Consider the following 115,343-nt stretch of genomic DNA (forward strand, 5'->3'; position numbering starts at 1 on the left):
GCATCGACAATAGGCGAAATGGCGCTGCGTTGGAATGACGAAGATCAGCACAGCCACCCCTCTGCTGTTGATGTGGCTGTTGATCTGGCTGTTGATCTGGCTGTTGATCTGGCTGTTGATCTGGCTTTTGATCTTGATCTTGATCTTCGCGACTTCAGGAGGCCGAACGCAGGCCTTGCGGAGGCAGGTGACGGGCATGGATGCCCGTCAAGCGCTGAGGCCCCAGGATGGGGCCTTCGGCGCGGTCCTGCCGGGAGCAAGGCCGGAGTGAGGGAACCCCGGAGCGTAGCGCAGGGGCCGGATGATGGGAGCGCAGCGTTTTTTGGTTACTTTTTGTCGCGTTTGACAAAAAGTGACTCGCCGTAAGGGCGAAAAGGTGAGTCAGCGTCGCCATCGCGAATGGACTGTTCGCTGAGTCAAAACAGACGAATTTGCTTCTTGCTTCTTGCTTCTTGGATGTGGGCATTCACATCGAGTAGGTATTCATTCGCGCAGGTGGCGCACAGTCACCTTTCCGCCCTTACGGCGGGTCACTTTTTGTCAAACGCGACAAAAAGTAACCAAAAAACGCTGGCTCCTATCATCCGGCCCCTGCGCTACGCTCCGGGGTTCCCTCGCTCCGGGCTTGCTCCCGGGAGGACCGCGCTGCAGGCCCCATCCTGGGGCCCAGCGCTTGACGGGCATCCATGCCCGTCACCTCCCTTCGCAAGCCCTACGCTCGGCCTCCTGAAGTCGCAATCCCCGGCGCCTGGGCTATCGCGCGCTTAGAAGCAAAATCAAAAGCCGAAGCGAGAGCGAGAGCGAGAGCATCGGGATCTTGCCTTGATTTTAGCTCAATGCCCCGCCGATGCCGGGCCCGCCTTGGCGGTAAAGGGCGGCTTGGCGAACCACACCAGCAGAATCAACCCGGCAAACACCCAGCTCATCAAGGTGAAGTAATCCACCGTCGACATCATGTAAGCCTGCCCATTGAGTATCTGCTCCAACTGCGCATAACTCTGCGGGCTGGCCCCGCCCAACTGCTCAAGGGTATGCCGCGTCGTCGGGTCGAACTGGCTGATGTGCTCACTCAGGTAGGCATGGTGCTGGTCCGCCCGACGGATCCAGATCCAGGTGGTCAACGAAGCCGCAAAACTCCCGCCCAAGGTTCGCAGGAATGTTGCCAGCCCCGAACCGTCGGCAATCTGGTGCGGCGGCAGGTCAGACAGCAGAATGCTCAAGGTCGGCATGAAGAACAACGCCACGCCAATCCCCATGAACAACTGCACCAAGGCCACGTGCTGGAAGTCCACCTCGCTGGTGAAACCGGCACGCATGTAACAACTGGTGCCGATCGCCAGGAACGCCAACCCAGCCAGCACCCGCAGGTCGAAACGGTGCGCATATTTGCCCACGAACGGCGACATGATCACCGGCAGCAAACCGATCGGCGCCACCGCCAGGCCCGCCCAGGTCGCGGTATAGCCCATCTGCGTCTGCAACCACTGCGGCAGGATCAGGTTGATACCGAAGAACCCGGCATACCCCCCGACCAGCACAATGGTGCCAATGCGGAAGTTGCGGTGCACAAACAGGCGCAAGTTGACCACCGGGTGCCGGTCGGTCAGCTCCCAGATCACGAACACCGCCAGGAACACCACCGAAATCAGGCTGCCGACAATGATGAACGACGATTCGAACCAGTCCAGATCGTTGCCCTTGTCCAGCACTACCTGCAAGGCCCCAACGCCGATAATCAGGGTCAGCAGGCCAATGTAATCCATCGGCTGGCGGCTGGTGACCACCGGGCGCGTGCGCATCTGCTGGCGCACCACGGCAGCAGCGAACAGCCCGATGGGCACATTGATGAAGAAGATCCATGGCCAGCTGTAGCTATCGGTAATCCAGCCCCCAAGAATCGGCCCGGCAATCGGCGCCACCACCGTGACCATCGCCAGCAGCGCCAGTGCCATCCCCCGTTTTGCCGGGGGATAGACAGCAATCAGCAGGGTCTGGGTCATCGGGTAAAGCGGCCCGGCGACCACGCCCTGCAAGACACGAAAGCCGACCAGCTCGGGCATCGATTGGGCGATACCGCACAGGAACGAAGCCAGCACGAACAGCAGCGTGGCCCAGATGAACAGTTTCACTTCACCAAAGCGCCGGCTCAGCCAGCCGGTCAGCGGCAAGGCAATAGCGTTGCTCACCGCGAACGAGGTGATGACCCAGGTGCCTTGCTCGTAGCTCACCCCCAGGTTGCCGGAAATGGTCGGCAGGGCCACGTTGGCGATGGTGGTGTCCAGCACCTGCATGAACGTCGCGAGCGACAGGCCGATGGTGGTCAGCAGCAGACTTGGCGGCGTGAACTGGGCAGCGGCGTTGTTGCTCATCGTTGCGCCGTCTTGCCGGTTGCGCTGTTCTCGTGAATCAGCCGGGCGATCAGGTTGTCGGCTTCGATCAGCTGGTGGTCATACACCTGGGTGGTGTAGCTGGCCTTCTGCGGTGGCTGCTGGGCCAGGGTCGGGCCGCTCTGGTCATGCAGGTCGACTTCAACCACGGTGGACAGGCCGATACGTAGCGGGTGGTCCTTGAGCTGGTCGGGGCTGAGGTGGATGCGCACGGGTACTCGCTGGACAATCTTGATCCAGTTGCCGGTGGCGTTCTGCGCCGGCAGCAAGGCAAAGGCGCTGCCGGTGCCCGCGCCAAGGCTGTCGACCGTGCCGCTGTACTTGACCTCACTGCCGTACACATCAGCGGTGATTTCCACCGGCTGGCCGATGCGCATCTCTCGCAGCTGGGTTTCCTTGAAGTTGGCATCGATCCACACCTGATCCAGCGGGATGACCGCCATGGTCGCGGTGCCCGGCTGCAGGCGCTGGCCCAACTGGACGGTACGCTTGGCGACGTAGCCGGTGACCGGCGCGACCAATGTGGTGCGGGCGTGGTCGAGGTAGGCCTGGCGCAGGTCGGCAGCTGCAGCCATGACATCGGGGTGCGAGGACACCACGGTGTCGTCGACCAGCGCGCTGCTGGTGCTGAGCTGTTGCCGCGCGCTGTTGACGGCGGCCTGGGCAACGCTCAGGTCGTCGCGGGCATGGGACAGTTCTTCGGCGGCAATCGCACCACTGTCAGCCAGCACCTTGCGCCGGTTGAAGTCCTGCTGCGCCTTGCGCAGTTCGGCTTGGCGCGTTTCCAGTTGAGCCTTCAGCGAGTCGACGTTGCTGTACAGCCCGCGCACCTGCCGCACGCTGCGTGCCAGCTTGGCTTCGGCGGACTGCAAGGCCACTTCGCTGTCGGCCGGGTCGAATTGCAGCAATACCTGGCCGGCATGGACCAGGTCGCCGTCATCGGCCCCGATGCTGGTAACGGTGCCAGCGACCAGCGGGGTGATTTCCACCACGTTGCCGTTGACGTAGGCATCGTCGGTGCTTTCGTGCCAACGCCCGACAATGCTGTACCAGGCCCAGGTGCCGACCCCGGCAAGGATCAGCAGCAACAGCAGGCCAAGCAGCCAAGCCTTGCGCTTGCGCGACGGCTCAGGCGCGACGGAGGGAGTCGGGGTGTCTGTGGGAGTGGCCATGACAATACCTTGGATAATTCGTTACAGGGTTCAACGGTCGCCGAAGCGGCGGATCGTCAACGGGTCGCCAGCACTGAGCAGCACCTTGGCCAGCAGGCCTTCCAGGGTCTTGAGCTCCTCAGGTGCCAGCACGCCGCACAACTCGTTCATGGCGGCGGCGCCGATTTCCGGCAGGCGGTTGGCCAGGCGCTGGCCGTCGGCGGTGAGTGCCAGGCGCACCTGGCGACGGTCGTCGGCGCAGCGGTTGCGCACGATCAGCTCCTTCTGCTCGAGGCGGTCGAGCATGCGGGTCATCGAACCGCTGTCCAGGCCCAGGTAACGGCACAGTTCGGCCGGGGTATCCACCTGGTACTGGGTGACGATGATCAGCACTTTGAACTGCGCGGCGGTGACGCCCTCTGACTCCAGGTGCCAGTCAAGAATGCGGTCTTTGAGGATCGCTGCGCGGCCCAGCAACATGCCGATGGCGCAGGTCTGAAAGTTTTCGGGGGAGAAATGGGCCATCGTTGACTGCTCAGTTAAGTGTGTAGAAATATTACTGCTTAGGCAGTTAATGTCAAAGCCTTCATTAGGCAGCTATTAAATATTCGTGTTTTCTGCCGGTCACACCGCCCCCGCAGGCGCGCCCTGCGGCCCATCGCGACACACAAGGCCGCCCCTGCCAGGGCCTGCGTAAGGGCGGTTAACGTGCTCGCAGGCCCAGCGCCTCCACCGCCCCGCAAGCAATCGCCATTCCCACCAGCTCTGCCAGGCTGCCCGCCTGCAACCGCTTCATCACCCGGCCTCGGTACAGGTCCACGGTCTTGACGCTGATGCCCAACTGCTCGGCAATCTCGCGGTTGTTCAACCCTTGGGCCAACGGTACGAAGACGTCTCGCTCACGCGGCGTCAGGCCGTCGATGCGCGCCTGCACCAAGGCCAGTGCCTGATCGCCCTGTCGCGCCAGCCCGGCGTGCTCCAGCGCAGCTTGAACGCTGTCGAGCAGCAACTGATCGTTGTAGGGTTTTTCGATGAAGTCGCAGGCGCCGGCCTTGAACGCCCGCACCACGATCGGCACATCGGCATGACCGCTGACGAAGATCACCGGCACCATCAGGCCACGCTCGCGCATCGCCTGCTGCACAGCCAGCCCGCCCAGCCCCGGCATGCGCACATCCAACAGCACACAGGCGGGCCCATCATCGACGCAGGCGTCGAGAAACGCCTGCCCGCTGGCAAACGGCAAGGCTTGCAGGCCCACCGACTGCAGCAGCCAGACCGTAGAGTCGCGCATACCCTGGTCGTCATCGACCACATACACTTTTGCTTGCAACACTGCCTCCCCTTATTCCCTGCTGACCGCCAGCCGGCAGCACAGTACCAGACCGCCGTTGTCACCCGCCCGCGCCCACAGGCTGCCACCGAAGCCTTCGATCAGGCTGCGGCTCATGCTCAAGCCCAAGCCCAGGCCGTCGGCCTTGCTGGTGGTAAAGGGCGTGAAGATTTCATCCAGCCGCTCGGGTGCCACGCCCGGGCCCTGGTCAGCTACCTCGACCAGCACCCCATCGCCATCGCGCGCCGCGCAGAGCAGGATACGTGACGGCCGCTCCCCCTGCTGCTCGCGATTGGCATCGATGGCATTGCGCAGCAGGTTGAGCAGCACCTGCTCCAGCAGCACCCGGTCGGCATACACCAAGGGCAGTTGAGCGCTCATGCGAAGCTCCACCTGCACCTGGTCCCGCGCGGCTTCCCAGGCGCACAGGCGCATGGCTTCGCCGGCCAGCTCGGCCACGTCCAGTGCCTGCAGGCGGCGCGGCCCCTTGCGCAGGAAGGCACGCAGACGGCGGATCACTTCGGCGGCATGGGTGGCCTGCTCGCTGATACGCTGCAGGCCCTGGCCTACCCGCTCGCGCGCCTGGGGATCACGTTCCAGGCCCTGCAGGTAACGCTGACTGGCGTTGGCATAGTTGACCACCGCGGCCAGTGGCTGATTGATCTCATGGGCGATGCCCGAGGCCAGCTCGCCCAGGGTAGCGAGGCGGGCACTGTGCGCCAGGCTTTCCTGCGCTTCGATGCGCAAGGTGATGTCGCGGGACACGCTGACCACCTCCACCACCGCGCCGGTATAGGTCTCGCGGATCGCCCGGCTGGCGATTTCGAACCAACGGTAGTCACCTGTTGCCTGGCGTACCCGGCAAGTCATCGTGTGGTAGCCGTCCTGGTCCAGTGCGGCTGAGGCCTGACGCAGTACCTGACGCCGCTCGCGCGGATGCAGCAGGGTATGCACAGGCATGCCACGCAGCTGCTCGGGCCACAGGCCGAGCAGGCGGTAGGCTGCCGGTGAGGCATCGAGAAAGCGGCCATCGGGGCTGTGCCGGGAAATCAGGTCGGTGGTGTTTTCGATGATCAGCCGATACAGGCGTCGGGCGCGGTTGGCTTCGCGTGCGCCATGGCGCTCTTCACTGGCATCGCGGCAGCGCCCCAGCACCTGCTGGCCCTGGTTGTCCGGCATGAACGTCCACAACACGATGCGTTCGCCGACCTGCACTTCGACATCGCTGATCGCCCGATGCTGACGCAGACAGGCACGCACCAGGGCGGCGCAATTGGCCGGCAGCCAGCGAGCCAGCTCGGGCCCTTCGGCGACCCAGGCCTGCAATGCCGGGTTGAGTGCCAGCGGGCTTGCATCACTGGCCAGCAACAGACTGGGTTGCGGGTCTTTGCCAAGCAAGGGGTAAGCAGTGTCATCCACGGTAGGCGGCCTGTTTTTATAGTAGTTTTACTATATTGCTATAGTCGATATTCCTAATACCATAGCGACTCGCGTAAAACTGCGACAGAGGGGGCGGCCCACCGTCCGCCCCCTGCACCCTGAACAGAGCTAACAATCAGCCATCGGGGGCCAGGTGCACAGGCTGCGTCTGCCTCCCTTACAGGATTACCGCATGTCGATCTATGCCCAGGGCCTGATGCCCGCTGCCGTCAACCATGTCGCCCTCACCCCGCTGAGCTTCATTGAACGCACCGCCGCCGTGTACGGCAACTACCCCGCCGTCATCCACGGCGCCATCCGCCGCAACTGGCAAGAAACCTACCAACGCTGTCGGCGCCTGGCCAGCGCCCTGGCCGGTCGTGGCATTGGCCGTGGCGACACCGTGGCAGTGATGCTGCCCAACACCCCGACCATGCTCGAGGCGCACTTCGGCGTACCCATGACCGGTGCCGTGCTCAATACCCTGAACGTGCGCCTGGATGCCGAGGCCATCGCCTTCATGCTGCAGCATGGCGAGGCCAAGGTACTGATCACCGACCGCGAGTTCCATGCGGTCATCGAAGGCGCTCTGGCACTGCTTGAACACCCGCCGCTGGTGGTTGATGTGGATGACCCGGAGTACGGCGAGGGCCGCGCGGTCAGCGAGCTGGACTATGAGGCCCTGCTCAACGAAGGCGACCCGGAATTTGCCTGGGAATGGCCCGATGACGAGTGGCAGGCCATTTCGCTGAACTACACCTCCGGCACCACCGGCAACCCCAAGGGCGTTGTCTACCACCACCGCGGCGCCTACCTGAACGCACTGGGCAACCAGATGACCTGGGCCATGGGCCACCGCCCGGTGTACCTGTGGACGTTGCCGATGTTCCACTGCAACGGCTGGTGCTACCCCTGGACCATCACCGCCCTGGCCGGCACCCATGTGTTCCTGCGCCGGGTCGACCCGCAGAAGATCCTGACCCTGATCCGCGAGCACAAAGTCAGCCACCTGTGCGGTGCGCCGATCGTGCTCAACGCACTGGTCAACATGCCCGAGGCGGCCAAGGCAGCCATCGAGCACCCGGTGCAGGCCATGGTCGCCGGCGCCGCACCACCGGCCAAGGTCATCGGCGCCGTGGAGCAAATGGGCATCAAGGTCACCCACACCTATGGCCTGACCGAGGTCTACGGCCCGGTGACCGTGTGTGCCTGGCATGACGAATGGGATGCGCTTTCGCTGGAAGAGCGTGCACGGATCAAATCTCGCCAAGGCGTGCGCTACCCGACCCTCGACGGCCTGATGGTCGCCGACCCGCAAACCCTTCAGCCAGTACCCCGCGACGGCGATACCCTGGGCGAAATCTTCATGCGCGGCAACACGGTGATGAAGGGCTACCTGAAGAACCCTGAAGCCACCGCCGAAGCCTTCCGTGGCGGCTGGTTCCACACCGGCGACCTGGCCGTGTGGCATGCCGACGGCTATATCGAGATCAAGGACCGGCTCAAGGACATCATCATTTCCGGTGGCGAGAACATCTCCACCATCGAGGTCGAAGACGCCCTGTACAAGCACCCGGCAGTGCTGGAAGCCGCCGTGGTGGCACGCCCGGATGAAAAATGGGGCGAGACCCCGTGCGCCTTCGTTGCCTTAAAGCCAGGCCGGGAGGACACCCGTGAAGCCGACATCACCAGTTGGTGCCGCGAGCACCTGGCCGGGTTCAAGGTGCCGAAGACCGTAGTGTTCGGCGAGCTGCCCAAGACCTCGACCGGCAAGATCCAGAAGTACGTGCTGCGCGACCGGGCCAAGGCCCTCTGATGCCGTAGCCACTCCCCTTCAGGCGCAGCACACGGCTGCGCCTGAAGGTTCAGCGCACGCCCAACCCTCCCCCACTATTGCTAGAGCTGCCGATGACCACTTATTCCGCCCCCCTGCGCGACATGCGCTTCGTCCTGCATGACGTGTTCAACGCTTCGGGCCTGTGGGCCCGACTGCCCGCCCTGGCCGAACGCATCGATGCCGACACTGCCGACGCCATTCTCGAGGAAGCATCCAAAGTCACCGGCCAGCTGATCGCCCCGCTCAGCCGCAACGGTGACGAGCAAGGTGTGTGCTTCGACGCAGGCCAAGTCACCACCCCCGAGGGCTTTCGCGAGGCCTGGAACACCTACCGCGAAGGCGGCTGGGTCGGCTTGGGCGGCAACCCGGAATACGGCGGCATGGGCATGCCAAAGATGCTCGGCGTGCTGTTCGAAGAGATGCTCTACGCGGCTGACTGCAGCTTCAGCCTGTATTCGGCATTGAGCGCAGGCAGCTGCCTGGCGATCGATGCCCACGCCAACGAAGCGCTCAAGGCCACTTACCTGCCACCGCTGTACGAAGGCCGCTGGGCCGGCACCATGTGCCTGACCGAACCCCATGCCGGCACTGACCTGGGGCTGATCCGCACCCGCGCCGAGCCTCAGGCCGATGGCAGCGTGCGCATCAGTGGCAGCAAGATCTTCATTACCGGCGGCGAGCAGGACCTGACCGAGAACATCGTCCACCTGGTGCTGGCCAAAATGCCGGATGCGCCCGCCGGTGCCAAAGGCATATCGCTGTTCCTGGTGCCCAAATTCCTGGTCGAGGCCGATGGCCGCCTGGGCGCGCGCAATGCTGTGCATTGTGGCTCGATCGAGCACAAGATGGGCATCAAGGCCTCGGCGACCTGCGTCATGAACTTTGACGGTGCCATCGGTTACCTGGTGGGCGAGCCGAACAAGGGCCTGGCAGCGATGTTCACCATGATGAACTACGAGCGCCTGTCCATCGGCATACAGGGCATCGGATGTGCCGAAGCCTCCTACCAGAGCGCCGCCCGCTATGCCAACGAGCGCCTGCAGAGCCGCGCAGCGACTGGCCCGCAGGCACTCGAAAAGGCGGCCGACCCGATCATCCACCATGGTGATGTCCGGCGCATGCTGCTGACCATGCGCACCCTCACCGAAGCAGGTCGGGCGTTCGCCGTCTACGTTGGCCAGCAACTGGACGTGGCACGCTATGCCGAAGACGCTGGCGAGCGCGAGCATGCCCAGCGCCTGGTGGCACTGCTGACACCGGTGGCCAAGGCATTCTTCACTGATAACGGCCTGGAAAGCTGCGTGCTTGGCCAGCAGGTGTACGGCGGTCATGGCTACATCCGCGAATGGGGCCAGGAGCAACGGGTGCGAGACGTGCGCATTGCACAGATCTATGAAGGCACCAACGGCATCCAGGCCCTTGATCTGCTGGGGCGCAAGGTGCTGGCCGACGGTGGCCAGGCGTTGGCCAGCTTTGCCAGCGAAGTGCGCGCCTTCAGTGTGGATGCGCCCTTGCACCGCGAGGCCCTGCAGGCGAGCCTGGCGCGGCTGGAGGCCACCAGCAGCTGGCTGCGGGCGCAGGCTGGCGAGGATGCCAACCTGGTCAGCGCGGTAGCGGTTGAGTACCTGCAGCTGTTCGGGCTGACGGCCTATGCGTACATGTGGGCGCGGATGGCGGCGGTGGCGCTGGCCAAACGTGATGAGGACGACGCGTTTCATGGCGCGAAGCTTGCCTGTGCGGCGTTCTATTTCCAGCGGGTCTTGCCGCGGGGGTTGGGGCTGGAGGCGAGCATTCGGACCGGTAGTGGCAGCCTTTATGGGCTAGAGGCCACACAGTTCTGACCGGTGGGTCGCCGACGCGCTTGTTGCAAGGGCAGCCGTGTGCTGCGAAGAGGCCGGTACCTGCAAACACTGACATCTTCGCAGCACCAGGCTGCACCGGAGGCCATTGCAGGCATCGTCTTTTGCCCGCGAAGGGTTCTCAAACACTGAAAAACCGTGGCTAATCCGACGAAAAACCGGCACAACTGATAGTCATTCGCCATTACATTGGTTCTCGGGAGCCCTCCCGCAAGGGTAGAATGCGCAAAACCCGGAGCCGCAATGAACCACGACCGCCTCAATCCCAACCCAGACGATGCCATCACCGACGCCGCAGCGCATTGGTGCATGCGCCTTCACGCCGAAGATTGCACGCAGGCCGAGCGTGAAGCATTCGCTGACTGGTTGGCGGCCGACCCGCGGCATGACGAAGAATATCAGGCGATGCTGGAAATCTGGCAAACAGCCGACCTGCTGCCGCGCAGCGCCACCGTCATCGACTTCAACCCACCCGCCAGACACGCCGCCCGCCCTCGCAACTGGCGGCCGCTGGCGTCTGCTGCGGCCATCGCCCTGGCAGTGCTGCCGCTGGCCGGCTGGATGGGGTGGGAACAGGGCTGGTTGCCCAACCACTACCAGCACTTCGAAGCCGGTGACCGCATGCAGACCGTGGAGCTCAGCGACGGCAGCACGGTACAGCTCAACCTCCACACCGAACTCACCTTCCTCAACTACAAGGACCAACGCCAGGTCACGCTCAAGCGCGGCGAGGCGTTCTTCAAGGTGCGACACGACAGCAGCCACCCGTTCATCGTGCGTGCCGGCAGTGGCCAGACCCGGGTCACCGGCACCCAGTTCAACGTGTGGAAGTACCAGGACCAGGTGAAGGTCACCCTGGTGGAAGGTTCAGTGCTGGTGTCCAGTGAGGGCAATGCCGGTGGCTACCGCCTTGGCCCTGGCATGCAGGCCAGCTACCACAAGGGCGACTTCGAGCCGCAGCTGGAGCAAAGCGACGACTATGGCAACAGCCTGGCATGGCGCAGCGGCAAGCTGGTGCTCGATAACCTGAGCCTGGAACAGGCGCTGCCGGTGATCAACCGCTACCTCGACGCCCCGCTGCTACTGGCCGATGCCAGCACCGGCCGCATTCGCATCAGCGGCATCTACAACACCCGTGAAGTGGGGCACCTGGTCAACAACCTGCCCAAAGTCCTGCCGGTCTACCTGACCCGCAGCAAGGACGGCAGCACCGTGCTCAATCGCATCTCGCCGCCGCCCGACAAGGGCTGACGCCCTCCCCGCCTTACAAGGTCATCGCTGCCAACCAGCCGAACGCCATCAACGGCAGGTTGTAATGGATGAAGGTGGGCACCACGGTGTCCCAGATGTGGTGGTGCTGGCCATCCACGTTCAGGCCCGAGGTCGGGCCCAGGGTCGAGTCCGAGGCAGGCGAACCTGCATCGCCCAACGCACCGGCAGTACCGATGATGCACACCGTGGCCAACGGGTCGAAGCCCAGTTGCACGCACAGCGGCACGAAGATCGCAGCCAGGATCGGCACGGTGGAGAACGACGAGCCGATCCCCATGGTCACCAAAAGGCCTACCAACAGCATCAGCAAGGCACCGATGCCCTTGCTGTGGTCGATCCACTGCGCCGAGGTTTCCACCAGGCTCTTAACCTCACCGGTGGCCTTCATCACCTCGGCAAAGCCGGACGCGGTAATCATGATGAAGCCGATCATGGCCATCATCTTCATGCCTTCGGTGAACAGGTCGTCGGTCTCTTTCCACTTGACGATGCCCGACAGCGAGAAGATCAGGAAACCGACCATGGCACCGATGATCATCGAGTCCAGCAACAGCTGGACGATGAAGGCTGCAGCGATCGCCAGCCCGGCCACCAGCAAGGTCAGCGGGTTGTACTGCACGCTCACCTGCTCCACCTGCTGGATGCGCGCCAGGTCGTAGTCACGTTTCTTGCGGTAGCTGATGAACACCGCCACCAGCAGGCCGACGAGCATGCCGGCAGCCGGGATGGCCATGGCGTGGGTGACGTTGACGCCGCTTACATCGACACCCGCGCGGGCAACATTGGCCAGCAGGATCTCGTTGAGGAAGATGTTGCCGAAGCCCACCGGCAGGAACATGTACGGGGTGATCAGGCCAAAGGTGATCACACAGGCGATCAGCCGGCGGTCGATACGCAGGCGCGTCAGCACGTACAACAGAGGGGGTACCAGCAGCGGAATGAAGGCAATGTGGATGGGCAGGATGTTCTGGGACGACACGGCCACCGCCAGCATCAGGCCGATCATCAGCCATTTGAGCTTGCCGCCATTGGCGTCGCCCCGCCGGTCGATCATGCCCAGGGCGCGGTCGGCCAGCGCATGCGCCAGGCCAGACTTGGCAATCGCCACGGCAAAAGCACCCAGCAGTGCATAGGACAAAGCCACCGTGGCACCACCACCGAGGCCACCGTTGAAGGCCTTGAGCGTGCCTTCGATGCCCAGGCCGCCCACCAGCCCACCGGCCAGGGCGCCGATGATCAGGGCGATGACCACGTGCACGCGGGACAGGCTGAGTATCAGCATGATGCCGACCGCGGCGATCACTGCATTCATGGTTGGCTTACCTCATTACGACAGAAAAAAGCGCGAACTCTGAAGCAGTGGGCGGCAGATGTCAAAAGCGCCTTGATGCGGCGCGTTAGTGGCGTTCAAATTTAAATTGAATGTTTGAATAAAGAAAAAACGGCAGGGGCCGATATTGTGGGAGGCAGCGAGGTGCCTGGCGGGAGCGCTTTGACACCTCCCGGCCCCATCGCAGATACAGCCATAACCCTTATTGCCAAAAAGGGATCCGCCCCCATGCCTTTGCGACAACTTTCCATCCAGTGGAAGATCACCCTGCTCGCCGGTCTCTGTCTGGCCGCTATCGTCACCTTGCTCGTCGGCCTGTCGCTGTACCGCATGGATCACAGTTCGGACCTGGTCAAGGCCAGCAGCATGCAGATGCTGACCGAGGCGGCGCAGTCGCGTATCGAGTCACAAGGTGAAGTGCAAGCCTTGAACATTCGCCGCCAGTTCATGGATGCCTACCAGTACGGCGCCGGCTTCGCCCGTCAGGTGCTGTTCCTGCGCGAGCAGGCCGAAAAGCGCTTTCTCGATGCCTTCGACCTGCGCGAGGACATGACCCGCCAGGTGCGCGCCGCACTGCAAGCCAACCCCGACCTGCTCGGCCTGTCACTGGTGTTCGAGCCCAATGCCCTGGACAACAAGGACAGCCTGTTTGCCGGCAAGGCAGAATTGGGCAGCAACGAAACCGGGCGCTTTGCCCTGTACTGGTCGCAGCCACGCGCTGGCCAGCTGACCTCGATGGCCCTGCCCGAACATGACATGGCCAACACCGAGATCGGCCCCAGCGGCCAGCCGGCCAACACCTGGTGGGTATGCCCACGCACCTCCGGCAAGGTGTGTGTGGTGGAGCCCTACTTCTACGACATCGACGGCCAGCAGGTGCTGATGACCAGCATCGTGTTCCCGCTGGCGGTCAACGGCAAGATCATTGCCACCCTGTCCATCGACATCAACCTCAATAGCCTGCAGGCACTGAGCCAGGAGGCCAGCCGCAGCCTCTACGAAGGCCGCACCACGGTCGGCATTCTCACCCCGGTCGGCCTGTTGGCCGGCTACAGCGCCGATGCCAGCAAGCTGGCCCAGCGCTTCGACCAGGTAGACCCGACCAAAGGCGCCGAGCTGGTGCGCAAGCTGGCCGAGGGCAAGCTGACCACCCTCCACGACCGGCAGCGCTTGAAGGTGCTGGCGGCATTCCGGCCAATCCCGGACGCCCAGCCCTGGGGCGTGTTGCTGGATGTGCCGGAAAACGCCCTGACCGGGCCGGCCGAAACCCTGAAGCAGGAACTTGACGCGCTCAATACCAGCGGCACCTTGCTGGAACTGAGCCTGGGCCTGGCCGCCGCCATTGCTGGCTTGCTGCTGGTATGGCTGATGGCCCGCGGCGTTACCCGGCCGATCCTCGGCGTGGCAGCCATGCTGAAGGACATTGCCAGCGGCGAAGGCGACCTGACCCGTCGCCTGACCTACCAGAAACAGGACGAACTGGGCGAACTGGCCGGCTGGTTCAACCGCTTCCTCGACAAGTTGCAGCCAACCATTGCCGAGGTCAAACGCTCGGTGCAGGCCGCTCGAGGCACGGCCGACCAGTCCTCGGCGATTGCCACTGAAACCAGCGCCGGCATGGAACAGCAGTACCGCCAGGTCGACCAGGTGGCCACCGCCTCGCATGAAATGAGCGCCACCGCCCAGGACGTTGCCCGCAGCGCCGCCCAGGCTGCGCAGGCGGCGCGCGATGCCGACCAGGCCACCCGCGAGGGCTTGGCGGTAATCGACCGCACCACCAGCAGCATCGGAGCCCTGGCTGCCAACATGAGCGACACCATGGCCGAAATAGAAGGCCTGGCGCAGAACAGCGAGAAGATCGGCTCGGTACTGGAAGTGATCCGCTCGATCGCCGAACAGACCAACCTGCTGGCGCTCAACGCTGCCATCGAAGCTGCCCGCGCCGGAGAGGCCGGCCGTGGCTTTGCCGTGGTCGCCGATGAGGTGCGCAACCTGGCCCAGCGCACTCAGGAGTCGGTGGAAGAAACCCGTCAGGTCATCGAAGCCCTGCAGAACGGCACCCGCGAAGTGGTCGGCGCCATGGACCACAGCCACCGCCAGGCCCAAGGTGGCGTGGAGCAGGTCGGCCAAGCCGTCACGGCATTGCAGCGCATTGGCCAGGCGGTGACGGTGATCACCGACATGAACCTGCAGATCGCCTCTGCCGCCGAGGAGCAAAGCGCGGTAGCCGAGGAAATCAACAGCAACGTGGCGACCATTCGTGATGTCACTGAATCCCTGTCTGGCCAGGCCAACGAGTCGGCGCGGGTCAGCCAGTCGCTGAACAGCCTGGCCAACCAGCAGCAAGCGCTGATGGACCAGTTCCGCGTCTGAAGCGAACGGGGCCACTCCAGTGGCCCTGAAACTGACAAAACCTCGTCGTCTACACTTGCCCCACTGCCAAGGCGTGGCGAACGACGAGGTTTACATGAAGAGCATTTCAACGCTGCTGGCCGGCCTGCTGTTGACGGTGGGTTTGGCCAGCACCGACAGCGCCGCATCGGCAGAGCAACCTGCGCCTATCCATTTTGGTGCCATCGGCTGGGAAAGCGGCGCCCTCACCACCGAGATCCTGCGCCTGATCGTGGAGCGCGGCTACGGCTACCGCACCGACACCCTGCCTGGCAGCACGGTCAGCATGGAGGTGGCCCTGGCGCGCAATGACCTGCAAGTGATCGCCGAGGAATGGGCCGGGCGCAGCCCTGCCTGGGTCAAGGCCGAACAGGCCGGCCAGGTGTTCGCACTGGGCGATACGGTCAAAAATGCAGAAGAAGGTTGGTGGGTACCGGCCTATGTGATCGAGGGCGATGCCGCACGCAACCTGAAGCCCGTGGCGCCTGAGCTGCACAGTGTCGAGGACCTCAAGCGTTACCCGCAGGTATTTTCCGACCCCGAATCGCCCGGTAAAGGGCGTTTTCTCAACAGCCCAAGCGGCTGGACGTCTGAAACCGTCAACAGCCAAAAGCTCAAGGCCTATGGCCTGGATGGCCTCTACAACAACTTCCGCAGTGGCTCCGGCGCCGCGATGGACGCCGAGATCGGTTCGGCAATCCGGCGCGGCAAACCCGTGCTGTTCTACTACTGGAACCCGACCCCGCTGATGGGGCGCTACAAGCTCATCCGGCTGGAAGAACCCCCGTTCGATGCCCAGGCCTGGGCCACCCTCACCGACCCCGCCAACCCCAACCCGAAAGGCAGCCGCTCGCTGCCGGCAAAGTTGTCGATTGGCGTGTCCAAAGCCTTTCGCGAAACCTACCCAGACCTGGTCAGCGTGTTCGAACAGGTAGACCTGCCCATCGATCGCCTGAACAAGGCCCTGGCCGTCATGAGCGAAAAACGCACGCCCGCGCGCGAAGCCGCCCTGACCTTCCTGCGCGATAACCGCGAGGTGTGGAAAGCCTGGCTGCCGGCGGACATCGCCGCCAAGGTCGAGGCCAGCCTGTGAGCAGCGGTTTCCCGCAGACCCTGCAGTTTTCCTTTGCCGACAGCATCAACCGCCTGGTCGACTGGTTGGTATTGAACTACGGCGACCACCTGCGCAGTTTGTCTGACCAGTTGCTGCAACTGCTGGTCGGCCTGGAGAACCTGTTGCGCCTGTTGCCTTGGTGGCTGTTGTTGTTGCTGGTGGGTCTGCTGGCCTGGCACGCCAGCCGCAGCCTGCTGCGCAGCGCCGTGCTGGTCGCGCTGCTGGCCTTGATCGGTATGCTCGGGCTCTGGGACAAGTTGCTGCAGACCCTGGCCCTGGTGCTGGTCAGTACCGGCCTGTGCGTACTGGTGGGTGTACCGCTGGGCATCCTGCTGGCCGCCCGGCCACTGGCCAGACGGCTGCTGTTGCCGGTCCTCGATGTGATGCAGACGCTACCTGCGTTCGTTTACCTGATCCCGGTGCTGATGCTGTTTGGCCTGGGCAAGGTGCCTGCCGTGTTCGCCACGCTGATCTACGCCCTGCCGCCGCTGGTGCGGTTGACCGAACTGGGCCTGAGCCAGATCGACCCCTCGTTGTTGCAGGCCGCACACGGCCTTGGCGCAAGCCGCTGGCAGCGGTTGCGGCGCATTGCCCTGCCCCTGGCGCTGCCAAGCATCATGGCCGGGCTCAACCAGTCGGTCATGATGGCCTTGTCGATGGTGGTCGTGGCGTCGATGATCGGCGCCCGTGGGTTGGGTGAGGATGTGCTGGCGGGAATCCAGACCTTGAATGTTGGCCAAGGGATGGAGGCCGGGCTGGCAATTGTCGCCCTGGCCATGGTGATCGACCGGATCAGCCAGGCCTATGGGCGTAGCAGTCGCTGAGCCGTATCGGCAAGGCCTGGAAGCAGCCTTGTGCTGCGAGAGGGCCGGGCCTGACAATACGCCTCTGTCAGCTGAGAACCGGACCTCAACCGCATGTCCCTGAAAGCCCTGCGCACCTTGGTGACCATCGCCCGCCACGGCACCTTTGCCCGCGCCGCCGACCTGCTCAGCCTCACCCCCTCGGCGGTCAGCCTGCATATCAAAACCCTCGAAGACGAACTGAAGGTGACCTTGTTCGACCGTAGCCGCAGGCAGGTGGTACTGACCGAAGCCGGCCAGTTGGCGGTGGCCCGCGCCGAAAGCCTTCTGGCTGCCTATGACGAACTGGCCGATGCCCTGGCCAGCGGCCCAAGCCTGCGCGGCCGTTTGCGCCTGGGGGCGATCCACACGGTGCTGGCGCGGCGTTTGCCCAAGGCGCTGGTGTGGATAAAGGCCCATCACCCGCAGCTACACATCAGCGTGGCCTCGGGCATGTCGGCGGAGCTGGCGCGGCGCGTGGAAGATGGTGAGCTCGATGCAGCGATCACCACCGAACCGGTCAGCCCTTACCCGCAGAACCTGGACTTCACACCGCTGTTCGAGGACCGTTTCTGGGCCATTGCCAGCCCTGAGCTGGCCGGGTATAGCGTGCCGCAGTTGCTGGCCAGCCAGCCATTCCTGCGCTTCGACAAGCGTGCCTGGGCCGGCCGGCAGATCGAGCAGGAACTACGCCGCCAGCAGGTGCAGGTGAGCGAACTGATGGAACTGGACAGCCAGGAAGCCCTGGCGCGCATGGCGGTGATGGGCCTGGGCGTGGCGGTCATCCCCATGGCGGATGACGACCTGCAACGCTTGCCACCCGCCACCTGCCTGCCGTTTGGCGAGCCGCAGCTGACCCGGCGGGTGGTGTTGCTGGAGCATGAAAAAAGCCAGCGGCGGCATTTGAGTGCGGTGTTGAAGACCGCCCTGGAAGCCTGAAGCCAGGCTGATCCAAGGCGCGATATGCCCCCACCAACATGCATTTTTCCTCAACGGTCACTGAAGAAAACAACGTTTTTACAGATCGATCCGCCCCCGTAGTCTGTGCACGTACCCGACCACGGAATGCTCACCATGCTGCACTTGCTGCTAACCACCCTGCTCCCCATCATCCTGCTGATTGCCCTGGGTACCTTCCTGCGCCTTCGCGGTTTTCTTGCCGAAAGCTTCTGGCCTGGTGCCGAGCGCCTGAGCTACTACGTCCTGCTGCCGTCGCTGTTCCTTCATGGCCTGGCCACCGCCAACCTCGATGGCATACCGGTGCTGGGCATGGCCGGCGCACTGATGCTCTCGACCCTGGCCGGTGCCGTGTTGCTGGTGCTGTATCAGGGCGCGGCGAACCATGATGGAGCCGATTTCACTTCGGTGTTTCAGGGCGGTATCCGCTTCAACAACTACATCGGTGCCACCCTGGCTGCGGGGATTTACGGCAGCGCCGGGATTGCCCTGGCGGCGGTGGCCAACGCAGCCATCGTGCCCTTGGTCAACCTGCTCTGCGTGCTGGTGTTTGCCCGCTTCAGCGCCCGTCACAGTTCGCCAGCCACAGTGCTTCGGGCGATCTTCGCCAACCCGTTGATCATCGGCTGCGCAGGGGGGCTGATGCTACGGGCCACGGGGCTGGGCTTGCCGGCCGGTATCGACGCCACGGTCAAGGCCTTGGGCCAGGCCGCACTGCCTTTGGGCCTGCTGTGTGTCGGCGCTGCCCTGGGTGGCGCCAGCCTCGGCCAGCAGGTACGGCCGCTGATGGCAGCATCGGCGTTCAAGTTCCTGGTCATGCCACTGACCACCTGGGGCGTTTGCCGGCTGTTCGGCCTGAGTGGCCAGGCAGCGGTGGTGGCGGTGTTGTTCCAGGCGCTGCCAACCGCTTCGTCGTCTTATGTCATGGCCCGGCAAATGGGCGGCAATGCGCCACTGATGGCTACCCTCATCGCCCTGCAGACAGTGGCTGCGGCCGCCACCCTGCCTTTGGTATTAATGCTTACGCTTGGCTAGACTGAAATTCTGCCCACCGCCTGGTAATGTGCCCATGCGCCTTCACTTGATGCTGATCGGCTTGACCTCGGCCCTGCTCGCAGGCCCCCTGTACGCCGCTGACCCGGCCAAAGCCGCCGTTGCCGAGGACAAGGCCGAAGTGCTTGAAGAAAAGGTCGTTGAAGATGCGCCGCCCCCCAGGAAGGCAGAGAAACTGACCCCAGGCGAAACGCAGGCAGTGGACCCGGCTGGCCAGGCGCCGCTGGATGACAGCATCACCTGCCTGGCACGTACCATCTACTGGGAAGCCAAGGGCGCCGACGCCAAAGACATGACCGCGGTGGCCAGTGTGGTGCTCAACCGCCTGGGCCACGATGGCTTTCCCGACACTATCTGCGCGGTAGTCAAACAGGGTGTGGAGACCAAGTCCTGTCAGTTCTCATGGTGGTGTGACGGGCGCCCGGACCAGGTCGAGGAACCGCAACGCTACGACGTTGCCAAAGAGATCGCACGCAAGGCACTGAACCAGCAGTTGAAAGACCCCACCGGCGGCGCATTGTACTTTCACGATCGAACGGTGCGCCCCGACTGGGCGAAGGCTTATCGCAAGACCGCGCAGACCACCCACTTCCTGTTCTACAAGCCGAACCAGGCGTTGGCCCATTGACGCGCAAACGGCTGACAACCCTGGCCCGATGCGAATGATTGGCAACTGACCGCACTTTTCCACCGGCCAGGGGTCTACTCCCTCTTTTGCCGCCAGTAACGATTGCCGGCGTTTTCATTGCCTTGCACGACCTCGGGCCAAAAGCCCCGGGCTTGTGTAGGATGAGCAGCGCATACCACGACGCTGCCAGTCATAGGGAGATCCACATGCGCGTCCTGACATCCGTTGTCGCCTTGTCACTGGGCCTGGTCGTTTCGACCGGGGCGCTGGCAGCCACCGGCGAAGAGGCGCAGTTGATCGATTCGATCAATGTCTACCGCAGCAAGGCCCAGCCCTGCGGTGGCGAGGCGTCGTTGGAACTGCCGCCGCTCAACAGCGACACACGCCTTGCGCTGTCGCCAGAGGGCACCCGCGACCTGCAACAGGCCATGACCCGCGCCGCCTACCCCATGGTCAGCGTCCAGGCCATCAGCCTGTCGGGGCCACGCGACGCACGCGCCGCCATGCATGCCATCGAGGAAAGCTTCTGCCAGGTGGTGCTCGACCCGCAATTCGTCGATATCGGCGTCAGCCAGGAGGGCCGCGACTGGCGCATCGTGCTGGCCCGGCCGCTGCTCAGCGGCCGCCTGGGCGACTGGCAGGCCGAGGGACAGAAGGTGCTGCAGGAGATCAACGCCGCGCGCAAGGTGCCACGGCAATGCGGCGGCCAGCCGTTTGCCGCCGCCCCGCCACTGAGCTGGAGCACAGTGCTGGCTGGGGTCGCCGCCAACCACACACGGGCCATGGCCAACCAGAACTTCTTCGACCACATCGACAAAGATGGCCGCACACCCGGTGACCGGGCGGAACTGGCCGGGTACCTGTACCAGCAGATCGGCGAAAATATCACCGCCGGGCGTGACACCGCGCAAAAGGTCGTCAACGGCTGGCTGGACAGCCCAGGGCACTGCGCCACGCTGATGAATCCGGACTTCCGTGAACTGGGCGCTGCCTATGCGATAGACCCCAAGAGCGATGCAGGGATCTACTGGACAGGGTTGTTCGGGACGCCGCAGTAGATCACGTGAGCGGGTAATGACCTGCACGCAACTGCAGGGCCGTACACCCAAACCGACGCCGCACGCACTTGCCAAGGTAGCTGGCATCACCCAGGCCCACCTCATCGGCAATCTGCGCCAGGCTGTGGCTGGAGTTGAGCAAACGCCAGCGCGCCTGCTGCAAGCGCATCTCCAGCCACCAGGCCTTGGTGCTCATCCCGTGGCTGGCCTGGAACTGCCGGTCCAGTTGACGCCGGCTGATGCCCAGTTCTGCGGCCAGCTGCTCCACGGCCAACGGCGTGCCCAGGTGATGGCGCATCAGGGCTTGCGCCCGCTGCACCTGGCGCCCCTGACCAGCACCCAGCTCCAGCGAGCGCAAGGCGTGACGGCTGTCGCGGGTCTCGTCCACCAGCATGTCAGCCAGCCCTTTGAGCGCCCGGGTTCGCCCGCAAGCGCGTGACAGTAGTGCAACGGCCAGGTCTATGGCGGCGGTGCCACCGGCGCACGTGATGCGGTTGCCATCGATGCAGTACAACTGCTCGCGCAACAGCTGCAACTGCGGAAATGCAGCACGAAACTCGGCTTCGTGACGCCAGTGCACCACCACCTTGTGCCCCTGCAACAGGCCGCAGGCAGCCAGCAGAAAGGCGCCATTGTCGACCCCCACCAGCTTGACTCCCGCCTTGGCGGCCTGCCTGAGCAACGCCTGGTAACGTGGCGCCAGCGCCGCGGTGGCCATGGCACTGCGACCGCCGAACACCACCAGGTAGTCGAATAGGTCAAGGTCGAGCTGATCGGCAATGGCCTCGACCTGCAGCACTGCGCCACTGCTCGACGGTACCGGCTCAAGGCTGAGCCCCGCCACCGTCCAGCTGCAATAGCGTTGTTGGCTGTAGTCCTCGTCGTCGGCGCTGAAGCGCAATTTGTCGAGAAAGGCGCCAAACGGCAGCAAGGCAAAATCCGGTAACGGCATGATCAGCAAGCGAATGTCGGGCGGCATGAAACCACGTCCAGAAAAGACTCTTGTATGACCAGATAATACTCTTTCAGCGTGAGCGTTGCGCCATAGACTGTCGCCCTCTCTCGAACAAGGCAGTTTTCAACATGGCACTGGACACCTGGCTCATCTACCTGCTGGCCAGCATCGGCCTGTCGCTGACCCCAGGGCCCAACAGCCTGTTGGCGTTGACCCATGGCGCGCTCTATGGCGCACGGCGAACGCTGTTCACCATCGTGGGCGGGGTATTGGGTTTCAGCGCCCTCATCGCCTTGACCATGTTCGGCCTCAGCGCACTGCTGCAGACCTCGGCGGCAGTGCTGAGCGTCCTGAAGTGGGTGGGTGGGGCTTATTTGATCTGGCTGGGCATTCAACTGTGGCGCAGTCCAGGCCTGCAGCTGGAATTGACCGCGCACAGCGCGCGGCTGGGCAATGCCGGGCTGTTTCGCCAGGGCCTGCTTTCGGCCATGGCGAACCCCAAGGTGCTGCTGTTCTATGGTGCCTTCCTGCCGCAGTTCATCGACCCACAGCGAGGGCTGGTGCTGCAATTTGCGGTGATGGCCGCGACCTTTGCCAGCGTCGAATTTCTGGTCGAATACCTGCTGGCGCGCCTGGCGTTTCGCATTCGGCCATGGCTGGCCAAGGGTGGCAAAGGTTTCAATCGTTGCTGCGGGAGCCTGTTTGCCTTGATTGGCCTGGCGCTGCCGCTTGGCCGATAGCGGGCCCGCGAACACGAGCGAAGCCCGTGCCCTGCACCGCGTAACGGTTCAACCCCGGCGTGCTTTGAGTAGGAACACAACCAGCGCCACACCCGGCAACCCCGCCCCCACCAGTGCCACGCCCTGCCAGCCAAACTGGCTGAACAACGCACTGGCCACCGCCGACCCCAGCGCCCCGCCGAGGAAGATGCTGGTCATGTACACCGCATTCAGCCGCCCGCGGCTGGCCGGGTCCAGTGCGTACACTTCACGCTGGCCGATGACCATGTTCATCTGCACTGCAAAGTCCAGCAACACGCCGGTAAGGCCCAGGCCAATCACGCTGTATCCCGGCACTGTCAGCCCCAGCAACAAGGCCGCCGGCGCCAGCAACAGCGCCAGCAGCGAGCCTGCCCGGGCATGCCCGGCATCGGCCAGGCGGCCGGCCATGGGCGCAGCAACGGCACCCACCGCGCCGACAAGGGCGAACACAGCGATCTGGCTTTGTGACAGGCCATGCTCCCCGGCAAGCGCCATCGGCACCGCCGTCCAGTAAAGGCTGAACGCTGCAAACATCAATGCCTGGTACAACGAACGCTGGCGCAACAGCGGATAACGACGCAGCAGTGTGAGCAGCGACAGCATCAGCCTGGCATAGCTGGCTTTGTGCTCGGGCCGCCGCTGCGGCAAGGTCAATGACAGCAACAGGATGATCGCCAGCATTACCCCGGCGGCGCCAATGAACACCGCACGCCAGCCGAAGTGGTCGGCCACCAGGCTCGACAGCGGTCGCGCCAGCAGGATGCCCAGCAGCAAGCCGCCCATGATGTTACCGACCACACGTCCACGCTGCTGCTCCGGCGCCAGGTGCGCCGCCAGCGGGATGAGCATCTGCACCGACACCGAACTGAAGCCGATCAGCAGTGCGTAACCCAGGAACAGCTGCCCCTGGCCACTGCTGCTGGTGCCCGCCAGCAGCAGGCTGACGCAGGCCAGGACCGCGGTGGCCACCATCAGGCGGCGGTTTTCCAGCAGGTCGGCCAGCGGTACCAGCAATAACAGGCCCAAGGCATAGCCCAACTGCGTGAGCGAAACGATCAGGCTGGCATGCTCGGTGGACAGCCCCAGGTCGGGGGCGATCAGCCCGACGATGGGCTGGGCGTAGTAGATGTTGGCGACAATCGCGCCGCAGCAGAACGCCAGCAGCACTACCAGAGCCCGACTCAGGCTGGCGGCTGCCGGTTGCGCTGTCGCAAGGGAGGGGTTCATGCGAAGTTCCTCGACAAGGGTTGGGTATATGCTGGCCACCTTACCCATGGACGTCAGCGCCGAGAATCCCGCGGTGGCGCAATGCGGCTTTGCGCACTGCGCAACACTAGTGACCGTGTATGAGCAAATTTTCGCAAAAGTCGATGAATGCGTTTACTCGCCGTGAGCCCCGGTGGTTGGGCATATACAGGGCGTTGATGCTGCTATTGGCTGCGCCAGGACTGGCCTGCCAGTCGGGGAATACCCGTTGCAGGCGCCCTGCCAACACATCCTCGCGTACCAGCCAATCAGCCAGCAGTGCGATACCACTGCCTGCCAGTGCCGTTTCACGCAACATGTCGGCATTGGCGCTGCGCAAGGGCCCGCTTACGTCCAGTTCCAGGCTGTCCTGGCCACAGGTCAGGCGCCAGGGGCGCGCTTTGTGCCCATAGCGAAAGCGCAGGCAGGCATGGTCAAGCAACTCCCGGGGATGCTGCAGTGGCTCACGCCCGGCCAGGTAAGCCGGGCTGGCCACCAGCCAACGCTGAAAACGGCCGAGCCGGCGGCACACCAATTCGTCATTGGGCGAGGGGTCACCCAGGCGAATCGACAGGTCATAGCGCCCGTCAAGCAAGTCGTCCAGGCGGTCGCTGAGATCGATGTCCAGTTCCAGCGCCGGGTGCTGCGCCAGGAATGGCCCCAGGTGCGGGGCGATGACCCGCCGGCCGAACTCCACTGGCAGGCTCAGGCGCAGTACACCCACAGGCTCCTCGCCGCGATCGGCGATGCTGGCATCCGCCTCGTCCAGTGCTTCAAAAATGCCCCGTGCCCGCTGGTAGTAACGGGCGCCGGCCTCGGTCAGGCTGACCTGGCGCGTCGAGCGGTTGAGCAAGGTGGCGCCCAGCGACGCTTCCAGCGCATCGACCAGACGTGTCACCGACGATGTCGCCAGCCCTAGCCTGCGCGCGGCAGCAGAAAAGCCTTGGGCATCGACAGTGGCCACGAACATTTTCATCGCCAGCAGCTTGTCCATGTTCAGCCCGTCTTCCAAAACTCGGAAAGTTCTTACAAACAGCCGGGCGGGTCAAGCCGCGCGCGCCAAGGCGATTGCGTCCATAGTGGAATCCACCCATTTCCAAGGAGGCTTACCATGACCCTGAACAACCTGCTGACCGCCCTGCCGCCCTGCGATCCCGCCAGCGCCGAACGTGTCGACGAATTGCTCAGCCGCCCAGGTATCCGCGTGGAACGTATCGTCTCCAGCGGGCAGGCCAGCCCACCCGGCTTCTGGTACGACCAGGCCGAAGGCGAGTGGATCATGTTGCTCAGTGGTGCTGCCGCCCTGCGTTTCGAGCACGAGCACCACACCCGCCTGCTGGCGCCGGGCGATTGTCTGGACATCCCCCCGCACGACCGCCACCGCGTGGAATGGACCGCGCCCGGCACGGCCACCATCTGGCTCGCGGTGTTCTATAGCAGCAGCACCCCATGGCCGGCCTGAAGGGGCCATGCCGGCCCGTGCACAAGGCGCAATTGTCCCGACGCCGTGCAAGGTTGGGCTTACGACCAACGCATGAATACAAATCGAAGAGGCGTCATAAACGCCTCGTTCAATGCGTTTTTCTGCACCTTATCTATACTTTTGGCCACATCTTCGTAAGTTCAGCCCTGCGACAATCAGCCTCGCTCAATTATGTACCAACTTGTTAATTAGCAAGCTAAGGGCTTAAACTGCGCGCATTCCACCTGCTGAGATCCCTGGCATGAAAGAAACACCGCGCGCCTCTGGCGCCACAAACTTCATCCTGGTCGGCCTGGGCGTGATCATCGCCCTGCTCGGCCTCCTCCTCGCTGCTGGCGGCGTCAAGCTCGCCGGTCTGGGCGGTTCCTGGTACTTCCTGATCGGCGGCTTGGCCATGGCCATCGCCGGTGTCCTCATTGCTCGCCGCAAGAAGGCGGGCGCCTGGCTGTATGCCGTGTTCCTGGTCGGTACTGCCATCTGGGCACTGATCGATGCGGGCCTGGTGTTCTGGCCGCTGTTCTCGCGCCTGTTCATGTTCGGCGCAATCGGCATGGTCGTGGCGCTGGTCTACCCGCTGCTGGCGCGTGCCAACGGCGCCAGCGCCGGGCGCGGTGCGTACGGCGTAGCCGGGGTAATGGCCGTGGTACTGGTGATCGCGGTCGGCAACATGTTCGTTGCCCACCCAAGCGTCGCCCCCACCGGCAAAGGCCCGGGCATGACCCCGGTCGAAACCGGCAAGGAACAGAAAGACTGGGCCCACTATGGCAACACCGAAGGTGGCAGCCGCTTCGCCGCGCTTGACCAGATCAACCGGGACAACGTCAACAAGCTGAAAGTGGCCTGGACCTACCAAACCGGCGACGTTGCAATCAGTGACGGCAACGGTGCCGAAGACCAGCTCACCCCGTTGCAGATCGGCAGCAAGGTGTTCATCTGCACCCCGCACAACAACCTGATCGCACTCGATGCCGACACCGGCAAAGAGCTGTGGAAGAACGAAATCAACGCCCAGTCCAAGGTCTGGCAGCGTTGCCGTGGCATGGCCTACTTCGACGCCACTGCAGCCATCGCCCAGCCAACCCAGCCGAACAGCTCGCCGATCACCGGCGTTAGCGTAGCGGCCGGTGCCAACTGCCAGCGTCGCCTGCTGACCAACACCATCGACGGCCGCCTGATTGCCGTCGACGCCGACACCGGCGAGTTCTGCCAGGGCTTCGGCAACAACGGCCAGGTCGACCTCAAGGCAGGCCTGGGTGATGTCCCGGACTCCTACTACCAGCTGTCCTCGGCACCGCTGATGGCCGGCACCACCGTGGTGGTCGGCGGCCGTGTTGCCGACAACGTCCAGACCGACATGCCAGGCGGCGTGATCCGTGGTTTTGACGTGATCACCGGTGAAATGCGCTGGGCCTTCGACCCGGGCAACCCGGAAGATCGCCAGGCTCCGCAGGGCGACAAGACCTACGTGCGCAGCACCCCGAACAGCTGGGCACCGATGTCCTACGACCCGGCAATGAACACCGTGTTCCTGCCGATGGGCTCGTCCTCCACCGACATCTACGGCGTTGAGCGCAGCAAACTGGACCACACTTACGGCGCTTCGGTGCTGGCCCTGGACGCCACCACCGGCAACCAGAAATGGGTGTTCCAGACCGTGCACAACGACCTCTGGGACTTCGACCTGCCCATGCAGCCAAGCCTGATCGACTTCACCAAGGACGACGGCCAGTCGGTACCTGCGGTGGTGATCGGCACCAAGGCCGGGCAGATCTACGTGCTCGACCGCGCCACTGGCAAGCCGCTGACCCAGGTCGACGAAGTACCGGTCAAGCCAAGCAACATCCCGAACGAGCCGTACTCCCCTACCCAGCCCAAGTCGGTGGGCATGCCGCAGATCGGCGCGCAGACCCTGACCGAATCGGACATGTGGGGCGCCACCCCGTATGACCAGTTGCTGTGCCGCATCGACTTCAAGAAGATGCGCTACGACGGCCTGTACACCGCGCCGGGTACCGACCTGTCGCTGAGCTTCCCGGGTTCGCTGGGTGGCATGAACTGGGGCAGCATTTCTACCGACCCGGTACATGGCTTCATCTTCGTCAACGACATGCGTCTGGGCCTGTGGATCCAGATGATCCCGTCGCAGAACAAAGGTGGCGCGGCTTCCGGTGGCGAAGCACTGAACACTGGCATGGGCGCGGTACCGCTCAAGGGCACCCCGTATGCCGTGAACAAGAACCGCTTCCTGTCGGTCGCCGGCATTCCATGCCAGGCACCGCCGTTCGGCACCCTGACCGCCATCGACATGAAGACCCGCCAGGTGGCCTGGCAGGTGCCGGTCGGCACCGTTGAAGACACCGGTCCGCTCGGTATCCGCATGCACCTGCCGATCAAGATCGGCCTGCCAACCCTTGGCGGCACCCTGTCGACCCAAGGCGGCCTGGTGTTCATCGCAGGTACCCAGGACTTCTACCTGCGCGCCTACGACAGCAGCAACGGTAACGAAATCTGGAAGGCTCGCCTGCCCGTGGGCAGCCAGGGCGGCCCGATGACCTACGTCTCGCCGAAGACCGGCAAGCAGTACGTGGTGATCACCGCTGGCGGCGCCCGCCAGTCGACTGACCGCGGCGACTATGTGATTTCTTACGCTCTGCCGTAAGACCGCGTCGCCTGCTTCGCGGGCAAGCCCGCTCCTACAAGGCCCCTGTAGGAGCGGGCTTGCCCGCGAATGCCCCTCAAAGACAATCCGAGATTCTGTAATGCCATCCGCAATTCGCATCACCCCCACCCTGCTGCTGGCCCTGGCCAGCACCACCGCCCTTGCCAACGACGACCTCATGACCCGCAGCACCCTGACCGGTGACTGGGGCGGCCTGCGCCATCAACTCGAAGAAGACGGCGTCAAGATCACCGGCGACTACAGCGGTGAAACCGCCTACAACGCCCACGGTGGCCTGCACCGTTCGGCGCGCTATTCGCAGAACGTCAAGCTGGGCGTGCAGTTCGACCTGTCGAAACTGTACGGCCTGGACAACGGCGGCAAGGTCCAGCTGACCATCAACGACCGCCGCGGCAACAGCGCTTCGGAAGACTTGGTAGGCAACCGCCTGCCAATCCAGGAAAACTTCGGCGGCCTGTACACCCGCCTGACCGAGCTGAGCTACGAGCGCACGCTGTTCACCCCGGCGCTCAACGTCAAGCTCGGCTACATGGCCATGGGCAACGACCTCGGCGGCCTGGACAGCGGTATCCTGTGCAACTTCATGAACGCCGGCTTCTGCGGCCACCCGCTGAACATGTCGGGCGGCAGTGGCTGGACCAACTACCCCAACGCCCACCTCGGCGTGCGCGTGAAGTACGACCTGTCACCTGCCTGGCAGTTGCGCGTGGCGGCGTTCAACGTCGACCCCGAAAGCAACGGCAACTCCAGCCGCGCCTGGCACCTGGGGCCCAAGCACACCACCGGCACCGTGGTACCGGTAGAACTGGTATACAAGCTGCAGGCTGAACTGCCAGGCGAGTACAAGCTTGGCTACTACTACGACAGCTCTGATGTGAAACGCATCGGCAGCGATGATGAAGTGTCCGGCCGGGGTGGACATTACCTGCTGGTCGACCAGGCGGTGTGGAACGACCAGGCCTCCCCAGGCCGAAGCCTGCACGCCTTCGGCCAGTACTCGGCGTCGAGCAAGGCCGCTTCGCCGTTCACCAAGTGGTATGGCGCCGGCGTGGTGCTGTACAAGCCGTTCGAAGGCCGCCCAAAGGATACCGTGGCACTGGGTTACGGCCGCGCCGTACCCAACCCGCGTAGCCGCGATGTGCTGGAAGATGCCGCGTTCAACGCGGGCCAGCAGTTCCCGGACATCGACAGCGCCGAGCAGTTGATCGAACTGAGCTACGGCTACCAGGCCACGCCATGGCTGAACCTGCGCCCTGATGTGCAATACATCATCGAGCCAGGGGCGTTCTCGGGCAAAGACATCGACAACGCACTCGTGGTCGGCCTGCAGGTCAAGGCGACCTTCTGAACCGCCGGGGCCGCACTGCGGCCCCATCCGCCGGCGCAACCCTCAAGCCTGTTTGAGGTAGTCCACCAGCCTCAGCAGCATGGCATCACAGCCGCGCAACTGCTCGACACTGACAAACTCATCCGGCTTGTGGCCCTGGTCCATGCTGCCAGGCCCGCACACCACGGTGGGGATGCCCGCCTGGTCGAACAAGCCACCTTCGGTACCAAACGCTACCGTACCGAACGTATCCGAACCGCTGAGTAGCGCCACCAACCGCGCAGCCTCGCTGTCTTCCGGTGTCGCCAGCCCCGGATAGGCACTCAGCGGCGCCAGGCGAATGGCGCTGGCGGTATTGACCTTGCGCATACGCGGCAGCAACTCGGCTTCAGCATAGGTTTGCAACTGGTCGGCGACCGCCTGCGCCTCGAACCCTGGGAGCGCACGCACTTCGAAATCGAACTCGCACTCGTCCGGCACGATGTTCAGCGCCCTGCCCCCTTTGATCACGCCGGTCTGCACCGTGGAGAACGGCGGATCGAAGCGCTCGTCGTGATGAGCCGGCAGTGCCAGGGCATCGCCGATTTCACCCAACTTGCCAATCAGTTTCGCCGCATACTCGATGGCGTTCACCCCATACGGCGCGTACGCCGAATGGCACGCTGCGCCCTGTACCTGGCAACGCATTGCCAGCTTGCCCTTGTGCCCCAGCACCGGTTTGAGTTCGGTGGGTTCACCGATCAGGCACAGCCGTGGTTTACACGGGCGCTTTTCGAGGGCAGCCAGCATCGAGCGCACGCCCAGGCAACCGACTTCTTCGTCGTAGGAAAACGCCAGGTGTACCGGCATGCGCAACGGCTGCGCGAGAAACGCGGGCACAGCAGCCAACACCGAGGCGATAAAGCCTTTCATGTCGGCCGTGCCGCGGCCATACAGGCGGCCGTCACGCTCACTCAGGGCAAACGGCTCGACCGTCCAGGCCTGGCCATCCACCGGCACCACATCGGTATGCCCAGACAGCACCACACCACCAACATCCTTGGGGCCGACAGTGGCGAACAGGTTGGCCTTGGTGCCCTCCGGGTTATGGAACAGCTCGCATTCCACCCCCAGCTCGGCCAGGTAATCACGGATAAAACCGATCAGCGCCAGGTTGGAGTCGCGGCTCACCGTGGCAAAGCCGATCAGCCGGGCCAGCAGTGCGCGACTGGCAAATTCACTCATCGCCCGGCACCCCATAGCTTGGCGCGGCGGTCGGGTTGAGGGCGCGGGTGACGTAATCCTGCATCTGCGGGCGATAGGCTTGCCACAGGCCATCGAGCACGCCGATCGGGTCGCTGTCGGCCCAGTCGACGCGCAGGTCCACCAGCGGCCAGGTCAGCTCGCCAGCAATCTTCAGCGCCGCCGAGTGCACGGGCCCCGCTTCGCCACCCGCGGCCATCGCCGCGTGCATGGCTGCCAGCAGGCGGTCGGCCAGGTGGCCGCCGGCCTGCTCGAAGGCCAGCACCATGGCTTCGATCACCTGGGTCGAGGACAGCAGGTTGCCAGCCGCCGCGCATTGTTCGCCGGCCATTGCATGGTGTGTGCCCAGTGCTTCCCGCCCGGTGAACAGGGCCACCTGGCCGTGGCTGTCGATCACCGTGACCTGGCGGTACTCGCTCCAGCCATTGGCACTGAGCACCCTGTCCAGCGCAGCGGCGGGCGGCAACTGGCCATGCTCCAGGGTATCGAGAATCTGCGGGCCCAGCGCCGGCAGGGTGATGTTCTGGGTCGAGACTGCGCCCACACCGGCACGCACCCAGGGGCAACGGGCACCCACGGCGATGCTCGACGAGCTGATGGCAATACCGACCTGGCCGGTTTCCTGGCAACGACCAATGATGGAGAACGTCATGTCATGGTTCCTGTTGTGCTGTGCGATACACGGCATTCTGAGTGGAACCTTCGGGCGGGCGAAACGACCTTTTTCCGAGGGGGTAGGCAGGAAAAAACTATGCTCAGGGGCCCGCCCTTCGCACCCGCTCGAAAAACCACGTCACCCACCCGGCCAACCTGCCCCACAGGCCAGAGAAATCAAGGCCTTCGCCGTTTTATCGGCAAGCACCAGCTAAATACTATTTTCGCCATTTCCACGGCATCCCTAGTCTGGCTCCAGGCAACGGCGGTCCTCCAAACCGACCTGACAATAACCGCCTGAACAAGGGCTCGGACATGACACTGAACAACCTCGAAATCGACACCCTCGTCGTCGGCGCCGGCCAGGCCGGCGTGGCCATGAGCGAACACCTGAGCAAGCTTGGCGTGCCGCACCTGGTACTGGAGCGCAACCGCATCGCACAGGCCTGGCGTACCGGCCGCTGGGACTCGTTGGTCGCCAACGGCCCGGCCTGGCACGACCGCTTCCCGGGGCTGGAATTCAACCTCGACGCCGATGCATTCGCCGGCAAGGACCAGGTGGCCGACTACTTCGAGCAGTACGTACGCAAGTACAACCTGCCCGTGCGCACCGGCATTGAGGTGAAGCGCGTGGTGCGTAACAGCGACCGCCCTGGCTTCACCATCGACACCAGTGAAGGCGTGATTCGCGCCAATCGCGTAGTCGCCGCCACCGGCCCGTTCCAGAAACCAGTGATCCCGGCCATCGCGCCGAAAGACAGCAACCTGCACCAGATTCATTCCGCCGCTTACTTCAACCCAGAGCAGTTGCCTGAAGGCGCGGTACTGGTGGTCGGTGCCGGCTCTTCCGGCGTGCAGATTGCCGAAGAGCTGATGCGCGCCGGACGCCAGGTGTACCTGTCGGTCGGCGCCCACGACCGCCCGCCGCGTGCCTACCGCAACCGCGACTTCTGCTGGTGGCTGGGCGTGCTGGGCGAGTGGGACGCGGAAATTGCCAAGCCCGGTCGCGAGCATGTGACCATCGCAGTCAGCGGCGCCCGTGGAGGCCACACCGTGGACTTCCGTGCCCTCGCCCACCAGGGCATGACCCTGGTCGGCCTGACCCAGTCGTTCGAAAACGGCGTCGCGCACTTCCAGGACAACCTGGTCGAGAACATCAACCGAGGAGACGAAAACTACCTGGCCCTGCTGGATGCGGCCGATGCCTACATCGAACGCAACGGCCTGGACCTGCCGGAAGAGCCCGAAGCCCGCCAGCGCCTGGCCGACCCGGAGTGCATGCGCAACCCGCTGCAGCAGCTGGACCTGGCCAAGGCCGGCGTCAGCAGCATCATCTGGGCCACCGGTTACGGCGTGGATTTCAGCTGGCTGCAGGTAGACACCTTCGATGCCAACGGCAAGCCCCAGCACCAGCGTGGTGTGGCCCGTGAGCCGGGCGTGTACTTCCTCGGCCTGCCGTGGTTGTCGCGCCGTGGTTCATCGTTCATCTGGGGGGTGTGGCACGACGCCAAGCACGTCGCCGGCCACATCGCCACACAACGCACCTACACCGCCTACCGCGACCGCGAGCAACGCGCAGCGGATGAGCAGCAAACCGCCAAGATCAGCAATGTCAGCACCCTCGGAGCCCACTGATGCCTACCCATACTCGCATCCGCATGTTCAACACCAAGGAAACCTACCCCAACCAGACCCTGGACAACGACTTGTGTCAGGCCGTGCGGGCGGGCAATACCATCTACGTGCGCGGCCAGGTCGGTACCGACTTCGAAGGCAAGCTGGTGGGCCTGGGTGACCCGCGCGCACAAACCGAACAGGCGATGAAGAACGTCAAGCAACTGCTTGAAGAAGCCGGCTCGGACCTGTCGCACATCGTCAAGACCACCACCTACATCACCGACCCGCGTTTCCGCGAGCCGGTGTACAAGGAGGTGGGCAAGTGGCTCAAGGGCGTGTTCCCGATTTCCACCGGGTTGGTGGTAGCCGGGTTGGCCCAGGCCGAGTGGCTGATGGAGATCGACGTGATCGCCGTGGTACCCGATCAGCAATGACCGCAGGCCTGAATGGCGGGTGGTGACTGCCACCTGCCGTCCAGCCACGCCTGGGTTGCCTGTGCCGCAGCGTGCAAGCGCTGAGGTGCGGGCACGCCAACGGACGACAGTTCCACGCTGACACGTCGCCCGCAGTTCGCGCGTGGCTGGCTACCCGGCGCAGCTCCAACGCCATTGGGCGTACCACACCCAGTCCATTCAGTAGGTCGCCCTCCCGCCGCTGAGGTCAAACACAAAGCCAGTGGTAAAGCTGCACTCAGGCCCGGCGATCCAGCTGACCATGTTGGCAATCTCCTCGGCCTTGAGGAAGCGCCCCATGGGGATCTTGGCCTTGCTCGCGGCAATATGCTCGGCCGTCATCTCGGCCATCAGCGGCGTCTCGACCATCGCCGGTGCCACGCAGTTGAGCAGCACGCCATCCTGCGCCAGCTCCTTGGCTGCCGCCTTGGTGAAAGCGATGACCCCGGCCTTGGCTGCCGAATAGCCCGAGATGTACTGCACACCCTCCTTGCCGGCCATGGAGGCGATATTGACGATGCGCCCGTAGCCGCGCTCACGCATGTGCGCGATGGCGGTGCGGCAGCAATAGAACACACCGTTCAGGTCGATGGCGATGACCTTGTCCCAGGCCTCTGGCGGGTACTCCCAAGACGCCACCACCGGGCCGTTGATGCCGGCATTGTTGACCAAAATCTGCACCTGCCCCAAACGCGCCAGCGTCTGGGCAAAAGCCGCCTCCACCGAGGCCAGCGACGACACATCCACTGCCTGGCGCAGCACCGGCTCGAAGCCGTTTTCCGTACTGCTCCAGCCATCGACGGCAAGGTCCCAGATCACCACCTGGGCGCCGGCGACATGCAAGCGGCGGGCAATCGCCAGGCCGATGCCACGCATGCCACCGGTGACGATAGCGGTTTGGCCTTGCAGGTACTGGCTCATTGTTCAGCTCCATTTTCGACAGAAGGAATATCCGGCAAGCGACGCAGGTCACATGCCTTTTGGGGCGCTAGCCGAGACGATCCTCCAGGCCATGGAGGATGCCGCCCGGGACGGGTGTTCTGTTCAGTGTTCATCAGGATTGCGCGCTTGTTGTTGGAAGGGCACACAACGGAGGGGCTAGGCAAACCCGAACAATCGCCGAGGGGTGTCCCACATCACTGTGCGGCGCAGCCGGGCATCTGGCATCAGGCGCTCGGCCAGCTTCAGCAGCGGGCCGTAGTCCACCCGCGCGGGCTGGCGAATGAACGGCCAGTCCGAACCCCACACACAGGCTTGGGCGCCAAAGGCTTCGAGCAGGGCCTGCACGTATGCACAGCTCTGTTCGAACAAGGCATCCGCTGCGGCAAACTTCTGCATGCCTGACAGCTTCACGCAGGCGCGGCCACTGTCGGCCAGCCGCAGCAACGCCTGGAAGCCGACCTGCTGCACACCGGCAGCGACATCCGGGCGGCCGCAATGGTCAATCAACAGACGAGCCTGCGAGCCTTGCAGCAGGCCGTGCAGGTCCAGCAACTGGTCGTCACACACCTGCAGCTGGGCGAACAGGCCAAGCTCGGCGAGCTTGCCGAACAGCCCGTCAACGCCCTTGAGGCTGGCTACCCCGTACAGCGCGGGGTTGAAGGCGATACCCACCACGCCTTGCGCCTGCAAGGCCGCCAGCGCATCAAGGTTGATGTCCGCCTTGACCACCGCCACCCCCTTGAACCGCCCCTGCCCGCTGGCCAAGGCATGCAGCAGGCAGCGGTTGTCGGTGTGGTAGCCGCTGTTGGGGCCCACCAGCAAGGCATGTTGCACGCCGTAAGCGTCCATCACCCGGGTGAACTGCGCCTGGGTGGCGACCTCCTGGCCGGAGGGCGCATAGGGTGCGTCGGGGTGATAGGGGAAACGGGGAGGGTCAAACAAATGGTTATGGCAATCGATCTTCGCTTCGTCAAATATGTTCACCCAGCACTCCCGTCAAGCGCCACTGCGCTTGTCTGCAGATCTTGTTATTGTGCGCCGCAAGGGCGATTAGGCTGGGGTTCACGATACTGTGTGGCCGGCTTTGACGCTCATGCCCAGATGGCGAAAACCATAACCGAAGGTAATACACATGCTGCTTGGCAACGAAGGCGCGGACGCAAGCCCCATGGTGTTCAAGCTGCGGCACATGGAAGTGTTCAGGGCGGTGATGCTGACGGGCTCGATCAGCGCGGCGGCCAAATTGCTGTATGTGTCGCAGCCGGCGGTGAGCAAGCTGATCCAGTACATCGAAGCGCGCCTGGCCTACCCGCTGTTCGAGCGCGTCAATAACCGCCTGGTGCCGACGGCCGAAGCGCAGGTGCTGTTTCGCGAGGTCGAGCGGGTGTACCAGGCAGCGTTGCAGGTCAACGAATGCGCCCTCGCGCTGGGCGCTGGCGGCCAGCGCAAGTTGCGTATCTCGTGCAGTGCATCGTTGTCCACGGTGGTGATCCCGATGGCCCTGGCCCAGCTCAAGCGTGAATCACCGTCACTGAATATCGAGTGGCAAACCTCGTTGATGGGCGAAATGCCCAATCAGATCCTGTCGAAGAAGGTCGACCTGTCGATCGCCGCCCTGCCGGTGGTGCACGACCACCTGCATTCGCAAGCGTTCATGCGTGGACGCATGGTGGTGGTGATGCCGCCGGGTCACCCTTTGGCCGGTCAGCCCGCGCTGACCTTGCAGCAGCTGGAGGGCCATGCGTTGCTGCTGTTCCGGCCCGACATGCCGTTTGGCAAGCTGTTGGCCGAACACATCGGGCGCCGCGGGCTACAGCTGAAATCACTGTTGTCGTTCACCAATGCCAACGAGGCTGTGGCGTTGGTCAAGCAAGGCATGGGCATCAGCGTGATCGACGAGTTCGTTGCACAGGACAGCGGGCTCGCGGTGGTGCCGTTGGCCGATGAGATTCACTTCGATATCAGCTTCGTCTATTCGCGCTTCGAGCCGCCCTCGCATGCAGCGGTGCAGTTGATGCGGGTGTTGCAGGGGCAGGCGCAGAAGCTGGGGCGGGCGCTTGCGCCGGGCTGATCATCTACGCAACCGCCCCACCGAGTCGCCTGATTCCCGGTCGCACCCGCTCCCGCTGGGTAGGTATACAAGGGTCCGGTTTAAAAGCCGACCGTGGCCGAGAGCAAATAGGTCCGCGGCGTAGACAGGGTCAACCCCGGCTCACTGTCATCCGACGCCCCCGCCGAGCTCCAGTAGCGATCATCGAGCACATTCTCGACACTGGCCCGCAAGGTAACCTCGGTGGCGTCCACCTTGAAGGCGTAACGTGCGCCCAGGTCATAACGCTCCCAGCCATCGATGCGCTTGCTGTTGTTCTGGTCCAGGTACTGGGAACTTGAGTGAATGCCGCGCGCTGTGAAGGTTAGGCCGTTCACCCCTGGCACGTCCCATTCAGCCCCCAGATTGACGTTGTATTCGGGCGTGGCCGGCGCGCGGTTGCCATCGTAGGCACCGCCGACGGTGTCAGTCAGCTCGCTGTCGATATACATCACCCCACCCAACACCCGCACGCCCTGCACCGGTTCACCGAACACACTCAGCTCGATGCCGCGGTTGTCACGCTTGCCATTGGGGCCGAACACCCGCGAGGTGGGGTTGGTCTCGTAGGCCGGCTGGCGAATGCGGAAGGCGCTGGCGGTAAAGGCCACCTGGCCGAGGTCGTACTTGGCCCCCACCTCGATCTGGCGGCTGGTGAACGGCGGGAAGATCTGGTCTTCGTTGATCGAGGTCGATGGGGCGATCTTGCCTTGGCTCAGGCCCTCCATGTAGTTGGCGTACAACGAGAGCTGGTCGGTGACCTTGAGCAATACGCCCCCAGAAGGCGAGACCTTTTCTTCGTCATAGCCCGTATCGCCTTTGACGCCGTCGCTCCAGTCATCCACCTGCACCCGTTGCCAGCGCGCACCCAGGGTCAACAGCAGGCGGTCGTCAAAAAAGCCAAGGGTGTCGGCCAGGGCCACGCCGGAGAAGCGGTTTTCCGTGTAGACCTCGGGGTCGAGGCGGGTTGGCGTACCGGGTGTCGGTGCGGCCACCGGGTTGTAGAGGTTGCTCGGCGCCGAGGCATAGCGCGCCCCGCCGTTGGTGAAGTCCATGTAGTAATAGGTGGCGGCCAGGTTCAGCTCGTGGCTGACCGGCCCGGTATGGAACCAGTGACGTAAACCGGCCATGGCGGTGCGCACCGACTCGTCCCGGGTAAAGTCACGCGGCTGCACGGTGAAGTCGCCGGCATCGTTGGTGATCGACACGTTATGGCGCAGGAAGTCATGGTTGCTCTTGCGCGCACCGACCGCACCATAGGCCAGCAGCGATTCGCTGATATCGTACTCGGCGTTCAGCGCACCGAAGGTGTCGTTGGTACGCGCCTTGCTCCAGGCCTGGGCGTAGTTGTGACGTACGTCATTGGCATTGGGCACCTTGGCATTGGCACCGACCAGCACACGCTCCTGCGGGGCGTCGGTGTCGCGTTCGGTGTGGCCAAGGTCTGCCGAGAGACGCAGGCGCTCGCCTCGAAAATCCAGGCCCAGCACCGCCATTTCACGGTCGACGCGCTGGTGGTCCCATTCGGTATCACCGGCCTGCTTCACGCCATTGAAGCGCACGCCGAACTGCTGGCCTTCACCAAAGCGACGGCCGATGTCCACTGCGCCGCCAGCCTGGCCGGCCGAGGCGTAGCTGCCGGTGAATTCGGTGATCGGCTTGTCAGCGGCTCGCTTGGGCTGCACGTTGATACCGCCGCCCACGCTGCCACGCGGCGATATGCCGTTGATCAACTGGCTGGGGCCTTTGATGATGTCTACCCAGTCGGCCATTTCCATGTCGATCGAATAGGTCGGCAAGATGCCATAGAGACCGTTGTAGGCCACATCACTGTTGAACAGGCTGAAGCCGCGAATGGTGAACTGCTCGAAACGCCCGCCCGCCGGGTTGGTAGCACGCACCGAAGGGTCGCTGGCAATCAGCTCGCCCAAGGTGCGCGCCTGCTGGTTCTTGACCAGTTCGCTGGTGTAGCTGGTGATGCTGAACGGGGTTTCCATGAAGTCGCGCGAACCGAGCAAGCCTTGCGCGCCCTGGCGTGCCACTTGGCCACCGGCATACGGCTGCGTTTCGTTGCCTGCGGCCAGGCCGCCGACGATGCTGGTGGGGGCGATTTCCAGCGCGCCACTGGCCTGGGGGGCTGGCATCAGGGTGAAGGCCCCCTCACCCACCGGTAGCGCCTGCAAGCCGCTACTGCGCAGCAACTGGCTGAAGCCTTCATCGACACTGTAACGACCGGACAAGCCGTTACTTTGCCGGCCCTCTACCAATGCCGGGTCGAGCGAAAGGCTGACACCGGCCTGGTCGGCGAAATGGGTCAAGGCGGCACCCAGGCTGGCTGGCGCCACCTGGAACGTACGCCGGGCCGGCTCATCGGCCCATGCGGGTGCACACAACAGCAGGCTCATCGCGAACAATGGATGTGCTGCGCGCGCCAGTGGGCGCAGGCGGCAGGATTTTACTGCAGGCATTGAACAAGGCTCCCCTTTTATTTTCTCCTACCGGTAATGACCGGCGAGTGAAAAAAAGGGGACAGCCTCATGCTCGATTTTCTCGTGCGGTCAGGCTCACCCAATAACGCGTGCGGGTCTGCACTTGCAACGGCAGGCTGGCGGCGAGCAGGGCCAACACCCGGTCGGTGTCGTCAAGGCGGAACGTGCCGGTAACACGCAAGCGCTCCAGTTCTGGTGCCCAGCGCAGTACGCCGGGGCGATACCTGCGCAGTTCGTGCAGCAACTCGCCCAGTGGGCGGTCGTCCAGCCGTAGCGCACCTTCGCGCCAGCCCAGTTGCCATGCGTCGAGGGCTTTGACAGGGCCAACGCCAGCCGCCTGCAAACTGGCCTGTTGGCCGGCCTGTAGCATCACGGCAGATCCACGCAACGGCTGCAGGCTGACTAAACCCTTGATCGCCGACACCCGGCAGGCCTCATCAAGCAGGCGCAGGCACGCCTCGCCCTCACTGAGCACCACCCGGCCGTAAGGCACCTGCAAGGTGAGGCTCAGGTTAGCGGGCACGCTGACGGCCACTTCACCGCGCAGCAGTGCCACGCGGCCTGCACCCAGCTCGATATCGACCGCACTGTCGGTGTTCAACTGCAACAAGGTGCCGTCGCTCAGCAGTGCCTGCCTGCGCTCCCCGACTGCGGTGCGCATGTCGGCGGTCCAGGCATCCAGCAACAGCTCACGGCTCACCAGCCAGGCCACCGGCAACAACGCCGACACACCCAGGGCTTGTTTGAGCAGAGCCCGACGACCGGCATCCGGACGATCCAGGGCGGCCATCGCCAATGCGCCGGGCAACCCGGCAAACCGCGCTCGCAGCAGCGATGCCTTTTGCCAGGCGTCTTCGTGCAGGTGACTGCTGGCGCGCCATTGCGCCAGACGCAGCAGGTCAGATTCGCTTGCGTCGCCAGAATCCAGCAATGCCAGCCAACGGGCTGCAGCACGCAGCGCCTCGCGGGTTTCTGGGGGGTGGGGGCTCATTGCAACTCGGCCAACAGGCAATGTTCGTACGCCTGCGCCATGTAGCGTTTCACCGAGCGCTGGCAGACGCCCAGGCGCTGGCCAATTTCGGCGTAGCCCAAGCCTTCCAGCTGGCTCCAGAGAAAGGCCTTGCGTATCGCCGGCTTGAGGCCGTCGAGCAATTCATCCAGTGCTTGCAGGGTTTCGAGCAGTACCCAGCGCTGTTCTGGCGACGGCACGTGTTGCTCGGGCAACTGCGCCAAGGCATCAAGGTAGGCCTGCTCCAGGCTACGTCGCTGGTGGAAGTTGCTGAGCAAACGCTTGCCCACGGTCAGCAGGTAGGCACGCGGTTCGCGTATGTCTGCCAGCGGCTGGGCGCTGGCCAGAATGCGCAGAAAAGTATCCTGGCTGAGGTCGGCGGCATCCCAGGCATTGCCCATACGCCGGCGCAGCCAGGCTTCAAGCCAGCCGCGATGCTCCCGGTACAGGGCAGGCAGGCCAGGCTCCGGTGGCGGCGCGGCGTCGATCATGAGGAGGGTCCTGCGGCGGAGTAAATAAGATTAATTCTAATTTACATCACACCACAGAACCAAGCGGTTTGTTACCGGTCAGGCAATGGCTTCATCGACCAGCACTTGTGCTTCCTGCACCAGACGCTGCAAATGCGCCTCGTCGATAAAGCTTTCGGCGTAGATCTTGTAGATGTCTTCAGTACCCGACGGGCGCGCGGCGAACCAGCCATTGGCAGTCATCACCTTAAGCCCGCCAATCGCCTGGCCATTGCCTGGGGCGTGGCTGAGGATCTGCACGATCGGCTCACCGGCCAGTTCTGTCGACTTCACCTGCTCCGGCGCCAGCTTGCTCAGCAACGCCTTCTGCCGCGCATCGGCCTTGGCCTCGACACGGGTGGCGAACGGCTTGCCCAGCGCCTCGGTCAGGTCGGCATAAGCCTGGCTCGGGTTACGCCCGGTACGGGCGGTCATTTCGGCGGCCAGCAAGGCCGGGATCAACCCGTCCTTGTCGGTGGCCCACACCGAGCCATCGCGGCGCAGGAACGAAGCCCCTGCACTTTCTTCGCCACCAAAACCGAGCGAACCGTCGAACAGGCCCTGGGCGAAGAACTTGAAGCCCACCGGCACCTCATACAGATCGCGGCCCAGCCGTTGGGTAACGCGGTCGATCAGGCCGCTGGAGACCACGGTCTTGCCCACGGCGGCGTCACTGCGCCACTGCGGGCGGTGGCGGAACAGGTAGTCGATGGCCACGGCGAGGTAGTTGTTGGGTTGCAGCAGGCCGTCAGGGGTGACGATGCCGTGGCGGTCGTGGTCCGGGTCGCAGGCGAAGGCCACGTCAAAGCGCTCGCGCAGGCCTATCAGGCCCTGCATGGCATACGGCGAGGAAGGGTCCATGCGGATCTGGCCGTCCCAGTCGACGGTCATGAAGCGGAAGGTCGGGTCGACCTCGGTGTTCACCACTTCCAGGTCCAGCTGGTAGTGCTTGGCAATGGCCGACCAGTAGCGTACCCCTGCCCCGCCCAGCGGGTCGACGCCCAGGCGCAACCCGGCGCCACGGATGACATCGAAATCGATGACGTTTTCCAGGTCGGCCACATAGTTGCTGACGTAATCGTGGCGGTGGGTGGTCGGCGCCTGCAGCGCCTGGGCATGGTCCATGCGCTTGACGCCCGCCAGGTTAGCCGCCAGCAGCTCGTTGGCCTTGCCCTCGATCCACTTGGTCACGTCGCTGTCGGCCGGGCCGCCGTTGGGCGGGTTGTACTTGAAGCCACCGCTTTGCGGCGGGTTGTGCGACGGGGTGATGACAATACCGTCAGCCAGGCCCTGCGTGCGGCCGCGGTTGTGACAGAGGATGGCGTGGGAAACCGCCGGCGTAGGCGTGTATTCGTCATCCTTGGACAGCATCACCTGCACGCCGTTGGCGGCCAGCACTTCCAGTGCGCTGGCGGTCGCCGGCGCTGACAGGGCGTGGGTATCGGCGCCGATGAACAGCGGGCCATCGATGCCTTTTTCCTGGCGGTACAGGCAGATCGCCTGGCTAATGGCCAGGACGTGATACTCGTTGAAACTCAATTCAAGCGAACTGCCCCGGTGCCCCGAGGTGCCGAAGGCCACGCGCTGGGCCGCCACGGCAGCGTCTGGGCGGCCCGTGTAATAGGCGGTAAGCAGCCGGGGAATATCGACCAGCACGCTGGCCGGAGCCGGCTTGCCTGCCAAAGGACTGAGCGTCATGCAAAAACCTCGAGTTCAACGGATGTTGGTGTTGGAACGTGCAGTGTACTGAGAGTTGCAATGCCGTGCGATGGGGGCATCAAAGAAACCCCAGGCCCTGCAGGGTATTGCGCATCCCGCCCAACCCTATGACGGTCTAGAGTACAAGCCATACCCCTTGTGAACGAGGCTCCATGGCTTTCCATCGTCTGACCCGCACACACCCTCGCCTGAGCATCGCCGCTGCAGTCGGCCTCGCCGGCGCCTGGCTGATCCCCGCCGGTGATACCGTGCAGCACATCCTCGCTGGCTGGAACCTGGGGGTGTGGCTGTACCTGCTGCTGGTGCTCTACCTGAGCTGGACAGCCAGCCCGGAAAAGGTCCGCAAGGTCGCCGGCGTCGAAGACGAGAACGCAGGCCTGGTCCTGCTGACCGTGTGCATCGCCGCCATCGCCAGCCTTGCCGCGGTCACCCTGCAACTGGTCTCCAGCCGCGGCCTGCAAGGCACGGCCCTGGCCGTGCACTATCTCTACCCTGGCCTGACCGTCGCCGGTTCCTGGCTGCTGATCGGCTGCATATTCACCCTGCACTACGCCCGCCTGTTCTACACCGGGCAAAACCACGAACCCCCACTGCGCTTCGCTGATGGCGAGCGCAACCCGGATTACTGGGACTTCCACTACTTCTCGTTCACCATCAGCGTGGCGGTGCAAACCTCAGACGTGGGTGTCGCCGGTCGTGGGTTGCGGCGGGTGGTGCTGGCGCATTCGCTGGTGGGCTTCGTGTTCAATACGGCGATTCTGGGGTTCACTATCAACATCGCCGCCGGGTTGTTGGGTTAAGCAAGCCGCTCGTCTGAAAAACCTGCGCGTCGAACGTCCGCGAAAGTCACCAAACCCGATGGTTACCTGGTACCTTGCGGCCGGGAAAACGTTTGCCATGCAGCCAGCCGTCACACTGCGCCCATGACAAGGGTGTGACCAGTGTCAAGCATTCGCACATTTGTCGTACTTGCAACCGAAAATTGCGCCTAGCAGGTGCTATCTTTAGTTTCCCGGCGGCCGCATCGATGTGGCCACCCGCTCATCACGTCCAGGTACGGACAAGGAGGCTGGCATGAACAAGATGACGTTCCCCAACGCCTGCCAGGTGATGCGCTGGCATTTCCATCCGTTAGGTTTCGAGGCCAGCATGGATGCGCCACGCAGCATGGTCGCGCGGCTGTTCGACCGCGCCAGCGGTGAAACCCTGCTGGCGATTGCGGGTATCCCCTGTGCAGCGATCATGGCCGCCGCCGATGTAGAGCGCATCATCGAGGCCGTCGAGGCGGAAATGGATGCCTTCATACCCGCCTTTACCTTGCGCGATGCAGTCTAGCCCGCAGCAGTGAGTTCCGGGCCCATGGCCTGCAACTTGCTCATGAACTGCTCGGCCGGCACGGGCTGGCCCAGCAGGTAGCCCTGCAACGAGTCACATCCCAGACGGGTCAGGAAGTCCTGCTGCTTGTCGGTTTCAACCCCCTCGGCAACGATACGCAGGCCCAACGCCTGGCCCAGTGCGACGATTGCCGAAACAATCGCTGCATCGTCACTGTCCTGCTCCAGATCACGTACGAACCCGCGGTCGATTTTCAGCTCGTTGGCTGGCAGGCGTTTGAGGTACATCAGGCTGGAATAGCCCGTACCAAAGTCATCGATGGACAAGTCCACGCCCATGTCGGACAGGCGCTGCAGCACGGTCAGGCTGGCGTCGGCATCGTGCATGGCGGTGGTTTCGGTAATTTCCAGTGTCAGGCAGTTTGCTGGCAAGCCGTTCTGCTGCAGGGCGCGGGCCACGCTGTCGACCAGACCGGCATGGCAGAACTGGATGGCCGACAGGTTCACCGCCATGCGCCAGCCATGGTGCCCCTGGTCCAGCCACTGACGCATCTGACGGCAGGCCTCAGTGAGTACCCACTCACCGATGGGGATGATCAGGCCGGTCTTTTCCGCCAGGCCGATGAAGCGGTCAGGCAGCAGCAGGCCCTGCTGCGGGTGCTCCCAGCGCAGCAATGCTTCGGCACCGATCGGCTGGCAGGCCTGGGCGTCGAACTTGGGCTGATAATGCAAGCGGAACTGGCGCTGCTCCAGCGCCAGGCGCAAGTCCTGCAACAGCTGCAACTGCTGGCGCGCATTGCTGTTCATCGACACATCGAAGAAGCTGTAACCGTTCTTGCCGGCGCTCTTGGCATGGTACATGGCAGCGTCGGCGTTACGCAGCAGCTCATGCTGGTCCTGGCCGTTGCCCGGATACAGGACGATGCCCAGGCTCGCCGACAGTTGCAGGTCGTGCTCGGCGACGCGGAAAGGCCGGGACACCAGGTTGACCTGCTTGACCGCCACATCCATGGCATCGTTCGGCTCCTGCAGTTCCACCAGCAGCACGAATTCGTCGCCGCCAATCCGAGCCAGCGTGTCCTGGCTGTGCAGGTGGCCGCGCAGGCGGGCCGCCACTGCCTTGAGCAGAAGGTCACCGATATGATGGCCAAAGGCATCGTTGACGGGTTTGAAGCCGTCCAGATCAATGAACATCAGGGCAAAACAGCCGCCCTGCTCCGCCACTTTGGCGATGGCCTGTTCGATACGATCGGCCAGCAAGGTACGGTTGGGCAGATCGGTGAGGGTGTCGTGCAGGGCCAGTTGGGTCAGTTCCTGGTTGGCCAAGGTCAGCGAACGGGCCAACTCGGCAGTACGTGCCTCGAGACGCGCGTCCAGCACCGAAGTCAGCAAAGCCACTGCCAGTACTGCCAGCGTGGTGATCAGCACCAGGTAAACCAGGCTGTCACCCTGCAATCCGCCCCCAGCGCGCCGCAAAAGCTGCCCTCGGGGAAGTTCGCCGCTGCCATGCCGGTGTAATGCATGCCCACGATGGCAAAGCCCATGACCACCGCCGCCAGGCCGCGGATCTGCCGCACATAGGGGGTGTGCTTGCGCAGGCGGAAGGCAATCCACAATGCCGCCGCCGAGGCGCCCACGGCAATCAGCAGCGAAGCGCCGAACAACGTCGGGTCGTAATCGATGCCAGGCAGCATGCGCAGCGCGGCCATGCCTGTGTAGTGCATGCAAGCGATACCGGCGCCCATGATCAGCGCGCCGAACCCCAACTGCAGCGCTGGCAGGCTCGGCTGGCTGACCAGCCACAAGGCAAAGCCCGAGGACAGCACAGCGATCAGCAGCGAGAACGCGGTCAGGGCCAGGTCGTACCCCAAGTCGATGGGCAAGCTGAAGGCAAGCATGCCAATGAAGTGCATCGACCACACGCCGATGCCCATGGCCAACGCACCGCCGCCCATCCACAGGCAGGCAGCGCGGCCCTTGGCCGTGGCGATGCGGCCGGTCAGGTCAAGGGCGGTATAGGATGCCAGGATCGCCACGCACAGCGAAATCAACACCAGCGAAGAGGAGTAGCTACCGGTCAGCATTGAGAGTTCCAGCGCCGGGACAGGGGGCCCGGCAAAGCTGACGATTGTACTCAAGCTTAAGGGAAACGCACGGGGTTTTTGCGAATGGGAATGGATCCAATAACCCCAGCGCCCGCCCCTGCGCGTGGTCAATTCTGCTCGGCAAACGCCTGCTCTGCATCCCAGCCGCCGCCCAACGCAGCCACCAGTTGCACACTGGCCACCAGGCGCCCTTGCAGCAGGTTCAGCACGCTGCGCTCGTTGCTCAGCGCCGTGGTTTGCACGTTGACCACATCCAGATAGCCGATCAGACCGGCACGGTACTGGTTCTCGGTCAGGCGCAACGACTCGCGGGCAGCATCAAGCGCCTCTTGGCGCACCACGGCTTCATCGCCATACACCTTCAGCTGAACCAGCAGGTTTTCCACTTCCCTGAAGCCGTCCAGCACGGTCTGGCGGTACTGCGCCACCGTCTGGTCATACACGGCCACCGTGCGGTCTACCTCGGCGCTGCGTTTGCCGGCGTCGAACAGGGTCAGCGCCAGCTGCGGGCCTACCGACCAGTAGCGGTTGGGCAGCTCGATCCAGTTGCTGAAGCTGCTGCTGGAATAACCACCACTCATGCTCAGGCTGAGGTCCGGGAAGTAGGCTGCCCGCGACACCCCGATGTTGGCGTTGGCCGCCATCACGTTGCGTTCGGCTGCAGCGATGTCCGGGCGCCGCTCCAGCAGCTGCGAAGGCAGCGAAACCGGTATTTGCGGCAACGCGGGAATCGCCTTGCTGTCGGCCAGGGCGAAGTCGGCCGGAGCCTTGCCCAGCAGCACGGCGATGGCATTTTCGAACTGCGCACGCTGCCAGATCAGGTCAATCAGGTCAGCCTGGGTGCTTTTGAGCTGGGTGCGTGCCTGGGCCACGGCATCCGGGCCGGCGACACCGGCGCGGTACTGGTTTTCGTTCATTCGCAGCGAGCGCTCATAAGCCGCCACGGTGGCTTCCAGCAAGCGCTTCTGCTCATCGATAACCCGCAATTGCAGGTAGTTCTGCACCAGCTCCGACTGTTGGCTCAAGCGGATCGACGCAAGGTCGGCGAAACTGGCTTCGGCACTGGCTTCGTTGGCATTCAGGGTTTCGCGCAGCTTGCCCCACAGGTCGATCTCCCAACTCACGCCCAACTGCGCGTTGTAGGTGTTGCGAATGCCGCTGCTGTTATTGGACAGGCTGGAACTGGAGCTGCCGGTGCCCTGCGCCGAGCGGTTCTTGCTGGTGCTCAGGTCCAGGCTGGGGAACAGCGCCGCACGGCTGCTGCGCACCAGCGCCTGGGCCTGGCGATACTGGGCTTCTGATTGCGCCACGGTCTGGTTGCTGCGGTTGAGCTCTTCGACCAGCGCATTGAGCCCGGCATCGCCGTAGATTTCCCACCAGGCGCCGCGGGCGATGGCGTCGGACGGCGAGGCCTGGGTCCAGCCTTCGGCGTGCTTGAACTGCGCCGCCGTGCTGTTCAGCTCGGGGCGTTGGTAGTCGGGGCTCAGGGTACAGGCACTGAGCAAGGCCACGCACAACCCGGCGCCGAGCAGGCGCGAGCCACGGCCACGGGTCAGTGCCTGCAGGGCACGGTGAAGTGGGGTCTGGGCAAAAGTCATAGCGGGGTTTCCAGAGCGGCGTCGGTACGCACGCCGCGCCAACGGTTGAAACGGTGGCGCAGGCGGTCCAGGTACAGATAAACCACCGGCGTCGTATAAAGGGTGAGGATCTGGCTGAACACCAGGCCACCGATGATGGTCAGGCCCAGCGGCTGACGCATTTCTGCGCCTTCAGCCTGGCTCAGCAGCAACGGCAATGCGCCAAGGATCGCCGCCAGGGTGGTCATCAGGATCGGCCGCAGGCGCAGCAGGCAGGCCCGGCGGATCGACTCTTCCGGCGAAAAGCCCTGATGGCGCTCCAGCTGCAACGCCAGGTCGATCATCAGGATGGCATTCTTTTTCACCACCCCGATCAACAGGAACAGCCCCAGCAACGAGATCAGGCTGAACTCGCCACCGGTGACGTACAGCGCCAGCAAGGCACCGACGCCCGCCGAAGGCAGTGTCGAAAGAATGGTCAGCGGGTGAATGTAGCTTTCATACAGAATGCCCAGCACCAGGTACACCAGCAGCAGTGCGCCAAGGATCATGAAGGGCTGGCCCTGCTGGGTCTGGGCAAAGGCATCGGCAGTGCCGCCGAGCTTGGCAATCACCTCCTCGGGCAGGCCCAGTTTGGCCACCGCGCGCTCCAGTGCCGCCATGGCCTGGTCGGGGCTGTAGCCCTCGGCGACGTCGAAGGCGATGTCTTCCGAAGCGAACTGCCCTTCGTGGCTGACCCGGTCGTTGGCCAGGCTGTTCTCGTAGTGGGCGATGGTCGACAGCGGCACCCGGGCGCCGTCGGCGGTGATCACCTGCACTTGCTCCAGCGTGCTCGGATCCCAGGCGTATTTGGGGTTGATCTCCAGCACCACCTGGTACTGGTTGAGGCTGTCGTAGATGGTGGAGATCTGCCGCTGGCTGTAGGCGTTGTTCAGTACTGCGGTGACCATGTCCATGTCGATGCCCAGGCGCTTGGCCTGGTCACGGTCGACCACCAGCGTCACCTGTTGGGTACCGGCACCATCGCGGGCGTCGATGGCGGTCAGCTCAGGCAGTGCACGCAGCGCCGCGACCACCTTGGGAAACCATTCGCGCAACGCCGCCAGATCGCCGCTTTGCAAGGTATACAGGTACTGAGAAGAGGTCTGGTCACGCCCACCGCCCCCCAGTTGCAGGTCCTGGTCAGCCATCAGGAACAGGCGCCCGCCGGGCACCTTGGGCAGTTCCTTGCGCAGGCGCTCGATCACCTTCTGCGCGTCGATCTTGCGCTCGCTGATCGGTTTCAGGCGCACCAGCACAAAGGCGTTGTTGATACCGCTGTTGCCACCGATGAAACCGGCGACGCTCTGTACTGCCGGGTCGGCCAGCAAGGCGCGGCGGTAGATTTCCATCTTCGGCTGCATCACCGTGAACGACAGGCCGTCGTCACCCCGGATGAAGCCCATCAACTGGCCGGTATCCTGCTGGGGCATCAGCGTCTTGGGCACCACCACGTACAGGGCGATGTTGATGCCGATGGTGGCCAGCAGGCTGAGCAGGGTCAGCCGCTTGTGGCGCAGGGCCCAACCCAGGCTGCGGTCATAGGCAGCAACCATGCGCTGATGCAGCTTGTCGCTCCAGCGCTGCAGGCGTGTCTGCTCGGCCTGTTGCGGCTTGAGCCAGCGGGCGCAGAGCATCGGTGTAAGGGTGAGCGACACTACCAGCGAGACAATGATCGCCGCCGCCAGGGTGATGGAAAACTCCTGGAACAGGTTGCGCACGATACCGCCCATGAACAGGATGGAGACGAACACCGCCACCAGCGACACGTTCATCGACAGCAAGGTGAAGCCCACTTCCTTGGCGCCCAGGTAGGCCGCCTTCATCGGCGGCTGGCCGTTCTCGATGTGCCTGGAGATGTTTTCCAGCACCACGATGGCATCGTCCACCACCAGACCGGTGGCAAGGATCAGCGCCATCAGCGACAGGTTGTTGAGCGAGAAACCGCACACGTACATGACCGCGAACGTACCCACCAGCGATACCGGCACCGCCAGGCTGGGGATCAGCGAGGCGCGCAGGCTGCCGAGGAACAGGTAGACCACCAGGATCACCAGCACCACGGCGATCAGCAGGGTGTGCTCGGCCTCTTTGAGGGTGGCCTTGATCACGGGCGAGCGGTCCATGGCCACGTTCAGTTGCACGCTGGCTGGCAGCAACGACTGCAGTGCCGGAAGCTGCGCCTTGATCTGGTCGACCGTTTCGATGATGTTGGCGCCGGTCTGGCGGTTGACCACCAGCAGCACCGCTGCCTGGTCGTTGAAGAAGCCGCTGTTGTAACGGTTTTCAACGCCGTCGGTGACGGTCGCCACGTCAGACAGGCGCAGAATGGTACCGTTCTGTTGGCGAATCACCACCGGCTCGTAATCCTTGGCGCTTTCCAGCTGGTCGTTGGCCCGCACCTGCCAGTTGCGCTCGGCGTCTTCGACAAAGCCCATGGGCCGGCGCTGGTTGGCGTTGGATACTGCGGTGCGCACTTCGTCCAGCGACAGGTTGTACTGGTTGAGCAGTTGCGGCTCGACGGCAATGCGCACGGCCGGCAGCGAACTGCCACCGATCTGCACCTCCCCTACCCCCGACACCTGAGCCAGGCTCTGTGAAAGGATGGTGTCGGCCAGGTCATACAGCTGGCCTTTCTGCAACACATCCGAAGTCAGCGACAGCACCATGATCGGCGCCTGCGACGGGTTGATCTTCTTGTAGGTGGGCATGCTGCGCATGCCACTGGGCAGCAGGTTGCGGGTAGCGTTGATCGCCGCTTGCACCTCGCGGGCTGCGCCATCGATGTCACGGCCCAGCTCGAAGCCGATGACTACCCGTGTCGAACCCTGGTTGGAGCTGCTGGTGAGCGTGGTGACGCCGGCGATGCTGCCCAGCTTGCGCTCCAGCGGTGTGGCCACGGTGGACGCCATGACCTCGGGGCTGGCACCAGACAGGTTCGCCGACACCACGATCACCGGGAAGTCCATTTGCGGCAGAGGTGCCACCGGCAGCAAGCCAAAGCTGACCCCGCCCAGCAGCATGATCGCCAGGCTCAACAGCATGGTCGCCACCGGGCGACGAATGAAAGGCCCGGACAGGTTCATGCCTGGGCCTGCTTCACGTCAGTGGCCGGGCGCAGGCGGCGGGCCAGGCGATCGAAGTACAGGTAGATGACCGGAGTGGTGAACAGCGTCAGCACCTGGCTGACCAGCAACCCGCCGACCATCACCAGGCCCAGTGGCTGGCGCAGCTCGGCACCGGAACCGGTGGCAAGCATCAGCGGCACCGCACCAAATAGCGCGGCCAGGGTGGTCATCAGGATCGGCCGGAAGCGCAGCAACGCCGCCTGGTAGATGGCATCGCGCGGGCTCATGCCCTGATTGCGCTCGGCCTCCAGGGCGAAGTCGATCATCATGATCGCGTTCTTCTTGACGATACCGATCAGCAGGATGATGCCAATGATGGCGATCATGCCCAGGTCGTTACCGCTGATGAGCAAGGCCAGCAAGGCACCGACCGCCGCCGACGGCAGGGTCGAGAGGATGGTGATCGGGTGGATGTAGCTTTCGTACAGCACCCCCAGCACGATGTACATGGTCACCACCGCCGCCAGAATCAGCAGCAGGGTACTCGACAGCGACGCCTGGAAGGCCTCCGCCGCACCCTGGAAGCGGGTCTGCACACCCAGCGGCATGCCGATGTCCTTCTGCACCTGCTCGATCACCTGCACGGCTTCGCCCAGCGACGCGCCGTGGGCCAGGTTGAACGACAAGGTCACCGCCGGGAACTGGCCGATGTGGGAAATAGCCAGCTGCGCTTGACGCTGCTCGATCCGCGCCAGCGCCGAAAGGCGCACCTGGCCGCCATCGGTGGCCTTGACGTGGATCGACTCCAGCGCCTGCGGGCCGATCGTGGCGGCGTCCCTGGACTGCAACACCACGCGGTACTGGCTGGCCTGGGTGTAGATGGTCGAGATCTGCCGCTGGCCGAAGGCGTCGTACAGGGCATTGGTGATCTGCGAGACGCTGATCCCCAGGCGGCTGGACATGTCACGGTCGATTACAAGGTACACCTGCAAGCCCTTGTCCTGCAGGTCGCTGGCCACATCGGCCAGTTCCGGGCGCTGCTGCAGCGCCTGCACCAGCTTGCCGCTCCACTGCGCCAGCAGGTCGGCGTCCGGCGACGACAGGCTGAACTGGTACTGGGTCCGGCTGACCCGGTCCTCGATGCTGAGGTCTTGCACCGGCTGCATGAACAGGCGGATGCCCACCAGCCGGTCGACCTGCGGCTGCAGGCGGCTGATCACTTCGCTGGCGCTGACATCGCGCTCGCCGTGGGGCTTGAGGTTGATCAGCAGGCGACCACTGTTGAGCGTGGCGTTGTCGCCGTCTACGCCAATGTAGGACGACAGGCTCTGCACGGCCGGGTCTTGCAGGATGACCTTGCTCAGGGCCTGCTGACGTTCGCTCATGGCAGCGAACGAGGTGGACTGCGGCGCTTCGGAAATACCCTGGATCACCCCGGTATCCTGCACCGGGAAGAAGCCCTTGGGCACGACCATGTACAGGAACACCGTGAGCACCAGGCTGGCCACCGCCACCAGCAAGGTCAGCGGCTGATGCTTGAGCACCCACTGCAGAGCACTGCCGTAGTGCTGGATCAGCCAGTCGATCCAGGCGCCACTGGCGCGGTAGAAGCGGCCTTGTTCTTCTTCCTTGGGCTCGCGCTTGAGCAGACGCGCGCACATCATCGGCGTCAGGGTCAGGGACACCACCAGGGAAATCAGAATGGCCACTGCCAGCGTGATGGCGAACTCGCGGAACAGGCGACCGACCACGTCCGCCATGAACAGCAACGGGATCAGGACCGCAATCAGCGAGAAGGTCAGCGAAATCAGGGTGAAGCCAATCTGTCGGGCGCCCTTGAGTGCCGCCTGCATGGGCGTCTCGCCCTCTTCGATATGCCGGGAGATGTTCTCCAGCATGACGATGGCATCATCGACCACAAAGCCGGTGGCGATGGTCAGGGCCATGAGTGTCAGGTTGTTGACCGAGAACCCGGCCAGGTACATGACCCCGAACGTCCCGATCAGCGACAGTGGCACGGCAATCGACGGAATGAGGGTGGCGCTGAAACGGCGCAAGAAAACGAAGGTGACCATCACCACCAGAACGATGGCGATCAGCAGTTCGTGCTGCACGTCCTTGACCGCGGCGCGGATGGTCTGGGTGCGGTCGGTCAGCACCGATACATCGAGGCCCGCCGGCAAGTTGTCGGTGATCGACGGCAGCAGGCCCTTGATGCGGTCGACCACTTCGATCACGTTGGCGCCCGGCTGACGCTGGATGTTCAGCAGCACTGCGTGGTTCTGGTTCGCCCAGGCGGCCAGCCGCTCGTTCTCGGCGCCGTCGACGATTTCGGCCACATCTTTCAGGCGCAGCGGCGCACCGTTGTTGTAGGCCAGGATCAGGTTGGCGTATTCCTCGGGAGAGCGCAGCTGGTCGTTGGCATCGAGCATCGACACCCGGGTCGGGCCGTCGAAGTTGCCTTTGGGCTGGTTGACGTTGGAGGCACCGATCAGCGTGCGCACGTCATCCAGATTCAAGCCATTGGCCGCCAGGGCGTCGACGTTGACCTTGATGCGTACCGCCTGGCGCTGGCCACCGGCAATGCTGACCATGCCCACGCCGCTGATTTGCGCAAGCTTTTGCGCCACGCGGGTGTCGACCAGGTCGTTGAGCTTGGGCAGCGGCATGGTCTTGCTGGAGATGGCCAGGGTCAGCACCGGGGTGTCGGCCGGGTTGACCTTGTTGTACACCGGCGGTGCCGGCAGGTCACTGGGCAGCAGGTTGCTGGCGGCGTTGATCGCGGCCTGCACCTGTTGCTCGGCAACGTCCATGTTCATGTCGAGGTTGAAACGCAGGGTCAGCACCGACGCGCCGCCAGAACTGGTCGAGGCCATCTGTTCCAGGCCCGGCATCTGGCCGAACTGGCGCTCCAGTGGCGCGGTGACGGCGCTGGTCATCACCTGCGGGCTGGCGCCGGGGTAGAGGGTCATGACACGAATGGTCGGGTAGTCCACCTGCGGCAAGGCGGAAACCGGCAGCAACTTGTAGGCGATCAGCCCGGCCAGCACGATGGCCAGCATGCTCAGCGTGGTGGCGACCGGGCGCAGGATGAACAGGCGCGAGAGGTTCATGCGCCCGCCTTGCCTGCTGCGTTGCCGGGTTGTGCTTCACCTGTTTGCGCCGCGCCCTTGGCTTCCTGCCCTTGCAGGTGCTGGCCCGGGCTGGTCGGCACTTGCGAGCTGTCTTCGACCACTTCCACCTTGGTGCCTTCGCGCAGGCGGTCGGTGCCTTCCAGCACCAGACGGTCGCCAGCCTTCAAGCCGTCGAGAATGACGCTGTTCTCGCCATCGCTGGCGCCCACCTTCAGCTTGCGGACATTGACGGTGCTCTGCTCGTTGACCACATAGGCGAAGGTGCCATCGTTGCCAAACTGGATGGCCGCGGCCGGGGCCATGACCACCTGCTTGAGGGTGTCGGCCAGCAAGCGCACGTTGACGAACTGGTTGGGGAACAGGGCCAGGTCCTTGTTCTCGAAGCGGCCTTTGAACTTCAGCGTGCCGGTGGTGGTGTCGATCTGGTTGTCGATGCTGCCCAGCACACCGGTGGACTGCAGCTTGCTGTCACCGCGGTCCCAGGCCTCGACCGGCAGGCTGGCGCCACTGCGGTAGCGCTCCAGCACCGTGCTCAGTTCGGTTTCCGGCAGGGTGAAGGCGACGTTGATCGGCTCGGTCTGGGTGATCACCACCAGCGCGGTGGTGTCGTTGGCGGCCACCAGGTTGCCCAGATCGAGCTGGCGCAGGCCCACACGGCCACTGATCGGCGCACGGATCTGGGTGAAATCGAGGTTCAGGCGGGCGTCGTTGACCTGTGCCTGATTGGTCTTGACCAGCCCCTGGAACTGCGCAACCTGGGCTTCGGCGGTGTCCAGTGTTTGCTTGGCGATGCTGTCTTCAGCGTACAGGCCTTTATAGCGGGCCAGGTCGACCTGAGCGTTCTTCAACTGTGCCTGGTTCTGCGCCAAGGTGCCTTCGGCCTGCTGCAGGGCGATGCGATAAGGGCGCGGGTCGATTTCGGCCAGCAGGTCGCCAGCCTTGACGCGCTGGCCTTCCTTGAAGTGGATTTTCACCAGTTCGCCAGCCACGCGGCTGCGCACATTGACCGTATTGGTCGCGGTAACCGTGCCCAAGGCTTTGTAGTAGAGGGGGAAGTCGCCTATCCGCACCGGCACGACGCGTACGGGTACCGGGTCGCTGGAGCCGCCAAAACCTGGGCGGCCGCCGATCATGCCCATGCCCTTGCCACCGCGCCCGCCACCGGCTTCTTTATGCGCAGGCGTCGCTGCGGGCCACAGCCACCAGGCTAGTGCAGCCACCAGCAGCAGGATCAGCAGGCCGACGAGCCAGCGACGAAGGGAACGGGAATTGGACGCTTGCATGGGTTGAACGAACCTTGTTCGGAATGACGACTTGAGGAGGATGAACGATAAGCACTGCCATCGTTTTAGCAAAGGGCCTTTACCAGAGGTTTACCTTTGCCTGACGTTGCCAAGAGGCGGAATTTTAAATGAAAACGGCCCGGAACGTGTTCCGGGCCGTTACAGGGTGTTGCTTGGAGCGGTGGCGGGCCTGAAGGTTCGGTTGCCTGGTCTGGCCCTTTCGCGGGTGAACCCGCTCCTACGGGGATGTCACAGCCTTTGAAACCTGTGCCGCACGTTGTAGGAGCGGGTTTACCCGCGAAGAGGCCATCACAGGCTACAGACGCCCGCCCTGCCCCACGCAATCCTTACTTCAGTACAGCCAGCGCCGCCTCGTAGTTCGGCTCGTCAGCAATTTCGCCAACCAGTTCGCTGTGCAGCACCTTGTCGTTCTCGTCCAGCACCACCACGGCGCGGGCGGCCAGGCCGGCCAGCGGGCCGTCGGCGATGGCTACGCCGTAGTTCTCGAGGAACTCGCGGCCACGCAGGGTCGACAGGTTCTTCACATTGTCCAGCCCTTCAGTGCCGCAGAAGCGTGCCTGGGCGAACGGCAGGTCAGCCGAGATGCACAGCACCACGGTGTTGGCGACGTCGTTGGCCTGGGCGTTGAACTTGCGCACCGAGGTGGCGCAGGTCGGGGTATCGACGCTTGGGAAGATATTCAGCACCTTGCGCTTGCCGGCGTAGTCTTTCAGCGACTTGTCAGCCAGGCCTTCACCTACCAGGGAGAAAGCCGGAGCCTGGGCGCCGGCCTGTGGCAGGTTGCCGTTGACCTGGACCGGGTTGCCTTTGAGAGTCACTTGAGCCATGACGAAATCCTTATGCGGGGTTTGAAAAGGACACTGAGTTAAGCATGAAGGCAGCCGGGTGCCTATGGGGGCAGGTGAAATTGTTCCATTGCCGGACGATTTTTGTGGACAAAAAATGCCGATAGCCGCGGTTATGGCCAGTTGCCTCACCGTTGCCGAACGCCCATCCCAGCCTCTCCATACAATTCCTACACCTCTATCGGAAGTTTCGCTACCAAGCTCACCTTGTACATCTTTAGCGTACTGATCTACTGGAGGACGAAAGCTATTTCTTGCAGTTCCAATCGAGGAGTTAATGGCATGAACCGCCCCGCTGGTTCGCTCCGGCGCCACCTGTGCTCAACGTTGCTGATTTTGTTATGTCTGCTGGGTGTGTTTCCTCTGGACGTGATCCTCCCATCATTCCCTGCGCTCTCAGATGAGTTTCGGGTCGACACAAAACAGATTGCGTACTCAGTGAGCTTTTTTGCTGTTGGTGTGGCCATGGCGCAAATCGTGATCGGCCCACTGTCGGATGGCATCGGGCGCAAGCGTTTGTTGCTCGCTGGGTTGAGCGTATCCATTGTGGGGGCGCTCGGTTGCGTATTTTCAACTCATTATGAAACGTTCATGGCCTTTCGCTTGGTGCAGGCCCTGGGTTGCGGCAGCCTCGTGCTAGGCCAGGCGCTTGTGCAGGACCTTTACAGCGGTACACAACGCAATGCCATGCGCATCCTGTTAACAAGCGCGAGCGGGTTGTTCATCTCCCTGTCACCGCTGGCAGGTGCTTTTCTTCAACAGTCCTTTGGCTGGAAAGCAAGCTTTACGGCATTCGTGATCATCGCTGCAATCGTTTCACTTTTATCGTGTGTGCTGCTTCATGACACACCTGCGTCGCGCGACCGGGCGCCAAGCATGTCCAGTTATCGGGTGATGCTGCGAGACACGGACTATCTCGCGCATTCCATGCTGTCCAGCCTCGCCTTTGCCTGCCATTTTTCCTTTATAGTCATAGCGCCCTTGCTGCTGATGGGCAGGCTGGAGCTGACGGCCTATCAATTCTCTCTGGTCTTTATCGGCTATGGGTTGGCATACATCGTCGACGGCATGGCTGCGACCTACCTGAACAGTCGCGTAAGCCCGCAAGCTCAAATAAAAGCAGGCTTGCTGCTTATAAGTACTGCGGGCATTACCCTTTTGATGTGGGAATGGGTGGCAGGGTTATCTGTGCTCGGGGTTCTACTGCCGATGATTGTCTGTACCACCGGGACAACCCTGGTACGCCCCGCCGCAACGACCCAGGCTTTGGCGCGCTATCCACGTCAGGCAGGTGCGGCAGCGTCGCTCAATACGACATTGCTGTTCGCCGGTGCCGGTTTGACGAGCAGTGTGGTCGCAGGTTTGGAAAGCGAGCTACCGGCAGGCTTGGGCGTGCTGTTCGTGGTGGCCAGCCTGTGCGGAGGGTGGCTGCTTGCATGCACCAAGGACGATGGAATGCAGCGCTGCTGAAACCTTGATCAGGCAAAAAAATGCCCGGGTGGCGGCAAGCGACCCGGGCATTCTTGAATGAAACGGGTGAATCAGCTTACAAGGCCGTACACCACCGAAGTCAGCGCAACCAGGCCGACCACAACGACGAACACGTTGGAGGCCGCACCGCTGTACTTGCGCATCGATGGCACACGGCGAATGGCGTACATCGGCATCAGGAACAACAGCACCGCGAGAATCGGGCCGCCGAGCGACTCGATCATGCCGAGAATGCTCGGGTTAAGGGTGGCGACGATCCAGCACACCACCAGCATCAGTGCGGCAACCACGCGGTCCAGGGCCTTGGCGCCTGGGCGCGCACCGGTCTTGGCGATGATGCCCTTCAGGCCTTCGCTGGCGCCGATGTAGTGGCCGAGGAACGACTTGGCGATGGCCACGAAGGCGATCAACGGCGCAGCGAACGCGATGGTCGGGTTGCTGAAGTGGTTGGCCAGGTACGACAGGATCGACAGGTTCTGCGCCTTGGCTTCGGCCAGCTGGGCGCTGCTCAGGGTGAGCACGCAGCTGAACACGAAGAACAGCACCATCACCACCATCAGCAGGTGGGCACGACGCAGGATCTGGCCGCTGCGCTCATCGGCGTGCTCGCCGTAACGGCGCTTCTGGTCGACGGCAAAGGCCGAGATGATCGGCGAATGGTTGAACGAGAACACCATCACCGGAATGGCCAGCCACAGGGTGTGCAGGAAGGCCGAGGCCGGCGGCACCTCTGTGGCGCTGTCGAGAATGCCACCGGTCCAGTGCGGCACCAGGTACAGGCCCAGCAACGCCAGCGCAACGATGAACGGGTAGACCAGCAGGCTCATGACCTTGACCGTGGCCTGCTCCCCGCAGCGCACGATGGCCAGCAGGCCGAGGATCAGCACGAATGACAGGATTGCCCGTGGCGGCGGCTGCATGTGCAGCTGGTGTTCCATGAAGCTGGACACGGTGTTGGTCAGCGCCACGCTGTAGATGAGCAGGATCGGGAAGATGGCGAAGAAGTACAGCACGGTGATCGAGGCACCGGCGGTGATGCCGAAATGCTCCTTGACCACTTCGGTGATGTCGCTGCCATCGCGCCCGGAAAGGACGAAACGGGTCAGCCCGCGATGGGCGAAATAGGTCATCGGGAAGGCCAGCACGGCCAGGATCAGCAGCGGCCAGAAGCCGCCAAGACCGGCGTTGATCGGCAGGAACAGTGTCCCGGCGCCGATGGCTGTGCCGAACAGGCCCAGCATCCAGGTGGTGTCGTGACGCGCCCAGGTGCCGAGGGCGGCGGGGGTCGATTCTGCAAAGCGTTGTTCAACGCTTGGGGCCTGCTCATTCATTCCGGGTGAAGCTCCACTCGCAAGACTGCAACAGGCTGAGAATGGCGAAATAGACGTTTCGCCCAACTCAACCGGAAAAGAGGGGCGCGATTGTGCACGGAAAGGTTGCACTTGCGAAGCCCTTTTCCGAGGAGCGGTTGCACTTGTCTTTACAAGCGGAAGGCATTGCTGGTGTCGATCGATGGAATGTAGTGGCCTGGGGGCCTGTGGGGCAGCCTCTGGGGGCAGCCTCTGGGGGCCGCCTGTGGGAGCGGCCTGTGGGAGCGGCCTTGCGTCGCGATAGGGCCGCAAAGCGGCCCCAGCAATGTCAGCGGCAAAGCTGCAATCGTAGGGGCGCTCCGCACCCCCTTCGCGACGCAAGGCCGCACAAAGTCCAACCGCGCCCCACAGGAGGGGCCGCAGCTGGCCCTTCGGCGAGTTACTTCTGAACGGCAGCGAACGCTTCGGCAACCCGTTGCAGGTTGGCCGGGCGCAGGCCGGACATGCACACACGGCCGCTGTCGATCAGGTACACGCCGAACTCGTCACGCAGGCGACGTACCTGCTCGACGCTGAAGCCGGTGTAGCTGAACATGCCGCGCTGGCGCAGGAAGAACTGGAAGTCCTGGCCCGGCAGCAGCACGGCCAGGGCATCGACCAGCGCCTGGCGCATGTCGAGGATACGCTTGCGCATCACTTCGACTTCTTCGGCCCACTGGGCATTCAGGCCAGCATCGCTCAGTACGCCAGCAACCAGCTGGGCGCCGAAGTTGGGCGGGCTGGAGTAGTTGCGGCGCACGGTGGCCTTCAGCTGGCCAAGCACGCTCTGGGCAGTGGCCTCGTCATCGCACACCACCGACAGGCCGCCCACCCGCTCGCCATACAGCGAGAAGATTTTCGAGAAGGAGTTGCTCACCAGGCACGGAACGCCCGCACGGGCCATTTCGCGGATGGCGTAGGCATCTTCCACCAGGCCTTCGGCGAAGCCTTGATAAGCGATGTCGAGGAACGGGATCAGCTGGCGCGCCTTGACCACTTCGACCACTTGTTGCCACTGGTGCTGCTGCAGATCGGCACCGGTAGGGTTGTGGCAGCACGGGTGCAGCAGCACCACGCTGTTGGCCGGCAGGCTCTGCAAGGTGGCCAGCATGCCGTCGAAGTCCACGCCACGGGTGGCCTGGTCGAAGTACGGGTAGGTGTGCACCTTGAAGCCTGCACCCTCGAAGATGGCGCGATGGTTGTCCCAGGTCGGGTTGCTGACCCAGACTTCGGACTGCGGGAAGTAGCGCTTGAGGAAGTCGGCACCGACCTTCAGGGCGCCGGAGCCACCCACGGTCTGTACGGTGGCCACACGGCCGCCGGTCACGGCCGGGTGATCAGCACCGAACAGCAGCGCCTGGATGGCTTGGCGGTAGCTGGCCAGGCCTTCCATCGGCAGGTACAGGGAGGCTTCGTGGTCCTGACCGGCAATGCGTTTTTCCACCGCATCCACCGCCGCCAGTTGCGGCACCACGCCGGCCTCATCGTAGTACAGGCCAATACTCAGGTTGACCTTGTCGGCGCGCGGGTCGGCCTTGAAGGTTTCCATCAACGAGAGGATCGGGTCGCCGGCATAGGCATCGACATGTTTGAACACAGCGTGCAGCTCCTTGGATCAGGACGGTACGGAAAGTCAGTGTTGAGCATACCCGGAGTGCGGGTTCAGGAACATCCACTATTGTGCAAGGTTGTCTATGCAACATTGCATGACCGGGATGAGGGCTGGATTCTTCGCGGGTAAACCCGCTCCTACGGGTTCAGCGCACAGCCTGGGAACAGCTCAGGCACCTGTGGGTTTACCCGCGAAGAGACCGGGTCATCCAAGCAGCGCTTTCAGGCCTTGCAGCTCCTGCTCGGTCACCGCCACCCCCTCCTCCTCGGCCACCTCGCGCTCACGATAGCGCCGCTCGCCCGGCATGCGCGTCAGCCCCACCGCCTGCATGTGCTCCACCAGCTCGCGGCTGCGCTGGGCAAACCGCTGGCCTTCGGCCTTGCCCGGGTCGATGACGATGATCAACTGCCCGGTCCATGGCGTTTTCGCCCCCGGATGCCCGGACCAATCGAACTCCCAGGAGAAATGACCGCCGGTCAGCGCCGCCGCCAGCAGCTCGACCATCATCGACAACGCCGAGCCCTTGTGCCCGCCAAATGGCAGCAGGGCGCCGCCTTCCAGGATCGCCTTCGGGTCGGTGGTCGGCTGGCCATCGGCATCCACCCCCATGCCCTCCGGCAATTGCTGGCCGGCGCGCGCGGCAATCTGCACATCGCCATGGGCCATGGCACTGGTGGCCATGTCGAAAACGATCGGGTCATGCTCGGCGCAAGGCGCAGCGAAAGCGATGGGGTTGGTACCGAACAGCGGCTGGCGTGCACCATGCGGCACCACGCAGGTCATGCTGTTGACCACGCTGAGGGCTACCAGGCCCTCTTCGGCGAACGGCTCGACATCCGGCCACAACGCAGCGAAATGGTGCGAGTTGTGGATCGCCAGCACGGCAATGCCTGCGCTGCGCGCCTTCGCCACCAACAGCTCACGGGCCGCCGCCAATGCCGGCTGGGCAAAACCGCCCGCAGCATCGACACGCACATAGCCGGCGGCCACGTCGCTGACCTGTGGCGTGGCCTGGCCATCGACCCAGCCGCTGGCCAAGGTCGAGACATAACCGGGCATGCGGAACACCCCATGGCTATGGGCGCCATCACGCTGGGCGCTGGCGCAGTTGTGGGCCAGCACCCGGGCCACGGCCTCGCTGCACCCATGGCGCTGGAAAATGGCCTGCAACAGGCTTTGCAGCTCGGTAAAAGGCACGCGCACAACGGTGCTGGTGGAAGGTGCGGACATCTGAAGCTCCTTGTTGATTTTGGAATGGCTACAGCGTTGCAACGACAAAAACTTTCCTTCATGTGACAGCAATCTGTCAAATGTTGACTTGATGACAGAAAACATTCATTTTCTTCCCAAGCCTCACCCCTGGAGCCGCAGCATGAGCCAACTGATCAAGCAACGCCTGGAAAACAGCCTCGAAGGGGCCGCTGCCTCGGGTCGCAAGATCGCCACCTACATGCTTGCCAACCTGCACGAACTGCCGTTCCAGACCTCGGCCAGCATTGCCGCCAAGCTGGGCGTCAGCGAATCCAGCGTCGGGCGCTACTGTCGCTCACTGGGTTATGCCCACCTCAAGGCGCTTAAGCAAGACCTGCAGAACGATCTGGGCGATGGCCCGTGGCTGGTGGGTGATCGCTTGCAAGATTACCGCCAGAACCAGGACGCCAGCGACAACGCCGGCAGCCTGGAGCTGGAAATCGCCGCCCTGGTGCGCGTACACGAATACCGCCAGAGCCCCGCCTGGCACAACGTGGCGCAACGCCTGGCGAGCAAACCGCGGGTGTTCATCGCCGGCTTCCAGACCGAGCGCGGCATCGCCATGTGCATGAGCCACCTGCTGCAATACCTGCGCGATTGCGTGCAACTGGTCGACATCAGCGCCGGGCACTTCGGCGAAGTGCTGCTGGGCCGTGCCGAAGACAGCGCCCTGGTGGTGTTCGAGGCGCGCCGTTATTCCCGCCATGCTCTGATGCTGTGCCAGAAGGCGCGCGAGGCTGGCATTGCGGTCACCCTGGTGACCGACACCTTCTGTGACTGGGCGGATGCCAATGCCGACGAGGTGTTCCGCATCCCCACCGAGTTCAACCTGTTCTGGGAATCCACCTCGACGATGCTGTCGTGGGTGCATCTGATGGTCAACGAGGTCTGCAAGAAGCTCGGACCGGATGTTGAAAAACGCTTGGAAGCAACTGCCGCTCTACATAACGAATTCGTCGGCTACACCTCGTGGTCGACGGGCAAACAACAATAGCAAGAGTGCAATGAGGTGCGAGATGAACAAGTCCATGGCCTTGCTGGGTGCGTGCGCCCTGCTGCTGGCGGGTGCCGCCAGCGCTGAAACCCTGCGGTTCGCCACCGAGGGTGCCTACCCGCCCTTCAACTATGTAGACGCCGATAACAAGCTGCACGGCTTTGATGTCGACATCACCCATGCCCTGTGCGAACAGATGAAAGTCGAATGCACGCTGGTGGCCCAGGACTGGGAAGGCATCATCCCCGCCCTGATGGCGCGCAAGTATGACGCGATAGTGGCATCGATGATCGACACCGAAGAGCGACGCAAGAAGATCGCCTTCACCGAGCACTACTACCGCACGCCCCTGACCGTGGCGGTTGCCAAGGACAGCAAGATCGACAGCGCCCAGACCGACTTTGTCGGCTACACCGTCGGTGCGCAGTCTTCCTCTACCCAGGCCATCTACGCCGAAGACGTGTACGGCAAGGCCGGTGCCGACGTGAAACTGTACCCGACCATGGACGAAGCCAACGCAGACCTGGCGGCCGGCCGCCTGGACGGCGTGATTGCCGACAAATTCCCGCTGCACGAGTGGATGAACAAGAACGGCGGGGATTGCTGCAAGATCCTTGGCGACGTGGCCGACACCAAGGCCGATGCCGCCATCGCTGTGCGCAAGGACGACGAAGCCCTGCGCCAGCGCCTGAATACCGCGCTGCAACAGATTGTGGCCAACGGCACCTACCAGAAGATCGCCAGCAAATATTTCGCTTTCGATATCTACAACTGATCTTCAGGAAGTTGTGCGAACGCCCAGTGGGGGCGGCCTTGCGTCGCGACAGGGCCGCAAGGCCGCTCCCACAAGGCCGCATAACCTGCCCAAGAGGTTCGTCATGCTCGATCAATTGTCCTTGCTGTCTTTCGCCAGCGGAGGCTGGGGCCAGGCGTTGCTGGCCGGCGCGCTGGTTACTGTTTCCCTGGCCCTGGCCTGCCTGCCCATCGGCCTGCCACTGGGCCTGGTGGTCGCGCTGGCGGCGCGCTCGCGCAAACGCCTGCCACGGGCCTGGGCCACCACTTTTTCCACCGTCTTCCGCGGCCTGCCCGAGCTGCTGACGTTGCTGATCATCTATTACGGCTGCCAGATCGCCGCGCAGAAGATCCTCGCCGCCATGGGCTACCAAGGTGAGTTCCTCATCAACACCTTCCTCGCCGCGATGATCGCCTTCAGCCTGGTGTTCGCCGCGTTTTCCAGCGAGATCTGGCTGGCCGCCTTCAAGACCCTGCCCAAGGGCCAGCTGGAAGCCTGCTCGGCGCTTGGGCTTAGCAAGCGCACCGGCTTCTTCAAGGTGCTGCTGCCGCAACTGACCCGCATCGCCCTGCCCGGCTTGTCCAACAACTGGCTGTCGCTGCTCAAGGACACCTCGCTGGTGTCGACCATCTCGCTGGTCGACCTGATGCGCCAGACCAACCTGGCGGTCAGCGTAACCAAGGAACCGATGTTCTTCTACGGCGTCGCCTGCCTGGGCTACCTGCTGTTCGCGGCACTGTCCGGGCGCGTGTTCGCCTACATCGAACGGCGCAGCAACCGCCACCTGCAAGGAGCACGCGCATGAGCTTCGATCAACTGCTGGCAATGGTGCTCGACCCCGACCTGCTGGAGCGCTATGGCCCGCGCTTCATCGACGGCCTGCTGGTAACCGCCAAGCTGGTGGCGATTTCCTTCAGCCTGGGTGCTGTGCTCGGTCTTCTGCTGGCCCTTGCACGCCTGTCTCGCAGCCTGGTGCTGCAGCGCATGGCTGCCGGCTACGTGTACTTCTTCCGCGGCTCGCCGCTGCTGGCGCAATTGTTCCTGCTGTATTACGGCCTGGGTTCGCTCAAGGGTTTCTGGCAGGACGTCGGCCTGTGGTGGTTCTTCCGGGATGCGTGGTTTTGCACCTTGCTGGCGTTCACCCTGAACACCGCCGCCTATCAGGCCGAGATCTTCCGCGGCAGCCTGATGGCGGTTGCGCCTGGCCAGCATGAAGCGGCGCGGGCGCTGAACCTGAAGCGCTCGACCACCTTCTTCAAGGTGATATTGCCGCAGTCGCTGCTGGTGGCCATTGGCCCGCTGGGCAACGAACTGATCCTGATGATCAAGGCCAGCGCGATCGCCTCGCTGGTGACGATCTACGACCTGATGGGCGTGACCAAACTGGCCTTCTCGCGCAGTTTCGACTTCCAGATCTACCTGTGGGCCGCTGTGCTCTACCTGGTGATCGTCGAACTGGTGCGGCGCCTGCTGAAACACCTGGAGGCCCGCCTGGGCCGCCACCTGAACTGACCGAAGGATACGTTTCATGCATTGCCAGACCCTTGTCCTCGGCGCCGGCATCGTCGGCGTCAGCACCGCGCTGCACCTGCAGGCACGCGGGCGCCAGGTAATTCTGATCGACCGCGACGAACCGGGCAGTGGCACCAGCCACGGTAACGCCGGGCTGATCGAGCGCTCCAGTGTCATCCCCTATGCCTTCCCGCGGCAACTGAGCGCACTGCTGCGCTACGGCCTGAACCGCCAGCCCGATGTGCGCTACAGCCTGGCGCACTTGCCCAAGGCCGCACCGTGGCTGTGGCGTTACTGGCGCCAGTCGGCACCCGGGCGCCTGGCCGGCGCCGCCGCCGATATGTTGCCGCTGGTGCAGCGCTGTGTCGACGAGCATGACGCGCTGATCGCTGCCGCCGGCCTGGAAGGCCTGGTGCAAGCCAAAGGCTGGATCGAAGTGTTCCGCGACCCCGCGCTGTTCGAGCAGGCAAAAACCGATGCCAAGGGCCTGAGCCGCTACGGCTTGCGCTTCGAAATCCTTGAATGCGGGCAGCTGCAGGCACGTGAACATCAGCTGGACGCCACCGTGGTCGGCGGCATCCACTGGCTCGATCCGAAAACCGTGAACAACCCCGGCGCGCTCACCCGTGGCTATGCGGCGTTGTTCCTGCAACGCGGCGGGCAGTTCGTGCATGGCGATGCGCGCAGCCTGCGCCAGGCCAATGGCCAATGGCGGGTAGAGAGCCGTCGCGGCCCGATCACTGCCGACGAGGTGGTGGCCTGCCTTGGGCCTCAGTCAGCCGACCTGTTCAGCGGCCTGGGCTACCAGATCCCGCTGGCCATCAAGCGGGGCTACCACATGCACTACAGCACCCGTGACGGCGCTCAGCTGGAGCACTCGATCTGCGACACCCAAGGCGGCTATGTACTGGCGCCGATGGCGCGCGGCGTGCGCCTGACCACCGGCATCGAGTTCGACGCAGCCAGTGCACCTGGCAATCAGATTCAGCTGGGCCGCTGCGAGGCCTTGGCGCGCAAGCTGTTCCCGGCCCTCGGCGATCGTCTGGACGACACGCCATGGCTGGGCCGCCGCCCCTGCCTGCCCGACATGCGCCCAGTGATCGGGCCGGCGCCGCGCCACCCAGGGCTGTGGTTCAACTTCGGCCATGCCCATCACGGCCTCACGCTGGGCCCGGTCTGCGGCCGGCTGCTGGCCGAGCTGCTCACTGGCGAGCCCCCCTTCACCGACCCCGCGCCTTACAGCGCGACCCGTTTCGACTGAACCCACGCGGGAGAACAACAAGATGACCGCACCACTGAGCCTTGCCACCCTTGCCCCCGAACCCGACCCGCGTCCGGTGCTGATCCGCATCGAAGGCCTGAACAAGCACTATGGCGCGTTCCACGTGCTGCGCGACATCGACCTGCAGGTGCGCGAAGGCGAACGCATCGTGCTGTGCGGGCCGTCCGGCTCGGGCAAGTCGACCCTGATCCGCTGCATCAACCGCCTGGAAGTCGCCCAGCAGGGCAGCATCCAGGTGGACGGCATCGACCTGGCGGCCACCACTCGCGAGGCGGCACAGGTGCGCAGCGACATCGGCATGGTGTTCCAGCACTTCAACCTGTTCCCGCACATGAGCGTGCTCGACAACTGCCTGCTGGCCCCCACCAGCGTGCGCGGGCTGTCACGCAAGGACGCCGAGGAGCGGGCACGCATGTACTTGAGCAAAGTCGGCATCGAAAGCCAGGCGCACAAGTACCCCAGCCAGCTGTCCGGTGGCCAGCAGCAGCGCGTGGCAATCGCCCGGGCGCTGTGCATGAAACCGCGGATCATGCTGTTCGACGAGCCTACTTCGGCGCTGGACCCGGAAATGGTTGCCGAGGTGCTGGATGTGCTGGTGCAGTTGGCTGGCACGGGCATGACCATGCTGTGCGTCACCCATGAAATGGGCTTTGCCCGGCAGGTAGCCGAGCGGGTGCTGTTCCTTGAGGGTGGGCAGATCATCGAGGACAGCCCGCCGCAGGTGTTCTTCAACCAGCCGCGCACCGAGCGGGCCAAGGCGTTCCTGGCGCAGATCCTGCACTGATTGAAAGCCTGTCACTGTGGGAGCGAGTATACCCGCGAAGAAGACACCGCCGTGGATGGCACGGGCTTCGCCCGTGTTCGCGGGCAAGCCCGCTCCCACAGTGACCGAGGTTACTTCAAGTTACCTAATCATTGCGCCGCTGCAATGACCCAACTGCATCGTTAAATATTATTGACCGCAGACCCTGCCAAACCCACGCCGCGACAGGCCCGCATCGGTTTCAACCCCCAGAAAACGGCGTATCCCCCGCGTTAAAGCCTGCTTCCGTCGTTTGACATATCGAACGGCTCTGGCAAGCTATCTACAAGCCCCGACCGGAATCGTCGCCTCTGACGAGCCGGCAGTGCTCGGGGCTACAGGCAGCACCCAGGGCCCCGAGCCGTGCGCCTGCACAACAACGACAGGTCGAACCTGTCCCAAGGTGACATATGTCCAACAGCAACATTGGCAACAAGCAACCTTCCCTGCGCAAACCCGTCGTCCTGATGACCATGGGCAGCCAAGAGCGCAAAGGCCATGACTACCAGGTCATGACCCACAAATACATTACCCCGCTGGTCGAGTTCTCCGGTTGCGTCCCGGTATTGGTGCCTACCTGCTGCGGCACTGAAGACCTCGAGACCTACCTGGACATGGCCGACGGCGTGTACCTGACTGGCGCTGGCAGCAACATCGACCCGGCCCTGTATGGCCAGGAAAACCAGACCCCAGGCAAAGGCCAGGACCAGAACCGCGACCTGTTCGACATTCCGCTGGTCAAGGCGGCGATCAAGCGTGGCCTGCCCATCTTCGGCATCTGCCGTGGCATGCAGGAAATCAACGTGGCCCTGGGTGGCGACATTTACCAGAAGGTGTATGCCGAACCTGGGTTCAATGACCACCGGGAAAACCCGGAAGACCCGGTCGAAGTGCAGTACGCCCAGGTGCATGGGGTGAAGATCCAGCCGGGCAGCTGGCTGCATGACACCCTGGGTACCGACGAGATTCGCGTCAACTCGCTGCATGGCCAAGGCCTGCATAAGCTTGGCGCCGGTATTGAAGCGATCGCCCGTGCCGAAGATGGCCTGGTCGAAGCGATTCACGCGCCAAGCATTTCGCCGTTCCTGTTCGCGGTGCAGTGGCACCCTGAATGGCAAGCGGCGAAGAACCCTGATTCGATAAAGATCTTCCAGGCTTTCGGCGATGCTTGCCGGGCCCAGGTACGCAAGGCGCAAATCAAGCGCCAGCACGCGGCCTGACCTTCAGTTTCCTCTGCTTTGATCGCGGGGCGGCGCAAGGCCGCCCCCGTTTCCCCGGTCACCCTCTGCTGGTCCCAGAACTCTTCCCGTGGAATCGGGCGGCGGGCTTGTGCCTGTCTCCGCGATCGTTTTTTCCCTCCCCTCAAGAGATACGATGACTGCTATGTGTTTGTCGTCGTACCTGCTGCGCCTGTGAAATCGAGCGCCGCCCGCGCGGCGCTTCGCGGGTAAACCCGCTCCTACGTTTGTTTCGGGCCAGTATCGCCTGTGTCAGACGCGCGCGACCGCCTTGTTTGTACGACGCGATATCGAGGCATGCGCCAACATGTGTTTGTCGTCGTACCTGCTGCGCCTGTGAAATCGAGCGCCGCCCGCGCGGCGCTTCGCGGGTAAACCCGCTCCTACGTTTGTTTCGGGCCAGTATCGCCTGTGTCAGACGCGCGCGACTGCCTTGTTTGTACGACACGATATCGAGGCATGCGCCAAGGCGTTCGCGCGCAAATGCCACAGGCATAACTGGCCCGAAACAAACGTAGGAGCGGGTTTACCCGCGAAGCGCCGCGCGGGCGGCGCTCGATCTGCGCCACAACACACATATCCAGACAACCACCCTGGCGAGAACACAAAATTCTGAAAAAGGACTAGTCATCACGCAGGTTGTACGATAACTTACCTCCAACGAAAAGCCACACCCCTCACCCAAGCGCCACAGGATGCCAACAACAATGAATCCACAAGAACTCAAATCCATCCTCTCCCACGGCCTGCTGTCTTTCCCGGTCACCGACTTCAATGCCCAGGGCGACTTCAACCCGGCTGGCTACATCAAGCGCCTCGAGTGGCTGGCCCCATACGGCGCCAGCGCGCTGTTCGCCGCTGGCGGTACCGGTGAATTCTTCTCCCTGGCCGCCAGCGAATACAGCCAGGTGATCAAGACCGCGGTCGACACCTGCGCCACTTCGGTACCGATCCTCGCCGGTGTCGGTGGCTCCACCCGTCAGGCCATCGAATACGCGCAAGAAGCCGAGCGCCTGGGTGCCAAAGGCCTGCTGTTGCTGCCGCACTACCTGACCGAAGCCAGCCAGGACGGCGTCGCCGCCCACGTCGAAGCGGTGTGCAAATCGGTAAACATCGGTGTGGTGGTGTACAACCGCAACGTCTGCCGCCTGAACGCCGACCTGCTGGAAAAACTGGCCGAGCGCTGCCCGAACCTGATCGGCTACAAGGACGGACTGGGTGATATCGAGCTGATGGTGTCGATCCGTCGTCGCCTGGGCGAGCGCTTCAGCTACCTGGGTGGCCTGCCGACCGCCGAAGTGTATGCCGCCGCCTACAAGGCCCTGGGCGTACCGGTGTACTCCTCCGCGGTGTTCAACTTCGTGCCGAAAACCGCCATGGACTTCTACAACGCCATCGCCCGTGACGACCACGCCACCGTGGCCAAGCTGATCGACGATTTCTTCCTGCCATACCTGGACATCCGCAACCGCAAGGCCGGCTACGCCGTGAGCATCGTCAAGGCCGGCGCCAGAATTGCCGGTTACGACGCCGGCCCGGTGCGTACCCCGCTGACTGACCTCACCGCCGAAGAGTACGAAATGCTCGCCGCGCTGATGGACAAGATGGGCCCGCAGTAAGCGCTGCCCGCGGCCTGCCAGATGCCGCGCCCGGAGTGGGCCTGCCCCACTCCGGTTACAATTCGTGAGCCCGCACAAAAATAACTAGTGGGAGTATTGCCAGCATGCAAGCGACTAAGAAAACGCATGTGCGCTACCTGATCCTGTTCATGCTGTTTCTGGTGACCACGATCAACTATGCCGACCGCGCGACCATTGCTATCGCAGGCTCCAGCCTGCAGAAAGACCTCGGCATTGACGCCGTAACCCTCGGTTATATCTTTTCCGCCTTCGGATGGGCTTACGTGGCTGGCCAAATTCCTGGTGGCTGGCTACTCGATCGCTTCGGTTCCAAGAACGTCTACGCCTTCAGCATATTCACCTGGTCGCTGTTCACCCTGCTGCAAGGGTTTGTCGGTGGCCTGCCGGTTGCCTGGGCTGTGGTCACCCTCTTCACCCTGCGCTTCCTGGTCGGTTTCGCCGAAGCCCCGTCATTCCCGGGTAACGCGCGCATCGTCGCCGCATGGTTCCCGACCCAGGAACGCGGCACGGCGTCGGCCATCTTCAACTCGGCGCAGTATTTCGCCACTGCACTGTTCGCCCCGATCATGGGCTGGATCGTGTTCAGCTTCGGCTGGGAGCACGTGTTCGTGGTCATGGGTGTGCTGGGCATCATCTTCTCGATGGTGTGGCTGAAGACCATCTACAACCCGCGCCAACACCCGCGCATCAGCCCAAGCGAACTCGAGCACATCGAGCAGAACGGCGGCCTGGTCGACATGGATCAGAAGCGCGGCAGCGACGGCCCGAAATGGGGTTACATCAAGCAGTTGCTGACCAGCCGCATGCTGCTGGGCGTGTACCTGGGCCAGTACTGCATCAACGCCATCACCTACTTCTTCCTCACCTGGTTCCCGGTGTACCTGGTGCAGGAGCGCGGCATGACCATCCTCAAGGCCGGCTTCATCGCCTCGCTGCCGGCGGTGTGTGGATTCATCGGCGGCGTCCTGGGTGGTGTGATCTCCGACTGGCTGCTGCGCCGCGGCAACTCGCTGACCTTCTCGCGCAAACTGCCGATCGTCTGTGGCCTGCTGCTGTCCACCACCATGGTGTTCTGCAACTACGTCGATGCCGAGTGGATGGTGGTTGGCTTCATGACGCTGGCGTTTTTCGGCAAGGGCATCGGCGCGCTGGGCTGGGCGGTGGTCGCGGACACTTCACCCAAGCAGATCGCCGGGCTGTCCGGTGGCCTGTTCAACACCTTCGGCAACATCGCGTCGATCACCACCCCTATCGTGATCGGCTACATCATCAGCGCCACCGGCTCGTTCAAGTGGGCGCTCGTGTACGTGGGTGCCAATGCGCTGGTAGCGGTATTCAGCTACCTGGTAATCGTGGGCCCCATCAAGCGTATCGAATTGCGTGATGCTGCCCCAAAGCCACACGCTGAGCCGGCCTCCGACGGCGAACTGGCCAGCTCGCGTCACTGAAAAAACACGCCCGCGCCGGGTCACCCGGCATGGGCGGATGTACAAAAGCCTGAGAACCTGACAAGTAGGGCCCAAACATGCAGTTGATCGAACACTCCGACTCGCCCCGCTACGTCCGCCTGCACGACGACGACAACGTCGTGGTCGTCGTCAACGACGGCGGCTTGGGCGAAGGCGCCCGCTTCGCCGACGGCCTGACCCTGATCGAAGGCGTGCCGCAAAGCCACAAGGTGGCCACCGTGGCCATCGCCAAGGGCGAGCCCGTGCGCCGCTACGGGCAAATCATCGGCTACGCGCTGGAAGACCTGCGCCAAGGCAGCTGGGTGCAGGAAAGCCAGCTGGCCATGCCGGCCGCCCCGGAACTGGACAGCCTGCCGCGCTGCGATGCAGTGCCACAACCGCTGCCGCCGCTTGAGGGCTTCACCTTCGAGGGCTATCGCAACGCCGACGGCACTGTCGGCACCCGCAATATCCTCGGCATCACCACCACCGTGCAGTGCGTGACCGGCGTGCTGGAACATGCAGTCAAGCGCATTCGCAACGAACTGCTGCCCAAATACCCCAACGTCGATGACGTGGTGGCCATTACCCACAGCTACGGCTGCGGTGTGGCAATCAACGCCCGCGACGCTTACATCCCGATCCGCACCGTGCGCAACCTGGCGCGCAACCCAAACCTCGGCGGCGAGGCACTGGTGATCAGCCTGGGCTGTGAAAAACTGCAAGCCAGCCAGGTGATGCACGACAACGACCCCTCGGTGGACCTCAGCGACCCATGGCTGTACCGCCTGCAAGATGCCAGCCTTGGCTTTGTCGAAATGATCGAGCAGATCATGGACCTGGCCGAAACCCGCCTGAAGAAGCTCGACCAGCGCCGCCGCGAAACGGTCCCGGCCAGCGAACTGATCCTCGGTATGCAATGCGGTGGCAGCGACGCCTTCTCGGGCATCACCGCCAACCCGGCACTGGGCTATGCCGCCGACCTGCTGGTCCGCGCTGGCGCCACCGTGCTGTTCTCTGAAGTGACCGAGGTGCGCGACGCGATCTACATGCTGACTTCGCGCGCGGAAAACCAGGACGTTGCCGACGCGCTGGTGCGCGAAATGGACTGGTACGACCGCTACCTGCAGCAAGGCGCCGCCGACCGCAGCGCCAACACCACGCCGGGCAACAAGAAAGGCGGGCTGTCGAACATCGTCGAGAAATCGCTAGGTTCGATCGTCAAGTCAGGCAGCGGCGCTATACAGGGTGTGCTCGGCCCAGGCGAGCGGGTCAACCGCAAAGGCCTGATTTTCTGCGCCACCCCGGCCAGCGACTTTGTCTGTGGCACCTTGCAACTGGCGGCCGGCATGAACCTGCACGTCTTCACTACCGGCCGTGGCACCCCGTATGGCCTGGCCATGGCGCCGGTGGTCAAGGTGTGCACCCGCAGCGAACTGGCCCAGCGTTGGCCCGACCTGATCGACATCGACGCCGGCCGCATCGCCAGTGGTCGCTCGACCATCGAGGAGCTGGGCTGGGAGCTGTTCCATTACTACCTGGACGTGGCCAGCGGTCGCAAGCAGACCTGGGCCGAACAACACCGGCTGCACAACGACATCACCCTGTTCAACCCGGCGCCCATTACCTGATGCCGCAGCCCTGACCACGCACTCACACACGCCACTCTCAATCCCACAGGAGCACCCCATGCCTGAGATCCTCGGCCATAACTTCATCGCCGGTCAGCGCAGTGCCGCTGGCCCTCAGCGCCTGCAGAGCCTGGACGCCAGCACTGGCGAAGCCCTGCCCTACAGCTTTGCCCAGGCCACCGAAGCCGAAGTGGACCAGGCCGCCAAGGCCGCTGCCGCAGCCTTCGCCGAGTTCCGCCAACTGGCCCCGGCGCGTCGGGCCGAGTTCCTCGACGCCATCGCCGCTGAACTCGACGAACTGGATGACACCTTCGTCGCCATCGTCTGCCGCGAAACCGCCCTGCCCGCCGCCCGTATCCAGGGCGAGCGCGGCCGCACCAGCGGGCAGATGCGCCTGTTCGCCCAGGTGCTGCGCCGCGGCGACTTCCTCGGCGCGCGCATCGACCTGGCACTGCCCGAGCGCCAGCCGCTGCCACGCGTAGACCTGCGCCAGATGCGCATCGGCGTAGGCCCGGTCGCCGTGTTCGGGGCCAGCAACTTCCCGCTGGCCTTCTCCACCGCCGGGGGTGATACCGCCGCCGCCCTGGCCGCAGGCTGCCCGGTGGTATTCAAGGCGCATAGCGGCCACATGGCCACGGCCGACCTGGTCGGCTGCGCCATCGTGCGCGCCGCTGAGCGTACCGGCATGCCCAAGGGCGTGTTCAACATGGTATTTGGTGGCGGCGTGGGCGAGTGGCTGGTCAAGCATCCGGCCATCCAGGCGGTTGGCTTCACCGGCTCGCTGAAAGGCGGTGATGCCCTTTGCCGCATGGCCGCTGAGCGCCCGCAGCCAATCCCGGTATTTGCCGAGATGTCCAGCATCAACCCGGTCATCATCCTGCCAGGCGCCCTGGCCAAGCGTGGCGAGGCCATTGCCCGCGAGTTGGCGGGGTCCGTGTGCATGGGCGCCGGGCAGTTCTGCACCAACCCTGGGCTGGTGATTGGCTTGCAGTCGCCACAGTACAGCCAACTGCTCGCCGACCTTGGCCAGTACCTGGACCAGCAAGCCGGGCAAACCATGCTCAATGCTGGCGGCTTGCACAGCTACGTCGGCGGCCTTGAACACTTGCATGCCCATGCCGGTATCGAGCATGTGGCCGGCCAGGCGCAGGAAGGCAACCAGGCGCGCGCTCAGCTGTTCAAGGCCGATGCACGCCTGCTGGTCGAGTCCGACCCGCTGTTGCAGGAAGAAGTGTTTGGGCCCACCACCCTGGCCGTAGAGGTGCAGGACGACGACCAACTGCGCGACGCGCTGCTCGGCCTGCGCGGCCAGTTGACCGCGACGCTGATCGGCGAAGCGGAGGACTTCGATGCCTTCGCCTGGCTGGTGCCGCTGCTGGAGGAGAAAGTCGGGCGAATCCTGGTCAATGGCTACCCGACCGGTGTCGAAGTCTGTGATGCCATGGTGCACGGCGGCCCGTACCCGGCGACCTCCGATGCGCGTGGCACCTCGGTCGGCACTTTGGCCATCGACCGCTTCCTGCGCCCGGTGTGCTACCAGAACTACCCGCAGACGCTGCTGCCTGAGGCACTGCGCGACGGCAACCCGCTGGGGCTGCGGCGGTTGGTGAACGGTCAGTGGAGTGACGGGGCGATCTGACTGGTTGCCAGAAACAGGAAAGCCCTGTGCACGGCGGGGCTTTTCATTTTGACTGTACTGGCCTCTTCGCGGGCAAGCCCGCTTCTACAGGGCTATCTTGCCCGCGAAGAGGCCAGTACAGGCAGCAAAGGCTTCAGGTTCCTTGCGCTTCAGCCGCCTCATGCGCCTGGCGCAAGCGCTCGCGGCTGTTGCTCAGGTGCATGCGCATGGCCATCTTCGCCCCTTCGCTGTCACGCCGGGCAATCGCCTCATAGATCGCCTCGTGCTCATGCATCAGGCGGCTCATGTAATGCGCCTGGTCATCATGGGCCAGGCGCGCCGAATTCAGCCGGGTGCGCGGGATGATGCTGGTACCCAGGTGGTTGATGATGTCGGCGAAGTAGTGGTTGCCGCTGGCCTGGGCAATGCGCAGGTGGAACTGGAAGTCCGCCGACACCGCATCAGTGGCGTGGGCCGCCCCCTCGTTGAGTTCGTCCAGCGCCGCCCGCATACCGGCCAGGGCTTCGTCGCTTCGCCGCTGAGCCGCCAGCCCAGCCGACTCGATCTCCAGGGCAATGCGCAGCTCCAGCACCGCCAGCACTTCGCGCAGGGTGACCACGGTGGCCGGGTCGATACGGAAACCGCCCGTAGCCGGCGCATCCAGCACGAATGTACCGATGCCGTGGCGAGTCTCTACCTGCCCGGCGGCCTGCAACCGCGAGATCGCCTCACGCACCACCGTGCGACTGACGCCCTCTTCGGCCATGATCTGCGATTCGGTCGGCAGCTTGTCGCCGCGCTTGAGCTGGCCGCTGCGAATGCGTTCGGTCAGCACCGTGACCAGTTCCTGGGCCAGACTGCGCGGCTTGCGCCGGGTCCTTGCCTGTACCTGCTGCTCTGTCATTGCCCTGTATTTCACCTTGGAAGACAGCGCTCATCATAGCGCAAGCGGTTGTACGATCACATACACCCCGTGCGGTATTTATTGCCCATCTTTGCAGTCCCTGGCCCATGAAGAAACGCGCAGAATCACTGGCCCATGGCCTGCGTGAGCCTGTACTGTACGCTTCCACGCTCACTGTTCCATGGAAGGAATCTGCAGTATGAAAACCCTCGACCGCCTTTTGCTCGGCAGTGGCCTGCTGATCCCCCTCTGGCTGCTGGCGGGGGTATGGCTCACGGCCCAGGCCTACCCTGGCTATGATCACCTGCAACAGGCCATGAGCCAGCTGGGCGCGGCAGGCTCGCCAACCCACAGCTGGTCACCACGGGTCAACAACTACCCTCTAGCCCTGCTGTTTGCCCTGTTTGCCTGGGGCCTGGTGCGGCGCTGGCGTAGCTCGAAGCTGGCGCTGCTGAGTGCGGGCCTGGTGTTGCTGCATGGCATGGGCAGTTTGGGCACCGGCTGGTTCCCTTGCGACCAGGGCTGTGCACCGGCACAGCCATCTACCTCGCAGCAACTGCATAACCTGTTTGGTCTGCTGATGTTCCTCTCGCTGACCTTGGCCAGCGCCCTATGGGCGTGGCTAGGCAACCGCCTTGCCGGCTCCCCCGCCCTGGCGCTGTTTTCCCTGGCTTGCGTGGTGTTGGCGATCATCACCGTCGCGTTGATGGGCCAAGCGGCGCAGAGTGGCCAGCTGTTCGGCCTGTATCAACGCCTTAACTATGGTGTTTCGGTGCTCTGGGTTGCCAGCCTGGCCTGGACAAGCCTGCAGAAGCCGAAGGCCAGTCCCCTGCGCATGGCTGTGCCCTGACGGCAAATTGCTGGCCCACGGCTGCGGAAAGCGAAGGCAAACTCCGTTTTCTTTCAGATGCTTAGGACAGCAACATGCGAGTACTTCTAGCAACGATGGCCGGCTGCCTGCTGGCCACCCTCGCTTTCGGCGCCCAGGCCAGGGCATTGAGCCAGAACGATCGCCACACCTGCGGCTGGGGCGCGCAGATAGCCGCCGAGGCCCAACAGGCCAAGCTTTCCGGGGTAACCTTGTACGCCACGCGCAAGAAGCTGCAGGTACGCAAATTCCCCAAACCATGGATGCGCATGACTGCCTTCGGCATTACCGAGCAGACGTACAACAGCCGCTCGCGGCTCAAGCCTGAAGCGATCAAGCGGACTTACTTTGAACAGTGTGTTCAGCATGCCGTTGCAAGACGATAACTCTTTATTTACTCACGCCTGCAAAGGCCGCATCAGCGTCTCCAAGGAGGGCCTGCCTTGAAGCGATCTTCTAGCCAGGCCTTGAAGACGCCCATCGCTGCCGTGTTCAGGCGCGCGGTCGGCCGTACCAGGTAAATGCCCGCCGCCTTGTCCAGCTGCCATTGCGCAAGCACCCTTACCAGGCATCCGCTGGCCAGGTCCTCGCCCATGAGCCAGTCACCTCCGGCCAGAATCCCCACGCCGCGCCGGGCCGCCTCCAGCAGCGCTTCGTTGTCATTACTGCGAAGGCTGCCGGCAACTTTGACACTTGTCTGTCGCGTGTCGCTCATCAGGCGCCATTCAGGAAACGATCGTAAGCCATTGAAACCCAAACAGTTATGCACCGCCAAATCTTCCGGCTGCGCGGGTTCCCCATGCCGAGCAAGGTATTGAGGAGAAGCGCACAGGATCCGCACGTGATCGCACAGTTTACTTGCCACCAGACGATTGTCCGCCAGCTCACCAATCCGGATCGCGGCGTCGAAACCCTCGCCGATCAGGTCGACGAAACGATCGGCATACTCGGTCTCCACGATTACCTGCGGGTAGGCCAGTACAAAGTCGGCCAGCATGCCGCTCAACCAGCGTCGGCCCATGGCCGCCGGCAACGCCAGACGCAGACGCCCACGGACCGTTGCCGCACCTTCGGCTGCCTCTTCCTCCGCTTCGGCAATCAGCCGGCTAGCCTCGAGAACCTTGGCTACCAGCCGCTCGCCCTCATCGGTAAAGCGCAGTTGCCGCGTACTGCGCTCCACCAGGCGAATGCCCAGCCGCGTCTCTAAAGCACTCAGGCGTTTCGACAGCACCGTAGGGTGGCGCTCCAGTTGCCGCCCGGCGGCAGCAAACGAGCCCTGCTCATACAAGGCCAGCAGGGTGGCAAGTTCATCAGCGCGGCGACTGTCGAAGGTATCCATGGCAAGGCTCGGCTCAGGGCAGTGAAATCAGGGGGCGGATCAGGCAGTCAGCACCAGCGCGCCCTCCGACCGCCCTTGCTCCAGGTACTCATGGGCCTTGGCTGCTTCAGCCAGCGGGAAGCATCGCCAGACCCGAGGCTGGACGATACCTCCGGCAACCGCTGCCAGCACATCGGCCGCGCGCTGCTGGTACTCCTCGACCGTGCGTGTGTGTGCTGCGAGCGATGGCCGGGTCAGGTACAGCGAGCCATTGGCATTGAGCGTGGCCACCTCGATGGCAGGCGGTGCACCGGAGGTGCCGCCGAACGATACCAACAAGCCGCGCACCCTCAGGCTGCCCAACGAGGCCTCAAGCGACACCTTGCCCACGCAATCGTACACTACGTCCACACCTTGGCCTTGGGTCAGCTCACGCACCTGGCTGGCCAAGGTTTCCGCGTCGAACACCAGCACATGCTGGCAACCCGCCGCCCGTGCCCGCTCCACACTTTGCAGGCGCGATACCACCCCTATCACCGTCGCCCCCAGGTGCCGCGCCCAAGGCACCATCAGCTGGCCCAAAGCACCGGCCGCACCGTACAACAACACCTGGGTGCCCGGCCCTACGGCATAGGTGGTTTTCAACAGATATTGCGCCGTGATTCCCTTGAACAGCACCGCTGCGGCGGCCTCGTCCTCCAACTGCGGCGGCAGCGGGACCAGCCGCTCGGCCGGGAACAGCCGGCCACTGGCATAGCCACCGACCGGCCCCATCGCGTAAGCGACCCGGTCGCCCACCTGCACGTTGTGCACCCCATCGCCAATGGCCGAGACCCTGCCAGCGCCTTCCAGCCCCAGGCCTGAAGGCAATGCCAGCGCTGCTCCCCCCTTGCGCTGCAACACATCCAGCGGGTTCACGCCCATGGCCGTCTGCTCCAGCCAGACCTGGCCAGGCCCTGGAGATTGTGCTGCTACGTGTTCAAGCTGCATCACGTCGGCAGCGCCGGTGCTATTGAGAATGATGCGGGTAGCCATGATCGAATCCTGCTGAATGAGTGCTCGAGTCAGGCTAAACAGGAAGCAAAAGTTGAACAATCAGGCGGGATGCAGATGATTTCTGCACCCCTTGCAGCAATTCAGTCAGTGCATCAGCAGCCAGTCAGCATCGTAGGGCGCCGTTCACCGACGAGAAACAGGGGGCGCAGGCGCACGCCTATCAGGTTGCCGGTATAGGCCGCCACCAGCCACAACCAGCCGTGTAAGCTACCCGAGGCGATACCACTGAAGTAAGCACCAATGTTGCAGCCGTAAGCCAGGCGCGAACCATAGCCCAGCAGAAGGCCGCCAATCACTGCGGCCACCAGCGACGGCAGCGGAATCTTCAGGCTTGGCGCAAAGCGCCCGGCCAGGCCCGCCGCCAGCAACGCACCCAGTACGATGCCCAGGTCCATTACCGTGGTGATGTCCTGCCACAGCGGCGCAGCCAAAGCCTTGGCATTGGCCGGTGCCTGCCAGAACACCCAGCTACCGACATCCACGCCCAGCCCGCTGAGGACCTTGGCCCCCCACAAGGCGAAAGCCGAGGTAATGCCCCAAGGCCGCCCCGCCAGCGCCAAGGTCGCGTAGTTCAGCAAGGCCAGGGCGATGGCGCCCCACAGCAAGGGCCAGGGGCCACGCAGGAAGCGGCGAAGGCCTTGGTGCTCGCTGGCAGGCAGTGCTTCAAGCGCGCCATGCCGGCGCTTCTCAAGCACCACGGTGGCCCAGGCGATCAGCCCGAACACTGCCAGGCTTGCCAGCAGCGCAGGCCCTATCCCCCAGGCCTGCACGATCGAGGTGGCCGGAAGCGACGGCAAGGCAAACCACCAATCGGCATGGTGGGTGGCGCTGACCGAGCCGATGATGAAGAACAGCAGAGTCACCAGCATGCGCGCATTACCTCCCCCCACGGTAAACAGCGTGCCCGATGCGCAGCCGCCACCCAACTGCATGCCGATGCCGAAAATGAATGCACCGAACACCACTGAAACACCCGCAGGGGCAACCAGGCCAGTGACCGGGTTACCGAACAGGCTGCCAGCTGACAACGCCGGGAAGAACAGCAGCACCGCCAGGGTCAGCATGACCATCTGCGCACGCAGGCCCGCGCCACGGCGCTCGTTGATAAACACCCGCCAGGCTGAGGTGAAACCGAAGGCGGCGTGGTACAGCGTCAGGCCAAGGGCGGTGCCGACCAGCAGCAACACCACCTGCTTGAAGCCGGCATTGAGGTTGAGGAACCAGGCACTGGCCAGCATCAAGGTCAAGGCGATCAATGGCGCGCCGAGGCGACGTGGTTCAGGCGTGGCAGTTGCGGAAAGGCCCATCAAAATACTCGGACAATAGTAAACCGGACAGGGAGTATACGCCCAACAGCCGACACAATCGTTGTAGGAACACACAAAGCATTTGTTAAGCTGATTCAAGTCGTCAGAATTGACCAAGGCCATTCACCCGATGGATGAACTGCGCAAGATCGACCTCAACCTGTTGCTCGCCCTGCACGCCCTGCTCAGCGAAAGGCACGTGACCCGTGCAGCCCTGCGCCTGCACCGCAGTCAACCGGCGGTCAGCCACGCCTTGGCGCAATTGCGCAAACACTTCGACGACCCCTTGCTGGTACGCCAAGGCGGCAGCATGGCCCTCACCGCCCGCGCCCAATCGCTGGCACAACCGCTACAGGATGCACTGAGCAATCTCGACAGCCTGCTGGCCACCCCACTGTTCGAACCAGCCAGGGCCCAGCGCCGGTTCCGGCTGTCGTTGTCCGACTACGCTTCGCGCATCATCCTGCCGCACCTGCTGCGCCACCTGCGCCAAGTCGCGCCCGGGGTGGACCTGGCTATCAGCCAGGCCAGCCGTGAAACCATGTTGGCGCAGTTGCTCGATGGCGAGCTGGATCTGGCCCTGGGCCTGTTCCCCGAACTGCCTCAGGACATCACCGCCCAGCCCCTGTTTGCCGATCACTTCATCAGCGTTGCCGATCGCCAGGTGCTGCCTGCCAGCGGCGGCATGACGCTGGAAGACTGGCTGGCACGCCCACATGTATTGATGGCCATGCGTCCGGATGCTTTCGATGAAATCGAGCGCGCACTGGCTGCCCGGGGCCTGCAACGCCGTATTGCCCTGGCCTTGCCACACTGGAGTGCGGCAGTCGAAGTGCTGGCCGGCACCGACCTGATCCTGACAGTGGCCAGCCGCGCTGTGGGGTCGTTGCGCCAACACAAGACACTGCGCCAGTTCACACCGCCACTGGCCATCCCCTCGTTCGACTATCAGCAAGCCTGGCACAACCGCAAGGACAGTGATCCCGGGCACCGCTGGTTGCGCGAAACCGTATGGGCCTGCAGCCAACCAGGGCGCTGATCAGTTTTCTTGCGCCTTCACAGCTGCCGTGGGGTGGGCCGGTGACGCCGCTGCCCAAGTGCCCTGTACCAGCAGCACTCCGCACAGGATCAGCACCACACCAGCCACCCTGGCCAGACTGAGCGGCTTGCCACCCAGCCCCATCACCCCGTAGTGGTCGGCAAGCACTGCCGTGATGATCTGCCCCGCCACCACCAGTACCAGGAACCCTGCTGCGCCAAGTTTAGGGGTGAGTGCTGCGGCGCCGGCTACATACATTGCCCCCAGCACGCCACCAATCCATAACCACCAGGGCCCCTGCAGGGCCTTGCCCATGTCTGGCGCCGGTACCCGGATAATCAGCAGGGCAGCGATCACCACCAGCATGCTCACCGTCAACGATGTGAAAGCCCCCCACAGCCAGTGCCCAAGTGCCCGACCTGCCGCAGCATTACCTGCGGCCTGAAACGGCAACACCGCACCGGCAAGCAACGCCATGGCCACAGGAAGCGCCAGCAGAAGCATTGATTTACTGAACATGGCAGTCCTCATCCAAGGTATCGATGGCCACCATGATGCTGCATGCCCCAGCACTGATAGAAATCAAAATCCTGCACTTGAACTATTCGTACCCTGCATACTGAAACATTCCTTCCGGCCGGCGTGCGCATGGCCGGCAATCGACTGCACCGTGCCACTGCCATGGAGCCTTAGCCATGAGCGACGACCGAAAGTCCCTGATCGACCTTGGCCAACTGCCAACCCGCAACCTGGCCGAATGCCTGGCGGTGGATCAAGCCGCCTTGGTCAACGCCTTGACAGGCCAACTGCCAGCAGCATTGGTAGAGCACCTCGCTGCCAGTGCGGACCAGACCCAGGCACTGGGCCTGTCAAAAAAAGTGGCGGCCATTGGCCTGGCACTGGGCAAGTGGCTGGAGCAAGCCGCCGAGTCGTTGCGCCAGCAAGTGTTCGAGCAATGCTGCACGCACCCGTCCGATACCGTGCGCAGCTGGGCGGCGTTCGCCCAGGCGTACCTGTCACGCTCGCAGCCTGCGGAAGATGCCCTGCTGGCGCAGTTTCGCTTCGCCCGCGATGAGCACTTCGGCGTACGTGAATGGGCCTGGATCGCCCTGCGCCCGCGCCTGGCCCAGCACCTTGAAACCGCCCTGGCGCTACTCGGCCGACATACCGGTGATGCCGACCCGCTGGTACGTCGGTTCTGCATCGAGATCCTGCGCCCGCGTGGCGTTTGGTGCGAGCACATTGCCACGCTCAAGCAACGACCAGAAGTGGCCGAGCCGTTGCTGGTACCGCTGCTGGCCGAAGCCGAGAAATACGCCCAGGACTCGGTCGCCAATTGGCTCAACGATGCCAGCAAGACCCGCCCCGACTGGGTACTTCAGCTGTTTGAGCGCCATCCCCCGGCCTGCAAGGCCTCACAGCGCATCCAGAGCCGGGCCACCCGAAGCCTGCCCCAGTGAACCACCACAAGGAAACACGCATGTCACTCAAGGCAAAACTCGACGCCGTCAAACAGCAGATGGCCCAACTGCCCACCGAGGTGCGGGAAAAATTTGGCGCCTCGCTGCAAGCCCTTATCGCCAGGCATCCTGAGGACCACGCGCTCAAAGCCGGCGACAACGCCCCGCTGGCCGTGCTGCCACTCTGAAAACCCGTGAATCCCTGGACGTGCGCTACCAACTGCCAAGCGGCCCCAGGCAATTACGGCATCGTCTTTGAGCTGGAGCCAGCGCTGGTGTACCGGGCACTCGGCGCCGACCTCAAGGCACTGAACGAATGCGACGACCTCAGCCTGCCGATAGCCAGCGCTTTCGTCATCGGCCAGGATGGCCGCATTCGCCAAGCCTTCGTCAATGTCGACTACTCCGAACGTGCCGAACCCAGGCCTTGATCGAAGCCGCCAGCGGCTAAGACCCACTCCCCGGCACCGGGCTGCCCGGACCGCAAACGGCCGATCGTAGGCGAGTAACCGAGGTCGGCAACGGCCAAGGTCAGCGCGAGGTTTCGACGCGCAGCACTTCGGTGTAGATCGCGTCAACCGTCTGGCCAACCTTGAGGTTCTTCATGCGTTTCTGCAGGTCTGGATTCTCGACCTTGACCACCTGCAGCTTGCCCTCCGGTGGCAACAAGCTCACCTCATGCGTCTTGAGGTCGATCTTCTTGATCTGAGAGGTAACCTTGACCTGGCGGAACGCCTCGCCGCCCGGGTTGGGGTTTTGCTCGGTTGCACGGATGGTACCGGACTCTTCAGTCGCTTTCGGCGCCCCACCCACTTCCGGATTGAGCACATAGGCCACGGCGCGTGTCACGTAGATGTCGACTTGGTCACCGACTTTCAGGTTGGGCAGCGCCTTGGCCCTTTCGGTCAGCTGGAACGTCACATCCTTCTTCTCGTCAGGGCCTTTCACCGTGACCTGGCGGGTGGCCAGGTCGATAGCCGTTACCTGAGTGGTGACATGGCTTTCCAGCGCCTCGCTCCCGATGGGGATGCCGGCAGCCTGTACCGTGAAGCTTGCAGAAGAGGCCAGCGTGGCAAGGGCTACAGCACGAGCGAGAGTACGAATGGGGTTCATAGGCGTGCTTCCATGTGATCAAGTCCGAATGGGCGCGTGAAAGGCTCACGCGCTAACAAGCATAGCCATTACCTGCCGCCTTGCCGGCCCTTCCGGCGCGCGACGCATTTCAGCGCCGAGACCATTGTTATAGCTAATACGAATTCTTTACACTTGCTTTACATTTGCAAATCATTACTATTCGTGACTCCCGATAACAACAAAGAGTCGCCTGTAATGGCAAAAAGGTCTGTTGCCCCAGCATCCATTTCCATGCTGGGCCTGCTCGTTGTGCCTGCTGTCCACGCTGCCGCCCAAACCGATACGCAAAGTAGCCTCGCCCTGCCTGCCACCGCCGTCACCAGCGTCTATGAGCAGCAAAGCTACAAGGCCAGTGAAAGCCGCAGCGCCATGAAGATCGACGCGCCGCTGCGCGATATCCCGCAAACTGTCAACGTCGTTCCCGAAAGCGTGATCAAGGACCAAGGCGCACAGTCCATGGAAGACGTGCTGAAGAACGTGCCCGGCATCGGCCTGTCCAACGGCGACGGCCAACGCGATCAGGTAACCATCCGTGGCTTCAGCGCCATTGGCGACATGTACATAGATGGCGTGCGTGACGACGCCCTGTACTTTCGCGATCTGTCCAACATCGAGCGTGTCGAGGTGATCAAGGGCCCGGCCGCGGTGCTGTATGGCCGTGGCTCCTCGGGCGGGCTGATCAACAGCATCAGCAAGAAACCAAGCTTCACGCCCAAGCGCGAAGTCGGCATGAACGTCGACAGCGAAGGCAAACGCCGAACCCAATTCGACACCGGCTGGGCCGACCCGCAAAGCAATCAGGCCTACCGCGTAACGGGTGCCTTCGAAGACAGCGACACCTTCCGCGATGATGGCTACATCGACCGCAAGGCCATCGCGCCGTCGGCCTACTTCCGTCTCTCGGACGACCTGGAACTGAACCTGGGCGCCACCTACCTGTACGACAAGCGCCTGATCGACTTCGGCATACCGGCCCTGGGCAACCGCCCGGTGGACGTGGACCGCGACAAGCGCTTCGGCTCTGGCGATGCTGACCAGGATTACGCCCGCAGCGAGGTGTTCTCGCTTACAGCCAGCCTGGACTACCGCATCAACGACAACTTCACCCTGACCAACACCAGCCGTTACTACCGCTACGACCTGGACCGCAACAACACCTTGGCCGACAGCAGCCCGACGCGCTTCGTCACCGCGCCCGATGGTGAACTGCTGATCAAGCTCAACCGCGGCAACGTCGCCCGCGATGAGTACGGTGTGTTCAACCAGACGGAGCTCAAGCAACAGGCGCAACTGGCGGGCATGCAGCACAACCTGTTGTATGGCGTGGAAGCAGGCTTTCAGGACAAATACCAGCGCGTGCTGAGCCAGACCAACGTGGCCCAGGTACCGGTTTACCGCGATGCCTTGGTGCCGGTACCGGAACATGCCGCAAACCTGTCTTCCAAGGGCACCAACTTCCAGCAGACCACCGGTCTGTACGTGCAGGACATGATCGAGCTGAACGCGCACTGGAAGGCGTTGGTCGGTGTGCGTTATGACATCTTTGGCCAGGAGTACGACGACGACCGAGTGCAGAACATCGACCTCGATCGTACCGACAAGACCTGGAGCCCGCGTGCGGGTCTGGTCTACCAGCCAGACGCCATCCAGTCCTACTATGTGTCGGTCAGCCGCAGCTATCAGCCTTCTGGCGAAGTATTCGCGGTGAGCCCGAGCAACCAGCACCTGGAGCCGGAAGAAACCACCAACTATGAAATCGGCGCCAAATGGGACCTGCTCGACAGCCGCCTGTCACTGACCGCCGCAGTGTTCCGCCTTGAGCGCACCAACATGAAGACTGCCGACCCGGCCAACCCCAACCTGACCGTATTGGCTGGCGAACAGCGTACCGATGGCTTTGAAGCCACCGTCAGCGGGCATCTCACCGACAAGTGGCAGATCTATGCCGGTTACGCTTACCTGGACGCCGAAATCACCAAGTCCAACAGCAAGACCAATGGCGTGGCGAACGAAGGCCAGACACCTACCCTGACGCCGCGCAACAGCGCCAACGTCTGGCTGGTACGTACCCTGACACCAGAGTGGCGCGTGGCCGCCGGAGCCAACTACGTCGACGAACGCTACACAGCACTCGACAATGTGGTGGTGATGCCAGGCTATACCACCTTCGACGCCGCGCTGCTGTACAGCGTGCCGCAGTGGGATGCCGCGCTGCGCCTGAAGAACGTGTTCGACCGTGACTACTATGCCTCGGCACATGGCTCGGTCGACCTGATCACCCCAGGGGCACCGCGCACGCTGGAAGCCAGCTTCAACTACCGCTTCTGACCCACGCGCAATGCCTGTCATTCAGCAATTGGGCCGCTCTGCGGCCCATCGCCAGCAAGCTTTGACGATTTGATCAGATAGCATTCAGCGATTACGCGTCACCCGCCACACCGTATTCGCCAGGTCATCGGCAATGATCAACGCTCCCCGCGGGTCCACCGTCACCCCAACCGGTCGCCCCCGGGTCTTGCCATCCTCACCGCGAAAGCCCGTGGCGAAGTCGATCGGCTCCCCTGCAGGCTTGCCATTGCTGAACGGCACGAAGATCACCTTGTACCCCACCGGGTTAGGCCGGTTCCAGCTGCCGTGCTCACCCACGAATACACCGTCGGCAAAGCGCTCGCCCATTGCCGGGGTCGAGAAGTCCACACCCAGTGCAGCCACATGCGAACCCAGGCTGTAATCCGGCTTGATCGCCGCCGCCACCTTATCCGGGTTCTGTGGCCGCACCCGCTCATCCACATGCTGCCCCCAGTAGCTGTAAGGCCAACCATAGAAGCCACCCTCACGCACCGAGGTCAGGTAGTCGGGCACCAGGTCAGGTCCCAACTCATCCCGCTCATTGACCACCGTCCACAACTGCCCGGTCTGCGGCTGAATGGTCAATGCCGTCGGGTTACGCAAGCCGGTGGCATAGGGCCGGTGAGCGCCGGTCTCGGCATCGACCTGCCAGACCATGGCCCGATCGATCTCCACCTCCAGGCCGCGCTCGGTGATGTTGCTGTTCGAGCCGATACCCACATACAAGAAGCGGCCATCCGGGCTGATGGTCAGTGCCTTGGTCCAATGGTGGTTGATTTCGGCCGGCAGGTCGGTGACCTTGGTTGGCGGGCCGTCGGCCTGGGTCTGGCCTTCCTTGTAGTCAAAGCGCACCAGCGCATCCTGGTTGGCTACATACAGCTTGCCGTTGGCATAGGCTAGGCCGTACGGTGCGTTGAGGTTATCCGCAAACACGGCCTGTACCTCGTAGTTGCCATCGCCGTCAGCATCGCGCAGCAAGGTCAGGCGGTTGCCACCCTTGACCTGGGTATTGCCCTTGGCCTTGATCTGGCTGGCGATTACATCCTTGGGCTTGAGCTTGGCCGCGCTGCCCCCCCTGCCCTCAGCCACCAGAATGTCGCCATTGGGCAGCACCAGGCTCTGGCGCGGGATTTTCAGGCCGGTGGCAATGGCGGTGACACTGAAGCCCTCCGGCACGGTCGGTTTCAGTTCGCCCCAGGCAGCCGGTTGCGCAATCTTCATGCTCGGCAGCAAACCGCGCTGAGGCTCCGGCAGCTTCGGGTCCGGGCCATGGGCCTGGGTCGGCTCGCCGTCGCCACCACAGGCACTCAGCAATAGCGCCACGCCCAACAGGCTAAATGCATGCAAAGGCTTCATGCCACACCTCCTGAACGCAGGTTGCTCAAACCGGTCCAGGCGGCCACCACCGCGAGCACTGTCACGATTACCGACAACACCAGCCCAGAAGGCATCACCGCCCAGGCGTCCTTGGCATGCTCAAAGGCATTGATCAGCCCAAGCACCCAAGTCACCAGCAGCAGCACGAAGTACAGCGTAGCGCGCCCACCCTTGCGCTCTGCGCGGATCAGGTTGGCCAGCGCGAACAACAGTGCCAGCCCACAGAAGACCAGGGCCCCGGCGATCAGCCAGGCGGCGAAGTTGCTCCACTGAATCTGATAGCTGTTGTAGTAGGCGATATCGCTCAGCAGCGCGCCGAGGAACAACGGCACACTGCCCGCCAGCAGCAGGGCGTGCAGCGGGCTGGGCGTACAGCGGTAGAGGGTTTGATCAGGTGCGGTCACGGTGCCTCCTTTTCATTCAGTGACCCAGGGTTGATGGTCTTGCGCCATCAGGTAAGCGCAGGGTGCGCTTAGCAAAGGAGCCCCTTGACGCCGAGATAGTTCACCGCTTCGCTGTAATGAAATATCCTGCAAGGCATTTGCTGCCAAGCGCAGAAGGGGAAAACATGAGCAGACCACATGCGTCCTGGGCACTGGCCACCCTGCTCGGCCTCAGCCTGGCTCTCGCTGGCTGCTCCAGCAACGCCAGCAAGGCACGCTACGCCACGCCTGCAGTAGGCTCCAACTGCTTTGCCAAGGCCGTCCCCACTACCGGTGAAGGCGGCCTGGCCTGGGGCAATACATTGAGCATTGCGCAACAGAAATCCCTGAACAACTGCGTGCGTTATGCCAGCCGCTCGGGAGGCACGCCCAGGACTTGCCAGGTAGTGATGGCCAAGTGCAAAAACTGAACATATAACAATCTTAAAGTACGAAACTTCCTACAAAAAACACTGCAACTTTTCACACGATATTGCGCAAACACAATACATATACATTCAAATAAAATCTTACACTTTCATCCTCGACCGAAAAGCAGCGATCGAGGCATTGTCTTTCACTTGAATTCCAGATACTTGATCGCCCGGTCATCTCAGCAAGTAAGTAGGAAACTTCTTACAGTATAGAGTCGGGCCTGAAATCCAGCACAGTATGAATAACGGCATTTCAGTCTTGTCAGTACTGAAAGTTGCCGCAGTGCGTCTCTGGTTGGAAAAGACTGTCTCTCTGAGCAAGGAGCTCGCATGACCAATGCCTCCGTCAGTAGCGCCACCTCCGGCCCTGCCTGCAGCGCACGCGTGCCCATCCTGCCAGTGCGCTACGCCATCGTGCCCCGCACCGGCGACGCCCCCGCCTGCCGCTATGCCGATGCAGGGTTCAACCTGGAACAAGGCTTCCCCACGCTGCAGCACTCGGCCTACACCCTCCGCGCTTTGCGCCCGGGCTATGTCTACGTGTTCATGAAAGGCCCTCAGGGCGAAAAGCTGGTCATTCATGAGCACGTCGGCGCGGGCCTCTACAAGGAGCTGCGCTACCAAGGGCTGGAGGACTACCACCGCCGTGAGCGCTACCTGTCCGGCCAGAGCACCGGCTGGGTGTGGGCCGACACCTGCCAGGACACCGCCAAGGAAGTGTGGATCGGCTACAGCCCGCACCTGTGGACCAACGCCATCACCGCCCGTATCACCGGTTCGGCAGCCCTGCGCAAACGGCACATGCGCCAGCTGGACATGGCCGAGCTGGTGAGCGGCAACCCGGCGCCGTCCACCCAGCCCCATGTGTTGCCAGTCAGTGCCCTGCAAACCTGGGTCGAAGACTTCAAGCCAACCGAGCGGCGCATGCCGCTGACCTGGAGCAGCGACCCGGTCACCGAAACCTTGCCCATCGGCAACCTCACTGCCATCGCCCGCCACTACCCCTGGACCCAACCGAAAGTGCCGGTGGTGGTGGCGCTCGCCGATGCCGAAGGCATGGCCCTGGACCTGAGCCTGTCGGTCTCGGCCTACCAGCATCAACTGCGTGACCTGATACCGGCCGAGCAACTGGAGCACACAAAACCCGCCCAACCTCCCGAGCAGGAGCGCGTGCCGGCATGCTACCGGCTGGATGCCGAACAGCTGAGTCCGCAGAGCCGCGACTTTCACCATCGCAACCTGGTCGCCATGCTGCTGAACAAGACGCTGGAAAGCCTGTACCCGGCGGATGCCCCCTCACCAGAACTGGCCGCATTCAGGCTTGGCACGTCACGCCGGGGGCCCGCCCTGTCGCCGGCCGAGTCCCATTTCCAGGCCCTCACCCATGAAGACTACTCCCCCAATGGCGCGCGCCTGGCACAGCGCCTCGATGTCGACAAATACCGACGCTTCCTCGCCGAACGCGACGCGCTGGAACGACGGATTGCCGCCCTGCGCAACCTGGCCTTGCAAGCCAGCAACGATCATGACGCCTGGCTGGCGACGGCCGAATCCCAACACATCGATAACCCCTACAGCCTGGCAGCCGCCTTGGCCTGTTATGACCGCGACGAACGCACCTCCGCCCGTGGTCTGGAAATCTCACTGGCGTTGCTGATTCACCCGATGGGCCAGCCGACACCCGGCACCGAAGATCATGACCGACGCTTCAAACGCCTGGAGCAATGGCTGGACCAGCACGACAGCCCGCTTTACACCGCCTTGGCGCCGTTCAACCCGTTCAAGGACAAAGCCGATTCGATCGGCACCTTGTTCGGCGCCAGCGACAACGTGATCGAGGGATTGGCGGGGCGCTTCCCGGCCATGGCGGACATCACCGACCTCACCGCCCAGTCGGTCAATGCCGTGGTGCTCAAGCGCCTGCGTGGCCAGACCCGTTGGGATGCCAGCCATGGCCTGCGCCAGCAAGTGTTGCTGGCAGCGCGTGAGGCCAATGCCGAGAAAGCACTGGGGTTGCTGGCGGCGCGCTATCGCATCACCGAACAGGCCATTACGGAAAATCCATTTAGCCAGGAGGTGCAGCGGTATTTGAAGAGCGGCATGGCGCAGGTTGAAGAGATGAAAGCGTTGCGCATCTCGGGTAGCCGCACGGTGTCCATCGAGCTGACCACCACTGCGCGGGTGAAACCCAACTTCCTTGGGTTGCTCACCTCCGGCGGTGGTGGTGGTTTAAACGCGGGGATGCTGTGGTTCAACATCTTATCGCTCAAGACGGCCTACAACAGCCTGCAAAAGAGCGACGCACCGGAATACACCCTGGGGTTCGCTTCATCTGTTTTCGGGGTGATCGGTGCAGCGGCGGCAACAATGGTCAGCGTGCGGGCAACGCATAAGGCCGTCATGCTGAGATTAAGTGCCACAGCGCCGGGCATGGCCTTTGGCAATGGGATTATCAAGTTCTTGGGTAGCAATCTGTTTGCGCGTTTAGCCGGTTACCCGGCAATTGCATTTAGCTTGCTTTCTGATATCTCCAAAGCAAGGCGCCAGAAAGCGAACGGCAATCAAGCGGCTGCCGATTACACGTTGACTGGTGGTTTCACCATGGCTGTCGGTTCCGCTGTCGTCCTTGAAGCAGGACTTGCAATCGCGGGCGTGACATCGGTTGTGCCCTTTGCCGGATGGGCCGCAGCGGCCCTTGTCCTCGTAGGAGTAGCCATCATTGCAGGAGGCCTCTACCTGCACGCCAAGGCACATGAGCACCTTCACAGCCCAATAGAACTGTGGGCAGCACGTAGCATATTCGGTAATCGCATCAATGATGGAGAGTCGCACGCTGACATCAACTTGGACTTTGACAAAAAACTTCCTGCTTTCACCTCACTACAAACAGAAATTAAGGCTTGGCACAATGAACATTACGGACCCAAGCTACTATCCGCCGAGCAGGCCCTATCCCTCGGCATAACTAAAGTCGACACCCGATGGCATCAGAACAACCACTGGTCGCCGCCAAATTGGACAGCTATCACACATAACGAAGTAGCCACATCCCAACCAACCGTAGAATTCACAGTGCTGCTGCCTGCGTTCAGGCTAGGCGTAAGTGAATGGTCAGGAAGTTTGAGTTCCCTCCGTGACGACCAAGGAATTGACGTTTTTCCAATCAGCCCGACCGGCCACATCGTAGATGCTGGCTTAGTTCTACATTTCGAAAACACCCTAGCCAACCAAAATCATGTCTCACTTCATCTAACCTACAACGCCAATCAAGGCCTGGACGAAGATAATGAGACCCTGTCAATTTTTCGTCTGGAGCGCTGATCATGGCAACCATCTGGATATTCAATTCAGGCTCAAGTTCAGGGCATAAGCCCGCTATTGGCGGGCAACTATCAAGCTTGTCAAAAACCACCTTATGCCTGAAAAACCCCTGGGTAACAGACTCAGTCTTTATGGGAAAGCTGTACTGTGCAATGACCATTGCGCTCGTTGTCTTCACCTACCCTTACTTACTAACCAGTGAAGCCTGGAACCCATACACCTTTAGTCATACCTTTATCCTCCTTACACTAATTACACCTTTCATCTTCCTCCCATTCTTAGCCTATCGAATATATTTCATAAAACGCCTATCAAGTTTCTGCTTCAATCGGTCAACCCAAAAAATCTATTACCAACGTCTGAGTAAGGTACTAATATTCGAATGGGCCAACACCGGAGGTGGCATCTTCAAGCGCACCGAATACGGCGGCTCATCGTTCAGCACCAGCTATGCCCTCGCCTTCGCCCCCCGCCGGGAAGACGGCAGCCTGCATCAAAAAGACTGCCTCTGGGTCGACAGCAACGAACCCACCGAACCCGGCGTCAAGCATGTCGCCGAAGTGTGGGAATACCTGCGCCACTTCATGGACCACGGCCCGGACAAACTCCCCCCGCCCGGTGAACCCAACTGGTGGCACAAGCCACTGCACGCCATCTGCCTGACCCCGGCAGAAGCCTGGCGCCACTATGCCCCCTGGCGAACCGGCGAGCCCGGTGAAATGCAGGGCAAAAAGAACTGGCAATTGCCGTTCTGGGCGGTGCTGTTCCCCTACAACCTGACCGTCGCTCTCTGTTGGTACTGTGTCTGCAAGCTTTTCAATGTCCGTGCAGCGCCACCACCGGCGGAGGCTTTCGAAGGTGGGCCTGCTAAGCCCGAATAGTCACCACCTGAAGTGGATAGGAAGAGAACGCTACGCGCCTGGATGGCAACGCGGCAAGACAGAATGGGGATGGCGCCCAGATCAAAGGGCTGTAGGACGGCTCCTGACTTATCGCCGGCAAGCCAGCGCCCACAGGTTCGGCACAAATCTCAAGAGCGGTGCAATACCTGTGGCGCTGGCTTGCCGGCGATGATTGGGCGCAGCGCCTGTCAGGCGAACTTGGCCCGGGCCGCGTGCAGTTTCTTGTAGCTGTCGATCAGGCGCAGGTGGCGATCAAGGCCTTCGAGCTTCATGCTGGTCGGGGTCAGGCCATGGAAGCGCACACTGCCGTCCAACGAGCCCAATACCGCGTCCATGCGCGCATTGCCGAACATACGGCGGAAGTTGGCTTCGTAGTCATCCATCTCCAGTTCGTCATCCAGTTGCACTTCCAGCACCACGTTCAGCGCCTGGTAGAAGAGGCCGCGGTCTACGGTGTTGTCGTTGAACTGCAAGAATGCCTCGACCAGTTCCTTGGCATCCTCGAAACGCTGCACCGCGAGGCAGATCAGCAACTTCAGTTCGAGAATGGTCAGTTGGCCCCACACCGTGTTCTCGTCGAACTCCACACCAATCAGCGTGGTGATGGTGGTGTAGTCATCCACATCGCAGTTGTCCAGGCGCTTGAGCAGCAGCTTCAGCGAGCGGCTGTCGAGGCTGTGCAGGTTGAGGATGTCGGCACGGAACGACAAGGCGCGGTTGGTGTTGTCCCAGATCAGGTCCTCGACCGGGTAGATTTCCGAATAGCCCGGCACCAGGATACGGCACGCGGTGGCGCCAAGGTTGTCGTACACCGCCATGTACACTTCCTTGCCCAGGTCTTCGAGGATGCCGAACAGGGTCGCGGCCTCCTGCTGGTTGGAGTCCTCGCCGTGCCCGGAGAAGTCCCACTCGACGAATTCGAAGTCGGCCTTGGCGCTGAAGAAGCGCCACGACACCACGCCGCTAGAGTCGATGAAATGCTCGACGAAGTTGTTCGGCTCGGTCAGCGCGTGGCTTTCGAAGGTGGGTTGCGGCAGGTCGTTCAGGCCTTCGAAGCTGCGGCCCTGCAGCAGTTCGGTGAGGCTGCGCTCCAGCGCCACTTCCAGGCTCGGGTGGGCACCGAACGAGGCAAACACGCCACCCGTGCGCGGGTTCATCAAGGTCACGCACATGACCGGGAACTCGCCCCCCAGCGACGCATCCTTGACCAGTACCGGGAAGCCTTGCTCTTCCAGGCCCTGGATGCCAGCGAGGATCGCCGGGTATTTGGCCAGCACCTCTTGCGGCACGTCCGGCAGGCACAACTCACCCTCGAGGATTTCGCGCTTCACCGCGCGCTCGAAGATTTCCGACAGGCACTGCACCTGCGCCTCAGCCAAGGTGTTGCCCGCGCTCATGCCATTGCTGAGGAACAGGTTTTCGATCAGGTTGGACGGGAAGTACACCACCTGCTGGTCGGACTGGCGCACGAACGGCAGCGAACAGATGCCCCGCGCCGTGTTACCCGAGTTGGTGTCATACAGGTGCGAACCACGCAGCTCCCCGTCAGGGTTGTAGATCGCCAGGCAGTGCTCATCGAGGATCTCGGCCGGCAGCGCGTCGCGCGGGCCCGGCTTGAACCACTGTTCGTTCGGGTAGTGCACGAACGGGGCGTTGGCCAGGTCTTCGCCCCAGAACTGGTCGTTGTAGAAGAAGTTGCAGTTGAGGCGCTCGATGAACTCACCCAGCGCTGAGGCCAGCGCAGCCTCCTTGGTGGCGCCTTTACCGTTGGTAAAACACATCGGTGACTGCGCATCGCGTACATGCAGCGACCAGACGTTGGGCACAATGTTGCGCCACGAGGCGATCTCGATCTTCATCCCCAGCCCGGCGAGGATGCCCGACATGTTGGCAATGGTCTGCTCCAGCGGCAGGTCCTTGCCGGGGATATAGGTGCTGGTGTCCGACACCGGCATCAACAACCCCTGGGCATCGGCATCGAGGTTGTCGACCACTTCGATAACGAACTCAGGGCCGGTCTGCACCACCTTTTTTACCGTGCAGCGGTCGATGGAGCGCAGGATGCCTTGACGGTCCTTGTCGGAGATGTCCTCGGGCAGTTCGACCTGGATCTTGAAGATCTGGTTGTAGCGGTTTTCCGGATCGACGATGTTGTTCTGCGACAGGCGGATGTTTTCGGTGGGAATATCGCGAGTCTGGCAGTACAGCTTGACGAAGTAAGCCGCGCACAAGGCCGAAGACGCCAGGAAATAGTCGAACGGGCCGGGGGCCGAACCATCGCCTTTGTAGCGGATAGGTTGGTCGGCGATCACCGTGAAGTCATCGAATTTGGCTTCGAGACGGAGATTGTCGAGAAAATTGACCTTGATTTCCATGCGGGATTACCGTGATTTAAGCGTGCAAAACGAAATTGGCCGGCATTATCCGGGTTTTCGTTGCGCAAGTCCTGTTCAACGCCGACCGCAGGCTTGATTTTTCGAAGCTAGCTTGCGTATTCCACCGGATTACTTGCCTGATCCTCTGAAGCCACCCCCGCCACCAGACCAGCGGTCATCCTCCTGTGCTAGCGTTTCTGCACCGGGGGACAACGTATTCCCCATGCAGAAAAAACACAGCGACAACAACCGTGACGGGCAGGTGAAACCATGGAACTACGCATCAACCAGAAGACCTATCAGGTCGAGGCGGACGCCGACACGCCCCTGCTGTGGGTAATCCGCGATGACTTGGGGCTGACCGGCACCAAGTATGGCTGCGGCTTGGCCCAGTGCGGCGCCTGTTCGGTGCTGGTGGACGGCAATGTGGTGCGCGCCTGCGTTACCCCGGTGGCCGGTGTGGTGGGGCGTGAGGTCACCACCATCGAGGCGATCGAAGCCGACCCCGTCGGCAAACGGGTGGTCGCCGCCTGGGTCGAGCACCAGGTGGCTCAATGCGGCTATTGTCAGTCCGGCCAGGTAATGGCAGCCACGGCGCTGCTCAAGCACACGCCCAAACCCAGCGATGCGCAGATCGATGCAGCCATGGTCAACCTGTGCCGCTGCGGCACCTACAACGCCATCCATGCCGCCGTGCATGACTTGGCCCAGGGGGAGCAGGCCTGATGAACACGCCAGTCGATACACCCGCCGAACTGCTCAGGCTGCAGCGGGGCGAAACGGTCAACCTGTCACGTCGGCGCTTTCTTGCCGGCACCGCAGTCGGTGCCCTGGTGCTAGGTTTCGGCCTGCCCATGGGCTCGGCCCGCGTGCAGGCAGCAGCAGCCGCTGCTGCAACTGCGGAACGCGGCACCCAGGTGCCTGTATTTCTGGAGATTCGCCCGGACGGCACGGTGCGCCTGCTGAGCCCCTTCATGGAAGGCGGACAAGGCCCTTTCACCGCCATGGCGCAGATTGTGGGTGAAGAGCTGGATGTCGACCCGGCCCATTTCGTGGTCGATAGCGCACCACCGGGCGAAGCCTACGTGGTGATGGAGAACGGCATGCGCATCACCGGTGGCAGCATGTCGGTACGCATGAGCTACCCGACCATGCGCCGCCTGGGCGCGCTCGCCCGGGGCATGCTGCTGCAGGCGGGCGCCGAACACCTGGGTGTACCGGTCGATGAGCTTTCTACCACGCCGGGTAACGTAGTACATACCACGAGCGGACGTTCCGTACCCTACGGTGAGCTGGCCGGTCGCGCCATGGACCTGCCGGTGCCCGACCCGGCCAGCATCAAGCTGCGCGACCCCAGCCAGTTTCGCTGGATTGGAAAGCCCGTACGCCGCCTGGATGCCTACGACAAGTCCACCGGCAAGGCCCAGTACTGCATCGACATCAAGGTCGACGGCATGCTCCACGCTGCCGTGCAGCATGCACCGCGCCTGGGCATGACGGTTGGCAGCCTGCGCAACGAAGACCAGGTCAAGGCCATGAAAGGCGTACATTCTGTGCATCAGCTGCCAGGCGCCGTGGCGGTGGTCGCCGAGCGCTGGTGGCACGCCAAGCGTGCAGTGGAGGCGATTCAGGTGGACTGGAAAGAACCGGCCGCCGACAGCAAAGTGCGACCGATGCCGGCCGACTTTTCCAGCGACGCCTGGCGCGAACACCTCGCTACGGTGCAAGGGCCGTCCCGTGATGAAGAGAACGAAGGGGATATTGCCGGCGCCTTGGCCAACGCCAAGACCAAGGTCGAGGCCAGCTACCACAACCAGTACCTGAACCATGCCCAGCTGGAGCCACCGTCCGCCCTCGCCCGCTTCAACCCGGACGGCAGCCTCGACGTCTGGCTGCCCAACCAGGCCCCGGACATGTTCCGTGACGACATTGCCAGACGCACCGGCCTGGAGCCTGCACAAATCAACCTGCACTCACCGCTGCTGGGCGGCTTCTTTGGCCGCCACTTCCTGTACGACTCTGCCAACCCTTACCCGCAGGCCATTGCCCTGGCCAAAGCGGTTGGCCGGCCGGTGAAGCTTATCTGGAGTCGCGAAGAGGAGTTCTTGCGCGATGTACTGCGCCCCGTGGCAGTGGTGAAGTTCCGCGCCGGGCTGGACGCAGACGGTATGCCAGTGGCGCTCGAAGCGGTCAGCGCCACCGAGGGCCCAACCGAGGCCCTTGCTGGAAAACAAGGGGAGAAGATCGACCCGACCGCGCTTGAGGGGCTGTCAGGCAAGTCCTACGCCATCGCCAACAAGCGCATTGCCCAGATCTATGTCAAAGGCCCGGCCATGCTCGGTTACTGGCGCTCGGTAGGTAACTCGCTGAACGACTTCTTCTACGAATCATTCCTGGACGAACTGGCTGACAAAGGTGGCAAGGACCCGTTTGAACTGCGCCTGCACCTGCTGCGCGACAACCCGAGACTGACCAACCTGCTGAACGCAGTGGCCGACTTGTCCGGCGGCTGGAAGCGCGGACCGTTCACCGCCGAGGATGGCAGCAAGCGCGCACGCGGCGTGGCCATGGCCTCACCGTTCGGCTCGGAGGCTGCGGTCATTGCCGAGGTTTCGATCGACAACGGCCAGGTCAGGGTGCACGACATCTGGCAAGCCATCGACCCGGGCAGCATCGTCAACCCGGCGATCATCGAGCATCAGGTCAACGGCGCCGTCGCCCTGGGCCTGTCGCAGACGCTGGTGGAAGAAGCGGTGTACGTGGATGGCAAGCCGCGCGCACGCAATTATGACCTGTACCCGATCCTGCCGCCTTCGCGCATGGCCCGGGTGCATGTGCGCATCATCGAAAGCGGGGCGAAGATGGGCGGCATCGGCGAACCACCGCTGCCCGCCGTGGCCCCGGCGGTGGCCAATGCGGTCGCGCAGCTCACTGGCCAGCGCGTGCGCAGTTTGCCATTGAGCCGCCACACCTTCAGCTGATCGCACAAGGGACGCCTCATGACCCATCGTTTCGCAAGAACCGCTGGCTGGCTGGCGCTGCCGTGCCTGGTCGCGGCAGGCCTGCTGGCCTGGTATGTCACCCGTGAACCCGCATCGCCGTTTGCCGACGCACAGGCCACTGCTGCCGACCCAGCGTTGGTCAGCCGCGGCGAATACGTAGCCCGGCTCAGTGACTGCGTGGCCTGCCATAGCCTGCCGGATGGCAAACCGTTCGCCGGCGGGCTGGAAATGGCCACCCCGCTGGGGGCAATCCACGCCACCAACATCACCCCCGACCGCGACAGCGGTATCGGTAACTATACCCTGGCTGACTTCGACCGCGCCGTGCGCCAGGGTGTCGCGCCGGGTGGCCGACGGCTGTACCCGGCTATGCCTTACCCGTCCTACGCCAAGCTCAGCGATGATGATGTCAAGGCGCTGTATGCGTTCTTCATGCACGGCGTGCAACCGGCGCGGCAGGCCAACCTGGGCAGCGACATCCCCTGGCCGCTGAACCTGCGCTGGCCCATCGCCTTATGGAACGGCCTGTTCGCCGCCACCACGCCTTACACCGCCCAGGCCGGGCAGGATGCACAGTGGAACCGTGGCGCCTATATCGTCCAGGGCCCCGGACACTGCGGCAGTTGCCATACGCCACGTGGCCTGGCCTTCAATGAAAAGGCGCTGGATGACAGCGGCAAGCCGTTCCTGTCCGGCGCACTGCTCGACGGCTGGTATGCACCCAGCCTGCGCGCCGACCACAACACCGGGCTGGGACGCTGGAGCGAGGCAGAGATCGCGCAGTTCCTGAAGACCGGGCGCAACCGGCATGCAGTGGTATATGGTTCGATGACCGAGGCGTTCAACAACTCCACGCAATTCATGCACGATGACGACCTGGCTGCCATCGCTCACTACCTGAAGTCGCTGCCCGGCGACCCCCAACGGGACGGCGCGCCATGGCAATACCAGGCCGAATCGCCAGCGACACGGCTGGACAGCCCGGGAGCGCGCACCTACGTGACACGCTGTGCGTCGTGCCATGGCCTGGACGGCAAGGGCCAGGCCGAATGGATGCCGCCCTTGGCCGGGGCGACTTCAGCACTGGCCAAGGAGAGCGCCTCGGCAATCAATATCACGCTCAATGGTTCGCAGCGGGTGGTGGCTGCAGGGGTGCCGGACGCCTATCGCATGCCGGCTTTGCGCGAGCAGTTGAGTGATCAGGAGATTGCCGACGTGCTCAGCTTTGTGCGTACGGCCTGGGGCAACCAGGGGGGTGCGGTGGATGCGCAGGCAGTAGGCAAGCTGCGTGGGCATACCGACCCGGCTAGCAGCAGCCCCATCATCTTGCATATGCGTTGAATTGGAGTGGCACATGTACCGACGCGAGGCTGCCCCCAACAAAGACCGCGCAGCGCATGAGCCACTCTGTCACTGCCACCGCTCCAGATTCTGTTTCAACCACTGCTCGGGCAAGGCCCCGCCAACGATCTTCGCCATCTCCCGCGCCAGCGCCTCACGCAGCAGTGGCCGGTTGCAAGGCGACTCATGTGAGATTGCCAGGTACAACCCTTCGCTGGACACCGGTGGCAGCAAAACCTGCACAGTGGCTGCGATGCCCAATGTGCGCGCCAGCGCCATGCCAGGATACTGCTCGTACACCACGTAATCGCTGCGCTTGTGCATCAGCTTCTCGAACGCCTGCCTGGCAGTGGGCACCGCTTCGAGGGTGAGATTGGCCTGGGCGTATTCATCGAACTGTTGGCCGTGGCTGTTGTTGACCAGAGTGCCACCCTTGCGGCCTTTGAGGTCGGCCCATTGCTGGTAGGCAAAGGCATTGTCCTGGCGCACCCAGATTACGCTGGGCGTGCGCAAAAACGGCGGGGCAATGAAGTCCACGTGCTGCCGGCGCGCTTCGGTCAGGAAATACCCGGCCATCAAGTCGATCCGGCCGGTGCGCACTTCTTCCTGGGCTCGCGACCACGGCCCGGCATAAACCACCTCTATGTCCAGCCCCAGCTGCTTGCCCAGGTATTTGAGCAGGTCGGCATTGGCACCGATCAGTCGTTGAGGGTTCAGCGGGTCGCGCCACAGGTACGGGGGGTATTCCGGGTTGCCTGTGGCGGTCAGCCGTAGGCATGCATCATCCGCTGTTGCAGCCAGGGGCAGCAGTGACAGGCACATCAGGAGCAAGACGTGGCGGAAGCAACGCTCGATCATCTACGACCCTCGGCACATGAAACACCCGGCGATCCGGCGTAGTGGCCAAAGGCTGCCACCTGCCGTGGTCGCCTGCAGCTATCATCTGCGCGCTGTAGACAGTCTGGACCATCAGCAACCCGCAGACGAGCCTTTCATCGTCCCGTTGATAAATCTGCCGAAGGACAGACAGTGAGCGCCTGCACGGCCGGCGACAACCTGGGCTTTTCAGGCACCCTGCCGTCGCATCGCCAGGATCGCCGCGCCAAAACCGATAAAGGTGGTGCCCACCACCCTGTTCACCCAGCGCGACAGCGACGGCCGGGTCAGCACCCCCTTGGCCCGCGCAGCCAGGGCGGCATACGCGCTTAGCGAAGTGAGCGACAAGGCCACGAAAATCCCGGTCAAGGTCAGGAACTGCGGCAACAGCGCAGCCCCTTGGTCGATGAACTGCGGGAACAGTGCAGTAAAGAACATGGTCGCCTTCGGGTTGGTCACTGCAGTGAGAAAGGCCGATTTGAACAGTTTCAGCGGCGTGGGCCGCACCTTGGCTGAACGCTCTGCGGCACCCTGCTCCAGCATCGGGCTCTTCTTCAGCAGTTGGCGCGCCCCCAGGTAGAACAGATAGCCCGCCCCCAGGATCTTCACGGCATTGAAAAGTACTTCAGAACTGGCCAACAGTGCGCCTAGCCCCAGCATGGCCGCTGCCGACAGACAGAACAGACCCGTGCCATTGCCCAGCGACGACCAGATCGCGCTGCGCTGGCCATGGGCAAGGCTGTTGTTGATAGCCATCAAGGTGGCAGGGCCGGGGCTGGCGATCGCGATGGCGGCGACCAGGGTAAACGCGAACAGCGAGTGAGAATCCATTTTCAGGCTCGTCAGACAAACAGGAAAGGCTGCGTCAATTGCACGCAGGTTCAGCCGGCATTCTGCCGCTTGGCCGCCTTTTTGGCGATAGCCTTCATTCGCGTCGCCGCACGCTGCACAGTGGCCATTTTCTCGGGCCGCTTCATGCCCCGCCACTTGCGGATTTCGTCACGGGTACGGCCGCAGCCCACGCACAGTTCGCTGTTGAGCTGGCATAACGAGACGCAGGGGTTGTCGATGTCTTTGGCCATGCCACTGCTCAGCCAGGCAGTTCTGCCCGCGCACGTTCGCCTGCGCTGTGGAACACCTGGCGCACTTCCTCGGCCTTGACCTTGGTTACCGACCTGGCTGCCAGCAACTCTTCGACCACGCGCAAGCCCTGCTCCAGGGCTGTTGCCAGTTGCTCGGCGTCGGAGGCGTCAGCGATATCACCCAGATAAGGAGCGATGAGATACACGTAACGGTCCTGCAGCTTGAGCGCTTCCAGCGCGTCGAGGGCTTTCTGGAACCGATCGGCAGCGGCAGGGCTCATGCTCAATTTATCGAAATGAATCAGGCTCACACGGTCAGTGGCCATTATGACGAATCTCCGTTTCCTGGTGCGGCCAGGCCCGCAAGCAGCAGCGCTTCTACGATGCTCGTATGTGCGGTCCCGGGTTATGCCCATCAGGGTACCAGAAGCCGAGGCAGAAAGGGCCATTGCCCCCAGAACTAAAAGTATTTGCCAAGTCGCGCAATGGACGCCCCATGGCGTTATGGGGACATGAGCCGCTATCTGCTGCGCAGGATAATCCCGCCAGCAATCCACCCCGCCGAGGCCGTCATCGTGCTCGGCAGCCCACACAACAAGCCTGCGCGTCCAGGCAATACACAAATGGGGCCTCATCATACATGGCAAAGGAACACATCCCCGAAACACTCGATCTTGGCGTCACAGACCCCTCGAAAACCGCAGAAGCCCGCCAGGATCGACATTTCGAGGGCAAGCTTGACTGGATCGTCTTTGGTTTCACCAGCCTTCTGGCCATCGCCTTCGTGCTCTGGGGCTTCCTCAACCAGGCCAGCCTGGCCAGCAGCGCCTCCAGCGCGCAATCCTGGGTCATTCTCAATTTCGGCTGGTTCTTCGTGCTCACTTCCTCCCTCTTCGTGGTGTTCGTGCTGTGGCTGGCCGCCAGCCGTTACGGGCGGGTGCCGCTGGGCCGCGATGGCGAACAGCCAGAGTTCCGCACGGTGTCCTGGGTCGCGATGATGTTCAGCGCCGGCATGGGCATCGGCCTGATGTTCTTCGGCGTGGCCGAGCCGCTGTCGCACTACATATCGCCGCCGCCCGGCTCGGCCAGCGGGCAGACCAGCGAAGCGATGCAGGTGGCAATGGCCACCACTTTGTTCCACTGGACCCTGCACCCTTGGGCCATGTACGCCATCGTCGGCCTGGTAATCGCCTACGGCACCTTCCGCCGTGGCCGCTCGCAGCTGATTTCCGCCGCCTTCCGGCCGCTGATCGGCAAGCACGCAAACGGCCCTCTCGGCCGCCTGATCGACATGATGGCGATCTTCGCCACGCTGTTCGGCTCGGCCGCCTCGCTGGGCCTAGGGGCGCTGCAGATTGCCGGCGGCCTGGAATACAACGGCTGGATCGAAAGCCCCGGTAAACTGTTCTACATCTCGATCATCACCCTGCTGACCATTGCCTTCGTGACCTCGGCGGTGTCGGGCATCGGCAAGGGTATCCAGTGGCTGTCCAACACCAACATGGTGCTGGCACTGGTGCTGGCGGTGTTCGTGTTCATGGTCGGGCCGACGCTGCTGATGCTCAATCTGTTGCCGACCTCGCTCGGCATCTACATCAAGATGCTGCCGGAAATGATGGCCCGCACCAACGCCAGCGGCGGCGAACAGATGAACAGCTGGCTGGCCGGCTGGACCGTGTTCTATTGGGCCTGGTGGATCTCCTGGACGCCTTTCGTGGGCATGTTCATCGCCCGCATCAGCCGCGGTCGCACCATTCGCCAGTTCGTTACCGGGGTGCTGTTGGTGCCAAGCCTGGTCAGCCTGGTGTGGTTCACCATCTTCGGTGGCGCCGCCATCGAGGCCGTGCGCGAGGGCGCCTTCCAGCTGGCCAACGGTGCGGTCAACAGTAACCACGCGCTGTACCAGTTGCTGGACAGCTACCCGCTGGCCTCGGCAACGTCGGTGCTGGTGATGATCCTGGTGGGCATCTTTTTCGTTTCGGGTGCCGACGCCGCCTCGCTGGTGATGGGTACGCTGTCGGAACACGGCACCACAGCGCCATCGCGACGCACAGTGATTTTCTGGGGGACGCTGACCGGTACGGTGGCGGCCATCATGCTGGCGATCGGCGATCCAGGTAACCCTGGCGAGGCGCTGACCGGGCTGCAGAACCTGACCATCGTCGTGGCCTTGCCATTCGTGGTGGTGATGGTGCTGCTATGCCTGGCGCTGTACCGCGACCTGCGCAAGGACCCGATGATGCTGCGCCACCTGCGCGGCAACGAGCTGATCGAGAAGGCCGTACTGTATGGCGCGGTGAAGCATGGGGAGGAGTTCTACATTGTGGTGCAGGAGAAGAAGGCATCGGCCAAGACAGCGGCAGAGGCCGAAGTAACCAGCAACTGACGGCGTCAACCCGAAAACCACGGGCTGCTAAGCAGCCCGTTCGCGATGCGAGACCGCGCCTGCTGAAACATGGATCTGCTTCAACCTTTCAACGCCGCCGCTATCTTGGCCACATCGATCTTGCCCATCTGCATCATGGCCTCGAACGCACGCTTGGCCGCCGCACGGTCGGGGTGGCCGATGGCTTCGATGAGGATGCGTGGAGTGATCTGCCACGAAATCCCCCATTTGTCCTTGCACCAGCCGCAAACGCTGGTCTCGCCGTCGTTACCGACAATGGCATCCCACAAGCGGTCGGTCTCTGCCTGGTCCGCGGTACTGACCTGGAACGAAAACGCCTCACAGTGCTTGAAGGCCGAGCCACCATTGAGGCCCACGCAAGGGATACCCATTACCGTGAATTCCACGGTGATCACATCGCCCTGCTTGCCTGAAGGGTAATCGGCGGGTGCCTGGTGCACAGCGACAACCCGGCTATCGGGGAAAGTTCGGGCGTAGAAGTTCGCCGCCTCTTCGGCATCGTGGTCGTACCACAGGCAGATGGTGTTCTTGGCAGTCATGGTCTTGCTCCAAGATCGAAGGTGAGCCTTGAGTCTAGCCTCATAGCCCCGGCGTACCGGTTCTGCAGACATTTCCGACATCAGGTAGTGAACCTGCTGACAAAAAAACGGTCTTTCGCTGACGGTCAACTCACCGACCGGTTCATCGGCCCAGTCACCGGGCCTACTTTTTGTCCTGTTTCAGCGAAGACCCAACATGCCCAATTCCCGCCCAAATGCTTCCGCCCTCCCTGCCCTGCGCATCGGCCTGATTGCCGCCTTGGTGAGTCTTGTCGCACCCGTGTACGCCGAAGAGCCTGCCAGCGACGCACGCTGGGTCAGTGACAGCCTGAGCACCTACGTGCGCAGCGGCCCGACCGACGGGCACCGCATTGTCGGCACGCTCAAGTCCGGGCAGAAGCTGACCCTGCTCGGCAGCCAGGGCAATTACAGCCAGGTGCGCGGGCAGAACGGCGATGTGGTGTGGATCCTCAGCAACGACCTGCAGACAGTGCCCGGGCAGAACGAGCGCCTGCCATTGCTCGATGCCCAGGTCGCCGAACTGACCGGGCAGTTGAAGACCATCGACGACAGCTGGAAAAACCGCGTACAGGGCATGCAGGAAACGCTTGATTCGCGCAAGCAGCTGATTGACGAGCTGGAGGCGCGCAACAAGGCACTGAACGAGCAGCTCGATCAGAGCCAGTCGGACCTGCGCGATACCCAGGCCCGCCTGGGGGATGAGAACAAGCAGGTGATGATGCGCTACATGGTGTATGGCGGCAGCATTGCCGGTGCAGGCTTGCTGGCGGGGCTGATCCTGCCGGCACTGACCCGTGGGCGCAAGAAGAACGATCGCTGGTTCTGAGTTAGGCAAGGCGTCGGGGCTGGAACGTGCCGGCCTGCCACAGGTCTTGCAGCAGCGGAAGCTGCCCCTACCGCAACCGTTCCAGCGCCTCCAGCACATACCCCGTGGCCCGCTCCACCTGCCCTTCCCGACACGCAATACCCAACTGCCGCCACAACCCCGGCCGCAGCGGTCGGCGGGCAATGCGCCGGTCCAGTTCGGTCGCCTCCCCCTCCTGCGGCAACAATGTCGCCCCGTACCCGGCGCCGACCAGGCTCTTGATCGCATCGTTGTAGTTCAGCTCGATCCGCGGTTCGGGGTACAACCCCGCCGCTGCAAACCATTCGCCGGTAACCCGCGACAGCTGGGTGGTGCTGTCATTCAGGATCAACGCCCGTTGCGCCAGCCAGGCCGGGGTGATCCTGGCCGGCGGCTGCCAGTCGGCCGGCACATACGCCAGGATCGGGTCGCGCCGCCAGGGGGTAACCGTCAGCCCTTTGCCGGCTACCTGCGGCAAGGCCACAAGGCCGATATCCAGTGTGCCCTCACGCAAGCGCGCGAGCGATGCCTGGGAGGTCAGCACCTGAACCTGCACATCGATCCCCGGGTGCTCCACACGCAGGCGCGCCAGCGCCTGCGGCAGCAAATGGGCGATGGCACCGGTGGAGGCGCCCAGGCGCACACGCCCGGTCAAACCTGCGACCTGCCGGCGTACTTCGTCCAGCGCCAAGTCAGCGTCCGCCAGCAGGCGTCGGGCGCGCCCCAGCAGTGTTTCACCGATGACGGTAGGCCGCACCTGGCCGCGGGTGCGGGTGAGCAACGGGGCGCCGATACGCGCCTCCAGCTCGGCCACGTGCAAGCTGATGGTGGGCGGCGCCAGGTTAAGCTGGCGGGCGGCCTCGGCAAAGGAGCCCAGGTCGGTGATGACCACCAATGTGCGGAGGCGGTCGAGGCTGATTTCGCGCAATTGTCAGTGCAGGCCCTTTTTCGAGTAAACCCACAGGTTCACCACGTGTTTCAAAAATCATTCAGAAAACCTGAATGTATCGGTCATCATATTCAAATTTTCATTACCAACGCTACGGGCGAGCATAGGCTATCTTTCCCCAACCGGACCCCGAGCATGCACACCCCTGTTGTTTTCATCGACGGCGACCAAGGCACCACAGGCCTGCAGATCCATGCCCGCCTGCAGGGCCGGAGCGATCTTCGCCTGCTGACCCTCCCCGAGGCCGAGCGCAAGGACCCGCAACGCCGCTGCGAAGCGATCAACAGCGCCGACATTGCCCTGCTGTGCCTCCCCGACGACGCCGCCCGCGAGGCCGTGGCCGCAATCCACAACCCACAGGTGCGGGTGATCGACGCCAGCTCGGCGCACCGCACCACACCAGGCTGGGTGTATGGCCTGCCGGAGCTTGACCATCAGCAAGCCGAGCGCATCGCGCAAAGCACGCGTGTCAGCAACCCCGGCTGCTATCCCACCGGCGCCATCGCGCTGCTGCACCCACTGGTCAAGGCCGGCTTGCTGCCTGCGGACTACCCCCTGAACATCCACGCCGTGTCTGGCTATTCCGGCGGTGGTCGCGCGGCGGTCGAGCGGCATGAACAGCCCGGCGCCGCCAAAGCCCCGGCGCTACAGCTGTATGGCCTGGAGCTGGCGCACAAGCACGTACCGGAGATCCAGCAGCACGCGGGGTTGTCGGCGCGGCCGATGTTCATGCCCGGCTATGGCGCCTACCGCCAAGGCATCGTGCTGAGCATTCCGCTGCAACTTCGCCTGTTGCCTGGACAGGTCAGCGCCGAGCATTTGCAAGCCTGCCTGGAACAGCATTACCAGGGTGCCCGCCATGTTCAGGTGATGCCTCTGCATCAGTGCGGTGCTGCGGCAAACCTCGACCCCGAGGCATTGAACGGCAGCAATGACCTGCGCCTGGCGCTGTACGCCAACCCCGAGCATGGCCAGGTACTGCTCACCGCAGTGTTCGACAACCTGGGCAAAGGTGCCTCTGGTGCTGCCGTGCAAAACCTCGACCTGATGCTCGGTGCCTTACAGGCACACGGCTGATACGGCAAAAACGGTTAGACTGTACAACCCGCGCCAACACAGCGCGGGTCGTATTCTCATCCGCCGGAGCCCCCAGATGTTCATCCTGAGCCGCCTCGACAGCGTGCCGCCCGAATCTTTCCAGAACCAGATCCGCGAGCTGGTCATTCACAATGTCGGCGATTTGAGCAGTGTCGCCATCGCCGTCGACAACCCGCTGTACCCGCTGTACCAGTACGGCGTCGGCATGGAAGTCCACCAGTACCTGCAAGCGCTGGACGGCACCCGCGGTCTGGCCGTGGCGCTTACCCTGGCGCTGGATGCCGAAGCACCGGACCAATTGCTGGGCTTTGCGCTGTCGCTGCCAGCCCAGGACGATGGGCAGGCCTGTGCATTGGCCTTTCTGGCCGTGTGCGCCAGCCATCGCCGCCAGGGCATCGCCCGTGCTCTGCTGGGCGACCTGCGCTCACGCCATGCCTGCGTAGAGCTGAACGCCTTTGCCAACCAGGTGCCGTGGTTCGAGGCGATGGGCATGCAAGTGGTGGCCGCCAACGGCCCGCAGGTGCTGATGAGCAGTACCGGCCAGCCCAGTGGTGCGCTGATCGGGCGCCTGGACATTGCGCCGATTTATCAGACGGCTGAAGTGCTGCAGATTCACACCTATCTGCTTAACCAGCAGGGTGAGGATGCGATGATCGAAGCGGAGCAGATGCGCGATGAGCGGCTGGATGAGCTGACCGCTCAAGCCCAGGAATGTGTGCGCCAGCGCAAGAACGTGCATTGATCCAAAGGCCTGTTCGCGGGCTTGCCCGCTCCCACAGGAATACCCTAAGGCCCAAGGCCGGTGATGTACCTGTGGGAGCGGGCGAGCCCGCGAAGAAGCCCCATTGGCCTCTCAGCCATGCACCCAGCGCCGATGCAGCCCACGCGCCAGGGCATCCAGCACAAACCCCAGCACGCCAATCAGCAGCACCATCGCCATCAGTTCGGAATACGCCAGCCGGTCACGGGTATCAAGAATGAAATACCCAAGCCCCGCACTCACCCCAAGCATTTCGCACGGCACCAGCACAATCCACAGAATACCGATGGCCAGGCGCACCCCCGTCAGCACGTGACCGATCACCCCCGGCACAATCACCTTGCACAAGGTTTCCCAGCGCGTGGCACTCAAGCTGCGGCTCAGTTGCAGCCAGCGCGGGTCCAGTTGGCGCACCCCAGCCGCCGTGTTCAGCAAGATCGGCCACAACGCGGCAAACGCCAGCAGGAAGTAGATCGGCTGGTCACCCACGCCCATCAGCATCACCACCACAGGCATCCACGACAATGGCGATATCATGCGCAGAAACTGAAATGCTGGCGTGGTCACCGCCTCCAGGTGCCGGTAGCTGCCTACCAGCAAGCCCAACGGCACGCCCATCAGCAGCGCCAGCAGCAGCCCAATCAGGATGCGCTTGAGGCTGACCCAGATATGCCCATAGACCTCGCCCTGCCCCAGCAGCTCGACCAGGCTGGCCAGGGTTGCCGCCGGCGAAAAGCGCGCCGACAGGCCGTGGGCCTGGCCGAACATTGCCACACCGGCCCACCATAACAGCAACAAGGCCAGCAACCCGACCAGCCCAAGGCCGGCATGTACGACATGCGTGCGCATCAGACCGCAAACTCCTCGCTACGCTCGAAGTTGTCGGCAATGCCGAACACCGACGGGCCACCCACTGCCGCGATGGCATTCCGCACGAAGCGATCGTCGACCAGGTCGCGGGCGGCATACGCCGGATCCAGCCCGGCAAGAAACGCATTGTCGCCTTCGATCAGGGTGGTTTTCAGGCGCTTGACCAGCTCTTCGGTGTAACTCGGGAACGGGTATGGCTGGAAGTCGATGCGTTTTTCGTCCCACTGCTGATGGCGAATGGCGCCACTGGCAATGTAGCCAGCACGGTCTTCGGCGGCGGGCGCCAGGACCTTGGTCAGCACCGCAGGCTCGTGCGGGGTGTACTTGTTGGGGCCCGCCCTAGACAGCAGTGCGGCGGCTTCGGTGCGATGGTCACGGGTCCATTGCTGGGCCTTGACGATGGCGTTGACCACTTTCTGCGACCACTCCGGGCGGTTATTCAGGTCATGCTCGTGCATGAACACCACGCAGCACGCATGGTTGCGCCATACATCGCCGGTAAAGCGCTGCACGCGGCCCACCTTGAGGTTCTCGGCCAGTGCGTTGAACGGCTCGGCAACGATGTAGCCGGCAATGCGCTTGCTGGCCAGAGCGGGTGGCATGTCGGACGGTGGCAGCACCAGCAGGTTGACCTCGTTGGCGGCCAGTTGCGCATTGGCCGGCTTCGACACGGGCGTCAGGCCGTTGTCGTTGAGCAACTGTTGCAGTACCACATTGTGGATCGAGTACCAGAACGGAATGGCCACTGTCTTGCCACCGAGCTGTTTCACGTCGGATATATCCGGCGCAACAGTCAGGCCCGAACCGCCCACGTGGTTCCAGGCCACCACCTTGGCTGGCACCTTGCTCCCATAGCGCGCCCATACCGTCATCGGCGAAAGCAGGTGGATGACATTGACCTGGCCGGAGATGAATGCCTCGATCACCTGCGCCCAGCTGCGCAGCAGCACCGGGCGCTCGGCCTTGATGCCTTCGGCCTCGAACAGGCCGTTGTTATGTGCCACCAGCAGCGGCGTGGCATCGGTGATCGGCAGGTAGCCGATGCGCACCGGCGCGTCCGGCTCGGCAGCGGCACGCGCCTGCAAGCTCGACAGCAACGGCAATGCACCGGCAGCAGTGAGCATGGCGCCGAGCTTGAGAAAGTCACGACGCGAAGAAGAGGAACAACAGTCATCCATGCACATGGACAGCCTCCGAGGGCAACGAGGTTGGGGTAGGTTCGACTGTGCGGCTTGCCCGCCGAAGGGTTTTGAGGATTTCGATACGCAAAGCGCCCAGTTCTTCGACCCGCTGCGTCCGTGGTTGCGGCAGGTCGATGTGCCACTGGCCGAGGATGTGCGCTGGGTGGTTGCCCAGTAGCAGAACCCGGTCTGACAGCAGCAGGGCTTCGTCGATATCGTGAGTGATCAGCACGGCCGCGGTCTTGTGCGTGGCGATCAGTTGCAGCAGCAACTGCTGCATGTCGGCGCGGGTCACCTCATCCAACGCACCGAAGGGTTCATCCAGCAACAAGACTTCGGGCTGGCGTGCCAGGCAGCGGGCCAGCGCGGTGCGCTGGGCCATGCCGCCAGACAACTGCGCCGGGTACTGGCCACGGGCGTGGGCCAGGCCCACAGCCGCAATCGCATGGTCGATGCGTGCACGGCGTTCGGCATCCGCCAGCCTGGGCTGACGGGCGAAGTCCAGGCCGAAGGCGACGTTCTTCTCCAGGCTCAGCCATGGCAGCAGGCTTGGGTCCTGAAAGGCCACCGCCAGACGCGGGTGCGGCCCCTGCAGCGGCTGGCCGTGCAAGCTCACGCTGCCGCCGCCAGGCTGCTGCAGGCCTGCCAGCACCCGCAGCAAGCTGGACTTGCCCACACCACTGGGGCCAAGGATGCTCACGACTTCACCTGGCGCCAGCTGCAGGTCGAACTGCGCCAGCACCTGCTGCCAACCACCCTCACGCGGGTAGCCCAAGCGAATTTCACGGGCCTCCAGCAATACCGCGCTCATGCAACGCCTGCCTGGCGTTGCAGTTCGGCGCGCAATTGCACCAGGCTGGGCGTGACGATCGGCACGAAGGCCGACTCCCGCCAGCGGCGGGCGAACCCTTCGCCGTATTCGCAGAGGTAAGCCTTGCCGCCACTGGCCTGCAACTCCAGTTGTACCGCGTCAGCAGCACTTTCAGCCAGGATGATGCGCAGCTTGAACAAGGCCGCCGGCTGCTGCTGGAAGCGACCTTCGAGCAAGCCCTGCTTGAGTTCGCTGACGGTGTTTTCCAGGCGTTCGCCAAGCACCTGACGGGCTTCGTCGAGGAACGAGGCTCGGCCATGCAGATGCGCCTGAACCTCTTCCAGCGCTCGTCGCGCCAGGCCAATGGCCATGCCACATTGCAGCGCCAGGAATGCCGGACGTACCCGTGGCAGGAATTCGCGTGCATTTTCATGCAGCAACCAGTCGCGGGCCAGCGGCACCTGGTGAAAAGCCAGTGCTGCCGTGTTGCTCGACTGCAGGCCCATCAGTTGTAGATCATCAGAGCGCTCCAGGCCTTGAGCGTCGGAAGGAATGGCCAGCACAAACGGCGCGCCGCCGGCTTCATCCTCGATGGCCGCCGCCACCACGAAGCCGCTTTTACGCAAGTTGGTCACCCAGTGCAGTCGCCCTTCCAGGTGCCAGCCATCGGCTGCCGGGCGGCCACGCACCTGCAGCGCTTCGATACCGGACAGGAACTTCATGGCGTTGGACAGCCCGGTGGCACCGGCCAATTCACCGGTCAACAGCCGCGGCAGCAGGCGCTCACGCAGGGGCTGGTTGGGGCTGTGCAGCAGGTATTCGATGAAGGCACGCTGGCCCCAGCAGACGAAAGCCGCAGCCAATGAGCGGCTGGCAATGGCGGCGATGGCCTCGACCGCGTCGGTCACCTGCCCGCCCGTACCGCCCAGCGCTGGGTCGACCCCCGTGCGCAGCAGCTGCGATTCTGCGATCTGCGCCAGCACCTGCTGCGGTTCGCACAGGCCCCGGTCGATGGCCTCGGCATTGGCATCCAGCCAGTGTCGAAATGCACAATCTTGCATGGTCTTGCTCCTTTGATAACGCCGGGGCCGCTCTGCGGCCCGTTCACGGCACAAGGCCGCTCATACAACGGCCTGGTAATGGCCATTATCACAGGTGGACTACGCAGAAGGCTGCCAGCGGTATTTGCCAAGCTCTTCGTTGAGTGGCGTCTGGGCGAAAACATTAGCAAAGTTGCACAGGGTTGCGAGGCTTACGCCCAGAATCACCTCCAAGGCGTTGCCTTCACTGAAGCCGGCCTCACGGAAGGCCTGGTAGGTGGCTTCGCTGACATTGCCACGGGTGGCGATCACTTCGCGGGCAAAGGCGGCCAGGGTTTCGTAGCGGGCGTTCGGGAGTTCGCCACGGGCACGCAGAGCATCGACCACCTCCTGCGGCAGCTTGGCCTTGTTCAGCGCGACGGCCGTATGGCCGGCCACGCAAAAGTCGCAGCCATGCTGGGTGGCCGCGATCAGTTGCACCACTTCACGCTCGGCCAGGCCAAGCTCAGACTTGCCATTGAGTGCCGAAACGGTCACGTAGGTTTCCAGCGCCGCCGGGGCGTTGGCCAGCACACCAAGCAGGTTGGGGATGAAGCCGGAATTCTTCTGCGCGTTCTCAAGGAACGGCCGTGCCGCTTCCGGGGCGCTCTGCAGCGTGTGTAAAGTAATGCGCGCGGACATGCAGTGATCTCCTTTGATGAGTGTCACTACAGTCTGTTGGTTATAAGAACTACCCTCCATATTCGTCAGTCGCCTTTCCTTGCTCCTGAGTCTTTGCATTAGATGATTTCGTCCAGCCCGCTTGTCGATTGGTTATTAGAAAGCCTGGAGCTCGATGCCAGCCTGTTTCATGTAGGCCGCTATTGCGGCGGCTGGCATGCCAGTACCCAAGGCATGGGCCGCGCCAGCTTTCACCTGGTGGTGCAAGGGCATTGCTGGCTGCACATTGACGGCCAGCCGCAGGCCATTCGCCTGGAGAAAGGTGATGCCGTGTTCCTGCTGCGTGACCTGGCCTATCGCTTGTCCAGCGATCAGGACCCGGTCGACGCCTGTGCTCAGCCACGCCAGGCCATGCAGGCGCTGGATAGCCAGGCCGCCGACGGCGTTGGCTTGGTCTGCGGCTTCTTCCATTTTCAGTCGGGCCTCTGCTCGCTGATTGTCGAGGGTCTCGCTGACTGGATCTTGTTACGCGCTGAAGATCCCAGCGGCAGCGCAGCGCGGGCGCTGTTCGGGCTGATCCTGGAAGAATGCCGGCGAGATGCTGGGCCATCACAGATGCTACTGGAACGGCTGACGCACTTGTTGTTCCTGTACGTGCTGCGCCAGCAGGTGCACGCAGGGCAATCGCTGGGCGGGCTGGTCGCCCTCGCCCGCCAGCCGGCATTTGCCGGATTGCTTGAGCAATTGATCGAGCAACCGGGGCAAACCTGGACCCTGGAGAACATGGCCGCTTGCACCGGGTTGTCACGGTCGGCTTTTTTCAAGCGTTTCAGCGAGCTGGCCGGGCAGTCACCGGGACAAGTGCTGCTGGCGCTGCGCATGCGCCATGCCAGCCAGTTGCTGCAGGCGGGGCATACCGTTGAGCAGGTGGGCGCGCAGGTGGGGTATCAGTCGGTGGCCGCATTCACCAGGGCGTTCGCCAAGGCAGTGGGGGTGCAGCCGGGGGCGTATCGCAGGCAGCATGACGGGCGCGGGCATGCCTGACCCAGCAAAGCGCGGAAATCGACCAAGCGGCCATAGTCGGGGCTGCTTAGCAGCCCCATGTTGCAGTTGTCAGTCGTTGACGCTGATAACCCGCGCACTGTTAACCGCCTTCCCGCGTGTGGCCAGGCAGTAATACAGCGGCACGGTCACCAGCAAGCCGAATAGCCACGACAGGTCGGCCCCTTCGACAATGTTCGAGTACGGCCCCACATACAGCGAAGTATTGGCAAACGGCAGCTGCACCAGGATGCCGCAGGCATAGGCAATGATCGCGTGGTGGTTGAAGCGGCCATAGATGCCGCCGTCTGCACTGAAGATCGAGGCGATGTCGTACTGGCCCTTCTTGATCAGGTAGAAATCGATCAGGTTGATCGAAGCCCAAGGCACCAGCACCAGCAGCAGCGCCAGGATCAGGCCGATGAACTGACCGATGAAGTCCGCCGAGGCATTCAGTGCCACCATCCCGCAGCCCACCAGAATGACCGAGGCCAGAATCACCCGTACCTTGACGCTCGGCGTCCACTCGGCCACGAAGGTCTGGATTGCGGTCACGATCGACAGCACCGCGCCATACAGGTTGAGGGCGTTGTGGCTGATGATGTTGAGCAGGAACAGCACCATCAGGATCGGGCCCAGCCAGCCGGTAGCCTGCTTCACCGCGTCCATTGCGTCGGTGCCTTGCGGGACGCACAACACGGCCACTGCACCAAAGCTGAAGCACAGGATGGTGCCCAGGGTGGCGCCCAGGTAGGTAGCCCAGAACGGTTTGGCAATGCCCACTTCACGCGGCAGATAGCGCGAATAGTCTGACGTGTACGGCGAGAAGCTGATCTGCCAGATGGTGCCCAGCGACACGGTGGCGATAAAGCCCGACAGGTTGAATGCGCCGCGGCTGAAGAAGTCTGCCGGCAGGTCCTGGATGAACATCATGATGAAACCGGCCAGCAAAGCCGAACCCATCACCCAGGTACCGATGCGGTTGAGAATGTGGATGAAACGATAGCCGATCACGCCGATGGCAGTAGCGCTCAGGGCGCCTATCACGATCGCGCCAGGCATCGGCACGCTCGGGGCGATGCCGTGGATGGTCTTGCCTGCCAGGACAATGTTGGAAATAAAGAAGCCGACATAGATCAGCGCGGTGAAGAACACGATCAGCAAGGCACCGTAACGGCCGAACTGGCCACGGCTTTGCACCATTTGTGGAATGCCCAGCTGCGGCCCCTGCGCAGAGGCCAGGGCGATGACCACGCCCCCGACCAGATGGCCCAGGACGATGGCTATCAACCCCCACAACAGGTTCAGGTGGAACACCTGGACCACCATGGCACCGGTGACGATGGGCAGTGGTGCAATGTTGGTACTGAACCAGAGGGTGAACAGGTCGCGCGCCTTCCCGTGGCGCTCGGCAGGTGGAACGTAATCGACCGTGTGATTCTCGACAAACTGGTGTTGCGACGACGGTTGGGACATGGTTTTCAGCTCGAAAGGTCGTTTTTATCTTTGTAAGGAAACCGCATCTAGGCGGCCTCTCAGCTGCGGACCATATTATGGTATTCCAAACTTTTGACAACACTGATCCGCATGAAAAAACGGCCACTGATCCGCTTGCGAAACCCCTGCGACAAACCGCCTCACCGCTCAAGGCCACGGTTTTCGTGGCTTTTGGCCGTTCATCGCGAAAACCCAGGGTTGAAAATTCCGCTTGCAAAATAGGTATTACGGTATACCATCAGACACATCAACGATAAAAACCGCGGACCACCGCAGCCCTTCAGAGGTACTCCCGATGATCGACGCAACTGTCTACAAGAACGTTCTGGGCTCCTTCCCGTCCGGCGTTACCGTCATCACCACCCAGGACGACGACGGCTCGGTCGTCGGCCTGACCGCCAGCGCCTTCTCCTCACTGTCGATGGACCCGCCACTGGTGCTGTTCTGCCCCAACTACACCTCCGACTCCTACCCGGTACTGATCAAGCAGAAGCGCTTTGCCATTCATCTGCTCTCGGGTGAACAGCAGGCAGAAGCCTACGCGTTCGCCAGGAAGGGCAAGGACAAGGCCAGCGGTATCGAGTGGAGCCTGAGTGAACTGGGCAATCCGATCCTGGCCGGCGCCACCGCCGTCATCGAATGCGAACTGTGGCGTGAATATGAAGGTGGCGACCACGCCATCATGGTCGGCAAGGTGCACAACCTGATCGTCCCGGCAGAAGCACCACGGCCCATGGTGTACTGCCGCGGCAAGATGGCCAGCCTGCCGGCCTTTGCCTGAAGCCTGCAGTTGGACGCAGCCCGCTCCCACATTGAAGCCCGATTGACTGACGGGCAATAACAAGCGTTGAGGAAAAACCCATGAAATTTTCGTTGTTCGTGCACATGGAACGTTGGGATGAACAGGTCAGCCACCGCCAGCTGTTCGAAGACCTGACCGAACTGACCCTGATGGCCGAAGACGGCGGTTTCAGCACCGTGTGGATCGGTGAACACCACGCCATGGAATACACGATTTCGCCAAGCCCGATGCCGCTGCTGGCCTACCTGGCCGCGCGCACCGAGAAGATCCGCCTGGGCGCCGGCACCATCATCGCGCCATTCTGGAACCCGATCCGCGTCGCTGGCGAATGCGCCCTGCTCGACGTGATCAGCAACGGCCGCATGGAGGTGGGCCTGGCCCGCGG

Annotated in this window: 97 protein-coding genes and 1 pseudogene (1 of these 98 cut by a window edge); 51 read left to right on the forward strand and 47 right to left on the reverse strand. The window is 63.2% G+C overall.

All coding sequences use genetic code 11. The features are described 5' to 3' along the window. Positions 1–833: 833 nt before the first annotated feature. The 5 genes from C4Q27_RS28190 to C4Q27_RS28210 all read right to left on the reverse strand — a co-directional run bounded on the left by C4Q27_RS28190 (position 834) and on the right by C4Q27_RS28210 (position 6,290). A complete protein-coding gene (locus tag C4Q27_RS28190; protein ID WP_004575310.1) occupies positions 834–2,369 on the reverse strand; it encodes a DHA2 family efflux MFS transporter permease subunit in 1,536 nt (511 codons plus the stop codon). After that, entirely contained in the window at positions 2,366–3,559 is a 1,194-nt protein-coding gene (locus tag C4Q27_RS28195) for an HlyD family secretion protein (RefSeq protein WP_104887753.1), read from the reverse strand. Before C4Q27_RS28195 ends, C4Q27_RS28190 begins: the two co-directional genes overlap by 4 nt. Positions 3,560–3,589: 30 nt before the next feature. Then, positions 3,590–4,063: a MarR family winged helix-turn-helix transcriptional regulator gene (locus C4Q27_RS28200; protein WP_010954405.1), complete on the reverse strand. Its 474-nt coding sequence runs from the start codon at positions 4,061–4,063 to the stop codon at positions 3,590–3,592. A 178-nt stretch (positions 4,064–4,241) separates the two neighbouring features. Next, positions 4,242–4,874, reverse strand: a complete 633-nt coding sequence (locus tag C4Q27_RS28205; RefSeq protein ID WP_010954406.1) for a response regulator transcription factor — start codon at positions 4,872–4,874, stop codon at positions 4,242–4,244. A 9-nt stretch (positions 4,875–4,883) separates the two neighbouring features. Continuing rightward, positions 4,884–6,290 carry a sensor histidine kinase gene (locus C4Q27_RS28210; protein ID WP_064492543.1) on the reverse strand — a complete coding sequence of 469 codons (1,407 nt, stop codon included), beginning with the start codon at positions 6,288–6,290 and terminating at the stop codon, positions 4,884–4,886. A gap of 193 nt (positions 6,291–6,483) precedes the next feature. Here C4Q27_RS28210 and C4Q27_RS28215 point away from each other — a divergent pair, with 193 nt between their 5' ends. The 3 genes from C4Q27_RS28215 (at position 6,484) to C4Q27_RS28225 (ending at position 11,237) form a co-directional block, all read left to right on the forward strand. After that, the gene (locus tag C4Q27_RS28215; RefSeq protein ID WP_019437073.1) at positions 6,484–8,106 is read left to right on the forward strand and encodes an acyl-CoA synthetase; all 1,623 of its coding nucleotides are present in this window, start codon (positions 6,484–6,486) and stop codon (positions 8,104–8,106) included. Positions 8,107–8,198: 92 nt separating this feature from the next. Then, entirely contained in the window at positions 8,199–9,968 is a 1,770-nt protein-coding gene (locus C4Q27_RS28220) for an acyl-CoA dehydrogenase C-terminal domain-containing protein (RefSeq protein ID WP_104887754.1), read from the forward strand. A 261-nt stretch (positions 9,969–10,229) separates the two neighbouring features. Beyond that, positions 10,230–11,237 (forward strand): FecR family protein, encoded by a 1,008-nt coding sequence (locus tag C4Q27_RS28225; protein WP_064492545.1) that lies wholly within the window; start codon positions 10,230–10,232, stop codon positions 11,235–11,237. A gap of 13 nt (positions 11,238–11,250) precedes the next feature. Here the strand turns inward: C4Q27_RS28225 and C4Q27_RS28230 are convergent, their stop codons facing one another. After that, entirely contained in the window at positions 11,251–12,570 is a 1,320-nt protein-coding gene (locus C4Q27_RS28230; RefSeq protein WP_064492546.1) for a Na+/H+ antiporter family protein, read from the reverse strand. Between the two features lie 246 nt (positions 12,571–12,816). On the opposite strand from C4Q27_RS28230, the gene C4Q27_RS28240 reads away from it, so the two are divergent. From C4Q27_RS28240 to C4Q27_RS28270, 7 genes are all read left to right on the forward strand, one after another. Next, a complete protein-coding gene (locus C4Q27_RS28240) occupies positions 12,817–14,961 on the forward strand; it encodes a methyl-accepting chemotaxis protein (protein ID WP_104887755.1) in 2,145 nt (714 codons plus the stop codon). A gap of 94 nt (positions 14,962–15,055) precedes the next feature. Further along, positions 15,056–16,072: an ABC transporter substrate-binding protein gene (locus C4Q27_RS28245; RefSeq protein ID WP_104887756.1), complete on the forward strand. Its 1,017-nt coding sequence runs from the start codon at positions 15,056–15,058 to the stop codon at positions 16,070–16,072. Then, positions 16,069–16,917 carry a proline/glycine betaine ABC transporter permease gene (locus tag C4Q27_RS28250; protein WP_049587118.1) on the forward strand — a complete coding sequence of 283 codons (849 nt, stop codon included), beginning with the start codon at positions 16,069–16,071 and terminating at the stop codon, positions 16,915–16,917. Before C4Q27_RS28245 ends, C4Q27_RS28250 begins: the two co-directional genes overlap by 4 nt. Positions 16,918–17,010: 93 nt before the next feature. Further along, positions 17,011–17,874, forward strand: a complete 864-nt coding sequence (locus C4Q27_RS28255; RefSeq protein ID WP_003247790.1) for a LysR family transcriptional regulator — start codon at positions 17,011–17,013, stop codon at positions 17,872–17,874. A gap of 135 nt (positions 17,875–18,009) precedes the next feature. Then, positions 18,010–18,927, forward strand: coding sequence for an AEC family transporter (locus tag C4Q27_RS28260; RefSeq protein ID WP_019437078.1), 918 nt, complete (start codon positions 18,010–18,012; stop codon positions 18,925–18,927). 34 nt (positions 18,928–18,961) lie between these two features. Next, the gene (locus C4Q27_RS28265) at positions 18,962–19,573 is read left to right on the forward strand and encodes a cell wall hydrolase (RefSeq protein WP_020193206.1); all 612 of its coding nucleotides are present in this window, start codon (positions 18,962–18,964) and stop codon (positions 19,571–19,573) included. 206 nt (positions 19,574–19,779) lie between these two features. Further along, a complete protein-coding gene (locus C4Q27_RS28270; protein WP_104887757.1) occupies positions 19,780–20,631 on the forward strand; it encodes a CAP domain-containing protein in 852 nt (283 codons plus the stop codon). 1 nt (position 20,632) lies between these two features. Here C4Q27_RS28270 and C4Q27_RS28275 read toward each other — a convergent pair whose 3' ends face one another. Continuing rightward, positions 20,633–21,610, reverse strand: a complete 978-nt coding sequence (locus C4Q27_RS28275; RefSeq protein WP_104887758.1) for a GlxA family transcriptional regulator — start codon at positions 21,608–21,610, stop codon at positions 20,633–20,635. A gap of 104 nt (positions 21,611–21,714) precedes the next feature. Here C4Q27_RS28275 and C4Q27_RS28280 point away from each other — a divergent pair, with 104 nt between their 5' ends. Beyond that, positions 21,715–22,326, forward strand: a complete 612-nt coding sequence (locus tag C4Q27_RS28280; RefSeq protein WP_010954419.1) for a LysE family translocator — start codon at positions 21,715–21,717, stop codon at positions 22,324–22,326. Between the two features lie 48 nt (positions 22,327–22,374). Here C4Q27_RS28280 and C4Q27_RS28285 read toward each other — a convergent pair whose 3' ends face one another. Beyond that, positions 22,375–23,574: an MFS transporter gene (locus C4Q27_RS28285; RefSeq protein ID WP_104887759.1), complete on the reverse strand. Its 1,200-nt coding sequence runs from the start codon at positions 23,572–23,574 to the stop codon at positions 22,375–22,377. A 106-nt stretch (positions 23,575–23,680) separates the two neighbouring features. After that, entirely contained in the window at positions 23,681–24,586 is a 906-nt protein-coding gene (locus C4Q27_RS28290) for a LysR family transcriptional regulator (RefSeq protein ID WP_064492680.1), read from the reverse strand. 117 nt (positions 24,587–24,703) lie between these two features. Here C4Q27_RS28290 and C4Q27_RS28295 point away from each other — a divergent pair, with 117 nt between their 5' ends. The 3 genes from C4Q27_RS28295 to C4Q27_RS28305 all read left to right on the forward strand — a co-directional run bounded on the left by C4Q27_RS28295 (position 24,704) and on the right by C4Q27_RS28305 (position 29,103). Beyond that, entirely contained in the window at positions 24,704–25,054 is a 351-nt protein-coding gene (locus C4Q27_RS28295) for a cupin domain-containing protein (protein WP_003247774.1), read from the forward strand. Positions 25,055–25,316: 262 nt separating this feature from the next. Further along, on the forward strand, positions 25,317–27,734 hold the full coding sequence (locus tag C4Q27_RS28300; protein ID WP_064492649.1) for a glucose/quinate/shikimate family membrane-bound PQQ-dependent dehydrogenase: 2,418 nt from the start codon (positions 25,317–25,319) through the stop codon (positions 27,732–27,734). 100 nt (positions 27,735–27,834) lie between these two features. Continuing rightward, positions 27,835–29,103 (forward strand): carbohydrate porin, encoded by a 1,269-nt coding sequence (locus tag C4Q27_RS28305; protein WP_064492650.1) that lies wholly within the window; start codon positions 27,835–27,837, stop codon positions 29,101–29,103. A 42-nt stretch (positions 29,104–29,145) separates the two neighbouring features. Here the strand turns inward: C4Q27_RS28305 and argE are convergent, their stop codons facing one another. Both argE and C4Q27_RS28315 read right to left on the reverse strand, forming a co-directional pair. Then, entirely contained in the window at positions 29,146–30,306 is a 1,161-nt protein-coding gene (gene argE, locus C4Q27_RS28310; RefSeq protein WP_064492651.1) for an acetylornithine deacetylase, read from the reverse strand. Next, complete coding sequence (locus tag C4Q27_RS28315; RefSeq protein ID WP_104887760.1) at positions 30,299–30,976, reverse strand: DUF1028 domain-containing protein; 678 nt, start codon at positions 30,974–30,976, stop codon at positions 30,299–30,301. Before C4Q27_RS28315 ends, argE begins: the two co-directional genes overlap by 8 nt. 317 nt (positions 30,977–31,293) lie before the next feature. Here C4Q27_RS28315 and C4Q27_RS28320 point away from each other — a divergent pair, with 317 nt between their 5' ends. Then, the gene (locus C4Q27_RS28320; RefSeq protein ID WP_104887761.1) at positions 31,294–32,613 is read left to right on the forward strand and encodes an NAD(P)/FAD-dependent oxidoreductase; all 1,320 of its coding nucleotides are present in this window, start codon (positions 31,294–31,296) and stop codon (positions 32,611–32,613) included. Then, on the forward strand, positions 32,613–33,029 hold the full coding sequence (locus C4Q27_RS28325; protein ID WP_014590706.1) for a RidA family protein: 417 nt from the start codon (positions 32,613–32,615) through the stop codon (positions 33,027–33,029). Before C4Q27_RS28320 ends, C4Q27_RS28325 begins: the two co-directional genes overlap by 1 nt. Positions 33,030–33,227: 198 nt before the next feature. Here C4Q27_RS28325 and C4Q27_RS28330 read toward each other — a convergent pair whose 3' ends face one another. Both C4Q27_RS28330 and C4Q27_RS28335 read right to left on the reverse strand, forming a co-directional pair. After that, entirely contained in the window at positions 33,228–33,968 is a 741-nt protein-coding gene (locus C4Q27_RS28330) for an SDR family NAD(P)-dependent oxidoreductase (RefSeq protein WP_064492653.1), read from the reverse strand. Between the two features lie 177 nt (positions 33,969–34,145). Beyond that, entirely contained in the window at positions 34,146–34,973 is an 828-nt protein-coding gene (locus C4Q27_RS28335) for an amidohydrolase (RefSeq protein WP_104887762.1), read from the reverse strand. Between the two features lie 148 nt (positions 34,974–35,121). Here C4Q27_RS28335 and C4Q27_RS28340 point away from each other — a divergent pair, with 148 nt between their 5' ends. Continuing rightward, positions 35,122–36,060 (forward strand): LysR family transcriptional regulator, encoded by a 939-nt coding sequence (locus tag C4Q27_RS28340; protein ID WP_064492655.1) that lies wholly within the window; start codon positions 35,122–35,124, stop codon positions 36,058–36,060. A gap of 80 nt (positions 36,061–36,140) precedes the next feature. On the opposite strand, the gene C4Q27_RS28345 is transcribed toward C4Q27_RS28340, so the two are convergent. The 4 genes from C4Q27_RS28345 to pgm form a co-directional block, all read right to left on the reverse strand. Continuing rightward, complete coding sequence (locus tag C4Q27_RS28345; RefSeq protein ID WP_104887763.1) at positions 36,141–38,546, reverse strand: TonB-dependent receptor; 2,406 nt, start codon at positions 38,544–38,546, stop codon at positions 36,141–36,143. 67 nt (positions 38,547–38,613) lie between these two features. Beyond that, positions 38,614–39,558, reverse strand: coding sequence for a FecR domain-containing protein (locus C4Q27_RS28350; protein ID WP_104887764.1), 945 nt, complete (start codon positions 39,556–39,558; stop codon positions 38,614–38,616). Beyond that, complete coding sequence (locus tag C4Q27_RS28355) at positions 39,555–40,067, reverse strand: sigma-70 family RNA polymerase sigma factor (protein ID WP_010954430.1); 513 nt, start codon at positions 40,065–40,067, stop codon at positions 39,555–39,557. Before C4Q27_RS28355 ends, C4Q27_RS28350 begins: the two co-directional genes overlap by 4 nt. A gap of 78 nt (positions 40,068–40,145) precedes the next feature. Beyond that, complete coding sequence (gene pgm / locus C4Q27_RS28360) at positions 40,146–41,783, reverse strand: phosphoglucomutase (alpha-D-glucose-1,6-bisphosphate-dependent) (protein WP_064492658.1); 1,638 nt, start codon at positions 41,781–41,783, stop codon at positions 40,146–40,148. A 173-nt stretch (positions 41,784–41,956) separates the two neighbouring features. Here pgm and C4Q27_RS28365 point away from each other — a divergent pair, with 173 nt between their 5' ends. After that, entirely contained in the window at positions 41,957–42,604 is a 648-nt protein-coding gene (locus C4Q27_RS28365) for a DUF1345 domain-containing protein (protein WP_104887765.1), read from the forward strand. A gap of 274 nt (positions 42,605–42,878) precedes the next feature. Beyond that, on the forward strand, positions 42,879–43,139 hold the full coding sequence (locus C4Q27_RS28370; RefSeq protein ID WP_003247746.1) for a DUF1652 domain-containing protein: 261 nt from the start codon (positions 42,879–42,881) through the stop codon (positions 43,137–43,139). Here the strand turns inward: C4Q27_RS28370 and C4Q27_RS28375 are convergent. The 6 genes and pseudogenes from C4Q27_RS28375 to tpx all read right to left on the reverse strand — a co-directional run bounded on the left by C4Q27_RS28375 (position 43,136) and on the right by tpx (position 55,192). Then, positions 43,136–45,222: pseudogene (locus C4Q27_RS28375) on the reverse strand (putative bifunctional diguanylate cyclase/phosphodiesterase). The gene C4Q27_RS28370 and the pseudogene C4Q27_RS28375 overlap by 4 nt on opposite strands. Positions 45,223–45,350: 128 nt before the next feature. Next, positions 45,351–46,841: an efflux transporter outer membrane subunit gene (locus C4Q27_RS28380; RefSeq protein WP_064492660.1), complete on the reverse strand. Its 1,491-nt coding sequence runs from the start codon at positions 46,839–46,841 to the stop codon at positions 45,351–45,353. Continuing rightward, entirely contained in the window at positions 46,838–49,945 is a 3,108-nt protein-coding gene (locus C4Q27_RS28385) for an efflux RND transporter permease subunit (RefSeq protein ID WP_104887766.1), read from the reverse strand. The genes C4Q27_RS28380 and C4Q27_RS28385 overlap by 4 nt, the downstream gene beginning before the upstream one ends. Beyond that, positions 49,942–53,040: an MdtB/MuxB family multidrug efflux RND transporter permease subunit gene (locus C4Q27_RS28390; protein ID WP_064492662.1), complete on the reverse strand. Its 3,099-nt coding sequence runs from the start codon at positions 53,038–53,040 to the stop codon at positions 49,942–49,944. The genes C4Q27_RS28385 and C4Q27_RS28390 overlap by 4 nt, the downstream gene beginning before the upstream one ends. Continuing rightward, entirely contained in the window at positions 53,037–54,344 is a 1,308-nt protein-coding gene (locus C4Q27_RS28395; RefSeq protein WP_064492663.1) for an MdtA/MuxA family multidrug efflux RND transporter periplasmic adaptor subunit, read from the reverse strand. Before C4Q27_RS28395 ends, C4Q27_RS28390 begins: the two co-directional genes overlap by 4 nt. 347 nt (positions 54,345–54,691) lie before the next feature. Further along, complete coding sequence (gene tpx / locus C4Q27_RS28400) at positions 54,692–55,192, reverse strand: thiol peroxidase (RefSeq protein WP_064492664.1); 501 nt, start codon at positions 55,190–55,192, stop codon at positions 54,692–54,694. A gap of 300 nt (positions 55,193–55,492) precedes the next feature. Here tpx and C4Q27_RS28405 point away from each other — a divergent pair, with 300 nt between their 5' ends. Then, complete coding sequence (locus tag C4Q27_RS28405) at positions 55,493–56,680, forward strand: Bcr/CflA family efflux MFS transporter (protein ID WP_064492665.1); 1,188 nt, start codon at positions 55,493–55,495, stop codon at positions 56,678–56,680. 71 nt (positions 56,681–56,751) lie between these two features. On the opposite strand, the gene C4Q27_RS28410 is transcribed toward C4Q27_RS28405, so the two are convergent. From C4Q27_RS28410 to C4Q27_RS28425, 3 genes are all read right to left on the reverse strand, one after another. Beyond that, complete coding sequence (locus C4Q27_RS28410; protein ID WP_012052080.1) at positions 56,752–58,032, reverse strand: serine/threonine transporter; 1,281 nt, start codon at positions 58,030–58,032, stop codon at positions 56,752–56,754. Between the two features lie 418 nt (positions 58,033–58,450). Then, positions 58,451–59,647, reverse strand: a complete 1,197-nt coding sequence (locus C4Q27_RS28420; protein WP_003247729.1) for an aromatic amino acid transaminase — start codon at positions 59,645–59,647, stop codon at positions 58,451–58,453. Between the two features lie 219 nt (positions 59,648–59,866). After that, positions 59,867–60,892 (reverse strand): Ldh family oxidoreductase, encoded by a 1,026-nt coding sequence (locus C4Q27_RS28425; protein ID WP_064492666.1) that lies wholly within the window; start codon positions 60,890–60,892, stop codon positions 59,867–59,869. Between the two features lie 142 nt (positions 60,893–61,034). On the opposite strand from C4Q27_RS28425, the gene C4Q27_RS28430 reads away from it, so the two are divergent. The 11 genes from C4Q27_RS28430 (at position 61,035) to C4Q27_RS28485 (ending at position 73,892) form a co-directional block, all read left to right on the forward strand. After that, entirely contained in the window at positions 61,035–61,907 is an 873-nt protein-coding gene (locus C4Q27_RS28430) for a MurR/RpiR family transcriptional regulator (protein ID WP_064492667.1), read from the forward strand. A 22-nt stretch (positions 61,908–61,929) separates the two neighbouring features. Continuing rightward, positions 61,930–62,682, forward strand: coding sequence for a transporter substrate-binding domain-containing protein (locus tag C4Q27_RS28435; RefSeq protein WP_003247722.1), 753 nt, complete (start codon positions 61,930–61,932; stop codon positions 62,680–62,682). A 103-nt stretch (positions 62,683–62,785) separates the two neighbouring features. Beyond that, complete coding sequence (locus tag C4Q27_RS28440) at positions 62,786–63,505, forward strand: ABC transporter permease (RefSeq protein ID WP_003247720.1); 720 nt, start codon at positions 62,786–62,788, stop codon at positions 63,503–63,505. Continuing rightward, positions 63,502–64,212: an ABC transporter permease gene (locus C4Q27_RS28445; protein ID WP_003247716.1), complete on the forward strand. Its 711-nt coding sequence runs from the start codon at positions 63,502–63,504 to the stop codon at positions 64,210–64,212. Before C4Q27_RS28440 ends, C4Q27_RS28445 begins: the two co-directional genes overlap by 4 nt. Positions 64,213–64,228: 16 nt before the next feature. After that, positions 64,229–65,473 carry an FAD-binding oxidoreductase gene (locus C4Q27_RS28450; protein ID WP_010954442.1) on the forward strand — a complete coding sequence of 415 codons (1,245 nt, stop codon included), beginning with the start codon at positions 64,229–64,231 and terminating at the stop codon, positions 65,471–65,473. 22 nt (positions 65,474–65,495) lie between these two features. Next, complete coding sequence (locus C4Q27_RS28455; protein ID WP_010954443.1) at positions 65,496–66,278, forward strand: amino acid ABC transporter ATP-binding protein; 783 nt, start codon at positions 65,496–65,498, stop codon at positions 66,276–66,278. A gap of 428 nt (positions 66,279–66,706) precedes the next feature. After that, on the forward strand, positions 66,707–67,516 hold the full coding sequence (locus C4Q27_RS28460) for a gamma-glutamyl-gamma-aminobutyrate hydrolase family protein (protein ID WP_020191450.1): 810 nt from the start codon (positions 66,707–66,709) through the stop codon (positions 67,514–67,516). Positions 67,517–68,241: 725 nt separating this feature from the next. Further along, on the forward strand, positions 68,242–69,153 hold the full coding sequence (gene kdgD / locus C4Q27_RS28470; protein WP_010954445.1) for a 5-dehydro-4-deoxyglucarate dehydratase: 912 nt from the start codon (positions 68,242–68,244) through the stop codon (positions 69,151–69,153). Between the two features lie 104 nt (positions 69,154–69,257). Further along, on the forward strand, positions 69,258–70,622 hold the full coding sequence (locus tag C4Q27_RS28475) for an MFS transporter (RefSeq protein ID WP_064492668.1): 1,365 nt from the start codon (positions 69,258–69,260) through the stop codon (positions 70,620–70,622). Between the two features lie 77 nt (positions 70,623–70,699). Further along, positions 70,700–72,253 carry a galactarate dehydratase gene (gene garD / locus C4Q27_RS28480; RefSeq protein ID WP_014756302.1) on the forward strand — a complete coding sequence of 518 codons (1,554 nt, stop codon included), beginning with the start codon at positions 70,700–70,702 and terminating at the stop codon, positions 72,251–72,253. 58 nt (positions 72,254–72,311) lie between these two features. Further along, positions 72,312–73,892: an aldehyde dehydrogenase (NADP(+)) gene (locus C4Q27_RS28485; protein WP_104887768.1), complete on the forward strand. Its 1,581-nt coding sequence runs from the start codon at positions 72,312–72,314 to the stop codon at positions 73,890–73,892. A 133-nt stretch (positions 73,893–74,025) separates the two neighbouring features. Here the strand turns inward: C4Q27_RS28485 and C4Q27_RS28490 are convergent, their stop codons facing one another. After that, positions 74,026–74,775, reverse strand: a complete 750-nt coding sequence (locus tag C4Q27_RS28490) for a FadR/GntR family transcriptional regulator (protein WP_003247694.1) — start codon at positions 74,773–74,775, stop codon at positions 74,026–74,028. A 199-nt stretch (positions 74,776–74,974) separates the two neighbouring features. Here C4Q27_RS28490 and C4Q27_RS28495 point away from each other — a divergent pair, with 199 nt between their 5' ends. Further along, a complete protein-coding gene (locus C4Q27_RS28495; RefSeq protein ID WP_104887769.1) occupies positions 74,975–75,625 on the forward strand; it encodes a DUF998 domain-containing protein in 651 nt (216 codons plus the stop codon). Between the two features lie 74 nt (positions 75,626–75,699). After that, complete coding sequence (locus C4Q27_RS28500; protein WP_104887770.1) at positions 75,700–76,029, forward strand: hypothetical protein; 330 nt, start codon at positions 75,700–75,702, stop codon at positions 76,027–76,029. Between the two features lie 32 nt (positions 76,030–76,061). Here C4Q27_RS28500 and C4Q27_RS28505 read toward each other — a convergent pair whose 3' ends face one another. The 3 genes from C4Q27_RS28505 to C4Q27_RS28515 form a co-directional block, all read right to left on the reverse strand. Then, positions 76,062–76,982 (reverse strand): LysR family transcriptional regulator, encoded by a 921-nt coding sequence (locus C4Q27_RS28505; RefSeq protein WP_104887771.1) that lies wholly within the window; start codon positions 76,980–76,982, stop codon positions 76,062–76,064. Positions 76,983–77,021: 39 nt separating this feature from the next. Beyond that, positions 77,022–77,996: a quinone oxidoreductase gene (locus C4Q27_RS28510; RefSeq protein WP_104887772.1), complete on the reverse strand. Its 975-nt coding sequence runs from the start codon at positions 77,994–77,996 to the stop codon at positions 77,022–77,024. A gap of 113 nt (positions 77,997–78,109) precedes the next feature. Further along, the gene (locus C4Q27_RS28515; RefSeq protein ID WP_104887773.1) at positions 78,110–79,324 is read right to left on the reverse strand and encodes a YeeE/YedE family protein; all 1,215 of its coding nucleotides are present in this window, start codon (positions 79,322–79,324) and stop codon (positions 78,110–78,112) included. Between the two features lie 130 nt (positions 79,325–79,454). Here C4Q27_RS28515 and C4Q27_RS28520 point away from each other — a divergent pair, with 130 nt between their 5' ends. After that, positions 79,455–80,363: a LysR family transcriptional regulator gene (locus C4Q27_RS28520; protein ID WP_104887774.1), complete on the forward strand. Its 909-nt coding sequence runs from the start codon at positions 79,455–79,457 to the stop codon at positions 80,361–80,363. Here C4Q27_RS28520 and C4Q27_RS28525 read toward each other — a convergent pair whose 3' ends face one another. Further along, positions 80,364–80,882, reverse strand: a complete 519-nt coding sequence (locus C4Q27_RS28525) for a DMT family transporter (protein ID WP_064492675.1) — start codon at positions 80,880–80,882, stop codon at positions 80,364–80,366. A gap of 176 nt (positions 80,883–81,058) precedes the next feature. Between C4Q27_RS28525 and C4Q27_RS28530 the strand changes: the two genes are divergently transcribed. Genes C4Q27_RS28530 through C4Q27_RS29505 form a run of 3 tightly spaced genes read left to right on the forward strand, consistent with a single transcriptional unit; the run spans position 81,059 to position 82,254 of the window. Then, positions 81,059–81,823 (forward strand): hypothetical protein, encoded by a 765-nt coding sequence (locus C4Q27_RS28530; RefSeq protein ID WP_064492676.1) that lies wholly within the window; start codon positions 81,059–81,061, stop codon positions 81,821–81,823. A gap of 20 nt (positions 81,824–81,843) precedes the next feature. After that, positions 81,844–82,011, forward strand: coding sequence for a hypothetical protein (locus tag C4Q27_RS29500; protein WP_177410030.1), 168 nt, complete (start codon positions 81,844–81,846; stop codon positions 82,009–82,011). A 6-nt stretch (positions 82,012–82,017) separates the two neighbouring features. Continuing rightward, entirely contained in the window at positions 82,018–82,254 is a 237-nt protein-coding gene (locus tag C4Q27_RS29505; protein ID WP_177410031.1) for a hypothetical protein, read from the forward strand. Positions 82,255–82,354: 100 nt separating this feature from the next. Here the strand turns inward: C4Q27_RS29505 and C4Q27_RS28540 are convergent, their stop codons facing one another. Further along, the gene (locus tag C4Q27_RS28540; RefSeq protein ID WP_064492677.1) at positions 82,355–82,936 is read right to left on the reverse strand and encodes a hypothetical protein; all 582 of its coding nucleotides are present in this window, start codon (positions 82,934–82,936) and stop codon (positions 82,355–82,357) included. Positions 82,937–83,152: 216 nt separating this feature from the next. Between C4Q27_RS28540 and C4Q27_RS28545 the strand changes: the two genes are divergently transcribed. Then, positions 83,153–85,285, forward strand: coding sequence for a TonB-dependent siderophore receptor (locus tag C4Q27_RS28545; protein WP_014861625.1), 2,133 nt, complete (start codon positions 83,153–83,155; stop codon positions 85,283–85,285). A gap of 84 nt (positions 85,286–85,369) precedes the next feature. Here C4Q27_RS28545 and C4Q27_RS28550 read toward each other — a convergent pair whose 3' ends face one another. Continuing rightward, a complete protein-coding gene (locus C4Q27_RS28550) occupies positions 85,370–86,662 on the reverse strand; it encodes a sorbosone dehydrogenase family protein (protein WP_064492679.1) in 1,293 nt (430 codons plus the stop codon). Next, complete coding sequence (locus C4Q27_RS28555; RefSeq protein ID WP_020192131.1) at positions 86,659–87,087, reverse strand: DUF2231 domain-containing protein; 429 nt, start codon at positions 87,085–87,087, stop codon at positions 86,659–86,661. The genes C4Q27_RS28550 and C4Q27_RS28555 overlap by 4 nt, the downstream gene beginning before the upstream one ends. A 164-nt stretch (positions 87,088–87,251) precedes the next feature. On the opposite strand from C4Q27_RS28555, the gene C4Q27_RS28560 reads away from it, so the two are divergent. From C4Q27_RS28560 to C4Q27_RS28570, 3 genes are all read left to right on the forward strand, one after another. Next, the gene (locus C4Q27_RS28560) at positions 87,252–87,536 is read left to right on the forward strand and encodes a hypothetical protein (protein ID WP_104887775.1); all 285 of its coding nucleotides are present in this window, start codon (positions 87,252–87,254) and stop codon (positions 87,534–87,536) included. Between the two features lie 333 nt (positions 87,537–87,869). Then, a complete protein-coding gene (locus C4Q27_RS28565) occupies positions 87,870–90,860 on the forward strand; it encodes a T6SS effector BTH_I2691 family protein (RefSeq protein WP_104887776.1) in 2,991 nt (996 codons plus the stop codon). Between the two features lie 2 nt (positions 90,861–90,862). Next, a complete protein-coding gene (locus C4Q27_RS28570) occupies positions 90,863–91,741 on the forward strand; it encodes a DUF6708 domain-containing protein (protein ID WP_064492991.1) in 879 nt (292 codons plus the stop codon). Between the two features lie 209 nt (positions 91,742–91,950). Here C4Q27_RS28570 and C4Q27_RS28575 read toward each other — a convergent pair whose 3' ends face one another. After that, positions 91,951–94,137, reverse strand: coding sequence for an OsmC domain/YcaO domain-containing protein (locus tag C4Q27_RS28575; protein WP_014590666.1), 2,187 nt, complete (start codon positions 94,135–94,137; stop codon positions 91,951–91,953). 270 nt (positions 94,138–94,407) lie between these two features. Here C4Q27_RS28575 and C4Q27_RS28580 point away from each other — a divergent pair, with 270 nt between their 5' ends. From C4Q27_RS28580 to C4Q27_RS28590, 3 genes are read left to right on the forward strand one after another with little or no spacing between them, the layout of a single operon-like run. Beyond that, on the forward strand, positions 94,408–94,863 hold the full coding sequence (locus C4Q27_RS28580) for a (2Fe-2S)-binding protein (RefSeq protein ID WP_003256023.1): 456 nt from the start codon (positions 94,408–94,410) through the stop codon (positions 94,861–94,863). Continuing rightward, positions 94,863–97,118, forward strand: coding sequence for a molybdopterin cofactor-binding domain-containing protein (locus C4Q27_RS28585; protein ID WP_104887777.1), 2,256 nt, complete (start codon positions 94,863–94,865; stop codon positions 97,116–97,118). The genes C4Q27_RS28580 and C4Q27_RS28585 overlap by 1 nt, the downstream gene beginning before the upstream one ends. 18 nt (positions 97,119–97,136) lie before the next feature. After that, positions 97,137–98,480, forward strand: a complete 1,344-nt coding sequence (locus tag C4Q27_RS28590; RefSeq protein ID WP_104887778.1) for a cytochrome c — start codon at positions 97,137–97,139, stop codon at positions 98,478–98,480. A 69-nt stretch (positions 98,481–98,549) separates the two neighbouring features. On the opposite strand, the gene C4Q27_RS28595 is transcribed toward C4Q27_RS28590, so the two are convergent. The 4 genes from C4Q27_RS28595 to C4Q27_RS28610 all read right to left on the reverse strand — a co-directional run bounded on the left by C4Q27_RS28595 (position 98,550) and on the right by C4Q27_RS28610 (position 100,764). After that, entirely contained in the window at positions 98,550–99,338 is a 789-nt protein-coding gene (locus C4Q27_RS28595; RefSeq protein WP_064492994.1) for an ABC transporter substrate-binding protein, read from the reverse strand. A gap of 207 nt (positions 99,339–99,545) precedes the next feature. Beyond that, positions 99,546–100,187 (reverse strand): LysE family translocator, encoded by a 642-nt coding sequence (locus C4Q27_RS28600; RefSeq protein WP_010954467.1) that lies wholly within the window; start codon positions 100,185–100,187, stop codon positions 99,546–99,548. Between the two features lie 50 nt (positions 100,188–100,237). Further along, positions 100,238–100,438: a DUF1289 domain-containing protein gene (locus C4Q27_RS28605; RefSeq protein WP_064492995.1), complete on the reverse strand. Its 201-nt coding sequence runs from the start codon at positions 100,436–100,438 to the stop codon at positions 100,238–100,240. A gap of 8 nt (positions 100,439–100,446) precedes the next feature. After that, on the reverse strand, positions 100,447–100,764 hold the full coding sequence (locus C4Q27_RS28610; RefSeq protein WP_003256033.1) for a hypothetical protein: 318 nt from the start codon (positions 100,762–100,764) through the stop codon (positions 100,447–100,449). Positions 100,765–101,078: 314 nt separating this feature from the next. Between C4Q27_RS28610 and C4Q27_RS28615 the strand changes: the two genes are divergently transcribed. Further along, positions 101,079–102,824 carry a BCCT family transporter gene (locus C4Q27_RS28615; RefSeq protein WP_064492996.1) on the forward strand — a complete coding sequence of 582 codons (1,746 nt, stop codon included), beginning with the start codon at positions 101,079–101,081 and terminating at the stop codon, positions 102,822–102,824. Between the two features lie 80 nt (positions 102,825–102,904). On the opposite strand, the gene C4Q27_RS28620 is transcribed toward C4Q27_RS28615, so the two are convergent. Beyond that, complete coding sequence (locus C4Q27_RS28620) at positions 102,905–103,384, reverse strand: VOC family protein (RefSeq protein ID WP_104887779.1); 480 nt, start codon at positions 103,382–103,384, stop codon at positions 102,905–102,907. 196 nt (positions 103,385–103,580) lie between these two features. On the opposite strand from C4Q27_RS28620, the gene C4Q27_RS28625 reads away from it, so the two are divergent. Beyond that, a complete protein-coding gene (locus tag C4Q27_RS28625; protein ID WP_064492997.1) occupies positions 103,581–104,231 on the forward strand; it encodes a TIGR04211 family SH3 domain-containing protein in 651 nt (216 codons plus the stop codon). Between the two features lie 67 nt (positions 104,232–104,298). On the opposite strand, the gene C4Q27_RS28630 is transcribed toward C4Q27_RS28625, so the two are convergent. Continuing rightward, complete coding sequence (locus tag C4Q27_RS28630) at positions 104,299–105,177, reverse strand: LysR family transcriptional regulator (protein ID WP_014590656.1); 879 nt, start codon at positions 105,175–105,177, stop codon at positions 104,299–104,301. Between the two features lie 156 nt (positions 105,178–105,333). On the opposite strand from C4Q27_RS28630, the gene argC reads away from it, so the two are divergent. Then, complete coding sequence (gene argC / locus C4Q27_RS28635) at positions 105,334–106,275, forward strand: N-acetyl-gamma-glutamyl-phosphate reductase (RefSeq protein WP_064492998.1); 942 nt, start codon at positions 105,334–105,336, stop codon at positions 106,273–106,275. Positions 106,276–106,351: 76 nt separating this feature from the next. Then, complete coding sequence (locus tag C4Q27_RS28640) at positions 106,352–107,038, forward strand: GNAT family N-acetyltransferase (RefSeq protein WP_064492999.1); 687 nt, start codon at positions 106,352–106,354, stop codon at positions 107,036–107,038. Positions 107,039–107,149: 111 nt separating this feature from the next. On the opposite strand, the gene C4Q27_RS28645 is transcribed toward C4Q27_RS28640, so the two are convergent. The 5 genes from C4Q27_RS28645 to C4Q27_RS28665 form a co-directional block, all read right to left on the reverse strand. Then, positions 107,150–107,905 carry an ABC transporter permease gene (locus C4Q27_RS28645; protein WP_064493000.1) on the reverse strand — a complete coding sequence of 252 codons (756 nt, stop codon included), beginning with the start codon at positions 107,903–107,905 and terminating at the stop codon, positions 107,150–107,152. After that, entirely contained in the window at positions 107,905–109,110 is a 1,206-nt protein-coding gene (locus C4Q27_RS28650) for an ABC transporter substrate-binding protein (protein WP_064493001.1), read from the reverse strand. Before C4Q27_RS28650 ends, C4Q27_RS28645 begins: the two co-directional genes overlap by 1 nt. Then, positions 109,097–109,918 carry an ABC transporter ATP-binding protein gene (locus tag C4Q27_RS28655; protein ID WP_104887780.1) on the reverse strand — a complete coding sequence of 274 codons (822 nt, stop codon included), beginning with the start codon at positions 109,916–109,918 and terminating at the stop codon, positions 109,097–109,099. The genes C4Q27_RS28650 and C4Q27_RS28655 overlap by 14 nt, the downstream gene beginning before the upstream one ends. After that, entirely contained in the window at positions 109,915–110,979 is a 1,065-nt protein-coding gene (locus C4Q27_RS28660; RefSeq protein ID WP_104887781.1) for an acyl-CoA dehydrogenase family protein, read from the reverse strand. The genes C4Q27_RS28655 and C4Q27_RS28660 overlap by 4 nt, the downstream gene beginning before the upstream one ends. Positions 110,980–111,078: 99 nt before the next feature. Beyond that, complete coding sequence (locus tag C4Q27_RS28665; protein ID WP_029615376.1) at positions 111,079–111,639, reverse strand: carboxymuconolactone decarboxylase family protein; 561 nt, start codon at positions 111,637–111,639, stop codon at positions 111,079–111,081. A 102-nt stretch (positions 111,640–111,741) separates the two neighbouring features. Between C4Q27_RS28665 and C4Q27_RS28670 the strand changes: the two genes are divergently transcribed. Then, positions 111,742–112,662: an AraC family transcriptional regulator gene (locus tag C4Q27_RS28670; RefSeq protein ID WP_064493004.1), complete on the forward strand. Its 921-nt coding sequence runs from the start codon at positions 111,742–111,744 to the stop codon at positions 112,660–112,662. A gap of 69 nt (positions 112,663–112,731) precedes the next feature. Here C4Q27_RS28670 and C4Q27_RS28675 read toward each other — a convergent pair whose 3' ends face one another. Beyond that, positions 112,732–114,135 carry a cytosine permease gene (locus tag C4Q27_RS28675; protein ID WP_010954483.1) on the reverse strand — a complete coding sequence of 468 codons (1,404 nt, stop codon included), beginning with the start codon at positions 114,133–114,135 and terminating at the stop codon, positions 112,732–112,734. 316 nt (positions 114,136–114,451) lie between these two features. Here C4Q27_RS28675 and C4Q27_RS28680 point away from each other — a divergent pair, with 316 nt between their 5' ends. Next, entirely contained in the window at positions 114,452–114,937 is a 486-nt protein-coding gene (locus C4Q27_RS28680; protein ID WP_014756273.1) for a flavin reductase family protein, read from the forward strand. 80 nt (positions 114,938–115,017) lie between these two features. Further along, positions 115,018–115,343: the 5' end (the start) of an LLM class flavin-dependent oxidoreductase gene (locus C4Q27_RS28685; RefSeq protein WP_010954486.1), read on the forward strand. Its footprint extends 715 nt past the window's final position; 326 of the gene's 1,041 nt are visible here — the first part of the coding sequence; its start codon is at positions 115,018–115,020; its stop codon lies off the right edge, out of view.

Origin of the sequence: Pseudomonas sp. SWI36, assembly GCF_002948105.1 — a bacterium.
Taxonomy (GTDB): domain Bacteria; phylum Pseudomonadota; class Gammaproteobacteria; order Pseudomonadales; family Pseudomonadaceae; genus Aquipseudomonas; species Aquipseudomonas alloputida.

Coding starts and splice junctions, on each gene's coding strand:
- C4Q27_RS28190 (WP_004575310.1), bottom strand. CDS start 2,369: ATGAGCAACAACGCCGCTGCCCAGTTCACGCCGCCAAGTCTGCTGCTG.
- C4Q27_RS28195 (WP_104887753.1), bottom strand. CDS start 3,559: ATGGCCACTCCCACAGACACCCCGACTCCCTCCGTCGCGCCTGAGCCG.
- C4Q27_RS28200 (WP_010954405.1), bottom strand. CDS start 4,063: ATGGCCCATTTCTCCCCCGAAAACTTTCAGACCTGCGCCATCGGCATG.
- C4Q27_RS28215 (WP_019437073.1), top strand. CDS start 6,484: ATGTCGATCTATGCCCAGGGCCTGATGCCCGCTGCCGTCAACCATGTC.
- C4Q27_RS28220 (WP_104887754.1), top strand. CDS start 8,199: ATGACCACTTATTCCGCCCCCCTGCGCGACATGCGCTTCGTCCTGCAT.
- C4Q27_RS28225 (WP_064492545.1), top strand. CDS start 10,230: ATGAACCACGACCGCCTCAATCCCAACCCAGACGATGCCATCACCGAC.
- C4Q27_RS28230 (WP_064492546.1), bottom strand. CDS start 12,570: ATGAATGCAGTGATCGCCGCGGTCGGCATCATGCTGATACTCAGCCTG.
- C4Q27_RS28240 (WP_104887755.1), top strand. CDS start 12,817: ATGCCTTTGCGACAACTTTCCATCCAGTGGAAGATCACCCTGCTCGCC.
- C4Q27_RS28245 (WP_104887756.1), top strand. CDS start 15,056: ATGAAGAGCATTTCAACGCTGCTGGCCGGCCTGCTGTTGACGGTGGGT.
- C4Q27_RS28255 (WP_003247790.1), top strand. CDS start 17,011: ATGTCCCTGAAAGCCCTGCGCACCTTGGTGACCATCGCCCGCCACGGC.
- C4Q27_RS28260 (WP_019437078.1), top strand. CDS start 18,010: ATGCTGCACTTGCTGCTAACCACCCTGCTCCCCATCATCCTGCTGATT.
- C4Q27_RS28265 (WP_020193206.1), top strand. CDS start 18,962: ATGCGCCTTCACTTGATGCTGATCGGCTTGACCTCGGCCCTGCTCGCA.
- C4Q27_RS28270 (WP_104887757.1), top strand. CDS start 19,780: ATGCGCGTCCTGACATCCGTTGTCGCCTTGTCACTGGGCCTGGTCGTT.
- C4Q27_RS28275 (WP_104887758.1), bottom strand. CDS start 21,610: ATGCCGCCCGACATTCGCTTGCTGATCATGCCGTTACCGGATTTTGCC.
- C4Q27_RS28280 (WP_010954419.1), top strand. CDS start 21,715: ATGGCACTGGACACCTGGCTCATCTACCTGCTGGCCAGCATCGGCCTG.
- C4Q27_RS28285 (WP_104887759.1), bottom strand. CDS start 23,574: ATGAACCCCTCCCTTGCGACAGCGCAACCGGCAGCCGCCAGCCTGAGT.
- C4Q27_RS28290 (WP_064492680.1), bottom strand. CDS start 24,586: ATGGACAAGCTGCTGGCGATGAAAATGTTCGTGGCCACTGTCGATGCC.
- C4Q27_RS28295 (WP_003247774.1), top strand. CDS start 24,704: ATGACCCTGAACAACCTGCTGACCGCCCTGCCGCCCTGCGATCCCGCC.
- C4Q27_RS28300 (WP_064492649.1), top strand. CDS start 25,317: ATGAAAGAAACACCGCGCGCCTCTGGCGCCACAAACTTCATCCTGGTC.
- C4Q27_RS28305 (WP_064492650.1), top strand. CDS start 27,835: ATGCCATCCGCAATTCGCATCACCCCCACCCTGCTGCTGGCCCTGGCC.
- argE (WP_064492651.1), bottom strand. CDS start 30,306: ATGAGTGAATTTGCCAGTCGCGCACTGCTGGCCCGGCTGATCGGCTTT.
- C4Q27_RS28315 (WP_104887760.1), bottom strand. CDS start 30,976: ATGACGTTCTCCATCATTGGTCGTTGCCAGGAAACCGGCCAGGTCGGT.
- C4Q27_RS28320 (WP_104887761.1), top strand. CDS start 31,294: ATGACACTGAACAACCTCGAAATCGACACCCTCGTCGTCGGCGCCGGC.
- C4Q27_RS28325 (WP_014590706.1), top strand. CDS start 32,613: ATGCCTACCCATACTCGCATCCGCATGTTCAACACCAAGGAAACCTAC.
- C4Q27_RS28330 (WP_064492653.1), bottom strand. CDS start 33,968: ATGAGCCAGTACCTGCAAGGCCAAACCGCTATCGTCACCGGTGGCATG.
- C4Q27_RS28340 (WP_064492655.1), top strand. CDS start 35,122: ATGCTGCTTGGCAACGAAGGCGCGGACGCAAGCCCCATGGTGTTCAAG.
- C4Q27_RS28345 (WP_104887763.1), bottom strand. CDS start 38,546: ATGCCTGCAGTAAAATCCTGCCGCCTGCGCCCACTGGCGCGCGCAGCA.
- C4Q27_RS28350 (WP_104887764.1), bottom strand. CDS start 39,558: ATGAGCCCCCACCCCCCAGAAACCCGCGAGGCGCTGCGTGCTGCAGCC.
- C4Q27_RS28355 (WP_010954430.1), bottom strand. CDS start 40,067: ATGATCGACGCCGCGCCGCCACCGGAGCCTGGCCTGCCTGCCCTGTAC.
- pgm (WP_064492658.1), bottom strand. CDS start 41,783: ATGACGCTCAGTCCTTTGGCAGGCAAGCCGGCTCCGGCCAGCGTGCTG.
- C4Q27_RS28365 (WP_104887765.1), top strand. CDS start 41,957: ATGGCTTTCCATCGTCTGACCCGCACACACCCTCGCCTGAGCATCGCC.
- C4Q27_RS28370 (WP_003247746.1), top strand. CDS start 42,879: ATGAACAAGATGACGTTCCCCAACGCCTGCCAGGTGATGCGCTGGCAT.
- C4Q27_RS28380 (WP_064492660.1), bottom strand. CDS start 46,841: ATGACTTTTGCCCAGACCCCACTTCACCGTGCCCTGCAGGCACTGACC.
- C4Q27_RS28385 (WP_104887766.1), bottom strand. CDS start 49,945: ATGAACCTGTCCGGGCCTTTCATTCGTCGCCCGGTGGCGACCATGCTG.
- C4Q27_RS28390 (WP_064492662.1), bottom strand. CDS start 53,040: ATGAACCTCTCGCGCCTGTTCATCCTGCGCCCGGTCGCCACCACGCTG.
- C4Q27_RS28395 (WP_064492663.1), bottom strand. CDS start 54,344: ATGCAAGCGTCCAATTCCCGTTCCCTTCGTCGCTGGCTCGTCGGCCTG.
- tpx (WP_064492664.1), bottom strand. CDS start 55,192: ATGGCTCAAGTGACTCTCAAAGGCAACCCGGTCCAGGTCAACGGCAAC.
- C4Q27_RS28405 (WP_064492665.1), top strand. CDS start 55,493: ATGAACCGCCCCGCTGGTTCGCTCCGGCGCCACCTGTGCTCAACGTTG.
- C4Q27_RS28410 (WP_012052080.1), bottom strand. CDS start 58,032: ATGAATGAGCAGGCCCCAAGCGTTGAACAACGCTTTGCAGAATCGACC.
- C4Q27_RS28425 (WP_064492666.1), bottom strand. CDS start 60,892: ATGTCCGCACCTTCCACCAGCACCGTTGTGCGCGTGCCTTTTACCGAG.
- C4Q27_RS28430 (WP_064492667.1), top strand. CDS start 61,035: ATGAGCCAACTGATCAAGCAACGCCTGGAAAACAGCCTCGAAGGGGCC.
- C4Q27_RS28435 (WP_003247722.1), top strand. CDS start 61,930: ATGAACAAGTCCATGGCCTTGCTGGGTGCGTGCGCCCTGCTGCTGGCG.
- C4Q27_RS28440 (WP_003247720.1), top strand. CDS start 62,786: ATGCTCGATCAATTGTCCTTGCTGTCTTTCGCCAGCGGAGGCTGGGGC.
- C4Q27_RS28445 (WP_003247716.1), top strand. CDS start 63,502: ATGAGCTTCGATCAACTGCTGGCAATGGTGCTCGACCCCGACCTGCTG.
- C4Q27_RS28450 (WP_010954442.1), top strand. CDS start 64,229: ATGCATTGCCAGACCCTTGTCCTCGGCGCCGGCATCGTCGGCGTCAGC.
- C4Q27_RS28455 (WP_010954443.1), top strand. CDS start 65,496: ATGACCGCACCACTGAGCCTTGCCACCCTTGCCCCCGAACCCGACCCG.
- C4Q27_RS28460 (WP_020191450.1), top strand. CDS start 66,707: ATGTCCAACAGCAACATTGGCAACAAGCAACCTTCCCTGCGCAAACCC.
- kdgD (WP_010954445.1), top strand. CDS start 68,242: ATGAATCCACAAGAACTCAAATCCATCCTCTCCCACGGCCTGCTGTCT.
- C4Q27_RS28475 (WP_064492668.1), top strand. CDS start 69,258: ATGCAAGCGACTAAGAAAACGCATGTGCGCTACCTGATCCTGTTCATG.
- garD (WP_014756302.1), top strand. CDS start 70,700: ATGCAGTTGATCGAACACTCCGACTCGCCCCGCTACGTCCGCCTGCAC.
- C4Q27_RS28485 (WP_104887768.1), top strand. CDS start 72,312: ATGCCTGAGATCCTCGGCCATAACTTCATCGCCGGTCAGCGCAGTGCC.
- C4Q27_RS28490 (WP_003247694.1), bottom strand. CDS start 74,775: ATGACAGAGCAGCAGGTACAGGCAAGGACCCGGCGCAAGCCGCGCAGT.
- C4Q27_RS28495 (WP_104887769.1), top strand. CDS start 74,975: ATGAAAACCCTCGACCGCCTTTTGCTCGGCAGTGGCCTGCTGATCCCC.
- C4Q27_RS28500 (WP_104887770.1), top strand. CDS start 75,700: ATGCGAGTACTTCTAGCAACGATGGCCGGCTGCCTGCTGGCCACCCTC.
- C4Q27_RS28505 (WP_104887771.1), bottom strand. CDS start 76,982: ATGGATACCTTCGACAGTCGCCGCGCTGATGAACTTGCCACCCTGCTG.
- C4Q27_RS28510 (WP_104887772.1), bottom strand. CDS start 77,996: ATGGCTACCCGCATCATTCTCAATAGCACCGGCGCTGCCGACGTGATG.
- C4Q27_RS28515 (WP_104887773.1), bottom strand. CDS start 79,324: ATGGGCCTTTCCGCAACTGCCACGCCTGAACCACGTCGCCTCGGCGCG.
- C4Q27_RS28520 (WP_104887774.1), top strand. CDS start 79,455: ATGGATGAACTGCGCAAGATCGACCTCAACCTGTTGCTCGCCCTGCAC.
- C4Q27_RS28525 (WP_064492675.1), bottom strand. CDS start 80,882: ATGTTCAGTAAATCAATGCTTCTGCTGGCGCTTCCTGTGGCCATGGCG.
- C4Q27_RS28530 (WP_064492676.1), top strand. CDS start 81,059: ATGAGCGACGACCGAAAGTCCCTGATCGACCTTGGCCAACTGCCAACC.
- C4Q27_RS29500 (WP_177410030.1), top strand. CDS start 81,844: ATGTCACTCAAGGCAAAACTCGACGCCGTCAAACAGCAGATGGCCCAA.
- C4Q27_RS28540 (WP_064492677.1), bottom strand. CDS start 82,936: ATGAACCCCATTCGTACTCTCGCTCGTGCTGTAGCCCTTGCCACGCTG.
- C4Q27_RS28545 (WP_014861625.1), top strand. CDS start 83,153: ATGGCAAAAAGGTCTGTTGCCCCAGCATCCATTTCCATGCTGGGCCTG.
- C4Q27_RS28550 (WP_064492679.1), bottom strand. CDS start 86,662: ATGAAGCCTTTGCATGCATTTAGCCTGTTGGGCGTGGCGCTATTGCTG.
- C4Q27_RS28560 (WP_104887775.1), top strand. CDS start 87,252: ATGAGCAGACCACATGCGTCCTGGGCACTGGCCACCCTGCTCGGCCTC.
- C4Q27_RS28565 (WP_104887776.1), top strand. CDS start 87,870: ATGACCAATGCCTCCGTCAGTAGCGCCACCTCCGGCCCTGCCTGCAGC.
- C4Q27_RS28570 (WP_064492991.1), top strand. CDS start 90,863: ATGGCAACCATCTGGATATTCAATTCAGGCTCAAGTTCAGGGCATAAG.
- C4Q27_RS28575 (WP_014590666.1), bottom strand. CDS start 94,137: ATGGAAATCAAGGTCAATTTTCTCGACAATCTCCGTCTCGAAGCCAAA.
- C4Q27_RS28580 (WP_003256023.1), top strand. CDS start 94,408: ATGGAACTACGCATCAACCAGAAGACCTATCAGGTCGAGGCGGACGCC.
- C4Q27_RS28585 (WP_104887777.1), top strand. CDS start 94,863: ATGAACACGCCAGTCGATACACCCGCCGAACTGCTCAGGCTGCAGCGG.
- C4Q27_RS28590 (WP_104887778.1), top strand. CDS start 97,137: ATGACCCATCGTTTCGCAAGAACCGCTGGCTGGCTGGCGCTGCCGTGC.
- C4Q27_RS28595 (WP_064492994.1), bottom strand. CDS start 99,338: ATGATCGAGCGTTGCTTCCGCCACGTCTTGCTCCTGATGTGCCTGTCA.
- C4Q27_RS28600 (WP_010954467.1), bottom strand. CDS start 100,187: ATGGATTCTCACTCGCTGTTCGCGTTTACCCTGGTCGCCGCCATCGCG.
- C4Q27_RS28605 (WP_064492995.1), bottom strand. CDS start 100,438: ATGGCCAAAGACATCGACAACCCCTGCGTCTCGTTATGCCAGCTCAAC.
- C4Q27_RS28610 (WP_003256033.1), bottom strand. CDS start 100,764: ATGGCCACTGACCGTGTGAGCCTGATTCATTTCGATAAATTGAGCATG.
- C4Q27_RS28615 (WP_064492996.1), top strand. CDS start 101,079: ATGGCAAAGGAACACATCCCCGAAACACTCGATCTTGGCGTCACAGAC.
- C4Q27_RS28620 (WP_104887779.1), bottom strand. CDS start 103,384: ATGACTGCCAAGAACACCATCTGCCTGTGGTACGACCACGATGCCGAA.
- C4Q27_RS28625 (WP_064492997.1), top strand. CDS start 103,581: ATGCCCAATTCCCGCCCAAATGCTTCCGCCCTCCCTGCCCTGCGCATC.
- argC (WP_064492998.1), top strand. CDS start 105,334: ATGCACACCCCTGTTGTTTTCATCGACGGCGACCAAGGCACCACAGGC.
- C4Q27_RS28640 (WP_064492999.1), top strand. CDS start 106,352: ATGTTCATCCTGAGCCGCCTCGACAGCGTGCCGCCCGAATCTTTCCAG.
- C4Q27_RS28645 (WP_064493000.1), bottom strand. CDS start 107,905: ATGCGCACGCATGTCGTACATGCCGGCCTTGGGCTGGTCGGGTTGCTG.
- C4Q27_RS28650 (WP_064493001.1), bottom strand. CDS start 109,110: ATGTGCATGGATGACTGTTGTTCCTCTTCTTCGCGTCGTGACTTTCTC.
- C4Q27_RS28655 (WP_104887780.1), bottom strand. CDS start 109,918: ATGAGCGCGGTATTGCTGGAGGCCCGTGAAATTCGCTTGGGCTACCCG.
- C4Q27_RS28660 (WP_104887781.1), bottom strand. CDS start 110,979: ATGCAAGATTGTGCATTTCGACACTGGCTGGATGCCAATGCCGAGGCC.
- C4Q27_RS28665 (WP_029615376.1), bottom strand. CDS start 111,639: ATGTCCGCGCGCATTACTTTACACACGCTGCAGAGCGCCCCGGAAGCG.
- C4Q27_RS28670 (WP_064493004.1), top strand. CDS start 111,742: ATGATTTCGTCCAGCCCGCTTGTCGATTGGTTATTAGAAAGCCTGGAG.
- C4Q27_RS28675 (WP_010954483.1), bottom strand. CDS start 114,135: ATGTCCCAACCGTCGTCGCAACACCAGTTTGTCGAGAATCACACGGTC.
- C4Q27_RS28680 (WP_014756273.1), top strand. CDS start 114,452: ATGATCGACGCAACTGTCTACAAGAACGTTCTGGGCTCCTTCCCGTCC.